The sequence below is a fragment of the Bacillus sp. HU-1818 genome, from assembly GCF_022695965.1.
GTDB lineage: Bacteria > Bacillota > Bacilli > Bacillales > Bacillaceae > Bacillus > Bacillus atrophaeus.
The window spans coordinates 1-115,343 of sequence record NZ_JAAPBE010000001.1; the positions used below are offsets into that span (position 1 = coordinate 1).

Genomic DNA, 115,343 nt, shown 5'->3' on the forward strand with positions numbered 1-115,343 from the left:
GGCTTATGAACATCAGGATTATCCGTTTGAAGAACTGGTCGAAAAGTTGGACGTTTATCGGGACACAAGCCGCAATCCGCTGTTTGATGCAATGCTCGTCGTGCAGAATATCGAGCATGAGCAGCTGACAATGGATGGACTTCAGCTGAAACCGGCTGATGCTTCCCACCCTGTATCTAAATTCGATTTAACGCTGCAAGCTGCTGAAGGAAACAAAGAAATTCATCTGCAATTTGAATATGCGACAGCACTGTTTCAAAAGAAAACGATAGAGCGCTGGGCATCTCATTTATCCAACATGCTGTACGAGATCGCTCACAGCCCGCAGACAGTTTTGAGGGACATCAGCATCCTTACCCAGAAGGAGAAAGACCTGCTGCTGAATGGTTTTAATAACGTAACTGAAACGCATGTTCAAGACCAAACGCTTCAAGAGCTTTTTCAAACACAAGCGGCAAAAACACCAGAAGCAACAGCTCTTGTCAGCGCTGAAAAAACACTTACCTATCAAGAGCTGGATCAGTGGTCCAACAGAATCGCCCGGACTTTACGCGCTAAGGGTGTAGGCCCGGACACAGCGGTTGGTGTATTGGCGCCGCGTTCATTCAGCATGACAGCGGCTATTCTGGGAATCTGGAAAGCTGGCGGAGCTTATGTTCCTCTAGATCCGGAGTATCCTGGGGAGCGTAAGAATTATATCTTGAGTGACAGCCGCGCAAAACTGCTAGTCACAGTCAGTGCTGCGGCCCATAAAGCACCGGCAGATTATAAAGGTGAAGTTCTGCTGCTTGAAGACGTGTGTGAAAATGATGCTTCCCGTCTGCCTGAATATTCATATTCTCACAACCTGGCATATATCATTTACACATCAGGAACAACAGGACAGCCTAAAGGGGTAATGGTCGAACACAGAGGAATAGCCAATACCCTCGAATGGCGCAGAAATGCTTACGCTTTACATGAAGAAGATACAGTGCTTCAGCTCTTTTCCTTTGCATTTGACGGTTTTGTGACCAGCATGTTCACACCGCTTTTATCAGGAGCGAAAGTCGTGCTGCCCGAAGAGGAAGAAGCCAAAGATATACTCGCCATTAAGCATAATCTTGCGTATTATCGCATCACCCATATGATTATCGTTCCGGTCCTGTATAGGGCGCTTTTGGATGTATTGAAGCCTGAAGATGTTCAGACACTTAGAATCGTAACATTGGCAGGCGAAGCCGCAGACAGGGAATTAACCGATCGAAGTTTGGCCATTTCACCAAATACAGAGCTTGCCAATGAATATGGGCCGACAGAAAACAGTGTAGCTACAACGGCGATGAGACATTTAGAACGGCAGAAAACGATAAGTATCGGAAGGCCGATAAACAATACACAAGTCTATATTTTAGATGGAAACAATCTGCAGCCGATCGGTGTCGCCGGGGAATTGTGCATTGCAGGAACCGGACTTGCCAGAGGATATGTCAACCTTCCCGAACTGACCGAACAAACTTTTGTTCAGCATCCTTTTCATTCTGGAAAACGAATGTATCGAACAGGGGATATGGCGAAGTGGCAGGCAGACGGCACGCTTGAATATATCGGACGGATGGATGACCAGATTAAAATCAGAGGGCACAGAGTGGAAATAGAAGAAGTTGAAACCGTCCTGCGCCGCACAGACGGAGTAAAAGAAGCGGCAGTCTTAGCACGTGAAACGCCTCTCGGCCAGATGGAACTGTGCGCATATATCGTCACAGAGCCAGAAACAAGTGTTGAAAGCGTGCGTGCCGCATTGGCAAGCAGCATGCCGGCTTATATGCTCCCTGCCTTCCTGTTAAAACTGGATGCTCTTCCCTTGTCGCCAAATGGAAAACTGGATCGGAGGGCACTTCCGCAGCCTGTACATGAAGGACAAACCAAGCGCAGCTTCCAAGCTCCAGAAACAGCTATGGAAAAAGAATTGGCTAACATCTGGACAGAAGTGCTGGGTGCAGAAAGAATCGGAACGGATGAATCGTTTTTCGAGCTCGGAGGAGATTCAATCAAAGCATTACAGGTGTCGGCGCGGCTGCATCGGTACGGAAAACAAATGTCCATTAAAGATTTGTTCCGTTATCCGACAATTAAAGAACTGGCATGCTATATCCGGGCCTCCAAGGAAAATGCCAGCCAAGGCCCCGTGGAGGGCGAGGTCCAGTGGTCTCCTGTCCAGAAGTGGTTTCTGTCTCAAGACTTTGAGGAAAAACACCATTTCAACCAGTCAGTCATGCTGTACCGGGAGACTCCAGTGGATGAAGAAGCGCTCCGTAAAACCTTGAAAGCCATTGTCGAACATCATGATGCATTACGGTTAATTTTTCCGAAGAACGGACGTGAAAACTGGAGTCAGTTCAATTTGCCTATCGGTGCGTCTGAGGAAGCATTGTACGGACTCCAGATCATTGAATTGAAGGCACTGGTAGACGGATCACCGACTGAACCCGCATGGTCCGAAGCGGCTATAAAAAATCATGTGGCAAACATTCAGCATGGGATGAACCTAGAGAAAGGGCCGTTGTTCCAAGCGGGGTTATTCCGCACTGCAGGCGGTGACTTCCTGTTTCTTGCAGCTCACCACCTGACAGTGGACGGTGTTTCATGGCGTGTGATTTTAGAAGATCTGGCGTCCGGGTATACTCAGGCTTTAAATGGAGAGGACATTAAACTGCCTCCTAAGACAGATTCATTCAAAGCATACACGGATAAAGTCGCCGAATATGCAGAAAACAAACAGCTGCTTCGGCAAAAAGAGTATTGGAGAGAAGCGGAAGAATATCAGATTGAAGCCTTGCCCTCAAAAGAGACAATGGATCAGACATCAGCTAAGGAAAAACGGGAGACTGTTTCGTTCACATTGAAGGAAGAGGACACTGAGGCGCTGCTAACCCGAGTCAACAAGGCTTACAATACAGATACTCAAGATCTTCTGCTGGCTTCTGCCGTCCTTGCTTTACAGGACTGGGCCGAGCGTCCTGCCGTCAAAGTGTTACTGGAAAGCCATGGCCGTGAAGATGTGTTAGACGGCCTTGACATCAGCCGCACTGTAGGATGGTTTACGGCTATTTATCCGGTATTACTTAAATTGGACTCAGAAACACCAGCTGAAAAAAGTGAAGAATCTATCAGCCGCGTGCTGAAGACAACAAAAGACACCTTAAGACGCGTACCGGATAAAGGTTTCGGGTACGGCATTCTCAAATATGTAACGCCGCCTGAAAAAGCAGACATCAAGTTCAGCCATGCGCCGGACATCAGCTTCAATTACCTTGGTCAATTTGAAATCGGCAATGATACTAAGCAGCAAGAACCTGAGCCAGATACATTTACATTTTCTCCTGTAGGAAACGGAGAGGACATTAGTCCTTCATGGAATCGGGAACAATCGCTGGACATCAGTGCTCTGATTGCAGAAGGAAAATTGACATTCAACATGACATACGAAACTGCGCGTTTTCATAAAGAAACAATCGAAAAGCTCTGCGCGAATTGTCATCGTTATTTACTGCAGCTGATTAAACACTGTCTAAACAAAACAGAAGCTGAGAAAACCGTCAGCGACTTTGATGATCGTGAACTAACCGAGGATGCGCTTAAAGATATCAATGATATGCTGAGCCTCCTTTAATCAATACGGGAAGAAAGGTGCAGACTCTATGGATAAAACCAAAAAAATCAAAAATATTTATCCTCTGTCTCACATGCAGGAAGGAATGCTTTTTCATTCCTTCTTGCATGAAAAAGAGGAAGCTTATATCGAGCAGTCGCTCTTCACGATAAAAGGAAGCCTCAATTATGATTGGTTTCAGCGCAGCATACAAAAAGTCGTCAGCCGGCATGACATATTCAGATCGGTCTTCCTGCCGCATGTCCCGAATTTGACGGGGCCCCGGCAGGTTGTTCTGGAGGATCGGCAATTGGTTGTCTGCAATGAGGATATTTCGCACCTGTCAAAAACAGAGCAGCACAGCTTTATTGAGCGATTCAAGGAAAAAGACAAGGCGAAAGGGTTTGATTTGCAAAAAGATATACTTATGCGAATCTCTCTATTAAAACTAGATGACAAGAAGCATATCTGCGTTTGGAGCCACCACCATATTTTAATGGACGGCTGGTGTCTTGGAATCGTCTTGCAGGAATTTACGCATTTCTATCAATCTATCCATTCCGGCAATCCCATATCATTGGAGCCGGTCCGTCCCTACAGCACCTATATTTCTTGGCTGGCAGATCAAGACAAGGAGGAGGCAGCTGCTTATTGGGCAACATATTTAGAAAACTACGGCACTCGTTCACCGCTGCCCCGGGTTACTGACCGTGAGATTCAAGAAGGATACCGACGCGAAGAGCTGACATTTGCACTGGATCAAGAGCTGACGGGTAAACTAAAATCAATCGCCAAACAACACGAATCTACACTTGCTACACTCATGCAGACCGTATGGGGAGTGCTGCTGCAGCGCTATAACCGAACAAACGATGTTGTCTTCGGCGCTGTGGTATCAGGGAGGCCTTCAGAGATCGCGGGAGTTGAAACCATGATCGGCCTGTTTATTAATACAGTACCGGTGCGTATTCAGACAGGAGAAGGAGAAACATTTTCCGAGCTGCTTAGACGCTGCCAGCAAAATATGCTGGACGCTGAGCACTTCAGTTTTCAACCTTTATATGATATCCAGTCAAAAACAGCTTTGAAGCAAGAATTAATTGACCATATTATCGTCTTTGAAAATTATCCCTTACAACAAAAAGTGGCAGACTCAGCGGGACATGCTGATGCGCCTTTTGAAATAGAAAATGTAAAAGTGTCAGAGCAATCGGGATACAACTTTAATCTCGTTATCGCTCCTGGTGACGAACTCGTCATCAAGTTCAGCTATAATTCGCACGTATTTGATCCTGCATGGATAGCCTGCGTGCGCGATCATCTTACACAAGCTTTACGCTGTATTGCGGAGAATACGGATATTCCCGTTGCTGACATTTCTGTAATTGATGCTAAAGAGAAGGCCCGTATGCTCGAGCAGTTCAATCATACAAAGACCGACTATCCAAAGGACAAGACCATCATCGAGCTGTTTCGGGAGCAAGCAGAAAAGACACCGAAGCATACGGCACTCGTCTCAGGAAACGCCTCAATGACATATCGAGAACTTGACGAAAGATCTGATGCATTATCCCGTCAGCTTCTTGAAAATGGCCTTGGAAAAAGCGGAATAGCGGGAATCTTGGCAAAGCATTCTCCCGAACTCATCATCAGTATTCTAGCTGTTTTAAAGGCCGGCGGAACCTATCTGCCGCTGGATGCGGAACTCCCGCCGGAGCGGCTTGTCTATATGCTTGAAGAAAGCGAAGCATCCATGCTTGTTATGCAAAAAGGAATGCAGATAGACATTGACTTCCCAAGAAAAGTTATCATTGCCGATGCAGAGGCGTCTCTTAACGAAAACACTGAACCAGTAATTGTGAGGCACGCTCCTGATGATTTGGCCTATATCATGTATACTTCCGGTTCAACAGGGCGGCCTAAAGGGGTAATGATTACTCACCGTAATGTCGTTTCACTTGTATGCGACAGCAATTACACAGCGGCCTCAACCAACGACCGATTTATTTTGACCGGTTCAATCGGCTTCGATGCTGTTACTTTTGAGATCTTCGGGGCCCTGTTAAAGGGTGCATGCCTGCATGTTGTTGATAAATCAACAATGTTAACGCCTGCTGTTTTCAGTGCCTATTTGCATGACAACAAAATAACGGTGCTATTTTTAACGACGGCCCTCTTTAATCAGTTGGCACAGGTTCATCCGGGCATGTTCTGCCATTTGCACACGTTATATGTCGGAGGAGAAGCATTGTCGCCAGCTCTCATTAATTCGGTCAGACATGCGTGCCCGAAACTTGCGTTGTATAACATTTACGGGCCGACAGAAAATACAACATTCTCAACATATTTTGAAATCAAACGTGATTATGCGAATCCGATCCCGATCGGAAAGCCGATCAGTAATTCCTCAGCCTGCATTCTGGATTCTAATGGGCGCCTGCAGCCGATCGGTGTTCCCGGTGAGTTATGTGTCGGCGGGGACGGCGTGGCAAAAGGATATTTGAACAAGCCTGATTTGACGGTAGCTGCTTTCCAACCGCACCCTTACATACCGGGAGAGAGAATGTACCGTACGGGTGATTTAGCCAGATGGCTTCCAGACGGTAATTTGGAATATATCAGCCGGATCGACCGGCAAATCAAAATACGCGGAAAGCGAATTGAACCGGCCGAAATCGAAGCGCGCTTAATGGAAATCGAGGGAGTAAAAGAAGCGGCGGTCACCATCGCAGATAAAGGAGAAGAAACACAGCTGTTTGCTTATTATGTCGGGGATGAAGATATAGATGAGGCGGACATCCGCTCTACTTTATCATCAGCGCTCCCAAACTATATGCTTCCGCAGCACTGGGTGCGGCTTGACCGCATGCCGCTTACCGGAAACGGAAAAATCAACCGAAGCGCGCTTCCGGTTCCGGACCGTGTTTCTGTTAATCAGAAAGAAACCATACCGCCGCGAAACTGGGTTGAACAAGAACTGGTCAACATGTGGCAATCAATACTTAACGTACGCCATATCGGCATTCGGGATGATTTTTTTGAACTTGGCGGACATTCGCTCAAAGCTCTTCAAGTCATTCATCAAATGAAGAGCAGCCAGCAGATTGACGTACCGATTGAATTCTTGTTTGAGAATCCGACAATTGAACAGCTTGCTGAAAGACTTTACTCCCAACAGATGTCAGCGGCTGAAGATCAACAGGTAAGCAAACTGAATTCAAACGGCAGGCAAAACCTTTTCTGCTTTCCGCCTATTTCAGGATTCGGCATTTTCTTCAAAGATCTTGCGTCACACCTGGATCATAAAGCTGTTGTGTACGGCTTTAATTTCATTGAGGAAGATCAGCGTATTGAACAATACGTGAACACAATAATGGATATACAGCCTGAAGGTCCATATGTCCTTTTGGGATACTCAGCAGGCGGAAACTTGGCATTCGAGGTAGTTCAAGCAATGGAACAGCGAGGGCTGGAGGTCGCCGATTACATCATAGTGGACGCCTATCGAAAAGGTGTGACTTCTATCGACAACAGCAATGACAGCGACGAAGCGGCTCAGCGCTTGCCTGAATCAGTCAGAGAAGCTGTCATCAAAAAGAAGAAAAACTACCAAGAATACTGGGCACAGTTATCAAATGACGGCCAAATCAACGCAAACATCCATTTCATCGAAGCAGGCATCCAGCCAAAGGACGCCTCTGCTTTCGATCTGCAAAAATGGAATGAGGCCTCTAAAGGAGGCTGCCGCGAATACACGGGGGCCGGCGCGCATAAAGACATGCTCGAAGCGTCATATGTATCACAGAACGGCGAAATCATTCACGATATTTTAAAAAGCGTAGGTACTGGTGAAAAGACAGCGGCGCACAATCGCTGAGATTCCTATAAACCAGACAGGAGATAAAGCTCCCTGTCTGGTTTTTTATGTTTTGAGTAATTCCTTATGTCATAAGAATTGATAGAGGCAAGCATGGGAAAGATAGGGAAAACGCTGATTGGAGGCTTGTATGGAAAAACTCTCTGGGATCACCTATATCATGCTCATCCTCGCGAGCTACAGGCTCACACATTTGATTGTATTTGACAAAATTACAGAATTCATCCGAAAGCCTTTTATGAAACAAAAAAGAATAGTTGATGATAAAGGCCATGTTGACCAAAAAAGCGTTCCCAAATCTAATTTTGGCTACATGCTGAACTGCTATTGGTGTGCAGGCATTTGGTGCGCCATATGCGTTGGTTTCGGCTATCTTTTTCTGCCGGGCATTGCAGTTCCCGTGATCTTTATTTTGTCCATCGCCGGGGCTCAGGCTATTCTGGAAACAATAGTGGGAGTCGGCACGAAGCTTATTGCGTTCTTGAAAAACGCCGCAAAAGAAAATCATACATAAAAAGATCCAAAGCGACATTCAGCTTTGGGTCTTTTTTTATCTCACATAGGCATCTGTCATGATGTTTCAATCTTTCAATCACTCTTCCGTCACGCAAGAATATCGTAATAACGTATTCTGAAGTACATTTTCATCGGAGGAGGAACAACATGAGAGGCTGCCAGAAGCGGATAGCTTATTTCCTGATCAGCTTATTGATAATGGGAACTTGCTTAATCACCGTTCCGCGCATGAGCAAAGCAGAGGCGGGCCATTATGCAAATAGAGAGTTGCGGGCCGTATGGATCGCCTCTGTCGTAAATATTGATTGGCCTTCCAAAAAGGGGTTAACAGCTGAAAAACAAAAAGAAGAATATATCAAGCTGCTGGATGATGCCGAAGACATGAACATGAACGCGGTCATCGTACAAATTAAGCCGACGGCGGATGCTTTTTATCCATCTGAATACGGACCGTGGTCGGAATATTTGACAGGCACACAAGGAAAAGATCCCGGCTATGATCCGCTGGCTTTTATGATTGAAGAAACGCACAAAAGAAACCTCGAATTCCACGCTTGGTTTAATCCTTACCGTATCACAATGAACCACACAGATATCAATAAACTGTCTCAAGACCATCCTGCAAGAAAGCATCCGGATTGGGTTGTTGCATACGGAAACCAGCTTTACTATAACCCAGGTATCCCGAAAGCGCAGGATTTTATTGTGAAAGGAATCGAAGAGGTCGTGAAAAAGTACGATATTGATGCCGTTCATATGGACGACTATTTTTATCCGTATAAAATTCAAGGCCAAGAATTTCCCGACACCGAAACGTACGAACAATACGGAAAAGACCGTTTTGATGAAATTGACGATTGGCGAAGAGACAACGTCAACCAGCTCGTGAACCATATCAATACCACGATTAAAAAAGAAAAATCATATGTAAAATTCGGCATCAGCCCGTTCGGCGTGTGGAGAAATGCGGCGGATGACCCGACCGGCTCAGACACAACAGCCGGGGTAACCAACTATGATGATCTTTATGCTGATACAAGAGAATGGATACAAAAGGGCGATATAGATTACATTACGCCGCAAATATACTGGAGCATCGGTTTTAAGGCGGCTGCTTATGACGTGTTAACCCAATGGTGGAGCAATGAAGTAAGGAACAGGCCCGTTCATTTATACATTGGGCAGGCAGCCTATAAAATCAATAACAATAGTGACCCCGCCTGGTCTGATCCCGATGAGTATGCGAGACAAATTACATTAAACCGCCAATCAGAGCTTGTCAGAGGCAGTATCCATTTCAGCCTTAAAGATCTCAACAAAAATCCGCTCGGACTTAAGGATCGGTTCATCAATGAACTCTACAACAAGCCTGCCTTAGTTCCTGACATGCCATGGTTAGATCAAAAGGCGCCAAAAAAACCGAAAGTCAAACGTATTGTGAGCTCAGATGAGGGTAACACACTGCACATAGAAGATCACAAGTCAAATAACAAAACAAAAGAAACCGCTTACTATGCCATTTATCGAGTAAATGGCAATCAAAAAGAACCTTATTTACTGACAACAATGCGAAAAACAGGTGATCACCAAACGTTTTTAGATGAAAGCGCGGAAACAAGCCAGGTATATACGTATTTTGTAATAGCAGCAGACCGGCTCCACAATGAAAGTACACCTTCCAAAAAAGTCACCATCCGCTAATCCTCCTCAAAGGTTAAAAAGAGATTCTCTTTTTAACCTTTTTTTGCATGTTGGACAAACTCCATTAGTTGAATTTTCAGACTTCATTTTGTTTGGAATGAATAAAGAATTCTTCTAATAATATGATAGAAAGCCGCAAAGGAGGAAAAGCTATGAATTTTGACCTGACAAAAGAACAACAGATGATTCGTGAAATGGTAAGGGACTTTGCGAAAAAGGAAATCGCCCCGCAAGCTGAATATGTTGACCGAACTGGGGAATTTCCAGTACAAACATTTAACAAAATGGGAGAACTCGGATTATTGGGCATTCCGTTTCCAGAAGAATACGGAGGATCAGGAGGAGACACGATTTCCTATGCCTTAGCCGTCGAAGAAATTGGAAAAGTATGCGGCAGCACGGGATTAAGCTATGCGGCAGCGGTGTCCCTTGGCGCCAGTCCGCTTTATTATTTCGGAACAGAAAAGCAAAAGCAAGAACACCTCGTCCCGCTCGCTTCCGGTAAAGCACTTGGTTCATTTGGCCTTACTGAACCGAATGCAGGATCAGACGCCGGAGGCACACAAACAAAAGCGGAACGAAAGGGCGATGAGTATGTCATAAACGGAGAGAAATGCTGGATCACCAATGCAAACTATGCCCGCACCGTCATTGTGACAGCAGTCACAGGCAAAAACGAACTTGGAAAAAATATCATCTCTGCACTAATTGTACCGACAGACACGGCCGGACTGACGATTACAAATCCCTATGACAAAATGGGTGTGCGCGGGTCGGACACTGCGGAGATCCTTTTAGAAAATGTCCGTGTTCCGGCGGAAAATTTGCTTGGCGATTCCTCAAAGGGATTTAAACAGTTTTTGCATACATTAGATGGCGGCCGGATTTCGATTGCCGCACTTGCTGTGGGAATCGCGCAAGGCGCGCTGGATGCTTCCTTATCCTATGCAAAAGAGCGGAAGCAGTTTGGACAGTCTATTTCCTCCTTTCAGGCGATTCAGTTTAAACTCGCGGATATAGCGATGGAAATCGACCTTGCCAGACAAATGGTTATAAAAGCCGCTTGGTTAAAGGATAGACAGCGCCCGTTTACAAAAGAATCAGCGTTTGCCAAGCTGTTCGCATCTGAAATGGCAACAAGAGCATGCAATCAGGCGATCCAAATTCACGGCGGCTCCGGCTACATGAGAGAATACGGAGTAGAACGCATGCTTCGCGATGCCAAGCTGATGGAAATCGGCGAAGGAACATCAGAAATTCAGAGAATCGTAATCGCAAGGCAGCTGCTAAATTAAAATGTAAACGCTTTCCATCATAAGGAGGGACATCATAGTGGCTGAGTTGATTGACTTGACGATCGGCAAGCTCTTAGAGCAGACAGCAAAACGGCACCCAGATCGTGAAGCCGTTGTTTATCCTGACAGGAACCTCCGGTATACGTACGCGCAGTTTAACCGTTTATGCCGGCGAACGGCAAAAGGCCTAATGAAACTCGGCATCAAAAAAGGAGACCACGTTGCCGTTTGGGCGTCCAACGTTCCCGAATGGCTAACGGCTCAATTTGCTGCGGCTCAGATCGGCGCCGTCCTTGTAACGGTCAATACAAACTTCCAATCGGCAGAACTTGACTATTTACTTAAACACTCCGATGCCAACGCTCTGATTTTAATGGATTCCTACAGGGGGACCTCCTATGCAGATATTCTGAACGGTTTGATTCCTGAATTAAAAGATTCAGAACCGGGCCAATTACAATCCGATCGTTTTCCGTTTTTAAAAACCATTCTTTTTATTGGAGATAAAAGCCCTCCAGGAATGTACCATTGGGATGATTTAGCGACATTATCTGAGACAGTCTCCGACACCGAGCTTGATCACAGAATGAATAGCCTGATGAGTGTTGATGTCATTAACATGCAATATACTTCAGGGACGACAGGATTTCCGAAAGGCGTAATGCTCTCACACTTTAACGTTATCAACAACGCGGCCAATATAGCAGAATGTATGAAGTTATCTTCAACCGACCGCATGTGTATACCCGTCCCGTTTTTCCACTGCTTCGGATGCGTGCTTGGCGTCTTAGCTTGTGTTTCTGCGGGAGCGGCCATGATTCCGGTACAAGAGTTTGACCCCGCTGCCGTGCTTACAGCGGTCGAACAAGAAAAATGCACCGCATTGCACGGCGTCCCGACCATGTTTATTGCCGAGCTCCATCATAAACATTTTCCTTCTTACGACCTGTCTCATTTAAGAACAGGCATCATGGCAGGCTCAGCCTGTCCGATTGAAGTGATGAAAGCAGTCATTGAAAAAATGGGCATGAAAGAAATCACAATCGCCTACGGCCAAACAGAATCCTCTCCGGTCATTACACAAACCCGGGCTGATGATTCCCTTCAAAGAAGAGTCGAAACAGTCGGGCGCGCTTTGCCGCATATTGAAGTCAAAATTGTACAGCCTGGGACGTCCATAGAAGTTGCAAGAGGGGTGCAGGGTGAACTTTGCACACGCGGCTACCATGTCATGAAAGGCTATTATAAAGATCCGGAAGCAACCGCGAGCGCAATAGATGCTGACGGCTGGCTGCACACTGGTGATCTGGCTGTCATGGATGAGCAAGGGTACTGCCGAATCACCGGCAGGTTAAAAGACATGCTGATCAGAGGCGGAGAAAACATCTATCCGCGTGAAATTGAAGAATTATTATATCAGCATCCAAAAGTTTTAGATGTTCAAGTAGTAGGCGTTCCTGATGCGAAATTCGGGGAAGAGGCTGCTGCCTGGATCAAACTGAAAGAAAGACAGACCGCATCGCCTGAAGAGCTGCAAGCCTATTGCAAAGGAAAAATAGCCCGTCATAAAATACCGCGTTATATCGTGTTCACAAATGAATATCCCATGACGGCTTCAGGGAAAATTCAAAAATTCAAATTAAGAGAAAAGGCCATACAACATTTTCATCTATCTTCATTCTAAGGAGGGTATGCATGTTGTTTAAAAAAGTGCTGATTGCCAACCGCGGGGAAATAGCGTTAAGAATCATCCGGACGTGTAAACATCTCGGAATCGAGACAGTAGCAATCTATTCCGAAGCAGACAAAGAAGCGCCGCATACGAAAATGGCGACAGAAGCCTATCCGGTCGGCAAATCGAGAGTGAATGAAAGCTATTTAAATATAGAGAAAATCATAGAAGCGGCAAAAGAGTCGAAAGCGGATGCAATTCACCCCGGGTATGGTTTACTCTCGGAAAATAGTATTTTCGCAGAGCGCTGCCGGAAAGAAAACCTAACGTTCATCGGCCCGACGCCTTCTGTTATTGCAAAAATGGGGAGCAAAATTGAAGCGAGAAAGGCAATGGAAAAAGCACATATTCCCGTAGTCCCAGGCGTCTCCGAGTCACAGTCGGATGTTCATTCAGCCTGTCTTGCCGCACGGAAGATCGGCTTTCCGGTTATGCTGAAAGCTTCAGCCGGGGGAGGCGGGATCGGCATGCAGCTCGTTCATTCAGAAGAGGAACTGATAAAGGCATATGAAGGGAATAAAAAGCGAGCGGCCGACTTTTTTGGCGACGGCTCCATGTATATAGAAAAAGTCATCGAAAACGCACGCCATATTGAAATTCAAATACTGGCAGACCACTTCGGGAATGCAGTGCATCTGTTTGAACGGGACTGCTCCGTTCAAAGGCGGCACCAAAAAGTCATTGAGGAAGCCCCTTCTCCGTTTGTTGATGATGACTTGAGAATGAGGATCGGAGAAACAGCCGTCAAAGCAGCCCGGTCGATCGGCTATACCAATGCAGGCACTATTGAGTTTTTAGTAGATCAGGATAAAAACTTTTATTTTCTCGAAATGAATACCAGACTCCAAGTTGAACACCCCGTCACAGAAGAAATCACAGGCATGGACCTCGTTGAACAGCAGCTAAAGGTCGCTGCGGGAGAAAAATTAGCCTTCTCTCAACGGGACATCAAGCGCAGAGGCCATGCGATAGAGGTGAGAATTTATGCGGAAGACCCGAATACGTTTTATCCGTCTCCGGGAAAAATCACTTCTTTCTCCCTGCTAAAGCATCCGGCGGTCAGACATGAATGCGCCGTAGCAGCAGGCAGCACTGTATCCCCTTTTTACGACCCGATGATTGCGAAAATGATTGTAAAAGGAGAAAGCAGAAACCAAGCCATTGAACAATTAAAAACGGCTCTCCGTGAATATCATGTAGAAGGAATTAAAACCAATATTCCATTCCTGGAGAAAATCGTCCATTCTGAACCATTTCAAAAGGGAGAAGTGACGACCGATTTCTTAAAGAAATAAGGAGAAAGAGGAGGGGTATTTAATGGGTGCTATATCAATTCAGATGGCAGGTAACCTTTGGAAAATCCACGTTAAGGCTGGCGATCAAATTGAAAAAGGGCAGGAGGTCGCTATTTTAGAATCTATGAAAATGGAGATTCCGATTGTAGCTGACACAGCCGGAAAAGTGAGAGAAGTGAAAAAAAACGAGGGAGATTTTGTTGATGAAGGGGAAGTGCTAATCGAACTGGACCTTTAACTTTAAACAGGAGGTGCTGCATGAAATTCCCGAAAAATGTCCGCGTCAAAGAAGTCGGACCGCGTGACGGCTTGCAAAATGAGCCGCATTGGATAGAAACAGAGGATAAAATCGCGTGGATTAACATGCTGTCACAGACTGGGCTTTCTTATATTGAAATCACCTCTTTTGTCCACCCAAAATGGATACCCGCGCTTAGCGATGCGCTGGAAGTAGCAAAAGGAATCAATCGTGCAGAGGGTGTCACGTATGCGGCCCTAGTTCCAAATCAGCTTGGATTAGAGAAAGGATTGGAAGGCGGGATCAATGAAGCCTGTATCTTTATGTCAGCAAGTGAGACACATAATCGAAAGAACCTTAACAAACCCATTGATCATACTGCTCGCTTGTTAAGTCAAGTAACCCGTGAAGCTAAGCAGGAAAAGCTCACCGTAAGAGCCTACCTATCTACAGTGTTTGGCTGTCCTTATGAAAAAGATGTGCCTATAGAACAAGTGATTCGCCTTTCCGAAACCCTTTTTGAATTCGGTATAGATGAACTGTCACTAGGAGATACGATAGGGGCGGCGAATCCGGTCCAAGTGATAAGCGTACTTGAAGCCCTTTTAAAACGATTTCCCGCCAAAAACATCGCCATGCACTTTCATGATACGAGAGGCACCGCACTTGCTAATATGATCGCAGCCCTTGATATGGGGATTACCGCCTTTGACACATCCTCAGGAGGGCTCGGCGGATGCCCGTATGCACCGGGGTCAGCGGGAAACGCCGCAACTGAAGACGCCATTTATATGTTTGAACAAATGGGGATCAAAACGGGTGTGGAGCAACAAACGCTTCTTCCTGCCATCCAATGGATCGAAAATAAGCTCGGAAAAGCGCTGCCAAGCCGTAACCTGCAAGTTTTTAAATCATCAGCGCTTTGTTGACAAGAAAGGAGACACAATGGGAAACAACGTACTTTTTTCACTACGAAAAGAAACAATAGCTGTCGTCACGTTAAACCGGTCTCATGCTGCAAATTCACTATCAGCAGACATGCTTTATGAACTGCGGGGCACGGCTCAAAAAATCGAGTCTGATCCGAACATTCGCTGTGTCATTCTAACCGGTTCTGGAGAAAAAGCGTTCTGTGCAGGGGCAGATTTAAAAGAAAGAAGAGGAATGGATCACAGCCAAGTCCGCCGGAGTGTCAGCCTCATTCAAAGCGTTGTTTCGAGGATTGAAGCTCTGCCTCAGCCGGTCATCGCAGCTTTAAACGGAACCGCCTTAGGAGGGGGACTTGAACTGGCGCTGGCATGTGACATCAGAATCGCCACAAACGATGTGCGATTAGGCCTCCCGGAAACAAGTCTTGCCATTATCCCCGGAGCGGGCGGCACGCAAAGACTGCCTCGCCTGATCGGACAAGGAAAAGCAAAGGAACTCATTTACACTGGCCGCCGTATATCTGCACAAGAAGCAAAAGAGATAGGCCTGATTGAATATGTAACAGCTTCTTCCGACCTTCTCCCAAAAGCCGAGCAGCTTGCCGGATTCATAGCCGCCAATGGCCCGATCGCCATCAGACAGGCTAAATTCGCTATAAATAAAGGGTTAGAAACAGATTTGAACACCGGTCTTTCGATCGAGCAAAAAGCATACGAAATCACCATTCCCACAAAAGACAGAACAGAAGGCTTACAGGCGTTTCAAGAAAAAAGACGGGCGAACTATGAAGGAAAATAATAAACGGAGGGAATCGCTGATGAATGATGAAATAGAAAGACAGGAACGCGCAGATGCCATTCAAAAAGGCGGAGCGCAAAAGTATCACGAAAGCAATGAAAAGAAAGGGAAGTTATTTGTAAGAGAGCGGCTCAAGCTTTTGTTTGATGACGGGATTGAACTGGAGGATGCTTTTTTTGCGGAGTGTATGTCCGACGGGCTCCCCGCTGACGGAGTTGTGACAGGGATCGGAAAAATAGGGGGTAAAACAGTCTGTGTCATGGCAAATGATTCAACCGTAAAAGCCGGCTCTTGGGGAGCAAAAACTGTCGAAAAAATGATTCGAATACAAGAAACAGCGGAAAAATTAAACTGTCCGCTGATTTACTTAGTCGATTCGGCCGGTGCGAGAATTACAGATCAAGTCGAAATGTTTCCGGGAAGAAGAGGGGCCGGCCGAATTTTTTACAATCAAGTCAAATTATCAGGGCGGATTCCGCAAATTTGCCTTCTGTTTGGCCCATCTGCCGCAGGAGGAGCTTATATCCCGGCATTTTGCGACATTGTCGTCATGGTTGACGGCAATGCATCCATGTATTTAGGTTCTCCCCGCATGGCCGAAATGGTGATCGGCGAAAAGGTTTCACTTGAAGAAATGGGCGGGGCGCGCATGCATTGTTCCGTCTCAGGATGCGGAGATATTCTCGCCCGGAATGAACAGGAAGCGATTGAACTGACACGCACGTATTTGTCCTATTTCCCGGCAAGCTATATGGAAAAAGCACCTACAAGCCAAACTCGGCCGCCGAAACGTTTTGAGAAACCGCTATCCGATGTGATCCCTAAAAATCAAAACGCTCCATTTAATATGATGGATTTGATCGAGCGGGTGATTGACGAAGATTCATTTTTTGAAATCAAGGGCTTATTTGCGCCAGAACTGATTACAGGACTCTCAAGGATAGACGGACAGCCGGTCGGCATCATCGCGAATCAGCCGAAAGTAAAAGGCGGAGTTTTATTTCATGATTCTGCGGATAAAGCAGCCAAATTTATCACCTTATGTGACGCTTTTCATATCCCGTTGCTTTTCTTAGCCGATATACCGGGCTTTATGATAGGGACAAAGGTCGAGCAGGCGGGCATTATCCGCCATGGTGCAAAGATGATTTCCGCCATGTCAGAAGCCACCGTCCCCAAGCTCTCCGTCATTGTCAGAAAAGCCTATGGAGCCGGTTTGTACGCCATGGCAGGGCCCGCTTTTGAACCGGATTGCTGTTTAGCGCTGCCGACGGCCCAGATCGCCGTTATGGGGCCTGAGGCTGCCGTAAATGCCGTGTATGCGAAAAAAATTGCCGAACTCCCTGAAGAGGAGCGGGCGCGCTTCATCAATGATAAGCGGGAGGAATACAAGCAGGACATTAATATATACCGTCTCGCCTCAGAAATGATCATCGACGCAATTGTCCCAGCCGATACATTACGTGACGAACTCAATAAACGCCTTACAGCCTACATGACAAAAGATTTGACATTTACACACAGAAAACATCCGGTTTACCCAGTCTGATTACGTAAGGAGGGTGGAGCCTATTAATAAAACAAGCTGTTTCGGCATATAGGCTAATGTGCCGCCAATATTGAAGTTTTTAAAAAGAGGGCTGGTAAAGCGCTCTTTTTCTAATTATAAAAATATCATCAGTTACCTGCACTAAAACGACGGGGAGCAGACCGGCATATCACCATATCACATTAATTTACCATAATAAAATTATGTAAACTTATATTAACATCATTCCGCCTGGCTAATTGTGTGATTCTTTTGCATAAAACATTCTATTCTTTAGAATAGTAAATATAGGTTGCCACGAGCGGCCTTCCGTTCATATTTTCAACACAAAAAGGGGTCTTGATAAATGTATCACTTATATTCACATAATGACTTGGACGGAGTAGGGTGCGGCATAGTAGCAAAACTGGCATTTGGAGACCAAGTAGAGGTTCGGTACAACTCTGTCTCAGGATTAGATATTCAAGTTCAGCACTTTTTAGAAAAAAAGAAAGATAGCATGAGACAAGACGAATTATTCATTACAGATCTTTCCGTCAACCAAGATAATGAAGAGAGATTGAACAAGTATGCGGAGGCAGGCGGAAAAGTAAAGCTGATAGACCATCATAAGACCGCGCTTCATTTGAATCAACACGACTGGGGACTGGTTCAAGTGGAATATGATGACGGACGGCTTGCATCAGCAACATCGCTTTTATATGAGTATTTTATTCAACACGAGTTGATCACCCCGACAAATGCCTTAGATCAATTTACAGAGCTTGTGCGCCAATATGATACATGGGAATGGGAGAAGCATGATCAAAAGCAGGCAAAGCGGCTTAATGATCTCTTCTTTTTGCTGTCAATTGATGAATTTGAAGAAAAAATGATTCGGCGCCTTTCTGAAAATAACCATTTTTTCTTTGATGAGTTTGAAGAAAAGTTATTGGATCTGGAAGATCAAAAAATTGAACGGTATCTCCGTAGAAAAAAAAGAGAGATGGTGCAAACCTTCGTTCATGAACACTGTGTAGGCATTGTTCACGCAGAGTCTTACCATTCAGAGCTGGGGAACAGACTAGGAAAAGACAATCCGCACCTGGATTATATTGCCATTTTAATCATGGGCGCAAAACGAGTCAGTTTACGTACAATTCATGATCACATCGATGTATCAGAAGTAGCGGGACGTTACGGAGGCGGGGGACATGCGAAGGCATCCGGCTGTTCATTAACGGATGAGGTATATCAATTGTATGTGGATGAAGCTTTCCGGATTGAACCGATGAGGCCTGACGCCTTCCGAAACATATATAATTTGAAGGGGTCTGAAAACGGCTCATTATATGAAAATCGCGAACACGTGACATTTTTTCTTTTCCCTACGGAAAATAAGTGGAACATACAAATAAACGGCGAAACACAGAACGAAACATTTTCGGATTTTGAGGAAGCGGAATGGTTTATTAAAAGAAATTACGCCGCATCGCTTGTACGGGATGAGGTGTATGTCACATTTTTAGCGGAGCATATGAAGCTGACAAACAGAAGTCGAAAATAACAGAAAAAAATATGCATAGGGGATGATCACCCTATGCATATATACATAAGCTATCGTTTAAAAATGACTACACGTTTCTTTATCACAAAATAGAGCGCAATAATGACCACAGCCAGTATCATAATCGGAGTCGTATACGTGCCCGCAATGTTTTCAACGTCATCCCACTGACTTCCGAGCTGCGTGCCTAAATAGATAAATAAAATCGACCATGGAATGGTAGCAAGCACAGTCAGTGTCACAAATTTGAAAAACGGCATTTTGGCAATACCGGCAGGAATGGAAATCGCATGGCGCACGACCGGTATAAAACGGGCCGAAAATACCACACCTGAACCGTACTTTTGAAACCAGTTTTCCGACATATCAATATGATGCTTTTTAATCAATAAGTATTTGCCGTACTTATCTAAAAACGGCCTTCCTCCATAACGCCCTATCCAATAAATAAAACATTGGGCAATCGTACCTCCGATGACGCCTGCGATAATGGCACCGGCAAATTCGATCGTGCCTTCAGATACCATATAGCCTCCATAAGCCAATACGATTTCACTCGGGATGATTTCAATCATTAAACCAATTGCAATGCCCGCATATCCCATATTCGTCAGCCATGTTAAAATCTCACTTATAAAACTGCCCACATTCTTCACAACCTGTCCTTATCTTTTATCACTATTATATGACTGATTGACGAGCAAGATGGTTACAAATTTTTTTAACGCAACATTTCTTTTGATTCTTTTTTGAGCACATCTTCTAAATAGGATAAAAGCTGAGATCTCATTTCGGGACGCACCAGGCCGATTTCAGTGCTCGCCTTGAAGCAGCCCAGTTTATCGCCGATATCATACCGGTTACCTTCTAACAGACGGGCATGAATAGGCTGTGTACGGCAAGCTTCCCGAAGCGCATCAGTTAATTGAATTTCGTTACCCGCGCCTCTCCCGATTGATTTCAGGACAGAAAAGATTGAAGGGTTCAGCACATATCGTCCCATCACGGCGATTTCAGAAGGAGCCTCTTCCGGAGAAGGCTTTTCAACCAAATCTTCAACTTCGTACACATGTCCTTCATTGCCTGCTGTTTGAATAATTCCGTATTTGCTCACATCTTCCGGTGCAACAGACTGTACGCCTACAACCTCTGTGCCGCAAGTGTCATATACATCCATTAATTGCCGAAGAGCCGGCTTTTCAGACACCATAATATCATCGCCTAAAAGAACGGCAAAAGACTCATCTCCGATAAAATGCTCCGCACACAGCACCGCATGACCTAATCCGAGCGGCTCTTTCCGGCGGATGTAATGAATGTTGGCCAAATCGGCAATCTGCTGCATTTCCTTAAGCGTCTCCATCTTGCCTTTTTCCCGCAGATTGAATTCCAATTCCGCCGACCGGTCAAAATGATCTTCAATCGAGCGTTTGTTTCTCCCTGTAATAATCAGTATATCTTCAATTCCTGACTCTACGGCCTCTTCTACAATGTATTGGATTGCTGGTTTGTCGACGATCGGGAGCATTTCTTTCGGCTGCGCCTTTGTCGCCGGCAGAAATCTCGTTCCTAAACCCGCTGCGGGAATGACCGCTTTTCTCACTTTTTTTCTCATTCATTTTCACTCCTGATCCTGTATGTTTTTCAGCGAATCTCCAAATACCCAGATTCGGTTTCCGATAAAATTCATCATCATTCCGCCGATAGTGGCGGCGAGCTTACTCACCAAAAGCGAACAGCCGCCTCTTTGAAACAAATAAAGCAGCAAAAAGGTGATCCCCGACGCGGCAATATTAATCATGAGAAAGCGCACGATCTCTTTCCCGTCAGCCTTACGCTTTACACGAAACGTCCAATTCCGGTTCCACACATAGCTGTTGATGGACCTGCCGAATAGGAGCAGATCTGTGCCGGCAGATAAGGGACATGACAAGCGGTGAGAAGAAAGAAGACACTAAAATCTATCAGCGTATTGCCGACGCCTACGGTGCAAAAACGTCCTAATGTTATTATTTTTTCTTTCAACATAACGGCACCCAGTTTTGACCTCCCTTCATAAAAGATGCATATGGCTGTCATATTTGGTGATATGGTTACTTTAGCGGAGATTGTTGAATAAACAATTACTAAAATATGAACAAAACATGAAAAAGTAGTGAGGCCTTGCAGATCCATTAAGTTAATAGTTTGATCGTTTAGGTTGACGTATTTTACGAAGACACTAATAGTTTGCACAATTATTGATCTTTCATAATTACAGTTAACATCAATACTCAGGTAAGAAAGGAGGGAGATAGGACAGGAGGAAACATATTACAGCGTAAGACCCATAAACAAGGCGGAAAACACATGTCCGGCGGAGAACGGGTCATCACTTACAGCGATTTACAGAAAGGGGTAAATGGCTTATTACATAAAGGCTTCTCGCACTCAAGAGGGACAGCAATAAAACAAAAGGCATCACAGGACAGACCGTGGCGGATATATTGCTTAATAGTTTTTATCCTCTTGAAAAAAACAGCCGCTCTGAACGGCTGTTTTTTGTGTCTGTAAACCTTGAAGGCACAGTCTAAGGAAGAAGAGTTGGTAACAGCCTTCCATCCCGGCTCTGATCATCTCTCTTTAAGACTGATTTTTCGGTGTCAGCCCATCTTATATATTTAATGAGTAGATGTATCCAGTTTCTTTGTAAAACCGAACAATAATTCCTCCGAAAGAATTCTATACACATTTATTATAATCATGCTAGGATGTTAGATAAAGGAATATTTTGTATAATATTGCATCTCTATTCAATGTGATTGGAGGGAACTCATGAACAATCTTGCTTTTTTATTTCCTGCCAGCAGCGTGATTTTCAGGCATCGGCATCCGATTTATGTGTTCTTCATGTCCTGTGTCATCCCCTCATTTTTAGGAAAAAGGAGGATGTTAAGTTATGAGTAAAAAGTGCAGCGTATGTTTATGGGTTCTTGCTTTATTATTGAGTTGCTTATTTGGGGAGTCTGCGTATGCTGCCAGTACTACAATTGCAAAACATATAGGAAATTCAAACCCGCTTATCGACCATCATTTGGGAGCAGATCCGGTTGCGCTGACCTATAACGGAAGAGTCTACATCTATATGTCAAGCGATGACTATGAATATAATAGCGACGGAACGATTAAGGATAATTCATTTGCCAATTTGAATAGAGTATTCGTCATCTCTTCAGCGGATATGGTGAACTGGACAGACCACGGAGCCATTCCGGTAGCAGGTGCCAACGGGGCTAATGGCGGCCGGGGGATTGCGAAATGGGCAGGTGCGTCCTGGGCCCCGTCAATCTCAGTTAAAAAAATAAATGGCAAGGATAAATTCTTCCTTTATTTCGCAAACAGCGGCGGAGGTATCGGGGTTCTCACCGCAGACAGCCCGATTGGTCCATGGACCGACCCAATCGGAAAAGCGCTCGTAACGCCAAGTACGCCAGGAATGTCTGGTGTTGTATGGCTTTTTGATCCGGCAGTATTTGTAGATGATGACGGCATCGGTTACCTGTATGCCGGGGGAGGCGTTCCTGGCGGTTCAAATCCAACGCAGGGACAATGGGCCAATCCTAAAACAGCAAGAGTCATGAAATTGGGGCCTGATATGACCAGTGTTGTTGGAAGTGCAGCTACAATTGATGCGCCTTTTATGTTTGAAGATTCGGGAATGCATAAGCATAACGGAAAATATTACTATTCCTATTGCATCAATTTCGGGGGCACGCACCCGGCCGATAAACCCCCAGGTGAGATCGGCTACATGACCAGTTCAAGTCCCATGGGTCCCTTTACATATAGAGGGCACTTCCTGAAAAATCCGGGAGCATTTTTCGGAGGTGGCGGAAACAACCACCATGCTGTTTTCAATTTTAAAAACGAGTGGTATGTGGTGTACCATACTCAAACTGTCAGTTCCGCTCTGTTTGGGGCCGGCAAAGGATACCGTTCTCCCCACATTAATAAGCTGGTGCACAATGCAGATGGATCCATTCAAGAGGTGGCGGCAAATTATGCAGGCGTAACACAGCTTTCCAATTTGAATCCATATAACCGGGTAGAAGCTGAAACGTTTACCTGGAATGGACGCATTTTGACAGAGAAATCCTCAGCACCCGGCGGGCCGGTAAATAATCAACATGTAACAAGTATTCATAACGGAGACTGGATTGCTGTAGGAAATGCAGACTTCGGGGCGGGCGGTGCCAGAACGTTTAAAGCAAATGTAGCATCCACTGTAGGCGGGAAAATAGAAGTGCGCCTCGACAGTGCGAACGGTAAGCTTGTAGGAACCCTGAATGTACCTTCCACAGGTGGAGCGCAAACCTGGAGAGAAATAGAAACTGCGGTAAGCGGTGTAACCGGTGTGCACAAAGTATTCTTTGTATTTACCGGAACAGGTACAGGAAACTTGTTTAATTTTGATTACTGGCAGTTTACGCAACGATAGCAGAGGAAAAAACCTTTTGTTTGCAATATAAAAGGAGACAGATCAGGTTTTTCTAATGCTGTAAAAGACATATGAAGGAGAGGAAAAAAATGATTTCATGCGTAAAAAAACCAATTTGTGTATTAATGGTATGTTTCACTATGCTGTCAGTAATGTTAACCGGGCCAGGTGCTACTGAAGTTTTGGCAGCAAGTGATGTAAATATTAATTTATCTGCAGAAAAACAAGTGATTCGCGGTTTTGGAGGGATGAACCACCCGGCTTGGATTGGAGATTTGACAGCAGCTCAAAGAGAAACCGCTTTTGGCAACGGACAGAATCAGTTAGGTTTTTCTATTCTCAGAATCAATGTAGACGATAACAGAAATAATTGGTACAGAGAAGTAGCAACTGCAAAAAGAGCGATAGAGCACGGAGCATTAGTTATTGCTTCGCCCTGGAATCCTCCAAGCGATATGGTTGAAACCTTCAATCGTAATGGTAACGCATCAGCTAAACGGCTAAGATACGATAAATACGCCGCATACGCGCAGCATCTTAACGATTTTGTTACCTACATGAAGAATAATGGCGTGAATCTTTATGCGATTTCTGTACAAAACGAGCCTGATTATGCACACGAATGGACGTGGTGGACGCCACAAGAAATACTTCGTTTCATGAGAGAAAATGCCGGTTCCATTAATGCACGTGTCATTGCACCAGAATCATTTCAATACCTGAAAAATATATCGGACCCCATTTTGAACGATCCACAGGCGCTTAGGAACATGGATATTCTCGGCACTCACCTGTACGGTACTCAGGTCAGTCAGTTTCCTTATCCTCTTTTCAAACAAAAAGGAGCAGGGAAAGAGCTATGGATGACGGAAGTATACTATCCAAACAGTGACAACAATTCAGCGGATCGCTGGCCTGAGGCATTAGGCGTTTCAGAGCATATCCACCATTCAATGGTGGAGGGAGATTTTCAAGCTTATGTTTGGTGGTACATCCGCAGATCTTACGGTCCTATGAAAGAGGACGGTAAGATCAGCAAACGCGGTTACAATATGGCTCATTTCTCGAAGTTCGTGCGTCCCGGCTATGTAAGGGTTGATGCTACGAAAAATCCTAATGCGAACGTTTACGTGTCAGCCTATAAAGGTGACAACAAGGTCGTTATTGTTGCCATTAACAAAAGTAACACAGGGGTCAACCAAAACTTTGTGTTGCAGAATGGATCTGCTTCTCAGGTATCTAGATGGATCACGAGCGGAAGCAGCAATCTTCAACCTGGAACGAATCTCAATGTAACGGACAATCATTTTTGGGCCCATCTTCCAGCTCAAAGCGTCACAACATTTGTTGTAAAGCGTTAAAGGCATCTGATTGTTCAAATAGATTATAGCAGTAAGCCAATTTTCTCACACGAAAAAGAAAATTGGCTTATTTTCTGTGGTAGAAGAGAAGTGTTGATTTTTTAACAATGCACGGACATTGGGTATAACAGCTACACAACAAAGTATTAATAATAGATGACGAAAAAGAAATTTTGGAACTGATCAAAACAGTATTAAGAAGAGAAGGTATTGAGCGTGTGATCACCGCTTCTACTGCCCGTGATGGATTGGCTCAATTTCATCAAGAAAATCCAGATTTGGTTTTACTGGATATCATGCTGCCAGACGGTGAAGGCTATGATATCTGCAAGCAAATAAGAGCATTCGCCACTTTTATTAATTAAGGGGGAACAAGAGAATGAAAACTTATGACGCATTTCCAGAACCAATTGGCGGCTATACTGTCGGTCGAACCCAGATGGATTTTGAGTACACGGCATCAGATCACTCAAAAAGAGAACTGACGGCGTTTGTGTACTATCCGTCCGACAGTAGCGAAGGTAAGACTACATCAACGTACATGTTTCCTGAAGTCTACGAGATGTTTAATGAGCAGCCACTTGTCACTGCGTATCTTAAAGGGAAAGATGTTTTCTCTATAAATATCAAGACCCAGTGTTACGACGACCTCGCTCTCTCCGGGAAGGAAAAGCGCTATCCGGTGTTATTCTATGTTTGCGGCGGGGGCGGTTCTCCAGAATGGGGTACAGTGATCTGTACAGACTTGGCAAGCATGGGATATGTTGTGGTAAGCATTGGCCATCAGAATAGCACGATGTATAAGCGTAAAGATGGGCGCCTGTTTAATGTATCAAAGGATTTTTCGGATGTCATTATGGCGTTTTCTGAAGATCCGGAGATGCTGGCGTTGGGTGGTAAGATGGAGATGCGGCCTGACGATGAAACTGCCATTGAGATGTGCCATAACGTGCTTACACTGCCGATACTTGCCAAGTTAACAGAGTATAGTGAATTACAGGCAGAAGATGTAAGGTATGTAGCCGATTACCTTTACAAACTGGACTCTGGAGAGCTGAATTCCATCTTTAAGGGCAGATTGTTGCTTAACATCGGCATGGGCATAGTCGGACATTCTTATGGAGGACCTACGACGGCGATTGTTTGCCGGGACGACGACCGGTTCGCCTGCGGGATTGGCTTGGATAGCGGTGCGTTCGGCCTTCTCGACAGCGACCTTAAGAAACCCTTCTTGCTACTGTTTTGTGAACCTAACTATAACATGAATGCGATAATTGGCGCTAACAATAGCATGGAAACCTATTATTTCTCTGTTGATCGTGTTGCGCATTTAGATTACTGCGACATTGTGTTTACCAGTGTTAATGAGGAACTCAGAGGCGAACGGGATGCTATGGAGATGCGAAATCTTGTTACAGACTATACGAAGAACTTTTTTGATCATTACTTACTGCAGAAGGCTGCATGTGTGGAAAGTCTGGCATACGATGGCGTGGACTTGATCAAGAAGACCAGCAACAAGTGACATAACCGAGAGGTTGCTGATAACATGTCAAAGAGCTAGCCGTACAGACACAGAGCCGATAACCGCGTAATAGGGTTATCGGCTCTCTCATATTTCAGGCATTGTTTTCTATTTGAGATGATAAGCGGTGTTTTCACCGTTGAAAAACACACTTGTGGGACGGAAGATGCAGATCTAGTTGCTGTAGGGAGAGGGATGCTCCGTAATCCATATTGGGCATTGAAAGCAGCAAAACAATTAAAAAAATCAACTGACGAATTGGTTCCAAAACAGTATGAAGCTGGTTTCTAAATATTGATTTTAATTTAGATAAATAGATTATTATTACAAGCTCAAGGGTGCAATGATTTGTTACATTTCATTGCACCTAAACAATTATTGTTTTCGTGAGCTACTTTAAAGGACCGAATTCGACTATGTCTTGGCCATAAAGGTTTTTTCTTATACAGATAATAATTATGGCATAAGAGAGGCTGAACAACAATGGATCCACTTTTAGTTCCTTGTACATCAAAGTCATTTAATTTGTAATGACAGAATGATGCTAAAAATTCTTAGTTTACATAATATATATTCTAGGAAGTAATAAATTTAAAATAAATTATGTCTCAATAACAAAGTATACTTAAGTTATTGAGACAGGACAAGAAAATTACTTACAGGTTGACCGATTTAAGAAACTTCAAAATGGCGAAGTCAACCCATAATAAACGGCTTCCAGCTCTTCCAATGTCATATCACCGTATGCGCATTTGATTACAGAATCAGCAAACTCATCATAATCGTAATCACTGGTAAAGCCTTGCTGCAGAAGTTTTTTCATAGGCTTCAATCTGTTCTTTTTGGTTTTGGATATCTTTTTCCTTATCTGGATAGTCCGGTCCGTTAACCAGGTCGTTGTTTCGTTTGAACAGCAACATTTACTGTTTCAATGTTTCATCCACAGCTTACACCTCCTTCTTCTGCTGCTTATTAGATAATGAAAACGGACACCGATAGTGATGTCCGTCAATACTGTAACTATTTTTAAATTATCTGTATTGCACCGAGATGCTGTTTTCCTGCGCGGGTTTATCTTGCTTTGGCGTCTCAGATCTGTCTTCACTCGAATTTTGGGAGCCGCGGATGTTTTCTCTTACAAATGTCCCTGAAGCGGATAAATCTGGTAACGACCAGCCGCCTGTTTTAGATGCCCCCGGCTTTAAAGCTGAGGAAGATTCCTGCTTATCAGAAAGGTTCCAGTTTATCCAGCTGATTTTCTTGTTGTCGAGATATTTTAACCATTCCCTCGACTGGTCTAGGAAGACCCCGCCATTTCCGGAAGCATCACTCGTCCCCCATTCCGTTACAAAAATCGGCGCTCCTTTGCTGAGCGCATAGTCCGCTTTATCCCTTAAATACTGGCCGTGTGTACCGGCATAAAAATGAAGCGCGTACATGACGTTTGCATCCTTAAGCTGATCATCGGCAGCATCGTTGACATCCTGGCTCCAAGTGCCTGTTCCGGTAATAATGATGTTATCCGGGTCATTTTTACGGATAACGGAAATCACTTCTTCCGCATACGGTTTGATATCACGCTTCCAATTTACATCACCGTTCGGTTCATTAGCAATTTCATATATAACGTTTGGTGAGCTTCCGTAAAGGCTTGACATTTCCTTGAAGAATTCTTTTGCCTTCTCTTTATTTTGATTTGGATTGCCGTCATTTAAAATATGCCAGTCAATGATGACATATATCCCGAGCTCTTTTGCCGCTTCAACAGCTTCTTTGACTTTATTTTTCACAGACGGATTCTCGATATAACCGCCGTCAGCCGTGTACATTGCCGCCCGGAAGACCGTAATTCCCCAATCGTCTCTTAGCCATTTTAAAGTGTCTTTATTGACATAATCGCCGAACCACTGCAAACCGTGTGAGCTGATTCCTTTCAGCTGCACCGGTTTTCCGTTTTGATTGACTAGCTGAGTACCTTTAATGCTAAGCTGTCCATTAAGAGCTGCAGGCGTTTGCGCCCCTGCTGCAGATGCTTCTGGTGCCCCGACACTGCTAATTGTTAATACTGACATTAATAAACATGCAATAAAGATAGAGACTGAACGTTTCATATAGCATTCTCTCCTTCTCCAAATAATCATGTAAAACTATGCCTATTAGCTACGCTCTCCCTCCCTTTCTTTTTTTAAACACGCACTCATTGTAAAAATCTTTCTCATGATTGTCTATCAACCTAATTTCTTGTTTTTAGGCGGCTTAACAGCCTGTCTATTGACTCTTTTTGTATTGCTTCATATACTGCTGACACGTGTATATCAAGGATAAAAGTGTTTGATCAGGACTTTACACGTTATTTTTTGATAAAATCAAAAGATTCTGCTTTTTTTCAGCAAATAAAAAGCTGCATTCAAGTCATTGAATGCAGCCGTATTCTTTATACCTTATGCTTCTTGTTTCTCTTCTTCCCAAGTTTCAGCGTGCTTCAGTCCTGGTATATTTTTCGCTTTAAACACAGGATCAAGTCCTTGTTTGCGCTGTTTCGCGTAATCTTTATAGACTTTGTATGCTACGTTTGACAGCAGCGTGATCACAACTAAGTTAATCAGCGCCATAATCCCCATAAAGAGATCGGCCATGTTCCAAACAATCTGAAACCCTGCTACACATCCAAAGACAACCATAGCAATAACCGCAATACGGTAAATGTTCAGCCATGTTTTACTTGTTTTAATGAATTCAATGTTTGTCTCGCCATAATAGTAGTTTCCGACAATTGAGCTGAAAGCGAATAAGAACATTGCGATTGCTATAAAACTAGGTGCCCATCCTCCAATATGGTGGTTCAGAGCAGCCTGTGTGACTTGGATGCCGTCACCTTTTGGTGTTAGACTGTACAGCAAAATAATAAACGCTGTGGACGTACATACGATAAATGTATCGAAAAACACGCCTAATGTCTGGATAAAGCCTTGCTTTGCCGGATGCGAAACATGAGCTGTCGCAGCAGCGTTTGGCGCGCTACCCATTCCTGCTTCGTTAGAGAAAAGTCCGCGCTGTGCACCGATGACGATGATCGCTCCTATTCCTCCGCCGAAAACTTGTTCAAAACCCAAAGCATTTTTGACAATTGTCGCAATAACGCTTGGAAATGCAGAAATATTGGTGAATACAACATATAGAGCTATGAGAATATAAAGACCAGCCATGACCGGAACAATCAATTGTGTCACTGCAACTACACGTTTTAAACCGCCGAAAATAATAAAAGCCGTTAAAGCAGCAAGAACAATAGCTACAACTGTCTTGTTCACATGAAATGCGCCATCTAACGCTCCTGCAATTGTATTGGATTGAACAGCGTTAAAGATTAAACCGAATGATACGGTAATTAAGACAGCAAATACGATGCCAAGCCATCTGATCCCAAGCCCCTTTTGGATATAGTAAGCCGGTCCGCCTCGGAAATCGTCTCCGTCCTTCACTTTATAAAGCTGGGCTAACGTACTCTCAACAAAGCTTGAAGCCATACCTACAGCAGCTACAACCCACATCCAAAATACAGCGCCTGGACCGCCTGTCGCAATTGCTAAGGCAACACCAGTCAAATTCCCTGTACCGACACGGGATGCAGCAGAAATAAAGAATGCCTGCATAGAAGAAACACCTTTATTTCCGTCAGGCTTCTCTCCTACTATTCTGAACATTTCAATAAAATAACGAAATTGGATAAAGCCAAAACGAAGTGTAAAAAATAATCCAAGTCCTATTAAAATATAAAATAAATATTTCCAGATAAAATCACTTGGAATATTGATCAAACTATTGAAAAATGACTCCATATTTACCTCCCGTTTTCATCAATTCATAGTAAATTCAAATTTAATGTTAGATTTTTTAACATATCAAGTCTTATTATATCACAATATGTCGAATTAGGAAGTTTTTTCGGGAAGAATATTGTTCTAATTTGAAGTTACTCCTTCGGTCTCCCTCTTTATTATTTTCCTATGAATAAAAAATTTCTTATTAAGCTTGTAAATAAGAGTCCCCTTTTAATATGTAAATATTTCTTTCCTGACACTTTCAGTTTCCTTTGATTTCAAAAGTTATAAATTTCAAACAACAAACATATCTTTTTTAATGTGTTTTTATTCACACCTAAAACCGGGTATACATACACTAATAAAAGAAGTTTCTCTTTCGAAAATATGCAAAAAGATATATACTTAACAAAGTGAACTTTATTTTTAAATTTAATAAATCAAGTTTACTTTTAAGATGGTTTGGGGTATTATTATAAAAATATTCAGTAATATCAAAGGGGGAGATCATTTGAAAAAAGTAACGATACTTAAAGCGTCCATATTATTTTTGGCGATTGCCAGTTTTCATTTGTTCTCAATTCCCCACGTCTTTGATATTGGCCATCATTATAAAGCGGTAGCCGACCAGCAGGAAATGCATGAGATGAAAGCTGGCCAAAATGCAGACGATGAAAAGAAATCCATCACTGGAGCTTTTGCGCTGACTGCCTTCTGGGCTACGGCTGTGCTGCTGCTGACGAAAAACAAAGATATATGTTATTCCCGGAGACGGCAGCGAAGAAAAAGCTTTATACTGGCCAAATTTTATCAATCGTCTTATTTCGACAAACTTCATGTTCAACATCACTCCAATATATAACGAAAATACGAGGAGGCTGTTAACATGTTGTTTATCTTAAGAATGGTGATTTTAGGCTTATTCTCTTTCACAGCGCTGAACTTATTTGTATGGCAAGGTATTGAAGTCATTCATGCCGTGACAGACTTATTCACCAGCCATGAAAGCTGATGAAAAACAAAAAACCCGCTCACGATATGTGAGCGGGTTTTTTAATGATTATTCAGTTTTAAGACGCCAGACAGCTGTGACCTTGCCTGATTCTTCTTCATCAATAAAGAACGAACCATTGCTGTATCTGTCGTTTGTTCGCAGCTCTTTAGCCTGCAGTTCTTTTCTGTCCCCTTTTTCCGTCTCTGCCATAAACCGTTCATCTAGTCCGCACGCGAACAGCGAAACGACACGATGTGGATTTTTCTTCAGTTCCCGCAGCATAACGACTCCCCGTTTTGCACGAGAGGTCTTTTCAAACTCACCTAGACTCATACGTTTGGCCGCTCCCCGCTGTGTAAACAATACGAGAGAATCAGACTCATGCAGAATTTCTCCTGACACGACAAAGTCTCCATCTTTCAAGTTAATTCCTTTGACGCCAGCTGCACGTGCGCCCACAACATTTACTTCATCTTCTCCAAACCATAGGCCATATCCAAGATGTGTCGCCATCAAGATCTGACTGTCGCCATTTGTCACATGTACATCAATCAGCTCGTCTTCACCCTTTAGATTTAACGCCACAAGTGCTTTAGAATAACGCTGTGCTTTGTAATGCGTGAGTTCTGTCTTTTTCACCATGCCGTTTTTCGTGAAGAATAAAAGATAAGCAGATGGATCAAACTCTTTTATCGGTATGGCTTTTACAATCGTTTCGTCACGTTCAATCGTGATTATGTTAGAAAAGTGCTGGCCCATGTCCTTCCACCTGATATCAGGAAGCTGATGGACAGGACAATAGATGTAGCTCCCCTTATTGGTGAACATCAGCAACACGTCTGTTGTATTCATCTCAAATTGATGAAGCAGCCTGTCTGTATCCTTCATCCCGAAATCTTGTCCGTTTGAAGCGGCAAATGACCGCTGACTCGTGCGTTTCAGATATCCGTCCTTCGTTACAGTCACATAGACATCCTCTGATGCAACCATTACTTCAAGATTAATCTTAATTTCTTCAATTTTTTCTTCAATGACAGATCGTCTGCCGTCCGCATAAGTCTTTTTCAGCTTTTTCAAACTGCTTGTGATGACTTTTAGCAGCTTTTTGTCATTGTTCAAAATAGATTCAAGCTCTTGTATATTTTTGCTGAGCTCTTCCGCTTCTTCCTTCAAAGCGGTGATATCGGTGTTTGTTAAACGATAAAGCTGCAAGGATACAATCGCTTCCGCCTGAGGCTCAGTAAATTCAAACTTCGAGATTAAATTGTTCTTAGCATCTCGTTTGTCATTTGAAGACCTGATGGTCGCGATCACTTCATCCAATATAGACAGTGCCTTCATCAGCCCTTCGACGATGTGGTGTCTGTCTTTTGCTTTTTGCAGCTCATAAATGGACCGGTTTGTCACAACTTCCTTTTGATGAGCGATATAAGCGTCCAAAATGGCAGTCAGGCTCATCAGCATCGGGCGGCGATTATGAATGGCCACCATATTAAAGTTATAAGTGATCTGCAAATCCGTATTTTTATATAAGAAATTAAGTATGCCTTTTGCATCCGCTTCTTTTTTCAGTTCAATGACAACACGCAAACCTGTACGATCCGTTTCATCGCGGACCTCGGAAATGCCTTCCACCTTTTTATCAATTCGGTATTCGTCCATTTTTTTCACAAGGTTGGCTTTGTTGACCTCGAACGGAATTTTCGTAATTACAATTTGTTCACGGCCGCCTCTGATGCTTTCAACTTCTGCCTTTCCGCGAATAATGACTTTCCCTTTACCTGTTTCATAAGCTTTTCTGATGCCGTCAACGCCTTGAATAATCCCGCCTGTCGGGAAATCAGGGCCTTTGATCACTTCCATGAGTTCAGATACAGTACAGTCAGGTGAATCAATCCGTTTGATGACGGCGTCAATGACTTCTCCTAAGTGATGTGGAGGTATGTCTGTCGCATAGCCCGCCGATATCCCCGTGGAACCATTGACCAGCAAATTAGGGAACATCGCCGGCAAAACGACCGGCTCCTTACTCGTATCATCAAAGTTTGAAACAAATTCAACCGTATTTTTATCAATATCACGCAAAAGCTCTGACGCAATCGGAGATAACCTTGCTTCCGTATAACGCATAGCCGCCGGCGGATCGCCATCTATGCTTCCGTTATTTCCATGCATCTCAATCAGGACATTCCGTACCTTCCAATCTTGGCTCATCCGCACCATAGCTTCATATACAGAGCTGTCTCCATGCGGATGATAATTCCCGATGACATTCCCGACCGTCTTGGCCGCTTTTCTAAAGTTTTTATCAGATGTGTTACCCTCAGCGTGCATCGCATAAAGAATCCTGCGCTGCACGGGCTTTAATCCGTCTCTTGCATCAGGAAGCGCACGGTCCTGAATAATATATTTACTGTAGCGTCCAAAACGGTCGCCGATCACCTCTTCTAATGGTAAATCATGAAATATTTCTGGCTGTTGCAATCATTAAACCTCCTCAGCGACCGATAAGTTTTCATTTTCTAAAATATTGCTTTCTTCATCTAAACCAAATGCAACATTCTTTTCGATCCATTTTCTCCGCGGTTCTACTTTGTCGCCCATTAACGTTGTCACACGTCTCTCTACGCGCGCCGCGTCATCAATTTTCACTCTTACCAGCGTACGGGATTCAGGATTCATTGTCGTTTCCCACAGCTGGTCCGCGTTCATCTCTCCAAGACCTTTGTAACGCTGTATCGTATAACCCTTGCCGACTTTTTTCAATACATCATCCATCTCTTCGTCAGACCAGGCATATTCAATAATTTCCTTTTTGCCGCTGCCTTTGCTGACTTTATATAAAGGCGGTAAAGCGATAAACACTTTTCCGTGCTCAATAAGCGGCTTCATATAGCGATAGAAAAAGGTGAGAAGCAGCACTTGAATATGGGCGCCGTCTGTATCAGCATCCGTCATAATCACGATTTTGTCATAGTTAATGTCCTCAACTTCAAAATCCGCTCCGACACCTCCGCCGATTGCATGGATAATCGTGTTGATTTCTTCGTTTTTGAAAATATCAGCAAGCTTTGCTTTCTCTGTATTAATAACTTTTCCGCGGAGCGGCAGGACGGCTTGAAATCTCCGGTCTCTGCCCTGCTTCGCTGATCCGCCTGCTGAATCTCCTTCAACCAAATACAGTTCATTTTTCGCAGGATTTCTGGAGCCCGCCGGTGTCAGCTTTCCGCTTAGCGTTGCCTCTGATTTTTTGCGTTTCTTCCCGCTTCTTGCCTCTTCCCGCGCTTTCCGCGCAGCTTCCCGGGCCTGGCTCGCTTTTATCGCTTTTTTCACAAGAAGTGTGGCAGTATCACGGTTTTCTTCTAAGAAGTAAGCAAGCTGTTCTGATATTACTGCGTCAACTGCCGACCTTGCTTCACTTGTGCCGAGCTTCCCTTTCGTTTGTCCTTCAAACTGAAGAAGCTCCTCAGGAATCCGCACCGAAATAATGGCTGAAAGCCCTTCACGGATATCGGTTCCTTCCAAGTTTTTATCCTTCTCTTTTAAAAGAGACACTTTTCTCGCATATTCATTAAAAGCTCTTGTCATAGCTGTCTTGGCGCCTGATTCATGGGTTCCGCCGTCTTTTGTTCTGACGTTGTTTACAAAAGAGAGGATGTTTTCGGAGTAACCGTCATTGAATTGGAATGCAAAGTCCACTTCAATCTGATTATGCTCCCCTTCAAAGGAAACCACTTCAGACAAGGAGTCTTTTTCCTCGTTTAAGTAGGCAACAAATGCTTCAATTCCGTTTTCATAATAGAAAACCTCTTGCACTTGATGACGTTCATCTATCAGCTCAATTTTTAATCCTTTTAATAAAAATGCTGATTCTCTTAATCGTTCCGAAAGCGTTTCAAAATTGTAGGTCGTCGCACTGAACATCGCAGGATCAGGTTTAAAATGTGTCAGGGTCCCGGTCTTTTTGGTTGTGCCAATTTTATCGAGAGATGTAACGGGTTTCCCACCATTTTCAAACCGCTGCTTATATACATAGCCATCCCGCTCAATCGTAACTGCAAGCCATTCGGATAAGGCATTTACGACGGACGCTCCGACTCCGTGGAGGCCTCCGCTTGTTTTATAGCCGCCCTGGCCGAATTTACCGCCGGCGTGAAGCACTGTAAAAATCACTTCAGGGGTCGGTTTACCGAGTTTATGCATCCCTGTAGGCATGCCCCGTCCTCTGTCTTGTACTGAAATACTATTGTCTTTATGTATTTTTACGATAATATGATCTCCGTGACCGGCGAGAACCTCATCGACAGAGTTGTCTACAATTTCATATACCAAGTGATGCAGACCCCGGGAATCGGTTGAACCAATGTACATCCCCGGCCTTTTCCTGACAGCTTCAAGGCCTTCCAGCACCTGTATGGCATCTTCGTTGTAATCAAATTGTTGCTGTTTTCTAGCCAAACGTACAAACCCCTTTCAAAAAACTAACATTGTCTTTCTCTTTTTTCATCTTACATGTCATTGTCATAAGTATCAAAGCAGGCTTTTGATTCTCTCCTTCTGCTCCTCGGACTCATCATTATAACCAATGTGCTTGATTTAGCAACATTTTAGCTAATAATCCATTTTGATAAACGCCGCAAGACATACATTCGATTCGCTTTTTGGTGCCGTTTTTTTAAAATCGAACATATGTTTGTTTTCATTATATATAATTCAGCGAACCTTAGCAAATGGAGCGGGTAAAAGCCTTACTTGGCAAAGTATGCAAAAAAGCTGTTCAAGCTTTATTGTATCTGTTTCACAATAATACGCAAATATAATCTTGAAATAAAAAAGCAAAAATCCTTGAATTCACAAGGATTTTTGACTGGTTTCATCTATTTTGTTACAGCATGTGCAACTTTTATACACAGATCCATAATCACCGTGCGGCCTTTTTCTTTCAACATTTCATAAGCTTCATCGTTTACTAGTCCTTGCTGTGCCCAAAAGACGTCAGCATCTGTTTCTAAAAACTCCTCAGCAACGCCTGGAAGCTGTTCTGACCGTCTGAATACATTTACAATATCAATATGCCCTTCAACCTCTTTTAAAGACGACACGGCTTTTACGCCTAGTGCTTCGTCAATTGTCGGATTCACAGGGATAATGTCATATCCTGCATCCTGCATAGCTTTTGAAACCATATAAGACGTTCTATCCGGCCGATCAGAAAGACCGACGACCGCTATTCGCTTGCTTTTTTCCAGAATCGCTTTGATCTCAGCTTTTGTTGGATTTTGCACCTTTCATCATCTCCTTTTTATCTATTCTACAGGAAGGATAGCCGCGAAATCAAAGCCTGATGTGATTGTATATGGTCTGCCATTATGTTATTGTTAGCAAACTTCACAAAAAACTTATCATCAGATCATGACATCTCATGTTAAAATAAAGATCAGGAACATCAGGAACATTGGAAAAAGGAGAAATGTAGATGTTAATTGCTTTATTGATTATTTTAGCTTATTTACTAGGCAGCATTCCATCAGGCTTAATTGTCGGCAAGCTTGCCAAAGGGATTGATATAAGGGAACACGGCAGCGGGAATTTAGGAGCCACTAACGCGTTTCGGACACTGGGTGTGAAAGCCGGATCTGTAGTGATTGCCGGGGATATTTTAAAAGGGACACTTGCCGCTGCTCTCCCGTACCTCATGCATATTGATTTTCATCCTCTGCTTGCCGGGGTTATAGCTGTTATAGGGCATGTGTTTCCTTTGTTTGCAAAATTTAAAGGCGGTAAAGCCGTAGCGACTTCCGGAGGCGTTTTGCTGTTTTATGCTCCGCTTTTATTTGTTACAATGCTGGCGGTATTTTTCATATTTTTATTCATTACGAAATATGTTTCTCTGTCTTCAATGTTAACAGGGGTCTATACCATTATATACAGCCTCTTTGAACAGGATACATATTTATTGATTGTGGTCACGTTGCTTACTGCCTTTGTCGTTTACAGACACAGAACAAACATCAAACGGATTATCAATAAAACCGAGCCTAAGGTGAAGTGGCTTTAACTTCGGAATAAGAGCTATTTTTTGACACAGTAAAACCGAGTGCGGTTATAATAGAGAAAATTCATTTTGATAACAAAAGGAGAGTGGCCGTGTATGAATATGGAAATTCAGAAAGATGCGTTGAATTGGTATAAAGATGAGCTGGAGCTAGAGAACGGCGACCAAGTTCGGTTCTTTGTCCGTTACGGAGGGTGCAGCAGCGTTCAAAAAGGCTTTTCCCTCGGTGTCTCAAAAGATGAACCCCAGGACATCGGAATCAGCACTGAAGTAGAAGGCATTACCTTTTTTATTGAAGAAAGTGATATCTGGTACTTCGATAATCATGATCTACTCGTCAGTTATTCTGAAGCATCTGAAGAACCGGTATTCGAATATCAATAAGAAAAAAGAACGCATGTGATATGCGTTCTTTTTTTATAATTTAAAACGTGAGAGATGATCGCTCAGCCTCTCCCTTTCCAAAATCATTTTTTGGGTTTCACCAAGAAGGTCATAATGTGGAAATTCAGCTCTTTTATGTATCCATTCTTTTTTTAACCCGTATTTTTCTCCCCACGAACTCAGCTTTTCTAAGTCGCTGCAACCGACTTTTGTCACTGTTTTCGTTTCCGGAAAGCGGTCATCCAGCCAGTAATGGGTTAAAAACGCGATTTCTCCGCTTTTAACAGCTTCTTTCCAGCGATTCAGTTCACCGCGATGAATTCCAAACGCCATCATATTTCACTTCCCTATTTTTTGGCCTTTTCATAAGCTTTGTGCCAATCAGGGAAGGCTTTGCGAAACTGAATCGGTTTAAAGCTTTCTTTATCAACACAAATGTGTGAAGACTTTGCTGTTATCGAGATATCTCCCTCAGGATTTAATATGTGATAGCCATATATCGTTTTAAATCCGTTGTATTCTTCTATCCAGGTATGCACAACAGCCGTTTCTCCGTAATGAAGCGGTTTTTTATAAGAAATATTGATGTCTACGACAGGTGACAGTACACTTTTCTTTTCCATATCGCTGTATAAAAAACCAAGATCTTTAATTAAAGCGGTTCTGCCCACTTCCATCCAGACAAGATAGTTGGCATGATATACAATCCCCATTTGATCAGTTTCTGAATAACGCACTTCTATTTCTTTTTTTGAAACATGCAAGATTCTCTGCTCCCTTTTTCACAATTTAGCCCTATTCTATCACATCAAATGATGAAAGAGAAAAAACCAGGTTTCCCTGGTTTTTTACGATTGATAACCGTTTTCTCTTGCTTGGGATTCATCTTGAATTTCACTGCGGAAGGCTTCAAGACTTTCATTTCGTCTGGCGTTTTTTTCCTTGATGCGCTGTTTGTCTTCACCAGAAGCGTTTTTCATGGATTCTTCAGCTTCTTCAATGTTCTCAATTGTATTTTGAACCATGTCTTGCAATTTCTCTACATTATCCGAACGGTCATCAGGGTTTGGTTGATATTGTTTTGTCACTTGTTAGCCCTCCTTATGATGATTACGGGGCACTATTCGCCCTTTGTTTGCATAATAATTGGCTGCTCATTAGATGTGTCGTGCATTTTTTCCCCTTTATTACGCTTATATTTAACAGGTTTCGTGCCCAAGTGGCTCGGAGCATATTGAGGCTGACCGTTTTTCTTGTTGGTACCCATGTTTATCCCTCCTTAACAAGTAGGATTCTCAAAAGGAGGAGTAAACATGAATACAAATTAAAGGTTATTTTTGCTTAAAACGCTGTTCAAGCTTTTCTTCAAGCTGATGTAAATACTCAGTATTGGTCATCAGCTCTTTTTTATTTTCCATGACCAGTTCATGAAAAGAACGTTTTCTTATTTTTTTCACACTTCTCACCTCCGCGTATTCTTTTATTTTTACCAATTTTGAAAATTATAAGCATTGTTTCATTTCGATAATTAAAAAACTGGGTCCTAGTCGAGACCCAGTTTTTGTTTCATTTGTTTTTTTGTCATCGTGCCGGCATAAATTTGCTGAATGACACCTTTTTCATCCAAAATATAAGTCGTCGGATATGTTAGAACACTATAATCCGCATTGATTCCGCTTTTATCAATAAGGATAGGGAAAGTTAAATGGAGCGAATCAGCAAATTGTTTGACCGTTTTCTCCCCTTTTTCAGCAGAGGTAAAGTTAACGGCAACCACAGCAATCTCTGAGTGCTCTTTTTGAAGCTCTTCCATTGCAGGCATTTCTTTTCGGCAAGGATGACACCAAGTGGCCCAAAAATTAAGAAGAACTTTTTTTCCTTTATAATCCGATAAAGAGGTTTCTTCCCCAGAAAGCGTTTTCAAACTAAAATCGGGTGCTTTCTGCCCTTCTTCAATGCCGACTTCTTCTTTTTTCGTATAGTTCTCATAGAAAGTCCAACACATATACACGGCAAGTCCAATAAGACAAATTCCCGCAAGCCATTTTTTTAGCATATGCCACCCCCGCGGCCAATATTTCATAAAAAGAAGAGAAAGCACCTCTGCCCTCTCTTCCCAATTATAAGCTTACTTTTTCATTTTATCGCGAAGCACCATTTGAAGAATACCGCCATGGCGATAGTAATCAACTTCAACATCACTGTCAAAGCGAACTAAAACTTCAAACGATTTTACATTACCATCTTCATCAATTGCTCTTACTTTTACAAGATCGCGCGGACGAACTGTTTCGTCAACATCTACTTCAATCACTTCTTTTCCGGTTAACCCGAGTGTTTCTGCGTTGTCACCTGCTTTGAATTGAAGCGGAAGCACGCCCATAAATACAAGGTTGCTTCTGTGAATTCTTTCAAAGCTTTCGGCAATAACCGTTCTGATTCCGAGAAGATTGGTTCCTTTTGCTGCCCAGTCACGGGAAGATCCCATACCATAATCTTTGCCCGCTATCACAACAAGGCCCGTTTTATCTTCTTTATATTTCATACAAGCGTCATAAATGGATGTCACTTCACCGGTAGGCCAGTATGTTGTATATCCGCCCTCAGTCCCCGGAGCGATCTGGTTTTTAATCCGAATGTTAGCGAACGTTCCTCTCATCATGACTTCATGGTTTCCGCGTCGTGATCCGTAAGAGTTGAAATCACGAGGTGAAACGCCTTTTTCCTGCAAGTATTTTCCGGCAGGAGTGTCCTTGCCGATTGCGCCGGCTGGTGAGATATGGTCAGTTGTGACTGAGTCACCGAATTTACCGACAACGCGCAGCCCTCTTAACGGTTCTACTTTGCCCGGCTCAACTGACATTTCTTCGAAGAACGGCGGGTTTTGGATATAGGTTGAATCATTATCCCATTTATACAATGCTTGATCCGTCGTTTCGATTTGATTCCAGCGTTTATTGTCATCAAACACGGTTTCATATTCTTTACGGAACAGCTCAGGAGTCACCGTTTGTTTCACGATTGAATTAATCTCGTCCATTTCAGGCCAGATATCGCTGAAATATACGTTCTGACCATCTTTACCTACACCGATTGGGTCAGTTTTCAAATTGATGTCAACCGTTCCCGCTAATGCGTATGCAACGACAAGCGGCGGAGAAGCAAGATAGTTTCCTTTCACAAGCGGATGAATCCGGCCTTCAAAGTTACGGTTTCCAGAAAGGACTGACGTAATCAGAAGATCATTTTCCGCAACGGCTTCTTCAATTTCCGGAGACAGCGGGCCTGAGTTTCCGATACAAGTTGTACAGCCATAGCCGACAAGGTTAAACCCAAGCTCTTTCATATAAGGCAGCAAACCTGAATTCACCAAATATCCTGTAACGACTTTGGATCCCGGCGCCAGAGATGTTTTTACGTAGTTTGGCACTTTCAGTCCTAATTCAACCGCTTTTTTAGCGACTAGGCCTGCACCGATTAAAACGTAAGGGTTTGACGTGTTTGTACAGCTTGTAATGGCAGCGATGGCGATTGCGCCTGTTTTCATAACTGTTTCTTCGCCATTAAGCAGTTTAAACTTAATTTCTTTGTTCGCTTCAGCAGCTTCCAGACCAAATCCTTGGTTACCCGCAGGACTGACTAAGTGCTTTTGGAAGGTTTCCTGCATGACAGAAAGCGGAATCAGATCCTGCGGACGTTTTGGACCTGAAAGATTGGCTTCAATCTGAGACAAATCAATTTCCACAATATCAGTAAAGTTCGGCTCATCTGCATCCGGAGTATAAAACAATCCATTATTTCGGCAATACGCTTCTACAATGTCAATTTGCTCTGCGTCCCGGCCTGTCAGACGTAAATAATTCAGCGCTTCTTCATCAACCGGGAAGAATCCGCATGTTGCGCCGTATTCCGGAGCCATATTTGCAATGGTTGCGCGGTCTGCAAGCGGCAATTCTGCCACTCCCGGGCCGAAGAACTCAACAAATTTGTTTACAACGCCTTTTTCACGCAGCACTTGCGTAACCTTTAATGCCAAATCAGTGGCAGTAGTTCCGTTTGGAAGCTCCCCGACAAGTTTTGCGCCGATGACTTCAGGAACCGGGAAATAAGAAGGCTGGCCAAGCATGCCTGCTTCCGCTTCAATTCCTCCTACGCCCCAGCCGAGAACACCGATACCGTTAATCATAGTGGTATGGGAATCCGTACCGACAAGTGTATCAGGATATGTGATAAGCTCTCCGTCCACTTCTTTCGCATGTACAACGCTTGCCAAGAACTCAAGGTTGACCTGATGCACGATACCTGTAGCAGGCGGCACTGCCTGATAATTATTAAACGCTTTCTTTGCCCAGCTTAAAAATTTGTAACGCTCTGCATTTCTTTCGAATTCCAAGTCCATATTAATAGCTAAAGCATCTTCCGTGCCTGCTTTATCAACCTGTACTGAGTGGTCAATAACCAGATCCACAGGAATTTCAGGATTGATTTTGTCAGGGTCCCCGCCGACAGAATCCATCGCTTTTCTCAATGAAGCAAGATCAACAACAGCAGGAACACCGGTGAAATCTTGCAAAATAACACGTGAAGGCTTAAATGGAACATCAATATCCTTTAATCCAGCAGTTCCCCACTTTGCTAAATTTTCCACGTGCTCTTTCGTAATCACTCGCCCGTCAACCTGGCGTAAAACAGATTCTAAAAGAACCTTAATGGAGTATGGAAGTTTTGAAACATTCCCCACACCCAGGTCCTCCAATGCTTTTAAGGAATAGTAATGATAAGTTTTTCCGTTAGTTGAAAACGTCTTTTTTGCTTGGAAAACATCTTGAGTTGCGACTTTCTGATTTGCCATTCTCCAAAATCCCCCTTCAAAGATCAAGATCATTCTTCGATGAAACGCTATTTTTCACCACAATTTTCTCACAATTTCATCTTAAAACAAAATCATACATAAGTAAATATCAATGTTTTTATTAAATATAATAAGATCACCTTATCGGGGTGTTTTTTCGGAAAATATTTGTTTTTTTTCGTCCTCATACAAATCAAAAGAGAAAGCCATATTATACATGAGGTGATTATCATGGTGAAAAGAAAAGCCAATCATGTCATAAATGGAATGAATGACGCTAAAAGCCAAGGCAAAGGTGCCGGCTATATTGAAAATGATCAGCTTGTTCTGACCGAAGAAGAACGGCAGAACAATAAAAAAAGAAAAACAAACCAATAATAATATCGGCAGGAGGCTCTTTACGTGACGAATAAAAATACAAGTAAAGATATGCATAAAAATGCGCCTAAAGGGCATAATCCCGGACAGCCGGAACCTTTAAGCGGGAGCAAAAAAGTAAAGAACCGCAACCACACAAGGCAAAAGCATAACTCAAGCCACGATATGTAAATAAAAAAACAGACCTTAGCGTCTGTTTTTTTATATCTTCACCCATTTATTATTTTCCGCATAACATAACGCAAGGATTTATATATGGAGGAATGCTTCCATGGCTCATTCAAAACGTTCTGGCTCCAATGACTTCGACGGTATGGAGGATTGGCTGCGCCAATTTTACGAGGATCCTTACGCTTGGTATGATGAAACACTGCCTATTGATTTATATGAAACAAGTCAGCAATATATCATTGAAGCAGACTTGACGTCATTACAGCCGGTTCAGCTGACCATTACCCTATGCGGGTGCGAGTTCATTCTGATAGTCAAGACGGCGGAACAGTCTCTTGAAAAAAGCCTCATGCTTCCCTTTTACCTGAGTAACAAAACAATTCAGACCGATTATACCAACAGCATTCTGACAGTCGCTATGAATAAGGAAGAGAGTGAAGAACAGACTTCCTTTTCTCTTCAATTTCCTATCTCCTAACATAAAAAGTCACTTTCATCGCCGTGAAAGTGACTTTTCTTCCGTCCGTTTGTCGTCAAATACCCCTCATAATGAATCTCCCATGGCCAAATAGCAGAATCACTATACAATAGAGTATGCTCTATCATCTCGTTTGACTAGACATCTATCATTTCTTTCTATTATTTTTTATGATGTTCTTCTAAACTTTCTTCATGTACAATATGGATAGAATAAGGGGGTGAACATAGATGCTAGAGGGCTTGTTTATGTGGTTTATTTTGTTTTGGGTCATAGTGATGGTTGTTTTATTATCTATTGGCGGCTTTTTTATGTTCCGCAAATTTCTAAAGCGCTTACCGAAAGAAGATGGCCGATCAGAGCTGGACTGGCAGGATTACTATATTGAAAAAAGCAGGCATTTATGGAGCAAACAAGACAAAGAGTTTCTTGAAGAGTTGGTTAAGCCTGTGCCAGAGCTGTTCCGGGACATTGCAAAAGCAAAAATTGCCGGAAAAATCGGAGAGCTTTCCATCAAGGAACAGGCATCTGCAATCAATCAGGACCTTATCATCAGAGGCTATATTTTGGCAACCCCGAAAAGAGACCAAACCTTTTTAAAGAAACACCTTCGAGAAAAAGATATAGACATCAACCCTTACAAATCCCTCCTCAAGTAAAAAACCTTTCCCCTAATAGGAAAGGTTTAATTCATTTGAATATCAGCAGCTTGCATCTCGTTATGAAGCTTGCGATAAGATAAATACATTGCGATTCGCCAAGGCACTATCATTCCGAAAGCTAAGATCCAAAACATACCGCTCAAGGCTCCATAATCTACTGATGTGCTCAAAATAGACTTCATCACTATCCTGATCACCAAGAGGCCGACCAGTATAAAAACGAATGCTTTGGACCGCTTCATGTAAATTTCATTATTTTTAATTTCGAATTTAGACGTTTTTATAAGAAAAATAGAGAAAATGACGCCTAGCGTGATCGCTTCTAAAAACTCTTCACCCGTCACCCAGAAAACCGGAAACAAAAACATTAATGCACCCGTACTCATAAAAATCGGCGGAAGAATAATTTTTTTCGGTGAAACTGGCTTATCGGAAGATTTAATTCTGACAACCATCACTGCTGCAGCCATTAAGACGGCAATAATTGATGAAATTATAATCATCATACATATCATTCCTTTGTTTGCTCTGAGTATTGATACTATATACTATACTCCAAAACAATAAAAAAAACCATTTCGAAAAGATTAATCCTTCATTTTCCCATCACGCGATTAACAGCTTCCAAAACTTTTGATTCCTCAAATGGTTTCATAATAAAATCCTTTGCACCCAGTTCAATTGCTTCCACTACTATCCGCTGCTGCCGCATTGCGGTGCACATGATGACATTTGCTTTCGGGTCAAACGACATGATTTCCTGAAGCGCCTGTATGCCGTTTTTGAGCGGCATTGTAACGTCCATTGTCACAAGATCAGGACGGAGCCTCTGGTACAAAGCAGCTGCTTCCTCACCGTCCGCCGCTTCACCTGCTACTATGTAATTTGCGGCTTCTAAGATCTCTCTAATCTTCACCCTCATGAACTTGGCGTCGTCTACAACTAAAACTCTTGTCATATTCCCCTCCAAATAAAACGATATCCTTTATCAATAGTATTATTGTACCAAAAACAAAGGGGTAAATAGTAGTTCAAAAGTTGTTTATGTGTCAGAAACCTGTAAATTCTCCGAATAGCGATGATAACATAATGATGATTAAGGTCATCCAATCAAAAAATAACAGCACACCGATCAATACCATAAGGACGCCGCCAATTTTCATGATAAGAAGCTGATTCTTTCTTATCCATTTCAATCTCGTAATGAAGAAAGACAATAATAGAAAAGGAACTGCAAAACCAAGAACATATAAAATCATGTACGGAACAGCTGAAGCAGGATTTGTGTGAGCAAGCGCAAGGAGGGCAGCCAAAATCGGTCCTGTGCACGGCGTCCACCCTGCTGAAAAAGCCATTCCCGTTAAAATAGAACCTGCAAAACCGGCGGGCCTGTGTTTGAAATGCACTCTGCGCTCTTTCATCAGTATGTTCGGACGGAACACACCAAGTGTGATGAAGCCAAACAGGATGATGAATAGAGCTCCTATTTGACGGATGGCATCATGATAATCTCTAAAAAAGCCGCCGATTAACGAGGTGCCGTAACCAAGTGCGATAAAAATCACTGAAAAACCCAGCAAAAAAAACAGTGTATGAATCAGGCTCCTTTTTTGCAAAAGAAGCTTTTCCGACTTGACTTCATCCATACTGACACCAGTAATATATGACAGAAAAGCAGGGTACAACGGAAGGCAGCAAGGTGAAATAAACGATAAGAAGCCGGCTCCGAATGCCAAAAAGTAATTAAAATCCATGCACATAAACTCCTTTCAAGTTAGCAAGCCTTTCAAGTTATGACAAAATCATTTCATTTCTTTAACACTTCAGCCTGAAGGATTTCTATTTTCAGAAAAACCTTATATAATTTAATTTGACATTGAGATATTATACTCCTTCTCATTTGAAAATCAGTATAAATATGGGATATAATAATGGCATTCAAAATGAAAGATCTATGTATGAAAGGATACATCCCTGTGATTAGAGAGCATCTATTAAATGAAATTGAAAAAAAGAGAGCCGAGCTTTTGCAAATTGTCATGGCCAATGGAATGACGTCCCACATTACGATAGAACTCAGTCAGGAGCTTGACCACCTTCTCATACAATATCAAAAACAACAGCATTCCGGAGGCACCGGTTAATAATGATTCCAAAATAAAAAACCCTTTAAGCGGGTTTTTTATTTCATAACCATGTTTCTTCTATGTCATAATCTTTACGTATTATTTCGTTTGATTATTCATGGCTTTCATCATTTGATTAATTTTCTTTTGAGAAGGTTTCATTCCCATTTGCATCATCATCATGCGTAACATTTGTTCATTAATAGGCGGATTCTTTTTCAAGTAGCTCATCATATACTTACGAGCGATAAAAAATCCGAGTGCAACACCCGCGAGCAATGCTAGAACGCCCACTAGGATGACAACCCATAAATCCATTTTACTTCCTCCTTCATGTTGTCTAGTTTAAAGTGTACTAAACCAAAGGCTATTATACAACATTTACATCTCTTTTTCTTCGGTTTTAGACAAAATTTCTTTCTTTCACCGGATTTAGCCACCCATACCGCTGCGCTCCAAAATCCATTGCGAGAAAACAAGGGCTCACTTTTCGAAGGACTTCAAAGAAAATCGTTTCTGACTCGTAATCTCCGGATGCTACAATCTCAATCATCTGTTCTTTCATCATAAACGTTGCATAGCCCTTTGCTTTCGGGAGAGATAATCTATAAATATGATCCAGCTGCGTATAATCTACATTGCTTAAATTCATTTTTAAACGCTGGTGCATATGTAACATCGGGATCGGCTTCGTAATATATTGAATTTGTCTTTCAGTCATTTGATATTGCTGAGGTGTCAGATTCGTCCAATGATAGTCTTGAAAAAGCTTAAACATGACTGATTCCCGACCAAAATAGTGATTGGCAAACTCATCTTTAATTAAATAGGTATAGTAATGACGTTCCATTCTCTCATCCCCTTATTCAGCGCCTTAATATGCTCTCTATTATACAAAAGAAGAAAAGAAAGAAATGTCTATTACTGTTAAAATCATTATACTATTTTTGTCGTATAAACATGAAAAAGAGGATGATTTGACTCATCCCCTTACAAACACTTATTTGCTTATTAATTTCTTCACACGATCAACTACGTTTGATACAGAGAAGCCGTATTCTTTCATAATGGTTTCACCAGGAGCGGAGGCGCCGAATTGATCAATACCAAGCACGTCACCCTCAAGGCCTGTATACTTGCCCCATCCAAATGAAGCTCCCATTTCAATCGCAAGACGTTTTTTCACATCTGATGGAAGTACGGAATTTTTATATTCGGCTGATTGCTTTTCAAAACGATCCCATGCCGGCATACTGACGACTGACACGTGGATATTTTCTTTTGCCAATTCAGCCTGTGCTTCAATCGCAAGTCCTACTTCAGAACCTGTAGCTAAAAGAAGGGCATCAGGTGAATCATTTTGTGCTTTAGATACGACATAAGCACCTTTCTCAACACCTGCTAAAGCTTCATCAGCAGTTTGATCGATAGTAGGAAGGTTTTGACGGGTGAGCACCAAGGCCGTCGGATGATCCTTGCTTTGTAATGCGAGTTTCCAAGCAGCTGCTGTTTCATTGCCGTCAGCCGGTCTGATGACTGACAGATTAGGCAGAGCACGTAAAGAAGCAAGCTGTTCCACAGGCTCATGCGTCGGTCCGTCTTCTCCTACAGCGATGCTGTCATGAGTGAATACATAGGTTACCGGAAGCCCCATTAATGAAGCGAGACGGATTGCCGGTCTTAAATAATCAGAGAAGACAAAGAATGTTCCGCCGAATACCCGAAGGCCGCCGTGAAGCGCCATACCGTTTAATGCGGCACCCATTGCAAATTCACGAACACCGAACCAGAAATTACGGCCTGAATAATCGGCTGCCGTATAATCTGCGGCGTTTTTAATATTGGTTTTATTTGACCCTGCAAGGTCAGCCGATCCTCCTACAAAATAAGGGATCTGCTTTGCAATGCCATTTAAAACTTCTCCGGAAGAAGCGCGTGAAGCTAAGCTGCTTCCTTTTTCATAAACAGGAACCTCTTTATCCCAATCTTTCGGAAGTTCCCCTTTGATGCCAAGCTCTAACTGTTCAGCAAGTTCAGGGTAGATTTCTTTATATTTATCGAAGAGCTCGTTCCATTCCTGCTCTTTCTTCTCTCCTGCTTCTTTTACCGTTTGTTTAAAATGGTCGTATACTTCTGACGGTACATAGAAGTCCTCTTCATATGTCCATGCATAAGCTTCTTTAGTTAATTTACTTTCCTCTGAACCAAGCGGCGCACCGTGAACACCTGATGTACCTGCGCGGTTAGGCGAACCGAATCCAATGGTTGTTTTTACTTCAATTAATGTAGGTTTTTTTTCATTTTGGCGCGCTTTTTCAAGAGCAGCGGTTAATTCTTCGATATTGTTACCGTCTTCGACATAGAGAACTTCCCAATTCATTGCCTCAAAACGCTGCTTTACATTTTCTGAGAATGAGCGGTTTAAGTCTCCGTCTAACGAGATGTCATTAGAATCGTAAAGTACGACCAGACGTCCCAGCTGAAGATGGCCTGCCAGCGAAGCCGCTTCTGAAGAGATACCCTCCATCAAGTCACCGTCGCCGCAAATGCTGTATGTATAATGATCTACCACGTTGAATGAATCGCGGTTGTATGTTTCTGCTAAGTGGCGTTCTGCAATAGCCATCCCAACTGCCATTCCGATTCCCTGTCCGAGCGGCCCTGTTGTTGCGTCAACACCTGCTGTATGCCCGTATTCAGGATGTCCAGGTGTTTTGCTGCCCCATTGGCGGAATCCCTTTAGATCATCAATACTGAGATCGTACCCGCTTAAATGAAGCATACTGTATAATAGCATTGACCCGTGTCCCGCAGATAAAACAAAACGGTCACGATTAAACCAGCCAGGGTTCTTCGGACTTACATTCATAATTTTTGTCCATAGCGTATATGCCATAGGAGCAGCGCCCATAGGCATTCCCGGATGACCGGAGTTTGCTTTTTCAATTGCGTCTATAGATAGTGTGCGTATGGTAGCAACTGATTTCTTTTCAATTGTATCCATAAAAATCCCCTTCCATATGTGTTGTACCTCTTCATCATAAATCTCCGAAGCGTTTTTCTCAACTGTTTCAGCTTAAATTTGAGAGAAACTTGTTGAAAAATGTCGCAGACACACGCTGACGTTGTTAGTATATACCAAAAAGGAATACGATATTGACGTATTCCTTTTATATTAGTGCAGCTTGTTATTTCTTTTTTCTCTTTTTAGTTTTTCTGGTGTTACATCGTTGCCTTCAGGATCAATAATTTTAACACTTTTCAGTGTGTTTTTCATAGAGGAGCGAAATCCTTTGAGGTATTCTTCACGAAGCTTCTTCTGCTCAGCTTTTTCATCATCAGTAATAACGCCTGATTTCGCTTTTGCAGCAAGCTCATTGATTCTGGCAATTTTTTCGTTTGAAATCATGTTAAACTCCTTTATTCCATTTTGCCTTTATACTACTAAATCAGCAGAGGTTTTACAAACGTTTCACTCATTATTTGTCTGTTTCGTCCTCCATGTATTCCTGAAAACGACGGTGAACGGTTGCTTTTGATACTTCATAACCAAAACCTCTTAATGTAGCGGCTATTTCAGCGAAGGTCAGCTTATTGGCTCTCAGTCGTACAATTTCAGAAATAGGAACCTCAATTTTGTCTTTCCCGCTGTTTTCATGTTGGTTTTTAAGATTTTTTTGCGGTTTAAACCCATTTTTCACCGCACGTTTCATTCCTCTTTTGATTTTCATATTATGTATCTTCCGCTGATATTCTTCCACAATGCTGACGATCTCAAGCACCATAGAATCGGCTTCGGACAGCTCAAGTTCTCCTCTGTGCGCTGTCGTGTATATTTTTACATTTTCCCGATAAATGCAATGAAGAAGGGCGATTTTTGCATTTCCTCTGCCAAGCCTAGTCTCATCTTGAACGAGAATCGCATCAATTTGGGACTTCTTTAATTCATCAAGCATCTCAAACACACCGTCCCGGTCCATTTCATATCCGCTGGCTTTTTCGGATATAACCTTAACGACTTCCATGCCATTTTCGGATGCTATCGCTGCAAGCTCCTCCTCCTGCCGCTTTAATGAGGTTTGCTGCTGTTCTTTGTTTGTACTAACGCGGGCATAAATGAGCGCCTTCATTTCTTGCTATCTTTCCTCTCTATTTAACAGTTGCCAATTGATATGCAGCAGGATGTTCCTTTTTTAAGGGAAGCATTAATACATCTCCCGCCTGTATATCAGAAGTCTGAAGATTATTTTCCTCCGTAACCCATTCAATAAAATCCTTTTTGTTTATCTTTTCCGTATCAGACACCTGATCAGCCAACGACCAAAGCGTATCTCCCGATTGGACTTCTATTTTAACATATTGATTTTGCTCTTGATCATTGTTTGTAAATGATAAAAGAAGAATAACAGCACTTAAAACTCCCGTAAACAGGCCGACAAAAATAATAAATTCTTTAATCATAAAAACAACCTCCGATAAGAATGTTTGTTCGCTTTTTTATAACTCAAGTATATACGAACAAACGTTTCTGTCAATTGTTTTTTTCGAACCTATGTTTGTACTGTAAGGAAAATCATGCTATAATCTACTTAAAATCGACGTTAGAGGTGCGAAAAATGACGAAGCTATCAAAAAGGCAACTTGATATCCTCCGTTTTATAAAAGCAGAGGTAAAAACAAAAGGATATCCGCCTTCTGTAAGGGAGATTGGGGAGGCTGTAGGCCTTGCGTCCAGTTCGACTGTCCACGGGCATTTGGCTCGTTTAGAGACAAAGGGGCTGATCAGGCGTGATCCGACAAAACCAAGAGCGATAGAAATACTAGATGAAGAAGAAGTGCAAATTCCGAAAAACCAAGTTGTTAATGTGCCTGTTATCGGAAAAGTAACGGCAGGAAGCCCCATTACAGCAGTAGAGAATATTGAGGAGTATTTCCCGCTGCCTGATCGGATGGTTCCGCCGGACGAGCACGTGTTTATGCTGGAGATTATGGGTGAAAGTATGATTGATGCCGGAATTCTCGACAAAGATTACGTTATTGTAAAGCAGCAAAGCACTGCCAACAACGGAGAGATCGTTGTCGCCATGACGGAGGACGATGAAGCTACAGTCAAACGCTTCTATAAAGAGGATACTCATGTGCGGCTGCAGCCGGAAAATCCAACAATGGAGCCGATTATTTTACAGAATGTCAGTATACTAGGAAAAGTAATCGGTGTATTCAGAACCTTTCATTAGAAACTTTTAAACTGCCGAACTTCGTTTCGGCAGTTTTTTTCATAGATAAAACCCCCTTTTTTATATAAAGGAGGTTTTATTTATAGCAAAACAAAAAAAGCAGGTTCGCCCTGGCTTAGAAACGAACCTGAAAAGGAGGAAAAAATTACATCATGTTTACACCCATTATTATCCTACATTTTTAAGTTGAAGTCAACAAATTATTTTTCCTCAAGGAAACTTTTTCTGGATTTCTGGTGTCTCTCTGCCGAGAAATAAATCCGGACAGTTGAGAACAAGCTCCATCCTAAGTGTAAGTAATCACTTAGTAAATATGTTTGTTAGGCATTCATAATCAGCCTTGTTAATAAGTAGTCGAATTTATTCCTCATTTGTTTCATGTTTTCGTTCGTGAGAAGTGACAAGTAAGATGATATTTTGGGGCGGGATATAATAAATAAATTGAAAATTTAGTACATAGTTTAATTAGTTCTTCTTGTGTTTATTCAATGTAATAAACTTACATATCATAGAACTGGTGAGCGTAAAATCAAACCAGTCTCCGATATCTCCTCAAATTATGCCTGCTGCAGCTTTACGATAATTGTTTCGGCACTTGCACTGCTGAAAGTAAACAGTGAATGATCTTCTTTGATATTCGCTGTCACCTCCCACTTTCCCCATCTGCCTAATGAACTACGTGCACTCAGTTTCGGTTAACCTGATACATATCACCAATAGCTGCTTCTTCTGATAATAATCCTTCTCTCTTCAAAAATAATGCATTCCACAAAGTTCCTGTTTTAAGCAGCACCCCATTGCTCAAAATAATATTGATTGTCTAACTAGAAAGGAATGACTTATATGAATGGGTTTCATGAGACTTTAGATCTTCATGAATTGCTTGTATTTAAAAACCTTTGTTTGACTAAGTCTTCAACGATGACCGGTTTAGTGCAGGATCAAGAATTAAGAGACATTTTAGAACAGGATGCGTTAAAAACAAGACGGCAGGTTGAGCGTTTGCAAAGCTTACTGGCTGAGCGAGGTGAACAAATATGAATGAATTTTTTCAAAAACTTGCCGGAATGGGCAGTATGACAGAACAGGTCATTGCCACTGATTTTTTAATTTCTGCAAAATCTGGTATTAAAGATATCGCAATAGCCATTACCGAGACGGCGTCTCCGGAAGTGAGAGATACATTACATGAGTATTTACATGATGCTATTGATACACATGAACAAATTTTCAATTACATGGTTGCAAAGGGCTTTTATCACCCCAGAAATTTATCCGAACAGATAAACGTTGATATTCAGGCTGCTGAAACAGCTAAAGACTTGCCTCAAATTTAAATTCGGATGCTCTCTTCATTCAAGCTGCTGAGATTTTCTCGACAGTTTTTCTATTCATTTGGATATAAAAAAGTGAAAAAATAAGTTTGTGCTTTCATTAAATAATCAGTAAGGTGGTAAAATGAAACATATAATTGCACTCGCATCAAAAATCGCTTTGACCCTTTCCCTTTTATATGTCATTTTGGACAGAATCTATCATGTATCCTTTTTAAGTGTATTATTCATCACATTTGTTTTAGGGCTGATCTCTTATCTTACAGGGGATATGCTAATATTGCCGAGGACTAGCAATTTTATTGCCACAGCCGCTGATTTTGGGTTGTCGTTAATTATCCTCTGGGTATTTCTCATCAATCGCACCGGCGGAGATTTTTCTCCATTTTTTGCGGCTCTAATCGCCTCACTTGGTGTAGGCGTATTTGAATACTTTTTTCATCGATATTTGCTGGCTAATGTGTTGAATGAAGATTACCGTGACCAACTTGCTTCAAGAGACAGCCGATTGCAATATCAAACCGAAGTGTCAGACGAGTTATCTCCAGATCTGCCTAATAAACATAAGGAGTAAATCTCTATCACGTGAGCCTTATATTTTATCTTGGGCATGTATGCTACAATATGTCTAAAAAGGGGTTCACAAATGCCTGTTTATAGAGTGCTCAAATGCAGATTAGGAGATGTTCTGAAGGAATACGACATGACCATTTCTGACATTGCTGAAAAAACCAACCTCAGTGAAAGACGACTGAACGATTATGTAGATGGAATCAAGACAACTATGACAATGAATGTTGCTATGACGGTTGCAAAAACAATCGGCTGCCATATTGAAGATCTTTTTGTTTGGGAAGATTCTTAAAACACAAAAAGGAGGCCGAAAACGCCTCCTTTTCTTATTTGCTTTCTTCTTCGTCATCCAATGGCAGCTGAAGCAATGAATCAGTGCCTGTCGCTTTTGGTGTTTTACCATCCCATTTTTCAATCCATTTGTATTTAATCATTTCATCTGACATCGATTTCTTGATAATTTGGTTATAATCAGCGATTCCTTCAGCTTCGATCTTTTTCTTTTTGGCTTCTGCTTCAGCAATTTTGATTTCCGTTTGTGTTCTTTCCAGTTCTTGTGAAGATTTCACACGTGCGTCAATGGCTTCTTGTGTTGCTTTATCAGGTTTAGGAACACCTAACGTCAAATCATCGATAAGGAAGCCCAGATCCTTCATATCATCAGCAAATGTTTTTTGAACTTCTGAAGCGGCCTCAGATGATTTCTGACCGTATGTATCAATTACGGAGTATTTAGAAATGGATTTTCTAGCGGCATCCCACAGTCTTGTTTTGAGGTATGTATTTTCAATTGTCTCAATGTCAACCGCTCCAAACTTGTTGAACAGTTCCACCACCTTATCAGGCTGCACAACATAGTTGTAGGCAATATCCATAGAAATGTTTTTACCGTCAGAGGTTGCTACTTTAATATCTTCATTGTCTACTGTCTGCATACGCACCGGATATTCAGTAACTTTATTAAACAGCCCGACTAAATGCCAGCCCTGATCAAGCGTTTCTGATTTCACCCCGCCATTCGGTGAGTAAACAACGCCGACATAGCCGTTTGGAATCTTTTCAATAAATAATGAGGCTGTAATCCCTCCAAGGATCAACGCTGCGCCTACAATAACTCCGCCTATAATCTTTTTTGTGCTGTTTTTTTTATTTTCATTCATTACGATCTTCCTTCCATGATTTTTTAAACTTGCTTGCTCCGCTTCCCACCTTTTTAAAGAATGGGCTTAACATAAGCCATAAACCGAATCCAATGATGACCAGAAGAATAATGGAACCAATTATGACCTTCATATAATTTCACCTCTCTTGCAGCTTTATCATTTGACAGCAAAACAACTTACTCTGTTTAATATACGATCGTATGACCTTAAAGTTTCATAAATTAAATCATAACTTTATATTTTTATCATTTATATGTATCAAAACCCAATCGAACTCGAAAAAATAGAAATCATCGAGTCGCTTGGGTTTTATTTTTATACAATTGAAGCCGGCTTAGTATTGTGCGTTAATAAAATCTGAAATAGTTTCGGTGAACTTATAAAACGTTTGATTTTGCGTGCTGGATCTGCTTTTTAATGAGAACGTTTCAAACATAGATTTCCTAAACCCCATGCTCAATTCCAGCTGGATACTCAACCCTGATATTGATTTATTCGCTATATTGTCCGGGCTGACTCCCGCGTACTTATCTTGCGCACTCAGCAATTCCGCCGGAAATCCTGCTTTATGAAGCGTTTCCACCAGCAATGCGGCTCTGTTTCGATCAGTGCCGCCTACTTTGATATTTTTTTCATCAGCAGAGTAACCGTGTAAAGATATAACACTCATGTGTCCTCTGACCATAGTAAGCGAGGCAGGTTCATCAAAATGAGTGCTTGTGATGTGCAAAACGGAATTGCCGGAGGACATCAACCCTTCAAACAAATACATGGAATGATGTTTGCTAAGTTCTCTTGCTAATTCACTTGTACCACCTTCAATCCCGCCTCCGTGTATGGCTAATACTAAGACGCTGTTATTTCTTTCCTGTATTGATATGCCATAATCAGATGGACTTGTATTGTTTTTTAATTCTTCAAAGTTTGCGTATTCATCCTCAGCTGCCGATATGACGGAAAGCGGAAATATGATCATCGCAAACAATGAAATATTTACCAATAGATAAGTTGATGTGAAATACTTTACTATGTTACAATCAACATGCTTCAAGCAATGGAGCATACGGTGGAGTAGGGTTACTTTGGCCGGTTTCATCTACTCCGCCACTAATCCCGAATGAACATTATGAATAATTCGCCGAGAATTTATCATGAATCAATCTCTTCTCCTTTGTTAAATTTTTGTTAAATTCACAATATTATATACTTTCTGCCCGAACATCGTTCTTACATTTGTAATATTTTAATGGTCTTTACTCCGCGCCATTGTTACTTCAAACAGAATTCCACTTATGATTTAGTCCTTTTTTCCTGCACAGAAAAAAACAGATGCCCTGGCCGGTAAATGGTCAAGTGCATCTGTTTTTTTGATTTTTATCACTTTTTTTCAATTTCGTATTGGACAAACAAAAATTTAATGCCAAATATCCACATATGGTGAGTAGCCGTCAAGCGGTTTAGACCTTTTGCTTCTATATAGAAGGTTTCCGATAAGGGCAATGGGATCGTTCCGCATGCAGTATGGAGATAGATCCCCTCATCTCCTGCTCCGTTTCTCCTTCGTTTACTAGTCAGTGTCATTCCGCCACTATGATGATAAGGCTTTAAAATACCAGTCATGTTTGAAAAAGGCAACGGAAGTGAGATATTCATATAGCCTGTCCCGTTGGATTTATGCAGCGAATATAGTGCTGTGAAAATCGTTTCATCTTTTTCATTTGTTCTGATCCAGGCACGAACCTTTTCTCTGCCGTCCTTTTGAGAATCCACACCCGTTATTTCACTATGCATCATATACCAGTCAGGATTCGTTGAAAGATGAATCTGGCCGGTTCTTTTGCTGATGCCGTTGTAAATGAAAGCAAACGGTTTAAACCAAGTAACCCATGTCACTTTTGCTTTTAACCGAAAATTGTTTGTCTGTTCATAAAAATCCTTGATCAATGGCGACAGATTTTCAGTTGGAAAATCTTTTGATTCCAAGTTTTTCATATTCTCAACAAGCCCTGAATACGAGTATGACGTTTCCAAATCATTCCTTTTCAAAAAGCCTTTTCCTATCTTCCATTTTCCATAAATACGGCTGAATGGTTTTTCGCAGCTATTATCTGTCGGCTGCGGATTTTCAAGCCTCCACCCACACAACGCCGGGATGATCACACCAACGGCATTGGAAAAACCATGAATCCAAATCATTTGGCTGATGGAAAGGGTTACTTTCTCCTGAAATACGCCAAAAGAATAGATGAGAGAGAAGAGGATCGTAATCATTAATACAATTGCGGAAATCGCAACAAGTATTTTTGCAAGTTTACGATGAAAGGGTGTATGAAACACCAAGTAACCATTCACATACAAAGCGATCATATATAATGAGACCGCAATGAAATCAAGGGTTTTCGAGAAAGAAATCCCGGCTGCTATAAGCATAGGCGATAGTAAAATCGTCCATGTGACCCAAAGATAAAGTCTCCGTTTCACTCTTATCATTCTCCCTAGTAAGCCGTTAAAGATTGGGATCAGAAAAGCTGAATAATGAAAATGCACCGCTGTCAGCAAAATAATGAGACGGCTAAAATTCATGATATTCATATTTGACGTATAAGCAAAAAACCAAAAACCGCCCATAAACAAATAAATAAGACCCAGATAAATGGATGTCTCTTCAATTCTATGTATTTTTGTTTTCCGAAGCCGAATCACTCCGTATGCTGCCAGTAAAGACGTATAGGCCCACCATATCAGCGCAAACAATACAGCATCAGTTAAAAATGCTAAAGAAGCCGAAACGGCAGCAATCGGGAAAAACCGCATAAGTGTCTTTTCCAAAATAATAACTAGACGATCAGCCGTTTGATAAAACACAAATGGAAAAATGTTTGGAACGAAAAAAAGAACAGAAAGTAAAACAAGGGCTTCCGCGACAGATACATCCGGCGTTTCAATAAAGAAAAACACAAGAAAACAAAAAGTGCTTACAGACATATTTAATTTCATCATTCAACTGTCCCGGCTTCCTGAAATGATCCTTTGTAATAGAAAAGAGTTCCGAGAATATCATTTTCCACGTGTACTTCTATAGTGAAACAGGCGTTTTCATCATGATAGGACTCATAAACAGTTGACTTTCCGCGAAGCCACTTAGGGATAGGGATTTTCTTGCCGAAAATTAAAAACCATTGCTGTCCTGACGTTATTTTAAGCGCTCCGTTTTGTTCCGCTTCAAAGGATAAAACAGAAAGCAGGAGATGGGGTTTTCCGAAATAATCAAGAATTCTTTTTTCTTTTTCATCGCGGATCATGACAGCGTCAAAAAATCGTTTTTTTCCGCTAAAGAAAAAAGTACGATTCCACTGCACAGCTATCTCATGCTGCTCTGTGCTGAATGTTTTATTCTCAATGATAAAAGGAACATCCTTTCCTCTTTCCGAAAAAAAACAGCGAAAGAGAACCCCAAACTTTAAAAGCCCCCTGGCAATAAAGGAACCGCCGCTTATTTCAGACATAACCCCTTTTGCCCGGAACGTGTGTGTAAGGTCTAACTGATATCGTTTTCGAAGCTTGGGGTGCAGCAAATGACTATTCACAATATGATGTTCATAAATGGAGACCACAATTTCACTTCTTTCTTTTTCGTTTTGTATGAAAGGCGCTTGGAAGTTGAAGGGAGCAAGCATAGCCGACTGAGGACAGCACAAAAAAGAATATGTAACAAAAGAAAGAAAACAATTCTCCCGATTGGTAAAAGCACAGTAACGCCAGAATAAGCATTTGCACACTATACAGGATACTTTTCCTGCGTAAAGGCAGCAAAAATAAGATGCCAATTCCTGCTTCAAGCCAGCCCGCAAGCCATTCAGCCTGAATACTCTTTAACAAATTGATTGTTTCGGGAAAGGGATCGTTTATTCCGTGGAAAATCCAGCCAAAAGAGAAAAACAAACTGATGATACTATATACCATTGTTCTGCGAATCAATTGTTTTGGATGCTTCTTTTTTTCAAGCCATAGTCTTAAAGCATCAAAGCTCCAAGCGGTTGCCCAGCCAAGGAACGGCCGGAATATAAACCGGTCTATGCATCGCCCGAATGAACCGTAAGACGTTTCATATTGGTATTCAGTGATAAACGTGACGTGACGATTATCTATTTGTTTGTACTTCCAGTACCCTCTTCCCTTCTTTATAAGAGATAATGGGTGGCCGGAATAAAACGCTAAGGAGGATGCTCTTTCGGAAGAATTTTTATGAATGCTTCCTGCGGATTCTCCGGTACCTGTTATCTTCAAACCGAACCCGATCCTAGTTTCATATAAAAATGCCTGCGGTTCGTTTTCTTTTTTATGAAGATAAGTAATATCTGAAAAACGAAGATCCCATTCTTTATGAAGCGATGGATTTTGCGTGTACTCCCAAAGCCGTTCAACGTCAGATTCAATTTGTATTTCAACATAAATGGGAGCTTGCTTCATTCGTCTCGCCCCCTTTCTAGTAATTTGCCCGCATGTTTAGAATACCATTTTTCCAGATTGTAAAAAATGGGTTTTTTCTTTTCTTTCACATCTGAATATGACAATATGTCAAAGGATTATCACGATAGATGTCAAATTCTTATACTATAGGAAGATGTCAGGAATGCTCAATGAACGGAGGTCGTTGAATTGGAAGCCATCATTATAATAGGAAGTTCATTACTGATCGTACTAGCTGTCGCGATATCTACTGTTTTCAGAAAACGCAAGCGCCAAAAACATTAACCCCAATGAACTCTTACCAAAGAGGGCTTGTGCAGAAGAATTGCTCCTTTGTTTTCCACTCCGAATTCAAGAATAGTTTTGTCCTCTTCTTTGCAGGTATTCACAAAGGCCCGGCAGAGTTTACTAAGAAAGCTGACGTTCAAGCCGCCAGCTTTCTTCAATCTTTTTCCAAAGCATTGTGAAACATAGTCACAGCAAAGATAATAATTCCGATGATAATGGCAATTGGAAGCCAAATGATTGCAAATTGATAAGAGGGTTCGGCAAGGGCTGCGATGACGGCACCAGAGCAATATAAAACGAGTGCTGCGGCGCGTAACAAAGCATCTGTTGTGAAGCCTTTCTTTTTGCCTCCGCAGAAAAAGCGCGCGGTGAAATCTTCAAAAAAGGTAGCGAGCGTTCCGGTTAACACAGTTGTTGAAATGCCTGCTATACCCAGTTTTCTTGCAGCAGTTGTCTGAAGCCCCATTGCAATGCTCAGCAGGATAATAAAAAGGTACGGAAAACCGGCAGATACTGCAAAATAAGAAAGGAGTGCAAATAGAAGCAAAACGGCTCCCTCCACTGCAAGTACTGTTGTAACAGCAGGAGGCCAAAACGTTTTTTCTTTGTTTGTGACAATAGCCGACGCAAGGATTACCCCCGTAATAAAACCGATCAAGGCCGTAAGCGAATTCAGTATTGCCGTTTGAAAAGAGTTGCCGATAGCTAAGCCTAAAAGAATGATATTCCCCGTCATGTTAGCCGTAAATACGTGATCCAAACTTAGATAACCAATTACATCCACTATGCCTGCTGTCAGACAAAGAAGTAATATCATAATGTTTCGATAAATAGCATCTGTCAAATACGATTCAATCCCTTCCGGCATATTCTAACTGGTAAGTTTACAATTGCTTTTCAAGCGTGTCCAGTTCTGCTGCTTTTTAGTAATTTTCCACAATAAAATCTGATAATGACTCAGTGAACTGATAAAATGTCTTGTTCTTAGAATGCTCCCGGCCATCAAGAGTAAAATGATCAAACATGGATTCACGAAGCGCCAAACTGATTTCAATCTGAATACTCTTGCCTGACTTATTGCGGTTAGCGATATTATCCGCTTCATGACCTCCAAAACAATGATTGCGAGAAATCGCTTCTGCAGAAAACCTCCTTTTGTTAAAAAGTTCAACCAGTTTTACGGCTCTTTTTTCATCTGTTCCGCCAATCAAAATGTGCTGTTTGGCATCCGCATATCCATGTAAGGAAATAACATTGTCATGTTTGGCTGCCATTTTTACAGCGGCAGGTTCATCAAAGTTTTCACTTGTAACATGGTGATTCTCGTTGCAATCATTTTTTAGGCCTTCAAATAGAATGACAGAATATTTTTTGCTTAATTCCCTTGCCAACTCACTAGTGCCCCCTTCTATTCCGCAACCGTGAGGAGCCAAAATTAAAATATTGGAGTCTGCTGATCTTGTATAAATATTATAATGATCAGGACTTTCATGTTCCTTCAAATCTTCAAAGTTGCAATACATATCCGTGGAAAAAGCATATACCATCGTTGGAAAAAAACCAGTGAGATACACAAGCAGCCCAAGCAAGAAACAAAAAAGTTTTATTGTACTTCTCATGTTGATCCTTTCCTTGTTAGACATAAACTGACTCTCTCTTCTTTTTTGATTGTTATCAATTATTTTAGTTCAAACTTTTCATTTATCCATACTGCAAAAGCAACAAAAATTGATAAAGGCAGGTCTGCCTAACGGAATGAACCAATATAAAAAGAAAACGTGAGGAAATCACCCTTTCTGATCTTGCATGTTTTAAAGTTTTGTTTCTATTTCCTTGAGTCTTTTTCCCCCCGTCCTTTAAGCATTGATATTCAGAACACAGCCTAAAAACTTATAGGTTCAAAAGATCTTTAATTTACTTCAAATTCCTTACTTCATTTCCTTGTTCCCAATCTTTACGTAAGATACCCATACGGACGGCATCTCAATATTCACCATTATAGTATCTTACTTTTTTATTCAAGCTTCCTTTGTTACCCTCTTTTCACGGCATTAGGTTTCTTTTTCTACATCCGAAAAATTGGTCAAGGCTCGTGATCGCCTTGACCTTCGTTTTAATCAAAAGAATAATCGTCTGGTTCGTCATGCTCAAATCCGTATACTCCCTTAATCTTTACATCTCCGCAGCCAGGTTTTTTGGTGATTTCTAAGTAGTGGTTTCTATTCGGTGTACCGCTTACCATGTCTCTTGCACTGAAATCAAAGTGATTTCCTTTGAATTCTTTCTCACTTAATGTAACTCTGTAACCGTCAAGCGTAATCCTCTGCAGCTTGATATTGAGAGTACATCCTACTGCATCGAATATCGTGAATCTGTAGCCGAGCCTGGTCGGATAATAATTTGAGTTAGTATCGTCTGCCATGAAGAAACCTTTTACATCTTCAGACATAGTAAAACTCACTTTTTCTTCATCACGTGTGATCTTTGCATATACTTGCTGCACACTCATATTCCAGGCTAATAACAAGGTCAATGCTACAACAATAATCAACCTCTTCATTCACACCCCTCCTTTTTCCATATAATACTATATTTAGAACCAAGAGAATATGAATACTTCTAGAATTTACTACATTTCATCTATTCTGCCTTGCAAGTTTTATGCTATAGTATCTCATCGCTCTCGATGAGCCTTCCATTTCAAACGTACCGTTTTTTATTAAATGTCTTACTCGGTATTCAATAAATTGGTCGCCTAGATATTGTTCTAAATGTCCTAGCACCTCTCCAACTAACCTTACAGATTTTATAAATTCTTTTCCTCCCAGCTTATCGTGTAATTTTTGCGCCATTTTTATAATGAAAGAGTCATAATGATCTTCTGTAACACTATGTATTTTATCTGTCCATAAACGCAGCTTGTCTTGTGATTCTGATAGTGTTTCCCATTCTTTCGCTAAACTTTTTTTCATTTCAAGTGAAATAGGCTTGGTTAGTTTATACTTCTTGTAAAGGATTCCGAATTTCTCTGGAGAAATTTCACCCGAGCAGAGAGGAGTATAATTACAGTCGGGTCTTTGAAATTGTTCTTGATAAGCTTGATTCGTATTGATTAACACAATGTCATTTTTCTTGTCTTTTAATAAAAACAGAGCCAACCTTAGTCCTGTTTGTTCGTGGGAATTCTCCCCTGTCCAAATCATTAAAGGAATGTATTCTGGCGCCTGAGTGAGGGCAATCAAAGCTTCCGTAAAGTCGTGTATATAATCGCGATTAAAATAATCATCATAAGAACTAAAATGTGATCGCAACCAATTTTTCCTTTCTTCAAGACCTTCCTTTTCATGCAAACGCTTTATGAGACCTACAGAAAAAATGTCAGAAAAACAGATCACCTTCTCCTTATCTTCTTTTCCCAACTTTTTGAGAGCAAACTTTAAAGAACCGGCAATCGACATGCCGAAAACGATGTGAATGATTTTCTCTTTATTAATCATACATCCCCCTCAAAATTAAAATTTCTGAATGTTGACTGAATAACCGCGAAGGATCATCAAAGTATTTCTTGTTACCATTACTCTCTCCTTGTCTACTTACTCAAGCGTTAAACTCCATTGTGGATTCATTTTTACTAGTTTCATGGCTTATTGTTCGGTTGGTTTATTTCTTTTATGAATGATAAAGCAAATAATTTGACTGAATAGCCCAATCAGAAATAGAAAGGCAAACCACCAGTAGTACTGGTTTACAAATTCAACACCGACATGTCTAGAAAATAGACATATACACATTAACATCGTAAAAATGGATAAAAATTTTCTCATTTTTATCTTCCTCTCTGACAAAGTTTAATTGAATTGTGCCGCTGATAGTCCTGCTATTACAAATCTATACAATACACTGGCCATTTTTTATATAACCTAGGGACTCCTTTGGCTTGATAAGCTTTAACAACTCTATATCTGAAATATAAAAACAATATAATAGAAATCAAGAGTCATTTGCCCAACACCGTTTCCCCTCCTTTACTCTGTACCTCTTCTACGGATAACAATATAAAAAGGTTTCATCCGGTAATGAATCTGGGTAGCTGGAGTTAACTTGGATAGGTTGCCGCCTAGCAGGTTAGCTAATAATTAGATATGACAATTCAGCAAAAAAAGCATTTGAAGAACGAGTCAACCAAATGCTTTTTTTCTTACCTTCAGATATCAATCGCGAAAAGACAAAAACAAAATTAAAATCAATTTCTAGAGATAAAAGAGACACACCATTAGGATAACTCCCCTAATACTTCAACTCAAAATCTTCTACTTCATCAGATACTTCAATAGGTATTCCCATGATCGTTTTAGGCTTCGGGATGTCAATAAAAATTGTTTCAGCTGCCAATTGATGAAGAACAGTTTCGCTTACTAGAATTTTCTCCGGCTTTCCCGGACAGTTATCAATTGCCGCTTTTATTCGGCCAATCATTCAAACACCTCCGCTAGTATATTAAAAAAGCAACCAGAAGCCTACTTATTTTGCTATAACTGAAAAACTTGTCACACTGCGCATATTAATATTATATGTAGTCTTATTTTTAGTGTATTCATACCAATCTGTACACTCTTTTATTTCTTTTATAAGTATTTCTTCTGATTTTGCTTCAATAAGTGCACTCCTATAATTTCCATTATCGAACTCAAATTCAACATTAAATCGCATAACTTGTCCCTCCCGTCTTATAACCGATGAATAAGTGAAAATAACAAAAATGATTTCTAATTAAGAATAGCATAGGTTTTACTGCCCGCGGAGAAACACTTTGCCTTAACACGAGATATGCCAAGAGAACTTATGTAATCGTAAAATTCTTTTGAATTAGCAAATATTTTCGCAGATAAAATTTTCGGCCGTCAAAAAACTTCTTCGTATCTATGTTCTTTTTAGGTTTCACTCTCATATTTACTTTTCAAAGAAATAAAAAAGAACACCTAATTGGCAATATTCTTATATCCGATTTTTATTATTACGTTTTATTTATGAAGAGGAGGAACGCCCTCCTCTCTTGTGTGTTACTCCTTTACACTGGAAACTCTTCGTAACAAAGAGTGTGGCACAGCTGATAATTTCCACCAGTTTGATACATGCAGCGTTGAAAGCAACGGTCTCCTCCATAAGTTGAGTACACTTGATAATATGGCGAATAGTAATTTGTGTTGTATGGATATGGGGAGTACACCATTGGATATTGTCTATACAAAATCAAACCCCCAGTCATTAAACCTGCAGTGATATTGTATTTGAAAGATGACATTCGCGTTAGTCGTCCATACAAAAATGGGCATCTGTAAGAAATACTTATTTTATTGAGAAATAAATGATCAGGCATTTAGGCGATTCACGAAAATCATTTTCTCCCACTTTTAATAGTCTAGGTGATTTGTATTTGTGCTTATAGTATTCTTTCGTAATATGTAAAAGCACCCCATATTCCCTTCTTATTCTCATGTAATATAGCAAACCCATTGTACTTTTCCGGAGTCCTCTCGTAAACAGCTCCATTGATACGTCTGCCATCTGATCTATTGATTGGACAGCCCTTTTTTGTTCTAATGATTTATTTGTCCAAGCCGCATACTCAAACTTTCATATAATAACAGCGATAAATATATAAAGGAGGAGTATATATGGGTTATTACAAAAAGTATAAAGAAGAGTTTTATTCTTGTAAAAAGACTTACTACAAGAAGTACTACGATTATGACAAAAAATATGATGACCATGATGAAAAAGATTACTATCAAGACAAAAAGCGTTATAAAAAGCATTATGATCACGATAAAGATTATGATTATGTTGTTGAATATAAAAACCATAAAAAATATTACTAGAATCCCTTTAAATATCTCCTCAAAATACACTTTTCTTTACCCGGTTCAACCCACCGGGTTTTTTTGTATCCACGTCTTTAAACTTGGTCTGAAAATCGTTCAATTACTGGTTTTATTTTTCTCTTCAGAAATTAGGCTCCGCCCAACTTCATATGCAGTTTTAAGAATAGTGACAGGAACACCCGTTACTTCTTGTTTAACTGTTACATCAATATTTATATGCATGGATATTCAAAACCCCCTCGTCATTTTTAGTCCATTTCAGAAAAGGTGTTATAACATTTTATTGAATAAGCTGAGATTTGTACGTCATAGTGAGGATAATCAAAATTAAATTTGGCAGCCACTGTGAGCGAGTATTTTCTAAAGAGTTTGTAGCAACCGAATAATGACTTCCACATGTTTTCATATGAGTCACCCACACAAGTATTGAGCAAGTGATCCCAGTCTTTTTCATCCATGTATCTTTGAATGTATTTGTAATTCTTGCCGACACTTAAAGAAAAATTGTGTTGTATCCCAATATTCCAAGAAATCATACGTAAAAGATTGGGTCTAAGAATCTCATTTAAATGATCCCATGCAAAAAGTATTTCTTTCCTCATTAACCCTTTGACAACATAGGTTGAGACCATCCAAAATTCATTACAACAATCATCAAATTCCCGTGCTGTAGGCTTTTTAATGTGATACCTCTCATCAGTAGCAGTAATCGTGTTCTTGACTCGTAAGTCCTTGTCCAATAATACTTCCACTAAACCATCACTGTCTGAAAAGTACTGCTCCATTTGATCGATTGGGATTAGAGTTAAGTCAATCTTCGAGTCATCTTTGAATAGCATTAAATAAGAAAACCAATCTCCCAGTTCCGGAGGGAAAAGCTCCATATCCTCAGGTTTTTGCATCATGATCATTTCACCAAAGTGCTTCAGCCATTCCTCATTAGATTTAAAAGAGTCTATATCAGTTACAAAATAAGAAATGTCATAGTCTTGAAATCTGTCTCTGGGTACATTTTTGTTCGTCCTGGAACCCTCTAGGGTAACCAATCGGATCCTTTTGTCCCTATTTCCGAAATCAAGAATTAATCTCATCATTTCGCTTTCACTTCTCAATTTTAAAACCTCCTAAATGAACGTGAATAGATGGCGATTGAAATAAGGACTGTCCCATTTTCTTAACCTTTTTCTTATAATCGTAAAGATCTTCCCTCCTTTATGGTCTCAGTATAACATTCTGCGTTTAATTTGATTGAATCGTTAGAATAAACTAAATTCTATAGTGATTTATCTCTGTAACCATCATTTGAATCCTAGAGAGTTCAACCCTCTCCGTTACATAACTCCTTAGTGCCAAAGCAATTTTTTATAATGAATATTTAGTACATAGATTATTTAGTTCATTTTTCAACAAAGCGACCATTTTATTTGAAAATTTAATTGATTCTATTAAGAAAAACTTGTAAACTTTTTCTTAGCCTACAAGAAGGAGAGATTTTTTGTCTAAAAACTTAGCATTTTACCTTTTTCTCATTTGCATCATCGTATCGAGCTTATTGAAAAATCATCAAGTAATAAGTACAGCAGCAACCGTTGGCTCTTTAGTTTTCATTTTAATTTACTTTAAAGATAAGTTTAAAGAATTAACACTTAAAGCCCTGATTATTCTGTTTGCAGGCTTTCTTTTCTTGATAGGAATTCTAACTTTTATAATTTTAGAAGGACAGGTTTTCATTAAAAACCACGCCTTCTTTGACGGCTGGGAAACCATAGCAGTCATAATATTGTTTGCAGTCCCTTTAATATCCGGTACTGTGTGCATTAAATTGCTTTACACTCGTTTAAAAGCAGTTTGAGTATTTGCAGGTAGGGACTCAGCTGCCTACCTGTTCTGAAAAGACTTTCATGTGCAGACCAAGCTAACGCCCTCTCTTCTTTATCGACACCAATATAAAGTAAGGAGGCTAATTCCCCATTACTTTATTAAGACAGTCACTAGAAAAACCCCCTAATCCTTACGATAAATAGTTAGGGGGTTTCGCAGTATTTAATGTGTACAGTGTTCCTTCAATAACCATGCTTTTTTTCTATGAATATAAAGATCACTGACTAGAAAGCCAATGACAATAAAGTAAAGTGATAAAACAGCCCTGTTTTCTCCTCATGTCTTTGGGTTTACTGGCACTTAAATAATGAAAGCAACACGTTTGTTTTTTTAATACTCTTCCTTTGAACAAGGTGCATACAACGCACTACTTCCCTCCTATTAAATTGAACAGTATGTTTAAAAGTAACAAGAATAATAAAGTTGTATCTTGTTGTCATTACTTAAAATAATAAAGTATTTCAAATAAAATTTATCTAGCTTTTCATTTTCTTCTTAAAACCCAATACTGCAATAACAAAGATAATGACCGTATAGCCAACTACCCATAATAAAGGCACGACGAGATCAGCATACTCACCAGATAAAGCAAATCGTGCAGCATCAACCGCATGAGCAAATGGCAAAACATAACCGATCGTTTTAAATGCACCGCCAACCATATCCAGATCAAACCAAGTGCCGCTTAACCATGTTGTAAGGTTGACGAAGATCGCAAAAATTCCACCAACCTGCTTATCCGTAAAGTACGTGCCAAGCAGTAGACCGAATCCAATATAAAGCATTGCAATGACAATGAGCAAAATCATGGCACCAAGCACGTTCATATTAAAAGATAAGTCTAAGAAGAATGCAGAGATAAAACAAATAACAATTTGAAGAATCGCAACCGGCAATAGCGGGAGAGCATAGCCAATAATATAATCAGACGCAGACATTGGTGAAGCAAAAATCCGCATTAAAAACGAACTGCTTTTATCTTTTCCAATCAGCATCCCTGAAAATAACGCAATGAAAGAAAAACTGAAAACGATTACGCCTGGCGCTAAGTTTTCTATACTATAAAGATCAAAAGGCATATTTTTTTGCATGACTGAAAAAAGATACATAATAATAATCGGAAGAGCAATCCCAAATAGGAGTGTCAGAGGATCTCGAAACATCTCCTTACAATTACGTGAAGCAAATGCTAAATATCTCATTAGGTTGCCTCCTCTTCAGTTAGGGTAAGGAAGATATCTTCTAAAGAAGAGTGTCCCGTTTTTTCTTTTAACTCATCAATCGTTCCAAGTGCATGCAATTTACCGCCATGTATAATGCCGACGCGATCAGCAAGCGCTTCTACTTCTTCTAAATAATGGGTCGTTAAAACAATCGTGATTTTACCCTTTAATTCAAGTAAAACCTTCCATAAATCACGTCTGGCCCGAACATCAAGTCCTTGAGTCGGCTCATCTAAAAAGATGATTTGGGGATTTGAAATAAGTGCCATCGCAATACTGAGCCGGCGCTGCAGCCCGCCTGATAATGTTTTTGTTTTATTTTTTGCTCGCTCCAACAGGCCAAACTTTGTCATCATCTCCACAGCTTTTTGTTCAGCCTCTTGCTTTTTGCTGCCATAAATACTCGCAATAAATTCTAAGTTTTCCTTCACAGAAAGATTTGGAGCGACCGCGGTTTCTTGCGGAGAAATGTTTATTTTTTGTTTAACTGCCTCCGGATTTTTGACAATACTATCATTTAACATCAATGCATCTCCGCTTGTCGGTGTACTCAAACAACTAAGCATTTTGATTGTTGTGGTTTTCCCGGCGGCATTTTGCCCTAAAAGTGCAAAAAACTCTCCCTTCTCAATCGTCAGAGAAAGATTGTCGACAGCTGTGCGTTCTTTGAATTTTTTCGTTAGATTTTTAATTTCAATGGCCATTTATTCATCATCTCTCTCTTCTAATTGCTTTGAACGAATCGCAGCATTAATTTTTTTAATATCATTTTTTGAAATTATGTATTGAATAACCCATGTGACAACATACGTACTTAAAAAACTAATGAAGAAAATCAGTGTACTCATGGACGTTTTTGGCATCCAAAGCAACATCACAATTGGAATCCATACTAGTGCTGTTATACAAAAGTGAACGATGTACTGTTTCAGCAGACTCCACTTCGCTTTCTCAAACACAAGCGAACTTGTAGCGAATGTAACACCAATAATGCCTGTTAAAAGTATTTGCACGATAACAGCTGCCGTCTCACTAACAAAGAAAGAGCGAAAATGATCCACAACCGGCATATATTCTCTTTGCCCAAATCTGAATGAGATAATGATTTGTACGATTTGTCCGATCATCACGCCGATGATAAAACCACCAACAATTCGACTAATTAAGCTTTTCACGTTTTTTTCACCTCATATTCCCAACTGTTTCTTAATTTTTGAAACATAACGCCGCGAAGCATACGTTTTGATATCCCCTTTTAATAACACGCCGATTGTTCCCGTCATACCAATATCCATATTCTTAATCATTTTCATGTTCACGATCTCTGAATTTGAAATACGAACGAAAAATTGACGGTCTAGTTTCTCTTCCAGTTCATATAACCTAGAGCGAACGGTATAGATACCAACTCCATTTTGGACAAATACCTTCTGTTTGGCCGCATAGATTCGGACAATATCTTTACAATCGACAATTTCAACACCTCTATCTGAAAAAACAGCTAATGAATCCATATAGGTTTCCGAAAGCCGCTTCATAATATCAGCTATCTCATCTGTCATTCTGTCAGTTTGAATGATGATTTTCGGCTCTTTGTAAGATGAATCAATCGACACTTCAACTTTCACTTCATCACATCTCCTTCACTCGACCTAAATATATAAATTATGCAACATATTGTAAATAGATTTTCGATAATCGGTCATTTTTACACGATAACTGGTCAAAAGGCAATTGTCGATAAGTCGATAACGGTATACTTTCAGTTTTTCAGATCCGGAAATTCATCGTAACCGCAATCCAACCATTTTCCAGAACGCGAGTTTCAGCTCTCCTCGCAAATAATTTAAGCAACGCTCATTAGCTGCCATGACAGGACTTACCCTGATCCAATTCATTGTCATCACAAAATATTGTTCATTCTTTTCTGCTTTAAAAACCATCTGATCATTAGCCTTAAGATTTCTTAAGATGGGAATGTATTGATAGGAGTCTTTTCAATCCAATGGTCAAATGTCATTGCAGTCGATAATGGATTATGTTTACGAATTAGCTGTTAGTCAATGATTTACAGGAACACTAGATGAATGGCTTGCATCATTAGGAACCAATAACAACCTTATCCCCTTCTCTTAATTGAATCGAGGATTTTTTTCGTTTTTTTATTGTCTAAAAAAGACTGCAAATAATTGCGACATAACGCAAAAATATACTATTATGCCAAAAATCCTTTCAATGATTTACATAAATTGTTATCATTATGCTATTGTTTCTTATAGATTATTTCGAATTTTCCAGAAAGAGGGGTTCTCAATGAGCAAGGTTGCTTCTGAAATCGTGGCTAATACTTTGAACGATTGGTATATAGCAATAAAAAAGCAGGAGGTCGAAAAATCAAAGGAGTATTACTCCAAAGTTAAAAAGCTGTTTGATGACATGGAAGAAGATCAGGAAGTGCTTGCCTACTATAGTTTACTTGAAGAGAGACATAAAATGTTATTACATTCGTCAAGAGGTGAGCCACTCCAACGTCACTCTTACTTCACCGAAGATAACCAAGAGTTCATTAAGAAAACAAATGACAAGTTAGAGTACAACTTTTATTTATTCGAAGCAATGTATGAAGCTTATAACAAGAACTACGACAGAGCCATCAACCTTTATGTCCTTGCCGAGCGGAAGCTTGCAGATATTCCAGATGAAATTGAAGCAGCTGAATTTTACTCCAAAGTTTCTTACCTCTATACTCTTATAAAACAAAGCGTTGTTTCTCAACACTACATAAAAAATGCTATGACGATTTATAGAAGGCGACCAGATTATAAGAGTAAGCTTGCTGTATCAACCATGATTGTGGCAACGAACTACGCTGATATGGAGAGATTCGAGGAGTCTGAAGAGCATTATATCGAAGCAATTGAACTTGCTAAAGAATTGAATGACGACTTCTTTGTAGCTCAGCTACACCATAATCTAAGCATTCTTTATTCAGATTGGGGACAATCTCAAAAGTGTATTGACTCACTTCAAAATGCGTTGGAGAATGATGACTGGAGAAAATCATCTTATTTCATTAATTCAATGTTTATGATGATTAAAGAACTATTTAAAATTGGCGAAAAAGAAAGTGCACTGAATTTTCACATTCAGGCACAGGAAAGACTAGCCTCCATGGAGAATAAAATATATGAAGCCAAAATAAGCATCCTTTACAATCTATACTGCGGAAATCCAAAAGATAACTTTAGCAAATGTAGGGAGAATCTACATTTTCTTAAACAACAAAATGATTTAGAAAGTGTTGATGAGTTATCTTACATAGCCGCAAAACGATTTGAGTCTTTGGGTGCTTATGAAGAAGCTACAGCATTCTTCAATGAGAAAATATGGGCTGAACAGAAAATGAAACAGGTGGAGGGAATTTTATGAAAAAATTTGTTCTTTGTGTATCTATTTTAGCAGTTGCAGTAAGTGGAGTAGCACTATTGCAACAAAGTTCAAATTCACCATCTAACATCCAAGTAGCTGAAAGGCCAGTCGGAGGTTAAACATTTTTCATATTCAATTGTTAGGAGCCCTTCTCCAACGAGATGGGCTATTTTATTTAACTTTTATGTCCTCAATAATAATTTCTTTCTTCACTTTTAAATCAGATTTGTTAAATTAGTAAAACCCCTCGATTTATCTTATTGGTTTATATTATCAGCAACTGCCAATACACCTAAGAATTTATTTATCTAAAAATGGTAGTTTTCTAATGGTGATACTTTTTGAATGGCTGAACCAATGCCTTCAATATTCATCTAGTTGCGTTTAGCAAGCTTTTAGTCAAAATCCCACCTTTCTTCATAAAAAGCCGACAATTTTCTTGATTAAAGTCCTTAAGATTTTGCAGAGTTTCCTTTTATAGATTGTTACTCTAATATCACCAGAATAAAGATATCCTTCCCTGACAAAACACATTTTGTATTAGTTAGCGTGTAAAGAAGGATTTAATTCTATAATATGTTTTATACATATAACGAACATTCTTTGTTGAAATCCAATTTAGAAAGGTGTGAGATTCATTTGAAAATTAGCAAGGGACGGATAAGAAAAGTTGTGTTTAGTTTGTTACTAACATTATCCGTTTTTATGACATCGTTTAACGATCAAATGATTGCTCAATCTAAAAAATCATCTCCTACTCAGATTACCAATCCAGATAAGACGATTGTTTTAACGAAATTGGATGACAAAGTATGGGCACATACGTCATATAATGATTGGTATGGCACAACCTATGACCATAATGGGTTAATCGTTGCTACTTCCAAAGGAATAGTCCTGATTGATACGGCTTGGGGGAACGACCAAAAAACTGAAGAGTTATTAAAGATGATCAAAATACATTTTAAGAAAAAAGTTGTTCTCGCGTTGATTACTCATGCACATGATGATAGCATTTCAGGTATTCGGGCGTTACTGAATCAGGGAATTGATGTACGCAGTACACTTTTGACAGCAAAACTAGCTAAAGAATATGGATATCCTTCACCCAACCCGACACTCGATGTAAAGCCAGTGATGAAAGTAGGCAACACAGTAGTTGAGGCATTTTATCCTGGAGAAGGTCATTCGAGTGATAACATCACTGTTTGGCTTCCCCAATATAATTTATTATTCGGCGGATGCTTCATCAAATCATTAGATGCAAAAGATCTTGGAAATCTTTCTGATGCAAATATAGAACAGTGGGATGACTCAGTTAAAAAGGTAATCGAAAAATATCCAGATGTAAAAACGGTTGTACCCGGACATGGAAACTGGGGAGATGAGAGCTTACTCTTTCACACAATTGATCTGATCAAACAACATACCCATAATAAAAACTAAACGAAACTATCTTAACTTATGTTTTGAAAAAAATTGGTGTTTCATTTGTTCTTAAATAGCTAGAGATATTAAAGATCCTTTCGATGAGTAATACGGAGATCTCCTTCTTAACACAAACTTAGAAGGAGATTTTTTTATCTAAAATAGGTACTCTTTTGGTGTGAATGTGGATGGTATCCAAATAATGCGACTTCCGCTTATCAACACCTCGATTTCTTTAAGTTGAATCGCTGCTTGCGGCATCACATCCCTCCTCTTTTGATTTTCATGTTTCTACCCTGTACAATATTCAAAAACACTAAAGGATGATGAACATGTGTGGCAGGTTCACTTTATTCTCTGAGTTTGATGATATACTCGAACAATTTGATATAGATCATTTCTTGCTTAAAGACGAATATAATCCGAGTTACAATGTCGCTCCTTCACAAAACATACTTACAATTATCAATGACGGTTCCAGTAACCGTCTTGGAAAGCTTCGTTGGGGTCTAATTCCTCCTTGGGCAAAAGATGAGAAAATCGGTTATAAGATGATTAATGCTCGTGCTGAAACTCTCTCTGAGAAACCAAGCTTTCGAAAACCGCTCATTAGCAACCGTTGCATCATACCGGCCGATAGCTTTTACGAATGGAAACGTCTTGATTCAAAGACTAAAATCCCCATGCGCATTAAGCTTAAATCAACCAATCTTTTTGCCTTCGCAGGTTTGTATGAAAAGTGGAATTCACCACAAGGCCATCCTATATACAGTTGCACAATCATAACAACTAAACCTAACGAATTAATGGAAGACATTCATGATCGGATGCCGGTTATTCTCCCTCACGACAATCAGAAAGCATGGTTGAATCCTCAGAATACTGGTGCTGCTTATCTTCAAAGCTTGCTTCTTCCCTATGATGCTGATGACATGGAAGCATACCAGGTGTCTTCACTGGTTAACTCACCTAAAAACAATTCGCCTGAGCTAATCGAATCCCATTAAGCACAATGACTATTGAACATATCCATTATGTAAAGCTCTACAAAAAGTTTGATTATAATATTTCTTGGGAGATCCCTAATGAAAAGGATATAATCAAAACAACTAATCATTTTAAGGTGATCCAATGGACAGTATAATTAAAACTTATTTTAAAAATCTAGAAGCAAAGGATAAAAGCCTCCAAGTTGAGGCCTTTCAGAATATTATTAATGCCACAAAAGGAAAAGCAGACTGGGCTTATGAAGTTTGGGATCAATTATTAGAATGGCTAACCGATCCCGATAATCATAGGAGAGCGAGAGCTGCACAGTTTCTTGCTGGTTTAGCAATCAGTGATCCCGATAAACGGATGCTTCGCGACTTTCCAGCATTATGGGAAGTGACCAAGGATTCGAAATTTGTAACTGCTCGGCATAGTTTACAGTCAATTTGGAAGGTAGGGTTAGCTGGACCAGAACAAAGAGAAATGGTGCTCACTCATATTATTGATCGCTTCAAAAATGGAATGAATGAAAAACATTATACCTTGATTCGCTACGATATGATTGTAGGTTTGAGAAAATTATACGATGAAGTCAAGGATGAGCACATTAAGAAAATAGCAGTGGAATTGATTGAGTCCGAAGAAGATAGCAAATATCAAAAGAAATATTTATCAGCCTGGAAATAAGAAAACACACCACTTTTATTCATCGGTTGCAAGCATTAAAAGAGCACTATGTACTCGAGTTAGTGTTCTTTTTTATGCCAAACCTTTCTTATTTTACTAAACATCCCCGTTCGTTAATAAGAGAAAGTCCGAAACTTTCATTTATAATAGTAAACATCACCGTATTTCATTTATCATCCTCCTTCTGTTATATAAGGAATTTGTATCTGGCTAATTCATCTTACATATCTTCATAAATGATTCAGTAGAAGCCCCTTTCTTTCTTAGACGGTTCCTTGAATTTGTTATCGAAGATATTAAGAATGAATGCAATATAACAACAGAAGGAAAAAATTGCAGTTTAATTGAAGATGTTATTCTTTAGTTTTTTGGAGCGGCTTACGCACAAGTAGCGGAGTGGTGGTTTAAGAATGAAATGCCTTATCCACCTCATGTTATGGAAGAACAAATCGAAATATTGTTAGAGAGGAATCTATAGGTATGCCCACTGAAAAATTAAGCTTGGGTGCCTTCTTTAAAATTCAAACTGGCATTACCTTTTATAATTAAATAAAGACTGGCTGCCAAATTGGCAGCTAGCTCTATAAGTAAAGTATCCTTTAGTGTTACATTATTATCTTCATTGCTTAATTAATACTGATAACTCACCTTCAAATACTTGTTCTTCTTTATGATTATAAGTAGATAACAATACAGTGAGTATCCCCGTTTCAATTTTCCTTGGCTGTTTATCAAGAACCTCAACAATCGTATGCAGTTCATCATCTGGATACACGGGTTTTATGAATTTAAAATTATTCATTTCTGTTCCAGCAATAATATCGTCACCATAAAAACCTTCTTCAATCCAGAGCTTAAAAGAAATTGCTATAGTATGTATTCCAGATGCGATAATTCCATTAAATCTACCTTTATTCGCTTTCTCTTCATCCAAATGCATGTATTGAGGGTCAAACTCTTCGGCAAATCCCATTATATTCTCTTTGGTTAATTTAAAAGATTTTGTATGAAATACCTGCCCAATCGCAAACTCGTCTAACTTCATATGTACACCCCTTGTCAAAATATTCTTACATATCTAAAGCACAAATAAATGCTTTATCATATTTTAAGTAAATCAACCTATATCTTCTTTATATTATGAGCTTTTTTAATAATCTGTAAAGCTTTCAGATCCAAATTTCAGCTGGGAGAAAGAATGATTTAAAAAGCGAAACGCGAAAATAAATCTGTTCTCTTAACTATTAGGTATGGATAGCTTAACAAACATGATATTGGTGCCACGTTCGTTTAACTCCATCCAAAAAACACAATCACCTGTTGTAAGTGCATAACTCCTACTTTATTCTGTTATCCGCTGCCCTCTTTTACTTGAAAGAGGATTTTTGTGATTTGATTTTCAAATCCATCGACCATCACCTCATCAAGCATGTATTCCTCATATGCATATTCACCCATCCGCATTCTATTTTTTTCAATACATTGAATGATTCTGCGGTAGGCATCTTCGGCTTCATCACCTTTTTGGTATCCGACAGCGTACAGACCTTTTGGCCTTACATGATAATTTATCTTCTCTATTCCTTCTTGTACTTTTATATAAAAGTGACTGTAATTATAGAAATCTTTTTTAAGAATTTGTTCTCGCGCAAATATTCCGCCCACCGGATACCCCTCATCTAATTCATATAATTGAACATAGCGGATAAGTTCTGAAATTGCCGCAATGTATTTTCGTTCCGGTAAGTTTAATGTATTTCGGCTTATCATGAATTTTTCTTCTTCTAAATACTGAAAAGAAACTGAGGAAAAATCTGTTTCCAGTGCTTGTTCCGTTAACTTCACTTTCGTCTGTATAATCGTTTGCAAATGTTTAAACTTTTTAATTTTGCTCTCAATTTCGAAAGACTTTTCTTTTAAGAGTGCAACGATATCCTCTGGTGTTTTGCCTTTTAACAGCTGTTTTATTCTTTTTAACGGAACACCCACCTCTTTAAACAAACCAATCACTTGAAAAAGCTCAAATTGATTATAGGAATAATACCTGTATCCATTCTCTTTTTTTATTTCGGGAGAAAGCAGGCCAATCTCGTCATAATGAAACAGGGTTTGTTTTTTTACGTGGCAAAGTTTCGCAAACTCACCTGTTGTGAAATATTTCTTGATATCTTCGCTCATAAAAACCCCCTTGACTATACGGTAACCATATACCTTATGATGTTCATAGTACCTGAAAGAAGGTTGATTAACAATGAAAAGGATAGATAAAATCAATATCGGTTAAGATGAAAGATTCTAAACCACTCAGATTATTTCTTTCTTATATAAATAAGTAAAAAGGAGTATTTCGTATGAGTATCGAGATAAAAGCAGTTACAAAAGATAATCGTGCTGCAATACTGGCTCTTCATGTCAACGAAAGTCAGACATCATATATCGAATCAACAGAGCAGTGCTTAAAGGAAGCTGATGAATGTCATTACTATCAGCCAGTCGGACTTTATTATGAAGGGAAATTAGTTGGCTTTGCAATGTACGGCTGGTTTCCTGAGTATGATGAAGAGAATGAAGAAGGAAGAGTGTGGCTTGATCGATTTTTCATCGATGAACGCTTTCAAGGGCAAGGACTGGGAAGCATAATGCTTCAAGCTCTCATTCAGCACCTTGCTGAATTATATAAATGCAAAAGGATTTACTTAAGCATTTTTGAGAACAATACCCATGCTTTGCGCCTCTATCAGAAATTTGGTTTTACATATAATGGAGAACTGGATTTTAATGGAGAAAAAGTAATGTTAAAAGAGCTTTAGGTCCTTATGCGGGAGTAAAAGAAGAAAGCAGACATTCATTTGTTGTCTGCTTTTTTGTTTAAAAAATTAATCATTTCTTGCAACATGCACTTGGTGCCTCGTCATCGGTACTCTAGGGACATGAAATATTTATAAAACAAAAAACATACCAACATCGTTTGGTATGTTTTTGTAAGATAGAGGCCATCAAACTAGTATAAACTGTATCCGCGACTGCCATGACTGCTGCTACCGCCATTCCTGAATCTTTTGGACACAAAAAAGCGTACCTGGCTTCAGATTCCGGCACGCTTTCTCTGTCAATACATGGGCATAAAAGATAACATCATGCCAGGTCGTTCGGACTTCATTAACTCTGCCTTCTGGAGTTGCTACTAGAGAAGCCATATTAGAAACAAGATTTTCTTCTTTTTTAGAATATGCATCTAGCTGCTCAAACTTTTTGAAACCTGATAGCAGTATATGCCTTCCAATTAATACATTAATAGCACAAATTGAGATTATCCATATTGTTTTCAGGTCTTATTTAATGCTAATCTTTCCCTGCTGGTTCATGATGCATATGAAGGGGAAAGCTTAAAACGCTTTTCGAATTATAAACAGATATTGCTGACAACATGTATTGTATAGTGTATGTAATCAGCAGGTATAATTACATAGGAGTTGCTTTTTCTGTCCCATATGGTTTTTTAATCTTTCCTTCCCACATTTGAACAGATCTAAATATGAAAAAGGAAACTAAAGGTGTAGGGAGTGCTACAATTAAAAATAAGAGCTTTACATCTACCATTTCTGAAATTATCCCAGCTAAAGCATACCCTAACGGCATTAATGAACTATTCACAGCAAAAAATGCGCCAAGAGACCTTCCCCTATCACGTCCTTCAGTTACCCTTTGTAAATACCCTTCAAGGTAAATATTCACAATACCACTGATTGCTCCAGTTAAGACAAGTAGTGTTAAACCTAAGTACACATTGCTAATCCACCCTAGAGGAGATAACAATAAGCCAAAAATAATCATCAATACTGGAGCGACAATCTTTAGGTGATCTTGTTTTGCTAAAAAGGAAAGAGTAATTGCCGCTACGAGCGTCCCTATTCCCCAGATAGATTGAAAAATGCCGCCTATCCATTCCTTGTCTTTAATCAATATCGAAGTCCAAATTGCTATATAAATTGGAAAACCGCTGAATAATAGCTGTTGTATACTTGTACCGTATAAAAGATTTCTTAACGGCCTGTTCTTAAAGAGATTAGTAAAACCACTGAATAGTTGTTTCTTATTAAAGGATACTTGTTTTTGATTTCCGCGCTTATCCTTTATCAAAAATTCTAAGAATATAGAAACAAACGTTAAACCGCCGCATATTAACCATACATAACCAAAGGGCAGGAAGGTAAATAAAACACCAGTAAGTATTGGAACTGCCACTTGCGTGATTTGATTCAGAATTTCTTGAAATGCAATTCCTTTTTCAATTAAATCTTTTTCCACTGTATCAGAGATAAGTGATCGTGATGCCGGTTCAATTGCAGTCAAACAAATAGAAATAAAAGCACGTGTAATAATCAATAACAGTATAGATGTAAAATTAAAAATAGCTAAGAGTCCTATCGTGAAAAATAAAATCGAAATGATGACATCAGAATAAGCAATCAATCTTCCCCTGTGAAATCTGTCTGCTAACCATCCGGTAAATGGAGACAATACAATTGATATACTCATCCCAAGCCCAATAATTAAACTGCCGCTCAGAGCGCTTTCTGTTTCATTTAATGACCACCAAATCAACGAATAATAGAAAAGCGTAGAACTTAATATGGAAAGAAAAGTGCCCGACCACAATTTGAAGAAATCACCTTTGAATACCCACAAGTTTTTCAAAGCATGCCTCCGGTTCAAGAATAGAGACTATCCAATAAGATAGTCTCTAATAAATTTTTAATTAGCTATGATTTTTGTTGCCTCTGGGAACAATGTTTTAATTACATCTGATGTTTCATGTGTGTATTTTGATTGTTGAATTACCGTCATATTATGTTGAAGAGCAACTGTAATTAACTCTCTTGCTGGATTTGAAACTGAATTATACAGCATATTAAAATTATTGTTTTCTAATGCTTCAATTGCTTTTTCTTCTGCATTCAGATACATCAAATGATCAATGCATTGAATGACTCTTTGTATTCCGCGAACTCTTGCCCTAAAGACTTCTTCCAGCTCTTTTTCATCGTACATTAATTCTTCATATTCGGTCTCAAGTTTCTTTGTGTTATGAGGATGCATTTCTAGTTCTCTATGTTGAACTTCAACTAGTAGACTTTTAGCATTCCTTAACTTTTTAAACCCCTCTTTAATCGCAGCTATAGCTTTTTTCTTATCTCCAGCAAAATAGTGTTCGCCCGCTCTGTCAAATTCATTTGTCCCAAGATAAACCTCAGCCAACGCTTCTTGATTTCTTACTGCAATGGCCTCTGCTTTGGATTTTAATGCTGGAACTTTTGTACTTCTACAAGTATTCGCGATTACGCCCATTATTCATTCTCCTTTGTAAAAATATGTTACTTTAATTATTTTTACATAAAATGGATGTAAACTCAGCTGAAAATATAGAATCTTAAGAATATATTAAACAACCTTACTCCAAGACCACATATCCATTGTCTGAACGCAAATCCATCTGGCAGCTTCTTCATCTTTACATTAATAGTAAATCGTTTTTCCCGTTGTCTTATGTATTACATCTAAATCATGGCCATTATAAAAACGGACAATTACATCATAAAAATTTATCGGCTGATTTATCAAGTAACTTTCGTGAGAGCTCTAATGTATAAAAATGGATCTTATTTGTAAAGAGTATATAGTCTTGTTGCGAATTCCTCTTGCTTGTCTTAGAAGATTAAAGTTAGCTAAGCGATATGTATTTAGGTTTAGTACATACTTTATTGCTTTAATTTGTTCTTTAGAAAAAATGTATATCCTGAACCCAGTTCGTTCAGTTTAAAAATTAAAAATCGTCCCCGGAAATCTAATTAAAACAAATGCAATTTTTCATGATTGATTTTTTCAAAAACAAAAGGGCTGAATTTATCTGAGTATTCGGACAAATATTTCGCCATAAACACAAGTGAACGATGAGCCAAAAGCTGCCACTAAGTTTTACAATTCTAGATTGGATTGAGCTCGGAAAATCATTCCTTTTCAAACCATCTATAAAGAACGATATCCCACAACAGTTTCTTTTTCAAGTGCTTTTGACATAATCAGTTTTTACAATAGGAAATAACATTACTTAATAATGATATCCAATGTATATAGTGATTAAAACTCATATTGAACTGTTCTCTCCGCTTAAGCATAGATGCCGGCTGTAAAATCTAGTAGACTCATTCATGAAATGGGACTGGGCTATTATGAAAAGTGCTTCGCGATGACAAAAGGCGACCAAACGGTCACCCAAATGTTTCGGTTCTCTACTCTACCAGTTAGCTAATGCGAGGGTTAATCATCCCCCTCCGACACAACTTATCGCTTCTTACTTAATTACGAAATCACCATACTCTTCTGAATAAACATTAATCGGTCCGTTTAGATTGTAGTTGTTCGCCTTGGCGATAGAGCGAAGCACATCCACACGGGCAACTGACTCTCTCCATTCATCACGGGTATCAGGATCTGATGGATTCATCAGGTCGTCATAGCGCACATCCAAAAATTTATTTAACCATTTCTTTTCATCTACTCCATTTTTAGGTGAACCACCTGCTTTTTTGTTTGTGCGTTTGATCAAAGAACTCAAGGAGTCTGGGTCGTCACCACCGCCATGTTGGATAATTGTATCGTACATTACAGCTTTTGCAAGTGCCGTTTTCAGTCCGATATTATCTGACTGTTTCATGGCAGGTTGATAATACAAACGGTCGTTTACAGTGTCTTGAGCAGCGCGGAAGTCCTTATCGTTTCCAAGCGAGCGCCAGGCAGAATCAAATCCCTTGAGATTGCTTATATCATCGCTTTCTTCTTTTGCCAGGCGACGCAATTCAGGCAGGTACTTTTTCAGTTTGTTATTCGGTACTGCCTTTGTGTACACTTCCACTACTTCCAATGCATCCCCGGTAGCGGTTGTAAAGCCGGCCCGACCGCAAGTATAACCTCTTCCATCAGGCAAATGTTCCACATATCCATATTGAATTTCAGTCATGCCGTTTTCAAAGATACTGGTCAGCTGCTCCGCTCGACGCTTTTGATCCTTGTTCAGTCCCGCTGCAAAAACCGTATTGTTCATCATCAGGGTGAAAAACATGGTGAAAATAAGTAATGAAACAGCCGTCTTCTTCCATGAATCTACTTTTGCCTTCATTCTATTACCCCTTTCCAATAATATAACTACTGGTTTAGTATACAATAAGATGTTTTATATTTGTTTAAAAAATACTATTTTGTAATTATTTTCAACTAAGTACGTAGGCTCAGGTAAGAAGGCTGTCAGTAAGGGCGTCAGTTTGGATTCTCCCTTTAATTTCACGGAAAACTACAACCTTCACATTCAGATTTACTCCTTTCGGGATAAAGTAGTTTACCTGTATCTCATGTACAGTTTCGCAAGACACCACTTTGTTCCTCAAAGACAGTCATGTCTTCCAAAGGAGGTGAGTAGACATGAAGAGACACCACTCTTTCGGAGGTAGGATTGGACATTTTGTGAATTAAACCTTTACTTGAAACAAGGCACTCTCCCTCGCGAACAAAGTAAGAAGAGGAGAGTTCTACATGATCGTTGTTTGAGCGATAAATAGAATTGAGAAGTTCTCCTTCTAACACCATTGCGCAACCAATGGATTGACCATGATCGTGGACTGTTGTCTCCTTGTTTGGCGGAATGTTTATAACGATAATTTCCAATTCATCGTTTCTATAGATTACATTTCGGCCGTATGCGTATTGGCCTGGTTCCTTAATATAAGGTTGACTCAATTTTGATGCGTTTGGAATTTGTTTTAAAGAAGTTGCCAAATCTTTAACCAATGGATTCTTCAACCCGCTAAAAATTTCATGAATACACTCATGTAGTTCCATAAGTTTTTTTCCTCCTGGGCCATTAAAAGTTGACTAGCATTGGTATTTCCTTGATTAGTTCATGGTATTTACCTATATAAAATTGGGAGGCGGCAAACGCCTATTGATTAAAATTGTGGGGTCAAGGGGGTAATGTTTGTATAGATTGTCTTGGGGTAACGGTGGTTACCTTTCAATTCATTGTTTGATCAAAATTCCAATTAATAAACTCGAATAAGTTGGTAATAAGAACAAAAAGAAAGGTGGTTAATGCATGGGTAAACTATTTGGGACAGATTGAACTTTTTATACATCCCCCAAAATCAGCAATGACCGGACCTCCAGAAAAGCTTGCTTATTAGCCCTTTTAAATCCTGATGCCATTGGTGTGGTTGATCTTGATCCCGTTTCATTGAACAACTGGCAAGTCAATTGGAACTGCCGTACGTAATTGAAAATGAATGTCACCATTCGGAATGGAATGCATGCAGTCTTATACCGTGCATTGGCTAAGAGGGAATCTTTATCAATGCTGATGGAACAGGACAAGGTGATTGAGGCTCGGAAGACGGAATAATTATTGATGTGCGAATCCCTTATATTTAATAAAAAAAACGCAGTTCCTACGTGAGCTACTAATAAGACGGGATAGGGATTCTGATTACTTAAGCTACTTAGCTGCTGCCTTTACCTTGTTTTGCAGAAGAACTGAGTCCCAGATCCAAAAGATTAGAGCAAATGAGATACTAAATAGGTAAATCTCATAGCCTAATAGAAGACCTAAGTTACTATCAGGATCGGTTAATACAGCGAAGATAAACCATACTGCAAAGGAAAAGAATATGTATATGACTAAATATATCAGGTTAAACCTTTTTGGTTTGCAATTTAAGAAATATTGAACAGGTGCCGCAAAGATTAAATAAAAGATAAAGAGAATAACACTTATTAAGAAGTATGGAATGTAGCCATCATAATCAATGCCAAAAACATAAACAACAGCAGCTGATAACGCAGACAAAACATGAACAAATATGATCCTTAAAACTTGCATGTTTATAACCCCTTTCATAATGTAAGCTTCAAAGAAGATGTGAACCTCATGCATATCTATCATGTATTTGCAATTCCAAACATTCATACACTCCCTCTTGACAAAGAAACCTTGCTGCGTTTCCCAAATGCTTTAAAATTAATTTGTTTCTTCAAAGCGATAAGAACAAACTTGATTCCGATCTTTATCTATAAAGTATGTAACCTGGATTAAAAAACTTGTATAACCAGGCTATTTTGAGTATCTCTTTACTCATCATGAACATATCCATCTGAATATCATAATTAGTTTGATAGTTCACGTTAGTAGTAAACGCTGCATGTAATTCAAAGAAAGAATTATCAAATTTAAAATTTAAGATATTCATGGCAACCCCTCTGCACTGTTTCCTAATTATACAAAGAGATTTCTAATCGAAACTGCTGTGTGTAGGTTTTGAATATAAATTAATCAAATTGATGTTAATATCATTAATAATTAAAAAAAGGAAAAAACATGTTTTGAAATCAGATTGATCAAAACATGCTTTTATATATTGTAATAGGCTAACTTCTTTATAAAAATGTTTGCTTACATTTGCGGGGGTTCCAAACCAAGTTTTGTCCATTCCTCTTTTGCTGGACCATAAATACTCTGAACAATTAATCCGGCTTGTCTCATTAGAACAGTCATTTGCCCTCTATGGTGATTTTGATGTTGAATCAAAAACATCAAAAGTGAACCATTTGGCAATTGTTGACCAATAAAGTTGATACGTTCTTGAAGTGAATGATCAGTCCATTGAGTTTTTAATGCCTGTACAAATGCATTACTTGCTTGATGATAGCTGTCAGCTATAAACTGAGCCGAAGTAGGCACAGGATAATCTTCAGTTGGGGCTTGAAAGGTTAAGTCTGTGTTTGAGGTAATAATGTGAATGGCAGCAACAGTATGCCAAGCAATACGGCCTAAAGTCCAATTTTGTGAAGTTATTTCTTGTTTAAGTGATTCATCAGTTAGACTATTTAGTAGTTTCTGTGTAGCATCGGATTCGAACTCCCAAGATTTAAAAAAATGGTCTAAGGTTTGAAACACAAAAATCCTCCTTTATAATCTTTCTGTTTTTGCTATGACCCTATAGTTCAATTATAGTGCCATGTTTAGTTAAAAAGAACAAAACTTTAGACTAAAATTATTTAAGGAAAAATGCATCGTGGCATTTTTAAACATCGTTTTTTTAATTGATATATGCAATCAAGATAAAGCAAAGAAATCATATAGCAATGAACATCAAGCAAATCAAATTCGTCTTCATTTTCTTTTAGTTCTACTGGTGATTAAAATTGTTGTTTTATTTGAAATTCAGTATCAAAAATAAGCGCTCTGGATTCAGCTGCCGGCACGCTTTCTTTCTTAATATATGAACATATCACAACATACCAGGTTATTTAGATTTAATAACTCTATCTTCATAAGTTGCTGACTCTTTCTTAAAATAAGCTTCTAACTGATCAAACCTTTAAACCCACCGGGCAGCTTTTTCAATTGTTACATTTACGTTGATCTCTTGTCCGTTGTTTTATGTACAATAGCTAGTTCTTCTCCATTATAAAATCGCACAATTGCTTCATCAAAATTAACTGGCTGATCCACCACTTAGCCTTCTTTTAATACTCTGATCCTAGATAAGATCTGCCTTATAAAGTCATATAGTCGTTCTGCAAATTCACTATTATTGTCCCTAAGTAATTCAAAATTGATTAAAGTTATGTATAGCCTATTTTATGCTGAGCTTGTTTTTGAAGTATTGAATTGCTTCATTTGGACTTTGGTTCAAATGTTTATCATTTAATCATGCTCCCTTAAGTATAATGTTTAAGTGTTTTTATAAGGGGGAATACGCTCTTAATATCGCGTTTGAGCCGTACTTATTTCTTATCCCATCCATCACAAACCCGAGCTTTCTTCTTTCAAATAGGCTTATTTGCTGTTTAGAGTCATCTTCAATATTAAACAGAGTAACTGAGATACTTCGTACTTACAGAATTCTAGTAAAAAAATTCGTTATTATCAATATTTTGACCGATGTTCCCTTTTAAAAGAATCATGTATGATCGAAAAAGAAAACGCTTCCAAAGAAAGGGGGATGCAACATGTCTTATCGTATGAAACAAGTATTGTTGCTTCTTGTCACTGGGTTGTTTATGAGTTTGTCTGCAGTCACTTCTACTGCCTCGGCTCAAACAGGTGCATCGTTTTTTGACCCTTTTAACAGCTATAACTCCGGATTATGGCAAAAAGCAAATGGTTATTCGAATGGAAATATGTTCAACTGCACTTGGCGTGCAAATAACGTATCAATGACGTCAATAGGTGAAATGCGTTTGGCGCTAACAAGCCCATCTTATAACAAGTTTGACTGCGGGGAAAACCGCTCTGTTCAAACATATGGCTATGGGCTTTATGAAGTCAGGATGAAACCAGCTAAAAACCCAGGAATCGTTTCATCGTTCTTCACTTACACAGGTCCAACGGATGGAACTCCTTGGGATGAGATTGATATCGAATTTTTAGGAAAAGACACAACAAAGGTTCAATTTAACTATTATACAAATGGTGTAGGAAACCATGAGAAACTCGTGGATCTCGGATTTGATGCTGCCAACGCCTATCATACGTATGCGTTCGATTGGCAGCCAAACTCTATTAAATGGTATGTCGATGGGCAATTAAAACATACTGCGACAAGCCAAATTCCGACAACATCAGGAAAGATCATGATGAACTTGTGGAATGGTACGGGTGTCGATGAATGGCTCGGTTCCTACAATGGTGTAACACCGCTATACGCTCATTACGACTGGGTGCGTTATACAAAAAAATAATGTCCAATGTGAAAAGAGCCTGCTGCCTCAATATAGCCAGGCTCTTCTGATTGTTATGAGAAGTTGTTGGCATGAATATCTTCTATTTACTAAAAATATCCTATGTGAATGCCCGATAACATACATCTGTAAGCTTCCGGATCGCCTTCGGCGGATCCTGAAGCAACAGCTAATTGATTATATACCCTTCTCTGAATTGAGGAGGGTATTTTTTTTCGTTTTAATATTTAAATCTATAGCCACGCTTAACTCTCGATCTAATATTGAAGAAGTATACTTACTGGCCTGTGGTCACTTGGTCGATTTCACGATAAGTCCCATTATTTATAGTGTTTTTATCATATTCGGTATGGTATGATGTATGGCCCCTGTACCAACAACTCTCCTGAGTCCACTTGTTGGTGAAAACCCGAGGAAAAATAGTATATGGTCTAGAAGAATGTGCTTGTTAGTTTCTCCTGTAACACCCTACTAATACATCAACTATATTAAGAGTTAAGTAATTTCTTTCAAAATAATCCATGCCGGGTCCATCATTAAAATCACCAAGAATAGATGAGTTGTAAGGGATTTCCGCCGATTTCACAAATTACGACGAGCGGTAAACAAGTAAACTGATACGCCTCTAGCTGCTCATCTCTATCTACATCTGCCAACCATTCATCAATTAAACCTGTAATGTCAGAATGCGGAGCTAATTTTAGCATTAGGTTTATAAAGTATAGCCTAACTTTTGTTGAAGTCCTGAATCACTAATGACAAATTTATAAATTGGTTCTCCATTATGTGAGAGTTATTTCTTGAAGAGTGCCATCTCTTGTGGGCGGGTAGGTGCTTCCTGTATTGCCAATATATCTGGACCGACCTCTATGCAATTTAAATCACTCCTTTATCGATCTAATATTAACAGAACGAATGTTCCTCACTCGATATAATTCAGAACAACTGTTCGATATAATTGTTGGTAATAGCCTTAAACCTCAAACCAACCTTAACAATCTATTGAAATATTGTTAATTTTTGTATACATTAAGAATGTCGACATCTATGACATGGTAAAGGCTCAGAGATATGCTGGTAGTAAAAAAAGGTAAGCCTTATTCAGTTTCTGCAACCAAAACAAGTACAAGTAAATATTATTATTCTAAACTTGTGTGGTAATCATACAAAAATACAATAGGAACTGACTTAGACAGTAACAGAGGTGCAATAGTCACACCTGCAGATATTGATCGTTCATCAAAAACTGTTAGTCTGATATTTTTTTGCAAGTGTCTTTTTATTTTATATAAAAGATAGGAGCGTTGTATGAAAAAGTCTTATATTTTATATGGAGTTTCGGGAATTCTAATTGGTATCGTAGCAATATTGTTAATCAACATTTTCTTTATTAATAAAGGTGAACACTCTGTAAGTGCATCTAAAATTGACCCAACCGAGGATAAAATCTTCTTTATCTATTCAAATCCTTTCATCAAGAAAAGTGTACTAATATCCACGTCACACGGAGAAAAATTCAACAAGCGACATTTTAAAGTACCAGATATACCCTACATACAGAAAAAATCCCATTCTTCAGACGATATTGTCTTACTTGCTGAACATGAACCGTATTATTACACATTAAATAACAACACAATTAAGCAACATAAATTATCCAATCCATTCGCTTTTTGGTATCAAGGAGAGAATGTTTCTGTAAAAGCCTATAATGTCGACACTAATGGGAATGAGTTGAAAGTTAGTGATAAAAAGTTTAATAAAACATACAGCTTAACTTTACCCTCCCTAGTAACCACGGGAGCAAGCGACGATAAATATATTTACGTCATTCAAGGGATGTCTATTTACGTCATTGATAGAAAAACAGAAGAGATTATTAAAACACTTGGATTAGCCTCCTATGCAGATTTATTTGATCAATCTGAAAAATATATTGTAGCAAGCTCAGACCATGAACTAACTGTAATTGAAAAAGGATCATGGAAATCAAAATTCATAAAATACCCTGATGATCTCGAACAAGCAGACACTGTACATTATGATAAAAAAAGCGGCAAATTTTACGTTACGTATTTAAATAAATCTGATAACGCCTGTTTACTTGAGTATGACAAAGATTTTTCTTTTGAAAAATTCGATTTAAAATTCCCGTATATGAGTGCAAAATTTAAAGATCAAAAACTTTATATTGTTTCGCAAGAGGAAAACAAAAAAGGTATTGGAGGCTACATGGGGATTTTTGATATTCGTACTAAAAAGAAACTTAATGAATTTAATTTACCTGAAGAGACATCAAAAGTGCAAGACTTTGTGATTTTAGAATAACCACTGATCATAGGTCAGCTCAAATAAAACCCCTTTCCGTTTCTGGATAAGGGGTTTTAATATTTTAAATTGAATTTTTATAAGCATTAATAGCTTCGTTTCGCAACAACATATTATCTTTATTAACCATACCTAAGTTGTAAGCTTTTTTGATAATATCTAATACCTGAGAATCCAATGCTGAGACATTGCCTCCTGCAGTAAATCTTGATTTCCAGTCATCTAAAGACTTATTCAAATCAAGCGTGCTTTTTTTATTCTCAGGTTTAACTACCTCATTTTTCTCTAGTTTTTCACAAAATTCATCAAAACTAATCGATGATTGATGAGCACTATTTCCACCGTACCCTTCAGTTGCTAAGCTGCAAAATGCTAAAAATTTTGGATCTTTAATCACATTGTAATTAGATGTGCTAATCACCTTGTTCACTCTCTTTTAAAATCAATTTTTTGGCTGAAAAGAAAAGTAGTGCCTGAGCTCAATGCTTTAATCTGTATAGAGTTATCTTGAAGTGCGTCCATTGGAATCTCAAAATATTTATCCCAACCTATTACCACCTTATTTTGGCCAAGGATGGCATCAGATTTGAACATCTTAGCTGTACCATCGTATAAAAGGTTTTTTCCGTTTTTCCCAGTTATCACAGTAAACTTTGTGTAGCCCATAAAACGTGCTTTAACGTATAATGTGTCTCCTTTTAAAACATTTGTTGCTTTGGTTTGACTAAATGAAACGTCATCCCAGACTAAATTATTTCCATCTGATGTTATGCCCGTTATTTGCAGATAGTAAAGTGGTAATGGTTCTGCTGCTTTTACTTTTGATGAATCAATGAAAGTAAAAGCTACAACTGTTAGAAAAGCAAACAGCACATAAAATATTCTTTTTCTCATTTTCCTAAATCCCCCTTGGAATAAGTTTACATGTTAAATATCGGTAACCAAATGGAATTGTTTAATATTTGAAATAAAAAAGACCCTGCATTAAGCAAGTTCTTTTCACTTTGGAAATATGTAACGACATGTTCATTTGTCTGTTGTATAATTATTCCTGTACATAAAGTTTGCTCACTCAAGAGAGTCTTGCTCATCCCTATGAGGTGAGGCTTATGTCAACATTTCAAGCAGTAATGCTAATGCTTGCTTTTAGGTCGTTTATAATCGCCCTGTTGACGTATATAAATAAAAAATAGACCTCCCTTGAGCCTGGAAACCTTAAAGGGTTAGGTCTACGCAGATTGAACATCGAGCAAGCCCTTTGATGGGCAGCTTTTGACAAACAGTGGCTTGGGTGTTAGCGCACCCCAGTTTTTTTATTTTATGCATTTCCTTTTGAAATACATAGGTGTAATCACTTTATATGCTATACCCTATGTACAGCATATGTCAAAACCGGTTATAACATATTTCCATGAAATGTATCACATCAAAACTCAAAAAACTCATCTAAAGTTTAATTAAGAAGAATTTGTTCTCTACTAAGGAGCGAATTCTTTATTTGGAACTATGTTTATTATAAAAAAAATTATACTTTGAAGTTTCTTGATCAATTGATTTTGCGATTTCAAACGCTTCTTTCTGGCTTCTTTTATTATTTATAATTTCATACATAAATTTAATCAAAAACATTAAATTTGGGTTGCCATCTATGTAATCATTAGGAGCTATGTAGGAATGACAACCACATTTAAGAAATGCTTTTGCTAACGACTCAGTTCCTAAAGTGCAGCCTGAAGCTATAACTTTTAAGTTATTCAAATTGGTATAGCGAATAACATCATGATCATCGAAAAATTCTCCTCTTGGCTCATTATCTTCATAAACTTCCTCACCAAGTTCAGGCATACAAAACTTTCCTTCATCTCCGTGGAAGTTTAATATTAAATAATCAACTTTTTTTTCAAGATCTTCACCAGTTAAAACATCAACGAGATCATTCGGTCTTCCTATCCAATGCATTGTTACTCTTGCCCCAAAGTACTCCAGTGTTGAACGTAATGCAAATGAATCCATATCACAATTTGGTCCAGTGACTAAACTGATAAATAATTCTGGTTTACTCATTTCACCATACCCCCTTGTTCATCTACACTATTCCTATTTAAATTTTATTGCAATTAGAGCGGCTTTAAGAATACAGTATCCTATACCTAGGGTGATTGCTCGACCAATTTTGTTTTGTGTAAGGGCCCTTCTTGCGACTTCCTCACATATCTCCAAAAGAACGGCTTTAATCTCTTCTCTCTTTGTATAATCTCTCAGCAAAATCTGACTCTTACCAAAACTAATCTGACCCTGCATCAATGGAGCGCCGATTTCCAATAAATCAATACCGTGAGCATGGTAGTACAACTGATTCCCCATTATTCCAAACTTCTTTTCAAGTAGCTCTAAAGGAAACTTAGCTAACTGACCTACAGTTGATATCCCCATCCGGTTCAGATTTCTTTCCATCCTCCCTCCTATTCCTACCGTACAGAACAAGCCAAATTCTCTCCACATTCTATCCTGAATAGCTTTGGCCATTTCTTCTGGATTTTCTTTTCCTCCATCTAAAAAAGATTCATCAATTGAGTACGTATGTACGCACTTCTCAGGCACAAACCTGTAAAATAATTTAGTGATTTCAGTTGAGACTCTGATGAAAAGTCTCATTTGTGGATTTACAACATGTATTCTTGGATCGTCTGGGATTTCAAATAATCTTGAGCCAGTTTTAATCCCAAAATCTTTTTTAAGTGCAGGAGATGCAGCTAACACTACACTTCCCTGTCTCTCCGTATTTCCTACTACAGCCAAGTAGCATGTCATTGGATTTAATCCCATAGTTACGGCTGATACAGAAGCATAAAACGACTTCATATCAACATTAAGTGTTCTGGAAGCATCATTGATGTCCATTTGATTGTCCCTCGATCTCTAAGCAATTTGAAGCACTCCTTTATCGATCTTACATTAACAGAACAAACATTCTTTACCCGATATAAACCAGAAAGAACGTTCGATATGAGTAATAAGATGTGTAGGTTAAAAAATCCGCTACCCTTATTGCAAAATTTTCAATGTCTCCAAACATTCTTCTTTCATTTAGATATGAAAAGGCCTCTTCAATTAAAGAATATTCATCATCGACATGTACAAATCATTTGGTTTTTTTGCAACCAAATCATATGAAATTTTACTTCTCTTTAAAAAACCCTAAATACGAGAAGCAAATCCAGCGATTAACACATTGTGAAAAAGCACACTTGAAAAACGATTTTTATATCGGGAATTCTTACAAAAAAGTAAGTCAAGTGTAAGATAGCCGCATTTATTCGATATGCAGTATTCATTAAAATTAGAAATATAAAAGGAGTAAGGAGTGATGAAGAATGAAAAACATGAGCGTTTTCATTATAATATTAGGCTGCCTATCGGTTTTCATATTAGGAGGTTGCGCTGATCGCGGCACCATACTGGAAAGCGATTATTACGTTCAAATTAACGGAAAGGCGGAAAAAAACGAAAATAAAAACAATTACGTTTACAATTTAGAAGGTTATAATGAGAAAGGAAAGAAAAAGATGGTCTCTTTCTTTGTTGAAAAACCTTATCAAGAAGGAGACATTGTACGTGTGCCGAGGAGCTATGACGGATATACCGGAGAACCTGAGGCTATTAAATCCGATAAACTGCCGGAAAAGATCAAAGACCGATTTAACCTAGAGAAATAACAGCGAGCTGAGCAGACATTAAAGTCTGCTCTCATTTTTTTACCAATCCAGTCCTCCAGAACCTCCATAGACGCCATATACTATTCATCCCGATATAAGTAAAAATGTTAATATAACCGCTTATAATACTGTACATGATTTTTTAGCTCATAAGGAAGTTGCAATTAAAGAATTTTTCAAAGAAGAACATTTAAGACTACTAATAGATGATTTATCTGATCAAATCAAAGAAGAACTAAATCATGGTCTTGTTAAAGATATAATCGAATCTGAATTAATTGAAGAGATATACGGTGCTACTCTGAATTATCTTTCTGATCTGAATCCAGAAGATATTCATGATGACTACTTTATGTGTGGTTATATTTCCCTTCCCCCCTGTTAGTTGATGTTCGTTTTCAGGATATAAACATTTATGTCTATATAATCAAGTCAAAGCCTTAAAATTTAAATATTGAATTTGCCCAGCTCTCTAATAATTGTTCACATCTCAATGTTCAGGATGATGAAGAAGATTACGATTCTCCAGCAAGTGAATATCCTTTTTAATTGATATTTAAATAAAGGAAAGATGCACAACCGTTGGAACAAGTTTACATATTAAATATTGGCGAATAAATGGAGCTGTTTGATATTTGAAATAAAAAAGACCCTGCATTTAAACAAGTTCTTTTCATTTTGGCAATTTATTTGTAGATTTAAAATAAAGTTATACCGTTTAAGTTGGACTACTTCCCCCCTTTGGATATGATTGACTAAAGGGGCCTTTTAGAACTAGGGTACCTGCGGAAATGTTGGCTATTGTATAGCATGTCGAGGGAATCTTGACACTTACAAACGGCTACTTCGTTTGTACTCAATATTTTTCGTGAATATTAAAGAAAACCATACAAGCGAGGATGTATTATGACCAAACACCAGATCTATACAATGAGTGTCGCAAGGGTCTATCCCCTTTATGTTACAAAGGTGGAGAAAAAAGGACGTGCGAAAACAGAAGTCGATGAAATCATCCGTTGGTTGACAGGATATAGCCAGGAAGAGTTAGAAGCACAACTGGAAAAACAGACAGACTTTGAGACCTTCTTTGCGGAAGCCCCCCAACTGAATCCTTCACGAGCTTTGATCAAAGGTGTGGTCTGCGGTGTCCGAGTGGAAGACATCGAAGAACCAACTATGCGGGAAATTCGCTATTTGGATAAGCTAATCGATGAGTTAGCAAAGGGAAAAGCGATGGAGAAGATTTTGCGGAAATAATAATTAAAACGAAGAAACACTGGTTCCATATATAAAATATAAAAGAAGGTGTTTTTTTATTGAATCGGCAATAATCTTGAAACTTCAGGAGCAGAAAATGATCAAACTTTTTTTATAAAAACTGAACGCTGATTTGTTGAGAAAGAATCCATTTTGATCAATCCTTTTTCAAAATGAATTCTTTTTAAATCTCAATAGATTTGTGTTTATAGTGTAATTTTGATCAACCTTTATTCCAAACCAGCATTATTTTGAAAATTATAACGACAAGGGCATTTTTGTATAATATAATATTTCCTGCACATTAAGATTGCTCACTCAAGGGAGTCTTGCTCATCCCCTACGAAAAGGGGGGATGCTAATGTCAACATTTCAAGCATTGATACTCATACTTGCAAAAGGATATTTATTTAGATAGCAAGTTACGGTTCCTATTTCACGCAACTATAAAGTTGCTTATAATCTTTATATGAATTGGAACAAAGACGCTATATTCAAAGCCCTTGGCGATTCGACTCGGAGGCTTATATTAGACGAACTATCTGAACGCAACGAGCTGACGTTGTATGAACTTACGGCACGTCTCATTATGAAACACGACCTTTCCATTTCGCGACAGGCGATAGCTAAACATCTTTCTGTATTGGAAGATGCAGGGCTCGTAAAATCAAAACGAAAGGGAAATATCGAGTACTTATATTTAACAACGAACCACTTAAAAATTTGCTGAAAGGATGGATAGAGTAATTTTATAAAATCGGAACAGGACTACTGACAATTGTGTGGATTGGTTTGCTTGCAGCCAGATTGTTAGCACAGTTCCATGGGTCATAAATATCAAAGGAGGCAAAAAACAGTATGAAAATCATTGTTACCAGTATATTCGTACAAGACCAAGACAAGGCACTGGAGTTTTATACAGAAAAACTGGGGTTTGTAAAAAAGGAGGACGTTCCCATGGGGAAATTCAGGTGGATAACGCTTGTTTCTGAAGATGATCAAGACGGAACCGAGCTTTTACTCGAACCGAATGAACATCCTGCCGCCAAGGAATATCAAAAGAAGATATTCGCCGAGGGCTTCCCAGCAACAATGTTCGGCGTTACAGATATTCGAAAAGAGTACAAACGATTAATGGAAAAAGGCGTGAAGTTCACTATGGAACCTACAAAAATGGGAGAAGTCACAATAGCTGTCTTCGACGATACATGCGGCAACCTTATTCAGATCATACAGAAGTAGCTTCATGATGAGGAGTAAACACATGGTCTATTCCTCTAACTTAGTTTCTTTACCTTTTGCTTCTTCATTCTGGTGTTTTCTTTGATAAGCCAAGACATTCATTTTCGCAAGTTATCGGCACAACTTGTAGCCTTTTGTATTCGTCACCCTAACTTTTCATAGTAAGAAAACGAAGATAATTCAACATTTAAATCTTCCGGCATACAAAAAGCAAATTGGATATATTCCCCACGGATCAAAAACTTTAACCAAGGGGTTGACTACGCTAAATTAGACATCACTCTCTATAATCATTTTTCATCATTTACATACATTTTTATGAATTCTGGTTAAAAAAAAGAAAAAGGTACCGTTTGGTACCTTTTTTTATCTTTATTTCGTATTTCTTGTGAATTTTGGTAGTCCGAATATAATGGCTATGATGCCGCAGATCCCGATTAAAACAGGATAGAAAGAGTAAGGCAAGATGCTGACAGGTGAAATATTTCCAAACTTCCCGGCCGATAACATCTGCGCGCCATAAGGAATTAAGCCTTGTACCACGCAGGAAAAGATATCTAAGATACTAGCCGACTTTCTATTGTCGATTTTAAATTCATCAGAGATATTTTTGGCAATCGGCCCAGCTGCAATAATAGCAATCGTATTATTGGCAGTAGCTAGGTTCGTAACGCTGACCAATCCGGCAATACCGGCTTCAGCACCTTTTTTCGAATGGATTCTTTTAGAAATAAATCCTAGTAAAAAGTCAATCCCTCCGTTTTGTTTCATGACGCCGACCATTCCACCAATTAACATGGAAAGAATGATAAGATCAGACATTCCGGCAATTCCATCCGTAATTGCTTTAAAATAAGATTCCAGCGTCAAGCTGCCGCCTGCAAACCCTATAATTCCTGTTAAGATCAATCCGCCAAAAATGACAGCCACCACATTAAAGCCAATTAACGCAAAGACTAACACGGCAACATAAGGAAGTACTTTAAACCAGCTGTAAGATTCAGCTCCGATATTTCCTACGTGTCCTGTAGGTATAAAAAATAATAAAATGACAGTTATGATAGCAGCAGGCAAAACGATCAAAAAGTTCGTTTTAAATTTATCCATCATTTGTGTTTTTTGTGACCGTACTGCCGCGATGGTTGTGTCCGAAATAAAAGAAAGATTATCTCCAAACATAGCTCCCCCGACAACAGCTGCAATAGCGATTGCAGTGGACAAGCCAAGTTCTCCGCTCAAACCGGCGCTAATTGGAGTAACTGCTGCAATCGTCCCCATTGATGTTCCCATCGAAACAGAAATAAAACAAGCAATGATAAAAAGCCCTGGCAGTATAAACTGCTGAGGAATAATGCTCAAAGCAAGGTTGACGGTTGAGTGTACCGCTCCCATCGCCTCAGCTGCAGAAGAAAAAGCACCTGCTAATATAAAAATGATAACCATAATAATAATATCAGGATGTCCCGCACCGGAAGCAAACCATTCTATTTTCTGATTGAGCGATTGCTTCTGGTTAAATAAAAGCGCGAAAGCAGATGCTATAATTGCCGCAATCAATATTGGCAATTTATAGAAATCTCCAGTCAATACACCGGAGCCGACAAAAAGCCCTACAAATAAAACTAGTGGCAATAGTGCCCAAGGATTTCCATTTTGTTTCATCTAAGTAGCCACCTCTATTTTCAGTATCAAAGTCGTTAAACATAGTCTAAGCAACATTCCATACTTTAAAAGGCTACAGTAAAAAAGTCAAGCGGAAAAATAGTATAGTAATTATTAAATTAATAACAGAAAAGATAGAAGGATTTTTCAAGGAGAGGAAAAAACACCTCATCAAACAGATTATTTGGAAAGTTCCATATACAAATAGGTTAGGTCTACTTAGATTAAACACCGAGCAAGCCCTTTGATGGGCAGGTTTTCGGGATGACCATCTTCAATTTCATGGCAGTGAACAGAAGCTATTTTACTGACACAAGAAAATCGATCAGAATAGGTATCAATCGCTATCTAAAGACTGTTATGATCGTTTGCTAAACTATAAAAACCCTCCAGCAATTGTGTGTCATTGTCCTTGCCCATCCAAGGATCTTTCTCTAAAGGTTTATAACAACGTCATACTCAATTTCATATGTTGTTTTTTTACTATCTAGATAACAGCCGCCAAATTCCTTCAAAAAGTCCTGATAATCAGAAGGTAATTGTTTTCCTATATTCATTTCAATTTCTTTGAGTTTTTCATTTGTATTAATGCTGGGATCTGTTTTTACATCAATTGAAAACTCTTTCAACTTTTGTTTGATATTATTGAAGCTCTCATTATACTCCCCCATTTGTATGGAAAACGAGTTAAAGACCTTCTTTACAGTTTTAATCGTCCCAGTCTTCATCCTCTTCCCAGTCATCTTTCGCTTCCTGAATCATGCATCAGTTGTAAATAGAACTAAGGAATATAGAGAACACTACGGCCTTCCTTAGTGAATTGGAGTGGCGTTTTTCCCTTTGCCTGTTGATTCCTGCAGCTTTTTAAAGTCTTGCTGAATAAATTGTTCGTTTGGTTCTGTTTCAGGGTATTCTGTTTTTAAATCCTCATCAAGCTTGTTTAGCTTATTGATTGTTTTTTCACGTTTGTCATCTGCAGAAGAAAGTTTGTCTTTGAAGTCTTCTGTTGAGAATATTTCAAGGGGAAGAATATCATTGATGTCGATTAATATGTCTTTCATTGCTTTTTTCTGTTCAGACATAATGGATTTTGATTTCGTGTATGCATTTACAAGTTCATGTTCTAAAAAAGATTCTTCTATATAAGCATCTGACATCTTTGTATCTTCAAGTTTTGCAGAAACGCTGCTTAAGAAAGTAATTTTCATGTCAATTAAATCAATCCAATTGTCAGCCACACCCGCATGATCTTGATAAAAATGCTTTAATGTTGTCGGCGCCTTTGCCGGAAAACTCACTGTCATCTAAATCAGCTACGTCCTTAAACGCTTTTCTTAGCTTAACCATTTGCGACCTTAGTTCCTTATACTCTTTGGTTCTTTTATCCGCTTCAGAGAGTAATGAATCAGCCTCAAATACCTTCATATCAGTTCTCCTTCCTAGCCCCACTCTATGTAAATTTTACCGCAATCATCTATTTGAATAACAGAAAAAGACAGCCAAAATGACTGTCTTATACATCACACTATCTTGTTCTATAATAATTTTCTGCGGTATAGTAGCGCCATTCCCAAAAAGCTTCCCCATTGGAGAGTATATACCGGTCTAGAAATATCTCAAAATTTAAATTTAATGGTGTATACTCCCCTATTTCTAATATAAAAAGATAGTTGGGATCACCTTTATCCAATTTATCTTTGTCGATCATCAAATGGCAACCTTCTAATAAGTGACCAATTGGGATACCATTGATACCTTCAAACAAATCCTCATATTTTAGTTCCTCTTCAATCTCTTCAAGGCTAAATAGCTGAAGTCCTCCACCTATATTCTCCCATCTGCAAGAATTTCGAAGATTTTCGCACCATTGTGCTGTGTAACAAACTTCTGATAATCCTCTGGAAGTGTAAGCTGGTGCTTAAATTCAAAGCTTTTAATTTCATTAAGGGTTGCTTTGTTCGGTGAAAAAGTAACAAGGCATTCCATAATATCCCCTTCAGAACAAAACAATTTAATGGCCCCTTTTTCATCTAAAAGACTTTTCAAACCATTTACAGTCTTATGAACAAAATTAGTCAAATACATCACCCCTATATTTATCAGAATAATTATCGTCACAATGATTGATGAATATAAGTAGTACGAGTATCAGTTGGTTAACCAGTAACAATCTTATTCATAATTGATGCAGTATCCGTGGTGAACAAAATATAAGTGTTATTTGTTGTTTTAATCACTACTCTACTGTATTGCCATAAGGAGTTCCTATTATTATTGCATTTTCCTCCTTCCCCCCATAAGTCAGATCAAGAGAGACATCTTTTATTTCTTTGATTGGAATTTCAATTTGGGATAGTTGCCAACTGATTTTAAGACTTTCATCGAATTTATCAACTTTTATGCCAAGCATGATCATATTCCCCTTTTGGTAATGACCATAGTAAAGTTTTAACATATACTAGAAAATATTAGACTGAAATATGAACATGTTAAGGAAAAATTAAATTCACAAATAATTGTATACAAGATTATATTTGTAGGTGGTCTACCGATATAGGTAGAGAACAAACATTCTAAAAGGGGGAAAGTGAAATTAAAGAAAGTAATATTATGCTTTGCTGCATTCACTTTGCTTGTGTTCAGCCATATGGCGAGGATACATCTAAACGGAATAGAATGGCTTGCAATGGCAAGCTGCAACTGGAGTTTGATAAAGGTGGAGGATTTAATGGTTGTGTTAAACAGAAAAACACTGCGGTTGGTTAAAAAGCAACGACATCTAAACCAGCAATTTCACAGCCTACAACTTCACAGGCATCAAGGAATATTTCCACTACAAAAGAAAACGGAGCTTCTTCTTCAGCTCAACCTGGTGGAACAGAAACGTTTGCAAATTGTACTGAGTTAAGAAAAGAAGTATCCGAATGGAGTACCCAGCTCACACCCTGCTTACCTATCTAAAAAGGACAGGGATCAAGTCAACTATGCTTGTGAACGATAATAGAAAGCCCTTTGCGGCTTTTTTTGTTTGAGACAAACTTAAATCCCCCACTTTGAAACTGCATAAATAGTTTCATTTGGGTTAGGATCATGATCTAAATATTCCCCCTAATGAGACACTAGAACACCGTATTTCATTTGAGGGCCAATAATCCATAAATCGCTGTTGTTTATTTGTTCCCATAGAATTTTAAAGTGCATTAGTATCCAGTTCTATTCTCTACCCCTAAATATATAGATAGACTTATTCATCAGGGAATTTAATTTATTAAAATTTATAGTACCAAAAAATTGCATACTCATTTGATGTTGAAAAGTTTGAATAAAGCATAGTATCAACTGCACCTATTACAAAGTTATTTTTGGCATAAAAATGACAAGCTGAAACATTAATATCTTGTGTTTCAAGCATAAGACCACTAAAGTGATTCTCCTTTGCCCACTCAATAGCTTTATTTAATAATGCTGTCCCAACACCATTTTTTCTATAATCTTTTGCAACTGCAATATCTTCAATTAGTGCATATCCATTCCAATTAGAACGAATCTTAATCCGGCCAACGCAGGTGTTATCAACGTAATAAAAAAATACAACTTTCCCCTCTTCTTGAATATAACTGTTATCAATTTCATCATCTTCATATTTCTTGATATAAGGTTCAGAAAATACCTCCTCTGTATATTTCCAAACATTGTTTTCAAATGTTGGGATAATTCTTCCCGACACAATGAAACATTCGTTTGGTTTATTAAAATCCTTCATATTAAATTGAGTCATTTTAATTATCATATCAATCTCCTTCCAAACGAAATTATATGTATACAGCTTGTATTATATCGTTATTTTCTCTTCGTCTTTTTCCCAATTATATTGAGTCTTTTGCTGCTGGATTTAAATTAACTGTTTTTTTATAAGTTATTTCGCCTGACCAACCAGCAGAAGCTGAAGCACTAGCTATTTGAAAATAGCTTTCCCATATTGGTAAGTGTAGTTGTTACTTACCCGGATATCATAAAGCTTAATGCCTGCAGCTTTTATTGCATAGTACCCAGTGGCAGTTTTAGACTGTGTTGCTTGAGTCTTAATTTTATCAATTCCAAAATCTGTGCTTACACCCATCTCAACTGTAAAACCATTTCCCAAATCAATCTTCTCATAGTGTATATTATTATTAAAGGAGGGAGATCACTTGATCAAGATTATATTGTCCTTTGTTTATATTTTTGGATTCATTATACTTAGCAGGTGGTCATTTGACGGAATTTTTCAAGAAGGTAACATTTCGATATTAGGATTGATATGGTCTTTAATATTCGCCTTTTTTGTAGGTTTCTACATAGGCATCCCTTTCGCATTTAAAAAAATTACTGAATCAAAACATTTAAGGCTGTCTAAATTAAAAACACTTTGTTTATTAATTGGACTTGCTGTCTCTCTGTTGGTCATTTCCTATACCTCATCATTATACCTTCTCAACAGTGTAATGATTTACACAGCCCTTATTGGTTATCTTTTAATTTGCTTATCGGGATTATCGATAACACTTTTCTTAAAACCTATTAAAGAGGAAAAAACACAGTGATCATTACTTTTCTAATAGCTTTAACTGCCGGAATCATCTTCTATTTTGGAAAATCCTTAAGTTTTCTGCTTGTTATAATCATGTTTATTGCTGTTTGCCTTGTGCTGAAAGTCAATGAATACATTACTAAAAAAGGAAACAATGAAAATTCATAACGAAAAAAGAAGCCCTCTCATTATGAGAAGGCATTTTTTGTTTACTTGGTTTTAACCTGCACATACTTATCAGCAGCCGTAATATACAGACCGGATTTCAGCTTGTACATTTTTGATCCTTTGACTGTTACTGTTATAGATTTGATCACGGTTTTTAAATGGTTAAAAGTGCCCCCCATGTTGGAGGACCTTTTTATTTCAATAATGCTTCCAGTTTCGATTTCGTTTTCGGTCCGTAAACCCCATCAGCTGCCAGCCCGTACATTGACTGGAACCGTTTGCTGCTTTTGCTGTCTTTGCTCCGTAATAGCCATTAATTCCAAAGTTTTTAGCGCTTTTATCCGGATAGAAATAAGAAGCCGCCAGCGCTTTCTGAATCTGTGTAATAGATTTCAACGATGATAGACTTACGGTTCCCGGTGCCATTTGTGCCGTCTCCTGTGTGCCCGTTTATTCAACCAATCATTTTCACCTAAATGCTTTTGTTTCGAACTGCGCAAAAATTTTTTTTGTTCAAATCCACACACCATTTTTACAGTAAAGTAATACTTTATAAAAAAATGGAGGAAAAATCATGAACGATAATCAATATAAGGATTATATTATTGGTACTGTTATTTCGTTGTTAGACATTCTAGTAATCATTCAAAGTAAGGACAATCAAATTTTAAAAACTGTACTTGTTGTCCTTTTAAATACGGTTACAAAAGATCATTTAATACGCATTTTATTAGTTTTGTTGGCTATTATCTGGAGTGAGGTTTCAGAGTAGAAAGCAGACCAGATTATATACTATTTGCGCGATCTTTTCCATCCTAAGCTTCTTGCATAAACATGCTCCGTTAGTTGAACAACAAAAGTGTCTACAGTAGCAAACAAAGCTTTAACTCGTAGTTCGTGTGACTTGGGTCTAATAAGATAGGATTCTTATTTTAAGAAAACTGTACAAAATAACTGCTCACTTAGGCTATTTAATACATTAGGATATTTATGTACAAATGTTTATATAATAACTCATCCGTACATAAGGATGAGGATTATTTTATTATTAATATACACACAAGTTTACAGAGATACCTAGGTTTAGGTAATGTAGTTCTCATTGTCAAAAGGTGCTTTTATGGAGTGTAATAGCATTGGAGATATAAACAAAAACAATCACCTCCTACTTTAGTGACATATAAAGAAAAAAGAGACAGGTATATAATGAGGTGCAAATCTATTCTTCCTCTTAATTATTTCAAGAGAGATTCAATTTTCGCTTTCGTCTTAGGTCCATAAATACCGTCGCTTTCAGACTATTTACTGACTGAAACCGTTCGACTGCCTTTGCTGTTTTCGGGCCATATACACCGTCAATACCGTAATTCTTTGCACCTTTATCCGGGCAGAAGTATAGCATCGCCAGCGCTTTCTGAATTTGCTTTACTTTATCCCCTTTTGTCATCGGGCTTGTTACTTTAAAGACACCCGAAGTCAAGGAGTAGGCTATTTTTTTTCTATTTGATTTAGTGCCGGAAGAACTGGAGCCTTTAAGTTTCAACTTTTGGCCAACTTTGATTTTATTCGGATCCTTAATGTTATTCCAGCTCTGAAGGTTTGCCACGCTTACTCCTTTATCCTTAGCAATTCCTGAAAGAGTATCTCCCTTTTTTGACTGTATAAGTTGAACCTGACGAATCCCCTGAAGAACTAGGAGTCTTTCCGCCCAATGCCTTTAATTCTTTTTCAATGGCAGCCTTAACCTTGTTCCATCGTCCCTCTGATAAGATTCGGTGCGGACAATACTTGTCATTCCAATCTTGATGCTTGCGGACTCAATCAACCACTGTAAAGTATGGGAAGTATTAATTAAATTCAAGGAGAGAAAAAACAGATGGAATATGCTAGTTTTCTTTTAGACGATAACAGTAGAGCACTAAATTGTCCAACTAGTCATATTTGTGGTACATATTGAATTAACAAATGCATTGGGATTTCAGTTGAGGATGAATATGATCCACAAACCTCGCGGCACAAATTGGAAGGTTGTGAAACTCTTCTGGAAGGAAATGCTCGTTTTTGTCATAATTGTGGTTTAGCATCTACATAATACTTAAATGATATATTAGAAAATTGGGAAGAGAATAATACTCAACAACTAATCGATGAAATTCCATTTTAAAATCTGAGGTTAAGTGAACTAATGGCTACATTCAGAAAAAAGAGGAGACAAATGGGAATATCGTGTCTCCTAGTAAACAGTAATAACCCACATGTAAAATCCTCCATATAATTCAATTTTAATAAGTTGTTTTTTGTTCAGATGTTGCTTTACTGTTTAGCCCATTATTTTTCTTGTTCAAGCTGCTTGTTTTAGCTAAACTCATATTCTTCGTTTCAGGTGCCATAATTAAAGAAACGATAAATCCTGAGTTACTCCCAATCCGTATTTGCTAAGAATTATAGGAAATAAAAATGTACTGATAGATGAACCTATTCTGCTTACTCCTGTACCAAAACCCAATGCCGTTCCCCTGATTTTTGTCGGAAATAATTCATTTGGATAAATCCATTGATGGATCGTCATACATTAAAAATTCCGTAAATAACAAATAAAGTTATTGTGAAAGCGAAGGACATTTGCAAACTTGAAGTAAATCCGAGGATGGCTAAAATAATCGCAGACACTAAAAATGGCCAAATTAATACATGTCTCCTTCCAATTTTTTCGACTAAATAAATAGCCGGTATTAACCCGCACATGTAAAACAAGCTTGTAATAGCAGAACCTAAAAATTCACTGTTCCCATCGGCGAAACCGAACCGGCCCAATACTTCTGGAATAATTCAAACAAGAAAGCTGATTTCACAATAGGCAAAAGTGCATAATAATAAGCATCTGTGCTTGTTAACATATCAAGAGGCACTCCAAGAAAACCAACAATGATATGTAGAAATGGCAGAAGAAATGCTGGCAGAATATAAACACTATCCACCGCAATTGCTTTCAGCATACCAGTCCCTTCAAGGATTCCTAAAAATGATCCTGCAGAAAAAATAACAGCTGCCATTACAAGGGCACTGGGTGCATGTACCTTGATACGCTCCATTTGTATTTTCACATTAGGGTAGTTAATTAAAAGTGCGAGTGATAGTCCAATCATAAATGTATAACTCGCAGGGATGATATTCAATACAAGAATGGACACCACAGCGGCAAATAAAATGAAGTTAACCCAGATGAGGTGATATCGCTTTAAAGCAGCATTTCCTGTTTCACTGATGGAGTTAAAGGCGCGATCCCAATCCGCACCTTCAAGTTGAACGGCTGCGACCTTTTTTGCAGCTATTTTCACTTGTATGCGCTTTTGTTCTCTTTTTCCTAAAATAAAGGCCATCCCTAACACAAACACGACACCAATGAGCTGAATCGGTATGAGCGGTACCATAATTCTGACGGACTCACATTTAGTACACTTGCTGCCCGTCCAGTTGGTCCACCCCACGGAACCATATTGGTTAAGCCGGCACTAGTCCCAATTAACAACAACAGTAAGTAAGGACTCATATGTGCGGAAGCAGTACGGGTACAGTTAATAAAAAGGTTGTAGCTCCTGCACCGTCTAAGTGTGAGATCATCCCAATTGCAGCTGTACCCATGGAAACGGTGACAACATTCCCCTTAGTCAGCTTGATTAATGCTTTGATTACAGGTTCAAAGAACCCTGTATCTTGTAAAATGCCAAAAAATAAAATGGCGAAGATAAACATGGTCGCCACTGACAGTACTTTGATAATCCCTTCTTCAAAAAAGGTTTGAATATCATTGATACCAAATCCGGCAATGAGCGCCCCTATCAAAGGCACCATGACCATGGCAACAATCGGACTTGTTTTTTCCAAAATCAGCAATACGACAATCGTTAAAATAATCAGCAAACCAATAAGCGTTAACATAAGCCCCTCCCCCTACAATAAACCGTTTACATACCTATACAATGATAAAAAAGGATGGAGAACCCATTCATAGTGCGGGATGGAACATGTCAAAAAATAATTCAAATTATTTATTTAAAACGATATAAAATGAAAAAACATCAATTAAGGACGTTTTTTGATTGAGAATTAATCACTTATTTTAACCAAAAGAAAGTAACTGTAATTAAAAGTATTAAATATAGGGCCGAAAAAATTCTATAAATACCTTTTTTGAATTGTAAAGGCGGGGATATAAAAGTTACTAAAATGGTCGGGCCAAACAAAGTAATCAAAAAGTACCTATAATTAAAAAAGAAAGTACAGATTGAAAGTAGTATTGAAAAATAAAATACTATTATAAATGAAGTATTAACTTTACTTTTCGTTTCTTTTTGTTCTTCTTCTGTATGATCATCCAGTAATTTATCTATCTGCTTTTTATTAATAAACATAAGAGCCTCCTAATGTTAATTTGTTAAGTAAATAAGGGGTTATTAATGCTTCTGTAACAGCAGCAAGTAATGTCAATAAAAATAGTATAATAACAAAGTACAAAAAATCTAGTAAAAACTGTTTTTTTGAAAAATAAATACCCCTTATCTTCATATATACGAAATCTAACAATTTGAAACCAAGTGCTCCCGACAAAATCATTGCAGGAATCTCAAAAATACCGTGAGGAACCACAGCAGTTAATATAAATAAGACATCGTTTCCATGGTCGGTGATACTATGTAAAGAAGATAGACCGACTAAGAAGCCATTCAATAGTAATAAGATAGATGTTAAAATTCCAAATGTAAACATTGAAAAAATGAGAAATAAATTCGCTGCAAAATTATGTGTAAAATAACCTAATACTGTGATATTTTGAACATTATCTTGACTAAGGCTAGGTATAATATTGTTAAAAATCACACCAAGAACTAAACCCACTATGTAAAAGGAGCTTGCTATATAGAGTATACGCTTATTTCTTTTTATTAATTCCTTCATTTTAGTATCGTATCCATATCCCTTATAATCAAATCTTCAAAATCCTTTATGTCTGTAAGGTGATTATATTCTTTAACTAAAGTACCATTAATCAGTATTCCAACCTTATCACATAGTTGTTGTGCTATGTTTACAAGGTGTGTAGACATGATGACAGTATTCCCCTGTTCAGCATAACGTTTGAGAAAACTTTTCATCATCTTTGTAGTGGGAGGATCAAATGCACCTAATGGTTCATCTAATATTAATATTTCTGGTTCATGAAGTATGGCTCCTGCAACAGATAACTTATGTTTCATACCAAAAGAAAATGTAGATATCATGTCATTTTCATTATCATTCAAGTTAAATTGACTTAACAAAAGATCTATTCTATCATTTTTAATCTCATAAGGGACATCTTGTAAATCAGCAACAAACTCAAGATACTCTCTAGGTGTTAAATAATGATAGAGAAAAGGTGCGTCTGGAACGTATCCTATATATTTAAGGTAAGAGGATCTTTCAGATTCTAAGGTTTCTCCTTTGATAGTGATTTTACCTTCGTAAGGTTTCACTATACCAAGGATACATTTTAAAAGAGTTGATTTACCAGCTCCATTTGGTCCAAGTAAGCCGTACACTTTGCCTTTCTCTATCTTTAAATTAATAGATTCAAGGATCAGTTTATCTTTATATTTGAAAGACACATTTTCAATGTTCATGTTTTCATCTCCCAATTTTTCGTTCCTATTCTTTTAATCCAAAAGTAATAAAAGAATCCAATACCTATAACAAATAAAATGGTACCTGTCACAATGATTGAAAAGAATATTCCCCTATTAATAATATCAAATGTAACGAGAACGCCTGTGATACCATACAACTGAAGGTAAAATGCCAGTAACACTCCAAGAATAGTATGTTCAAAAAATGATGCTTTAACAGATGAACCAATGTCTTCAAAGTTCTCCCAATCTAAACGAGGATAGAGAAATGTCCCAATAATTTGCCCAGCACCTATGATAAGACTGATGGAGTTAATCATGATGAACAATATAAATTGCGTCATAATATCTAAGTTGAATAACAATAAGATAAATAGATATAACGTATTCATTAAAATAAGAATCACAGATAAGTGCAATAAAGATTTTCCTGCGATCAATTTAAAAATAGAAGCGCCCGAACTCTTATAAACATAAAGGTTCTCACGCTCTGCATCTGCTGAAGTTACGCCAAGTAATCCCTCTCCTAATAAAGATGTGTTATAAGTCACAGCAAATAAAATTGGGTAGATAACAAAGATATCTGAGAAATCAAACCACATTTGATTTAAACTAAGACCTATCAATACACCTAGTTCTATTGCAATCATATTAATGGAAAGTACCAGTCGTTTTTTTATTGTAAAATTAGCTCTTAATAATGCAGTAAGGTCTTTCTTTAGAATAGCAATATTTTGCCGTGGTAAGGCCTTTTGTAAGAAACTTAAAAAAGGCAACTTGATTGGTTTTAATTTTGGCAAAAGATTATTAGGTACTGCTTCTTTTATAATCAATACTTTCAAAATTAAATTAAAGGTAATAAAGATGAAAAGGCAACCTAAAGCAATATAACCTATAGAACATATAAAAAATAAATGTACATCACTTGTTGAAAGTAAAAACCAATTTGTAGGAAGCCAATTGGTGGTCAGTATCGTATCTAATTTAAATAGATATATGAAATTGCCAATAGCTTCAAGGAGATCATTTTGATAAAAATAATTAAGTCCAATCCAACCAAGAAAAGTAGTTGACATGGCAGATAAACAGGCAATTCCTAAAAGGGATAACAAGCTTTTTGATCGTGAATTTAAAATGTTATGGAGAAATTTAGAATAAACGATGTATGTAAGCGATGAATAAAGACTTGTTAGTCCAACAATAAATATTAGCAATGATGGAAATGATAACAAAAGATATATACGATCATGTGTAGAAAAATTTATAAAAAAGAGTATAGGGAATAACACTACTGTTAATTTAAACAGGATGTTTAGAAAAATTGTTGTGAAGAACCTTGATAATAAAATTTTTTTTGGATCCGTTTTTAAAGTATGGAGAAGAAGAAAATCTTCAGGATATACATATCGATGTATGATATCAGTCGATGATTTTAATATATTCAAAACAAAAAAGAGAATGATAAAGTTAGTACCTAGTGTTAGAATATGCTCTGGAACTTCAATTAAAAGAGTCTGTGAGGCTTTATATAGAATAAATAGATACACTAAGAAAAAGGGCGCAAAGACAAATAGAATTTTATTTGATTTAAGTAAATTTTCGCTTGATGGAAAAAAATAAATCAAGCGATTTAAAGTTCGTCTATAGGTTAGTTTAAAGTTTGCAATGAGAACCCTTTTGTTGAGCATGTGTATATTCCTCCTAGAACGAAAATAAGGAGGAGTAAATTATACTCCTCCTTATTTTCCATTTGATCATTTTACCATTCAGCAGCATATTTCTTGCCGTATTTTTTAGCTAGCTTTTTCGCTGTAGCTACCATTGCAGCTGTAATTAGACCAGTTCCGCCCAAAACAACAGCCAATAGGCTGAGAATTGTTAATATATCACCTGTTGTCATAATAACACCGATTGCTACATAGGCTGTTTTTCTACTAATTCCTAGGTTTGTTGAAAGGTCTAAAGCGAACTGATTACCTGAACTAAAGTCAATAGAAGCTAAACCTGCAATACCTTCTGAAGAGCCCATAAGGAAAGTAGCAATGGCAAAGAGAGAAACTACACTTGTAACACTTACAATTTTAAAAAGATTGCTATTTTTCATCTTGAAATTTCACCTCCTTTCAGTTTATAGAAATAAACTGGTTGAAAAAAGAGAAATAATACCTAAAGACATTGTAATACTAATGATTATAATGGTTTTTTTATAAGAAATTTGATGTGTTATTTTTAAGGCAATACACCCTAAAATGGTAGACCACCAAAAGAAAGGATCGATAATAATATTCAAGATAATACCTAGTGGCTGTTGAGAATTTGGGTAAATAACTGAAAAGGCAAAATCACTACCTAAAAAGAAAGAAAAAATAATGAGTATTGTAAATTTGATGCCTATGGGTATGATTGAATAAATAAAACTAGGGAAAAATTCTTTGGCTGTAGCGGCCCCGCCAATTAATATCCCAATAATATGTATAATAAAAAAGCTTACAAGAACCATCGAGGTAAATTGAATAATACCTAATACTAATGTAATAATCATAATGAGTGTATTCATATCAGTTGTATAATCAATTCCATTGACTCGAAATGAATTATTAATCAAGGTAGAGAGTGTTGGGAAGATAGCTAAATAAAAGCCTAAAAACAGACTCAATACAGCTAGGAAGACAAACCAAGAATGACGATAATTCTTATCACTAGAATACTTGATTAAAAGAAAGTCTATAGGAGAAAATATGAAATGATGTATTAGAGTAATAAAGTTGTGTTTGTTATCCATAAATGCTCCTTTTATAAAAAAAGTATTTTTTGTTAATTCTATTAAATAATGTATCATATTTTACAATGTTTGTTCAAGATGGAATTTTATTTATAAAGTGAATTTAAGGTTGAATTGTTTCGTAAAAATCGAAAAGAGTGCCTCTGGGACTGACCCCTGTTTTTGAGACAGGGATCAAAACACCTTTATACAGCCAATTGCCGATAGTTTACCGGTGATTGGTTGTTTAGTTTCGTTTGAATACGAATGTTGTTATAATAATAAATGTATTCTTTGACAGTGCGTTCTACGATGGCGGTTGTAGTTCGGTCAATGCTGTTAAGATAGAACGTTTCAGACTTTAGTGAGGAATGAAACGATTCGATGGAGGCATTATCAGCGGGCGTCCCTTTGCGGGACATACTCATGGTAATGCCTTTTGTCTTAACTGCTTTCTGGTACTCATAAGATTATACACAGAACCTTGGTCACTATGTAACAGGCAGTTCTCAGGCAGTGTTGGCAGCTGATCAAGTGTGTGTAAGACAAAGTCTGTGTCCTGTTTATCTCCAATCGTAAAAGTAATCACTTCTCCGTTGTATACATCCAATATACTGGAAAGATACAATTGCTTCTGTCCATAAGGCAATAGGACGATCAGACTGAAAGTTCCGATCCAATATATTATCGACCACGGCATGTGGCTGCCCATTCTTCTTACGCTTCTTCACCTTAACCTGGCACTGCCACTGATTTTTTTGCATCATACGTTGAAACAGCTTTATGGTTAATACGCATTCTCTATGGCTGTGATTTTTCGATATCCATATCGATACTTATGCTCTCGGCACAACGCACCGATTTGTTTCTCTAGTCGTTACTTAGAAATACTCTTAGTCAGTTCCTTTTTCCATCTATAATATGAAGCGCGTGAGATACCTAAATGGACACAGATGGCCTGTACCGTCATTGTTTCCCTCAATCCTTCTACCAGTTTGATTGACGTTTCCCTATCAACTTCCTTTCCAATTCGTTTGTACTTTTTTAAAACTTTATTTTGTTTTCTCATATAACGATTCTCTGCCTGCTGTTTCTCTAATTCGGAAGAATACTCCGGACCTTTTCCGTAAGTGTATTGCTTTCCAACTGGCTGTCGGTGTGTATCCCCAGCCTTATACCAGCTGACCCATGTCTGAACCTGCGTCTTATTCTTGATATTCAGTTCCTCCATGATTATGTCTACAGCCTTCTGTTTGACTTCCATCGGATAACTTCTCTTGTCCCCATAGAAAAACACCTCCAAGTCTAATTTCGGATAACAACCATCCGTTTTCAAACTTGAAGGTGTTTTTAATTTGTCTCATCTTATGGGGCCAGTCCCGGATGCTTTTTTATGAATTTTATTTTCTTTTCACATCAAATTGCGTTACAAGTCGCATATTAACATTTGCTATACGCTTACCATCTTCAAACTCATACCAATGTTCACATTCTTGCAATTCTTTTATAAGTGCTATCTCAGATTCTGCAATTACTTTAGCTGTTCTTACATTTTCATTGTCAAACCAAAAATCAACTACAATTTTCATAAACTTTCACCTCTTGCTTTATTATCAGACAAGAGGTCTAGAAATGAAACAGTTCGGAAAATTTGTCGAACGATTCCAATTAAATCACATATTCTTTCTAAACTGGCATCGCACTCAAGCAGCATTAACAGCCAATTGTCTATCCTGAGATTTACCGAAAGCAGTTTACAGAGAATATAAAAACGACCACCAATAGTGGAAGTCGCTTATGATTTTGAACTAATATCATATTAACGAATTTTAAGTGAAACAATTTGATATTCTTAATTTTTTATTGGGTCAGCAAAATTTACTTCTTAATTCATCCCGAATGTTGAATAGATAAGGTGAAGAATTAAAAGTGTTATTTAAAGAACTAACTATTTCTTAGTCGAGACCTATAATATTTAAATATTCAGCTATAGTATAACGCCCTTCATCATTTCCTCATTCAAATCTATTAATGCGTCTATCTGTAAACACAAGTTTTTTAAAGCGTGATTCGCTTTGCATTTATATTCTTTATATAGAAATCAAACGCTTCCTCTTTTTCGTTTTCTAGTAAACCATTTCTAAAGAGAGCACCCAAAATTACAAATTTAAGTGATTTCATATTTGGAAGTTTTGTCCTCCGAAAATTTCGTACGCTTTCATTGTCGTTGTAAAATAATGTAATATATTCCAGGTGTGTTCCTGAAATGGTTTGTTCAAGCCCATTCTATTGACCAAAATACAAAAATCCCCTGACACCAATAGTGCCAAGGGATTGAGAGATTAATATTGAGACATATACTGTTCGCGCTCCCAAGGATGGACTTGCGTTCTGAACATATCCCACTCGATTTCTTTCGCTTCGATGAAGTGTTCGAATAAATGCTCCCCGAGAGCTTTTACCATGACTTCGTTTGATTTGAATTCGTCTAGAGCTTCTGCAAGAGTTGCCGGAAGGTCTACGATTCCGTTTTCCAGGCGTTCTTCTTTACTCATGACATAGATGTTGCGGTCAATCGGCTCCGGTGCTTCAAGTTTGTTTTTGATTCCGTCAAGACCTGCAGCAAGCAATACGCTTAGTGCAAGGTATGGGTTCGCAGCCGGATCAACGCTTCGCACTTCAACACGTGTGCTGATACCGCGGGAAGCCGGGATGCGGATTAACGGGCTTCTGTTTTGTGCGCTCCATGCAACGTAGCAAGGGGCTTCATAACCAGGCACAAGACGTTTGTAAGAGTTTACTGTCGGGTTTGTGACCGCAGTGAAACTTGTTGCGTGCTTCACAATTCCTGCAATAAAGTGTTTCGCTGTTTCGCTCAATTCAAGGTCAGCATTTTTGTCATAGAATGAGTTAACGCCATCTTTGAAGAGTGATAGATTGCAGTGCATACCAGAACCGTTTACGCCGAACAATGGTTTCGGCATAAATGTCGCATGCAGACCGTGCTTACGGGCGATTGTTTTTACAACTAGTTTAAAAGTCTGAATGTCGTCGCAAGAACGGATCGCTCCAGCGTATTTGAAATCAATTTCGTGCTGCCCCGGAGCAACTTCGTGGTGGGAAGCTTCGATTTCAAAGCCCATTTCTTCAAGTTCAAGAACGATATCGCGGCGGCAGTTTTCGCCAAGGTCTGTCGGCGCCAAGTCGAAGTATCCGCCTTTGTCGTTTAATTCTAAGGTAGGTTCGCCTTTTTCATCTAATTTAAATAAGAAAAATTCAGGCTCTGGTCCGAGATTGAAATCACTAAATCCAAGATCTTTCATTTCTTTCAAAATCCGTTTTAAATTGTTTCGAGGATCACCATCGAATGGCGTTCCATCCGGATTGTAAATGTCACAGATGAAACGTGCTACTTTACCTTTTTCAGCTGTCCATGGGAAGATAACAAATGTATTTAGATCAGGGTACAAATACATGTCAGATTCTTCGATACGAACAAAACCTTCAATTGAAGAACCGTCAAACATGCATTTATTATCCAGTGCTTTTTCAAGCTGGCTCACAGGAATTTCAACGTTTTTGATTGTTCCAAGAATGTCTGTAAATTGAAGGCGGATATACTTAACGTTTTCCTCATTTACTAATTTTACGATATCTTCTCTTGTGTACTTTGCCATTTCGTAAAACTCCTCCTCTAAAAGGTAAATGTATATAGCAAAACAGTTGCTAACGGATTAATGAAAGAATCGGGACATATCACCCTGACGGAATGTATTCCCCCGTTGGAAACGCCCTGCCTGTAAGAGCTCATTTTTCAGAAGCTTTCTCAACTCGTCGTCAGACAGATCGTGCTTCATCGGTTTTTTCGTTTTCTCATTTTGCTTCTCTTCTGCTTCAGCCGATGCCTTTGCCAGAATTTGTTTGATCCCTGCCATATTCACACCTTGTTCAATCAGGTGCTTAATCTCTAACAGTTTATCTACATCATGGAAAGAAAATAATCGTCTATTCCCTTCGCTTCGTGCCGGAAATATCAGTCCATTTTCCTCATAATATCGAATTTGGCGTGCAGATAACTCTGTTAACTGCATGACAATTCCTATTGGAAATAAAGGCATTGAGCGGCGAATGTTATCACTCATCTCAATTTCCTCCTCTTCTTAACTTAGTTTTATTATAGGTCATGTAATATAATGTGTCAACACGATGTAAGGATTCTTAACATCGAATTCATTGAAAATTTTAAACTATTTAAATTAATTGCTTTTCCATCAATGCATTCACCGCGCTGCAAATGGCGTTTTTCACGTGGGAGTAAGTTAATCCTCCCTGAACGTATGCGACATATGGCGGCCTGATGGGTCCATCAGCTGATAATTCAATACTCGCTCCTTGCACAAAAGTGCCGGCAGCCATGATGACATCATCTTCGTACCCCGGCATATAGCTCGGATACGGGGTGACGTGGGCATTGATAGGTGACGCGTATTGGATCGCCTGACAAAAAGCAATCATTTTATCCCGATCAGAAAATTCAACGGATTGAATTAAGTCCGTTCTTCCCGCATCCCAGCGCGGATTAGATGTAAAACCGAGCTTTTCAAGAAAACATGCGGTAAATACGGCGCCTTTTAAGCTTTGAGAGACAACATGCGGAGCAAGAAAAAAGCCCTGATACATTTCCTGCAGTGAATAAAGTGATGCGCCCGCTTCCCTGCCGATGCCTGGAGATGTCATCCGGTACGAACAGGCTTCTATCCATTTGGCTTTACCGACAAGGTATCCTCCGGTCTTGGCAAGTCCGCCGCCTGGATTTTTGATAAGCGAGCCTGCCATGAGATCGGCTCCCACATGGCAAGGCTCAAGCTCCTCTGCAAATTCACCGTAGCAGTTGTCCACAAACACAATGAGATTTTCGTTTATCTCTTTGACAAAGCGGATCATTTCCTGAATCTCTTTAATGAGGAAAGACGGCCGGTTCGCATAGCCTTTAGAACGCTGAATGCCTATCACTTTCGTATTTTCATTAATTGCTGCGGCTACCCCTTCGTAGTCGACTTTTCCCTCCTGGGTCAGATCAACTGCATTGTATCCTATATGAAAATCCTTTAGCGAGCCGGAATTTTCTCCCCCTCTGACTCCGACGATTTCTTCAAGCGTGTCATAAGGCTTTCCTGTGATATAAAGCAATTCATCTCCGGGTCTCAGC

113 protein-coding genes and 19 pseudogenes (1 of these 132 running past the window's edge) are annotated in these 115,343 nt (G+C 39.0%); 50 read left to right on the forward strand and 82 right to left on the reverse strand.

What is annotated here, in order from left to right; translation table 11 throughout:
- From GXP75_RS00005 to GXP75_RS00060, 12 genes are all read left to right on the forward strand, one after another.
- A partial coding sequence (locus tag GXP75_RS00005; protein WP_242555892.1) for an amino acid adenylation domain-containing protein occupies positions 1-3,652 on the forward strand: 3,652 nt, incomplete at its 5' end.
- Between the two features lie 28 nt (positions 3,653-3,680).
- Complete coding sequence (locus tag GXP75_RS00010; RefSeq protein ID WP_242555893.1) at positions 3,681-7,508, forward strand: non-ribosomal peptide synthetase; 3,828 nt, start codon at positions 3,681-3,683, stop codon at positions 7,506-7,508.
- Positions 7,509-7,638: 130 nt separating this feature from the next.
- Positions 7,639-8,022, forward strand: coding sequence for a DUF1360 domain-containing protein (locus GXP75_RS00015; protein WP_242555894.1), 384 nt, complete (start codon positions 7,639-7,641; stop codon positions 8,020-8,022).
- 149 nt (positions 8,023-8,171) lie between these two features.
- Entirely contained in the window at positions 8,172-9,725 is a 1,554-nt protein-coding gene (locus GXP75_RS00020; RefSeq protein WP_242555895.1) for a glycoside hydrolase family 10-like protein, read from the forward strand.
- Between the two features lie 152 nt (positions 9,726-9,877).
- On the forward strand, positions 9,878-11,020 hold the full coding sequence (locus GXP75_RS00025; protein WP_242555896.1) for an acyl-CoA dehydrogenase family protein: 1,143 nt from the start codon (positions 9,878-9,880) through the stop codon (positions 11,018-11,020).
- Between the two features lie 37 nt (positions 11,021-11,057).
- Positions 11,058-12,704: an AMP-binding protein gene (locus tag GXP75_RS00030; protein WP_242555897.1), complete on the forward strand. Its 1,647-nt coding sequence runs from the start codon at positions 11,058-11,060 to the stop codon at positions 12,702-12,704.
- 14 nt (positions 12,705-12,718) lie between these two features.
- Entirely contained in the window at positions 12,719-14,047 is a 1,329-nt protein-coding gene (locus GXP75_RS00035) for an acetyl-CoA carboxylase biotin carboxylase subunit (protein ID WP_242556267.1), read from the forward strand.
- Between the two features lie 22 nt (positions 14,048-14,069).
- Positions 14,070-14,285: an acetyl-CoA carboxylase biotin carboxyl carrier protein subunit gene (locus tag GXP75_RS00040; protein ID WP_003328769.1), complete on the forward strand. Its 216-nt coding sequence runs from the start codon at positions 14,070-14,072 to the stop codon at positions 14,283-14,285.
- Positions 14,286-14,305: 20 nt separating this feature from the next.
- A complete protein-coding gene (locus tag GXP75_RS00045) occupies positions 14,306-15,214 on the forward strand; it encodes a hydroxymethylglutaryl-CoA lyase (protein WP_242555898.1) in 909 nt (302 codons plus the stop codon).
- A gap of 16 nt (positions 15,215-15,230) precedes the next feature.
- The gene (locus tag GXP75_RS00050) at positions 15,231-16,013 is read left to right on the forward strand and encodes an enoyl-CoA hydratase (RefSeq protein WP_242555899.1); all 783 of its coding nucleotides are present in this window, start codon (positions 15,231-15,233) and stop codon (positions 16,011-16,013) included.
- A gap of 19 nt (positions 16,014-16,032) precedes the next feature.
- On the forward strand, positions 16,033-17,562 hold the full coding sequence (locus GXP75_RS00055) for an acyl-CoA carboxylase subunit beta (protein WP_214914174.1): 1,530 nt from the start codon (positions 16,033-16,035) through the stop codon (positions 17,560-17,562).
- 346 nt (positions 17,563-17,908) lie between these two features.
- Positions 17,909-19,108: a DHH family phosphoesterase gene (locus GXP75_RS00060; RefSeq protein WP_242555900.1), complete on the forward strand. Its 1,200-nt coding sequence runs from the start codon at positions 17,909-17,911 to the stop codon at positions 19,106-19,108.
- A gap of 50 nt (positions 19,109-19,158) precedes the next feature.
- Here the strand turns inward: GXP75_RS00060 and uptA are convergent, their stop codons facing one another.
- The 3 genes and pseudogenes from uptA to GXP75_RS00075 all read right to left on the reverse strand — a co-directional run bounded on the left by uptA (position 19,159) and on the right by GXP75_RS00075 (position 21,187).
- Positions 19,159-19,755, reverse strand: a complete 597-nt coding sequence (gene uptA, locus GXP75_RS00065) for an undecaprenyl phosphate transporter UptA (RefSeq protein WP_242555901.1) — start codon at positions 19,753-19,755, stop codon at positions 19,159-19,161.
- 74 nt (positions 19,756-19,829) lie between these two features.
- On the reverse strand, positions 19,830-20,723 hold the full coding sequence (gene galU / locus GXP75_RS00070) for a UTP--glucose-1-phosphate uridylyltransferase GalU (RefSeq protein ID WP_242555902.1): 894 nt from the start codon (positions 20,721-20,723) through the stop codon (positions 19,830-19,832).
- 6 nt (positions 20,724-20,729) lie between these two features.
- Positions 20,730-21,187: pseudogene (locus GXP75_RS00075) on the reverse strand (GtrA family protein).
- Between the two features lie 214 nt (positions 21,188-21,401).
- Here GXP75_RS00075 and GXP75_RS00080 point away from each other — a divergent pair.
- The 6 genes and pseudogenes from GXP75_RS00080 to GXP75_RS00105 all read left to right on the forward strand — a co-directional run.
- Positions 21,402-21,547: pseudogene (locus tag GXP75_RS00080) on the forward strand (6-carboxyhexanoate--CoA ligase); the annotation flags it as partial.
- A 499-nt stretch (positions 21,548-22,046) separates the two neighbouring features.
- Positions 22,047-23,585, forward strand: a complete 1,539-nt coding sequence (gene xynD / locus GXP75_RS00085; protein ID WP_242555903.1) for an alpha-L-arabinofuranosidase — start codon at positions 22,047-22,049, stop codon at positions 23,583-23,585.
- 89 nt (positions 23,586-23,674) lie between these two features.
- Positions 23,675-24,946, forward strand: coding sequence for a glucuronoarabinoxylan endo-1,4-beta-xylanase XynC (gene xynC, locus GXP75_RS00090; protein WP_242555904.1), 1,272 nt, complete (start codon positions 23,675-23,677; stop codon positions 24,944-24,946).
- 149 nt (positions 24,947-25,095) lie between these two features.
- Positions 25,096-25,287: pseudogene (locus tag GXP75_RS00095) on the forward strand (response regulator); the annotation flags it as partial.
- Between the two features lie 38 nt (positions 25,288-25,325).
- A complete protein-coding gene (locus GXP75_RS00100; protein ID WP_214914194.1) occupies positions 25,326-26,471 on the forward strand; it encodes an alpha/beta hydrolase in 1,146 nt (381 codons plus the stop codon).
- Positions 26,472-26,627: 156 nt separating this feature from the next.
- Positions 26,628-26,762: pseudogene (locus tag GXP75_RS00105) on the forward strand (NADPH dehydrogenase); the annotation flags it as partial.
- 391 nt (positions 26,763-27,153) lie between these two features.
- Here the strand turns inward: GXP75_RS00105 and GXP75_RS00110 are convergent.
- The 3 genes and pseudogenes from GXP75_RS00110 to GXP75_RS00120 all read right to left on the reverse strand — a co-directional run bounded on the left by GXP75_RS00110 (position 27,154) and on the right by GXP75_RS00120 (position 30,310).
- Positions 27,154-27,391, reverse strand: a pseudogene (locus tag GXP75_RS00110) (YnfE family protein).
- Between the two features lie 114 nt (positions 27,392-27,505).
- Positions 27,506-28,582 (reverse strand): annotated as a pseudogene (locus GXP75_RS00115) (glycoside hydrolase family 5 protein); the annotation flags it as partial.
- 330 nt (positions 28,583-28,912) lie between these two features.
- Complete coding sequence (locus GXP75_RS00120; RefSeq protein ID WP_061570413.1) at positions 28,913-30,310, reverse strand: alanine/glycine:cation symporter family protein; 1,398 nt, start codon at positions 30,308-30,310, stop codon at positions 28,913-28,915.
- 493 nt (positions 30,311-30,803) lie between these two features.
- Here GXP75_RS00120 and GXP75_RS00125 point away from each other — a divergent pair, with 493 nt between their 5' ends.
- Positions 30,804-31,154 (forward strand): hypothetical protein, encoded by a 351-nt coding sequence (locus GXP75_RS00125; protein WP_242555905.1) that lies wholly within the window; start codon positions 30,804-30,806, stop codon positions 31,152-31,154.
- Between the two features lie 24 nt (positions 31,155-31,178).
- The gene (locus tag GXP75_RS21350; RefSeq protein WP_010334426.1) at positions 31,179-31,304 is read left to right on the forward strand and encodes a hypothetical protein; all 126 of its coding nucleotides are present in this window, start codon (positions 31,179-31,181) and stop codon (positions 31,302-31,304) included.
- A gap of 48 nt (positions 31,305-31,352) precedes the next feature.
- On the opposite strand, the gene parC is transcribed toward GXP75_RS21350, so the two are convergent.
- The 3 genes from parC to GXP75_RS00140 form a co-directional block, all read right to left on the reverse strand.
- Entirely contained in the window at positions 31,353-33,770 is a 2,418-nt protein-coding gene (parC, locus tag GXP75_RS00130) for a DNA topoisomerase IV subunit A (RefSeq protein ID WP_242555906.1), read from the reverse strand.
- A 3-nt stretch (positions 33,771-33,773) separates the two neighbouring features.
- A complete protein-coding gene (parE, locus tag GXP75_RS00135) occupies positions 33,774-35,744 on the reverse strand; it encodes a DNA topoisomerase IV subunit B (protein WP_242555907.1) in 1,971 nt (656 codons plus the stop codon).
- A 419-nt stretch (positions 35,745-36,163) separates the two neighbouring features.
- A complete protein-coding gene (locus GXP75_RS00140; protein ID WP_003328752.1) occupies positions 36,164-36,571 on the reverse strand; it encodes a CoA-binding protein in 408 nt (135 codons plus the stop codon).
- Between the two features lie 191 nt (positions 36,572-36,762).
- On the opposite strand from GXP75_RS00140, the gene plsY reads away from it, so the two are divergent.
- Together plsY and GXP75_RS00150 are read left to right on the forward strand one after the other, a co-directional pair.
- Positions 36,763-37,344, forward strand: coding sequence for a glycerol-3-phosphate 1-O-acyltransferase PlsY (gene plsY, locus GXP75_RS00145; protein ID WP_010788825.1), 582 nt, complete (start codon positions 36,763-36,765; stop codon positions 37,342-37,344).
- Between the two features lie 93 nt (positions 37,345-37,437).
- On the forward strand, positions 37,438-37,725 hold the full coding sequence (locus tag GXP75_RS00150; RefSeq protein WP_003328748.1) for a HesB/YadR/YfhF family protein: 288 nt from the start codon (positions 37,438-37,440) through the stop codon (positions 37,723-37,725).
- Between the two features lie 33 nt (positions 37,726-37,758).
- On the opposite strand, the gene GXP75_RS00155 is transcribed toward GXP75_RS00150, so the two are convergent.
- The 7 genes from GXP75_RS00155 to acnA all read right to left on the reverse strand — a co-directional run bounded on the left by GXP75_RS00155 (position 37,759) and on the right by acnA (position 42,577).
- Positions 37,759-38,058, reverse strand: a complete 300-nt coding sequence (locus GXP75_RS00155; protein ID WP_242555908.1) for a hypothetical protein — start codon at positions 38,056-38,058, stop codon at positions 37,759-37,761.
- Between the two features lie 14 nt (positions 38,059-38,072).
- A complete protein-coding gene (locus GXP75_RS00160; RefSeq protein ID WP_242555909.1) occupies positions 38,073-38,489 on the reverse strand; it encodes a YbgC/FadM family acyl-CoA thioesterase in 417 nt (138 codons plus the stop codon).
- An 84-nt stretch (positions 38,490-38,573) separates the two neighbouring features.
- Positions 38,574-38,813: a small acid-soluble spore protein Tlp gene (tlp, locus tag GXP75_RS00165; protein ID WP_003328745.1), complete on the reverse strand. Its 240-nt coding sequence runs from the start codon at positions 38,811-38,813 to the stop codon at positions 38,574-38,576.
- A gap of 32 nt (positions 38,814-38,845) precedes the next feature.
- Positions 38,846-38,992, reverse strand: a complete 147-nt coding sequence (locus GXP75_RS00170) for an acid-soluble spore protein N (protein ID WP_003328743.1) — start codon at positions 38,990-38,992, stop codon at positions 38,846-38,848.
- 64 nt (positions 38,993-39,056) lie between these two features.
- Positions 39,057-39,182, reverse strand: a complete 126-nt coding sequence (locus GXP75_RS00175; protein ID WP_064505197.1) for an FbpB family small basic protein — start codon at positions 39,180-39,182, stop codon at positions 39,057-39,059.
- 86 nt (positions 39,183-39,268) lie between these two features.
- A complete protein-coding gene (locus GXP75_RS00180) occupies positions 39,269-39,781 on the reverse strand; it encodes a redoxin domain-containing protein (RefSeq protein WP_061570418.1) in 513 nt (170 codons plus the stop codon).
- 72 nt (positions 39,782-39,853) lie between these two features.
- The gene (gene acnA / locus GXP75_RS00185; RefSeq protein ID WP_061570419.1) at positions 39,854-42,577 is read right to left on the reverse strand and encodes an aconitate hydratase AcnA; all 2,724 of its coding nucleotides are present in this window, start codon (positions 42,575-42,577) and stop codon (positions 39,854-39,856) included.
- Between the two features lie 231 nt (positions 42,578-42,808).
- On the opposite strand from acnA, the gene sspO reads away from it, so the two are divergent.
- The 4 genes from sspO (at position 42,809) to GXP75_RS00205 (ending at position 44,263) form a co-directional block, all read left to right on the forward strand.
- A complete protein-coding gene (sspO, locus tag GXP75_RS00190) occupies positions 42,809-42,955 on the forward strand; it encodes an acid-soluble spore protein SspO (protein ID WP_003153982.1) in 147 nt (48 codons plus the stop codon).
- 24 nt (positions 42,956-42,979) lie between these two features.
- Positions 42,980-43,126, forward strand: coding sequence for a small acid-soluble spore protein P (locus GXP75_RS00195; protein WP_003221237.1), 147 nt, complete (start codon positions 42,980-42,982; stop codon positions 43,124-43,126).
- A 100-nt stretch (positions 43,127-43,226) separates the two neighbouring features.
- On the forward strand, positions 43,227-43,604 hold the full coding sequence (locus tag GXP75_RS00200) for an Hsp20/alpha crystallin family protein (protein ID WP_277990630.1): 378 nt from the start codon (positions 43,227-43,229) through the stop codon (positions 43,602-43,604).
- 230 nt (positions 43,605-43,834) lie between these two features.
- Positions 43,835-44,263, forward strand: a complete 429-nt coding sequence (locus GXP75_RS00205; RefSeq protein WP_061670883.1) for a DUF2621 domain-containing protein — start codon at positions 43,835-43,837, stop codon at positions 44,261-44,263.
- Positions 44,264-44,289: 26 nt separating this feature from the next.
- Here the strand turns inward: GXP75_RS00205 and GXP75_RS00210 are convergent, their stop codons facing one another.
- The 3 genes from GXP75_RS00210 to GXP75_RS00220 all read right to left on the reverse strand — a co-directional run bounded on the left by GXP75_RS00210 (position 44,290) and on the right by GXP75_RS00220 (position 46,020).
- Complete coding sequence (locus GXP75_RS00210; protein ID WP_087941786.1) at positions 44,290-44,781, reverse strand: CcdC family protein; 492 nt, start codon at positions 44,779-44,781, stop codon at positions 44,290-44,292.
- 80 nt (positions 44,782-44,861) lie between these two features.
- Entirely contained in the window at positions 44,862-45,224 is a 363-nt protein-coding gene (locus GXP75_RS00215) for a response regulator (RefSeq protein WP_061570422.1), read from the reverse strand.
- 91 nt (positions 45,225-45,315) lie between these two features.
- Positions 45,316-46,020, reverse strand: a complete 705-nt coding sequence (locus tag GXP75_RS00220; protein WP_061570423.1) for a cytochrome c biogenesis protein CcdA — start codon at positions 46,018-46,020, stop codon at positions 45,316-45,318.
- Between the two features lie 222 nt (positions 46,021-46,242).
- Here GXP75_RS00220 and GXP75_RS00225 point away from each other — a divergent pair, with 222 nt between their 5' ends.
- Positions 46,243-46,410 (forward strand): aspartyl-phosphate phosphatase Spo0E family protein, encoded by a 168-nt coding sequence (locus GXP75_RS00225; protein ID WP_010788816.1) that lies wholly within the window; start codon positions 46,243-46,245, stop codon positions 46,408-46,410.
- Between the two features lie 81 nt (positions 46,411-46,491).
- On the opposite strand, the gene GXP75_RS00230 is transcribed toward GXP75_RS00225, so the two are convergent.
- The 6 genes from GXP75_RS00230 to yneA form a co-directional block, all read right to left on the reverse strand.
- Positions 46,492-46,710 (reverse strand): YneF family protein, encoded by a 219-nt coding sequence (locus tag GXP75_RS00230; RefSeq protein ID WP_003328731.1) that lies wholly within the window; start codon positions 46,708-46,710, stop codon positions 46,492-46,494.
- 85 nt (positions 46,711-46,795) lie between these two features.
- Positions 46,796-47,242, reverse strand: a complete 447-nt coding sequence (gene sirA / locus GXP75_RS00235) for a sporulation inhibitor of replication protein SirA (protein ID WP_061570424.1) — start codon at positions 47,240-47,242, stop codon at positions 46,796-46,798.
- 150 nt (positions 47,243-47,392) lie between these two features.
- Positions 47,393-49,396, reverse strand: a complete 2,004-nt coding sequence (gene tkt / locus GXP75_RS00240) for a transketolase (RefSeq protein WP_242555910.1) — start codon at positions 49,394-49,396, stop codon at positions 47,393-47,395.
- Between the two features lie 171 nt (positions 49,397-49,567).
- Positions 49,568-49,801 (reverse strand): DUF896 domain-containing protein, encoded by a 234-nt coding sequence (locus GXP75_RS00245; protein ID WP_003328727.1) that lies wholly within the window; start codon positions 49,799-49,801, stop codon positions 49,568-49,570.
- Between the two features lie 70 nt (positions 49,802-49,871).
- Entirely contained in the window at positions 49,872-50,522 is a 651-nt protein-coding gene (locus GXP75_RS00250) for a YneB family resolvase-like protein (RefSeq protein ID WP_214914212.1), read from the reverse strand.
- Positions 50,523-50,541: 19 nt separating this feature from the next.
- Complete coding sequence (yneA, locus tag GXP75_RS00255) at positions 50,542-50,853, reverse strand: cell division suppressor protein YneA (protein ID WP_061570426.1); 312 nt, start codon at positions 50,851-50,853, stop codon at positions 50,542-50,544.
- A 155-nt stretch (positions 50,854-51,008) separates the two neighbouring features.
- On the opposite strand from yneA, the gene lexA reads away from it, so the two are divergent.
- The 5 genes from lexA (at position 51,009) to GXP75_RS00280 (ending at position 53,828) form a co-directional block, all read left to right on the forward strand.
- A complete protein-coding gene (gene lexA / locus GXP75_RS00260; protein ID WP_242555911.1) occupies positions 51,009-51,629 on the forward strand; it encodes a transcriptional repressor LexA in 621 nt (206 codons plus the stop codon).
- 843 nt (positions 51,630-52,472) lie between these two features.
- The gene (locus tag GXP75_RS00265) at positions 52,473-52,670 is read left to right on the forward strand and encodes a hypothetical protein (protein ID WP_061570428.1); all 198 of its coding nucleotides are present in this window, start codon (positions 52,473-52,475) and stop codon (positions 52,668-52,670) included.
- On the forward strand, positions 52,667-52,966 hold the full coding sequence (locus GXP75_RS00270) for a spore coat protein (protein WP_061570429.1): 300 nt from the start codon (positions 52,667-52,669) through the stop codon (positions 52,964-52,966). Before GXP75_RS00265 ends, GXP75_RS00270 begins: the two co-directional genes overlap by 4 nt.
- Before the next feature lie 121 nt (positions 52,967-53,087).
- Positions 53,088-53,537, forward strand: coding sequence for a YndM family protein (locus tag GXP75_RS00275; protein ID WP_214914220.1), 450 nt, complete (start codon positions 53,088-53,090; stop codon positions 53,535-53,537).
- Positions 53,538-53,609: 72 nt separating this feature from the next.
- Positions 53,610-53,828 carry a helix-turn-helix domain-containing protein gene (locus GXP75_RS00280; protein WP_106045072.1) on the forward strand — a complete coding sequence of 73 codons (219 nt, stop codon included), beginning with the start codon at positions 53,610-53,612 and terminating at the stop codon, positions 53,826-53,828.
- Positions 53,829-53,862: 34 nt separating this feature from the next.
- Here GXP75_RS00280 and GXP75_RS00285 read toward each other — a convergent pair whose 3' ends face one another.
- From GXP75_RS00285 to GXP75_RS00340, 12 genes are all read right to left on the reverse strand, one after another.
- A complete protein-coding gene (locus GXP75_RS00285; RefSeq protein ID WP_242555912.1) occupies positions 53,863-54,696 on the reverse strand; it encodes a prohibitin family protein in 834 nt (277 codons plus the stop codon).
- Complete coding sequence (locus GXP75_RS00290) at positions 54,689-54,829, reverse strand: hypothetical protein (RefSeq protein ID WP_190324658.1); 141 nt, start codon at positions 54,827-54,829, stop codon at positions 54,689-54,691. Before GXP75_RS00290 ends, GXP75_RS00285 begins: the two co-directional genes overlap by 8 nt.
- Positions 54,830-55,033: 204 nt before the next feature.
- Positions 55,034-55,795, reverse strand: a complete 762-nt coding sequence (locus tag GXP75_RS00295) for a poly-gamma-glutamate hydrolase family protein (protein WP_242555913.1) — start codon at positions 55,793-55,795, stop codon at positions 55,034-55,036.
- A 281-nt stretch (positions 55,796-56,076) separates the two neighbouring features.
- On the reverse strand, positions 56,077-57,696 hold the full coding sequence (locus GXP75_RS00300) for a YndJ family protein (protein WP_242556269.1): 1,620 nt from the start codon (positions 57,694-57,696) through the stop codon (positions 56,077-56,079).
- Complete coding sequence (locus GXP75_RS00305; protein ID WP_214915301.1) at positions 57,696-58,313, reverse strand: DUF4166 domain-containing protein; 618 nt, start codon at positions 58,311-58,313, stop codon at positions 57,696-57,698. Before GXP75_RS00305 ends, GXP75_RS00300 begins: the two co-directional genes overlap by 1 nt.
- 4 nt (positions 58,314-58,317) lie before the next feature.
- Entirely contained in the window at positions 58,318-59,169 is an 852-nt protein-coding gene (locus GXP75_RS00310) for a hypothetical protein (RefSeq protein WP_242555914.1), read from the reverse strand.
- 442 nt (positions 59,170-59,611) lie between these two features.
- On the reverse strand, positions 59,612-60,325 hold the full coding sequence (locus GXP75_RS00315; RefSeq protein WP_242555915.1) for a YoaK family protein: 714 nt from the start codon (positions 60,323-60,325) through the stop codon (positions 59,612-59,614).
- Between the two features lie 55 nt (positions 60,326-60,380).
- Positions 60,381-61,100 (reverse strand): poly-gamma-glutamate hydrolase family protein, encoded by a 720-nt coding sequence (locus tag GXP75_RS00320; protein WP_242555916.1) that lies wholly within the window; start codon positions 61,098-61,100, stop codon positions 60,381-60,383.
- A 470-nt stretch (positions 61,101-61,570) separates the two neighbouring features.
- Positions 61,571-62,017 carry a hypothetical protein gene (locus GXP75_RS00325; protein WP_242555917.1) on the reverse strand — a complete coding sequence of 149 codons (447 nt, stop codon included), beginning with the start codon at positions 62,015-62,017 and terminating at the stop codon, positions 61,571-61,573.
- 76 nt (positions 62,018-62,093) lie between these two features.
- On the reverse strand, positions 62,094-62,954 hold the full coding sequence (locus GXP75_RS00330) for a DUF1835 domain-containing protein (RefSeq protein ID WP_242555918.1): 861 nt from the start codon (positions 62,952-62,954) through the stop codon (positions 62,094-62,096).
- Between the two features lie 790 nt (positions 62,955-63,744).
- Positions 63,745-63,933, reverse strand: coding sequence for a hypothetical protein (locus GXP75_RS00335; protein ID WP_242555919.1), 189 nt, complete (start codon positions 63,931-63,933; stop codon positions 63,745-63,747).
- A gap of 45 nt (positions 63,934-63,978) precedes the next feature.
- Positions 63,979-64,167, reverse strand: a complete 189-nt coding sequence (locus GXP75_RS00340) for a hypothetical protein (protein WP_150223921.1) — start codon at positions 64,165-64,167, stop codon at positions 63,979-63,981.
- A 965-nt stretch (positions 64,168-65,132) separates the two neighbouring features.
- Here GXP75_RS00340 and GXP75_RS00345 point away from each other — a divergent pair.
- Positions 65,133-65,336 (forward strand): hypothetical protein, encoded by a 204-nt coding sequence (locus GXP75_RS00345; protein ID WP_061570442.1) that lies wholly within the window; start codon positions 65,133-65,135, stop codon positions 65,334-65,336.
- A 251-nt stretch (positions 65,337-65,587) separates the two neighbouring features.
- Here GXP75_RS00345 and ant(6) read toward each other — a convergent pair whose 3' ends face one another.
- Positions 65,588-66,451, reverse strand: a complete 864-nt coding sequence (gene ant(6), locus GXP75_RS00350; RefSeq protein WP_242555920.1) for an aminoglycoside 6-adenylyltransferase — start codon at positions 66,449-66,451, stop codon at positions 65,588-65,590.
- 383 nt (positions 66,452-66,834) lie between these two features.
- Here ant(6) and GXP75_RS00355 point away from each other — a divergent pair, with 383 nt between their 5' ends.
- On the forward strand, positions 66,835-67,191 hold the full coding sequence (locus GXP75_RS00355; RefSeq protein WP_061570444.1) for a YoqO family protein: 357 nt from the start codon (positions 66,835-66,837) through the stop codon (positions 67,189-67,191).
- Positions 67,192-67,696: 505 nt separating this feature from the next.
- Here GXP75_RS00355 and GXP75_RS00360 read toward each other — a convergent pair.
- From GXP75_RS00360 to GXP75_RS00375, 4 genes are read right to left on the reverse strand one after another with little or no spacing between them, the layout of a single operon-like run.
- On the reverse strand, positions 67,697-68,422 hold the full coding sequence (locus GXP75_RS00360) for an ABC transporter permease (protein ID WP_242555921.1): 726 nt from the start codon (positions 68,420-68,422) through the stop codon (positions 67,697-67,699).
- Entirely contained in the window at positions 68,422-69,147 is a 726-nt protein-coding gene (locus tag GXP75_RS00365) for an ABC transporter ATP-binding protein (protein WP_242555922.1), read from the reverse strand. The genes GXP75_RS00360 and GXP75_RS00365 overlap by 1 nt, the downstream gene beginning before the upstream one ends.
- Entirely contained in the window at positions 69,148-69,618 is a 471-nt protein-coding gene (locus GXP75_RS00370) for a DUF3021 domain-containing protein (RefSeq protein WP_242555923.1), read from the reverse strand. It abuts the gene before it with no gap.
- A 12-nt stretch (positions 69,619-69,630) separates the two neighbouring features.
- Positions 69,631-70,071, reverse strand: coding sequence for a LytTR family DNA-binding domain-containing protein (locus GXP75_RS00375; RefSeq protein ID WP_242555924.1), 441 nt, complete (start codon positions 70,069-70,071; stop codon positions 69,631-69,633).
- 685 nt (positions 70,072-70,756) lie between these two features.
- On the opposite strand from GXP75_RS00375, the gene GXP75_RS00380 reads away from it, so the two are divergent.
- The 5 genes from GXP75_RS00380 (at position 70,757) to GXP75_RS00400 (ending at position 74,977) form a co-directional block, all read left to right on the forward strand.
- The gene (locus GXP75_RS00380) at positions 70,757-71,872 is read left to right on the forward strand and encodes a Rap family tetratricopeptide repeat protein (protein ID WP_214914252.1); all 1,116 of its coding nucleotides are present in this window, start codon (positions 70,757-70,759) and stop codon (positions 71,870-71,872) included.
- Positions 71,869-71,991 (forward strand): PhrK family phosphatase-inhibitory pheromone, encoded by a 123-nt coding sequence (locus GXP75_RS00385; protein WP_061570448.1) that lies wholly within the window; start codon positions 71,869-71,871, stop codon positions 71,989-71,991. Before GXP75_RS00380 ends, GXP75_RS00385 begins: the two co-directional genes overlap by 4 nt.
- A gap of 520 nt (positions 71,992-72,511) precedes the next feature.
- On the forward strand, positions 72,512-73,318 hold the full coding sequence (gene bla / locus GXP75_RS00390; RefSeq protein ID WP_242555925.1) for a subclass B1 metallo-beta-lactamase: 807 nt from the start codon (positions 72,512-72,514) through the stop codon (positions 73,316-73,318).
- Between the two features lie 314 nt (positions 73,319-73,632).
- On the forward strand, positions 73,633-74,307 hold the full coding sequence (locus GXP75_RS00395) for an SOS response-associated peptidase (RefSeq protein WP_061570449.1): 675 nt from the start codon (positions 73,633-73,635) through the stop codon (positions 74,305-74,307).
- Between the two features lie 124 nt (positions 74,308-74,431).
- Positions 74,432-74,977 carry a hypothetical protein gene (locus GXP75_RS00400; RefSeq protein ID WP_242555926.1) on the forward strand — a complete coding sequence of 182 codons (546 nt, stop codon included), beginning with the start codon at positions 74,432-74,434 and terminating at the stop codon, positions 74,975-74,977.
- A gap of 619 nt (positions 74,978-75,596) precedes the next feature.
- Here GXP75_RS00400 and GXP75_RS00405 read toward each other — a convergent pair.
- Together GXP75_RS00405 and GXP75_RS00410 are read right to left on the reverse strand one after the other, a co-directional pair.
- Positions 75,597-76,022: a MaoC family dehydratase gene (locus tag GXP75_RS00405; RefSeq protein WP_061570451.1), complete on the reverse strand. Its 426-nt coding sequence runs from the start codon at positions 76,020-76,022 to the stop codon at positions 75,597-75,599.
- 305 nt (positions 76,023-76,327) lie between these two features.
- Positions 76,328-77,155, reverse strand: a complete 828-nt coding sequence (locus GXP75_RS00410; RefSeq protein WP_242556270.1) for a MerR family transcriptional regulator — start codon at positions 77,153-77,155, stop codon at positions 76,328-76,330.
- 173 nt (positions 77,156-77,328) lie between these two features.
- On the opposite strand from GXP75_RS00410, the gene bltD reads away from it, so the two are divergent.
- The gene (gene bltD / locus GXP75_RS00415) at positions 77,329-77,787 is read left to right on the forward strand and encodes a spermine/spermidine acetyltransferase (RefSeq protein ID WP_242555927.1); all 459 of its coding nucleotides are present in this window, start codon (positions 77,329-77,331) and stop codon (positions 77,785-77,787) included.
- A 652-nt stretch (positions 77,788-78,439) separates the two neighbouring features.
- On the opposite strand, the gene GXP75_RS00420 is transcribed toward bltD, so the two are convergent.
- The 9 genes and pseudogenes from GXP75_RS00420 to GXP75_RS00460 all read right to left on the reverse strand — a co-directional run.
- Positions 78,440-79,675, reverse strand: a complete 1,236-nt coding sequence (locus tag GXP75_RS00420) for an MFS transporter (RefSeq protein WP_242555928.1) — start codon at positions 79,673-79,675, stop codon at positions 78,440-78,442.
- A 57-nt stretch (positions 79,676-79,732) separates the two neighbouring features.
- Positions 79,733-80,326 carry a hypothetical protein gene (locus tag GXP75_RS00425; RefSeq protein ID WP_223254926.1) on the reverse strand — a complete coding sequence of 198 codons (594 nt, stop codon included), beginning with the start codon at positions 80,324-80,326 and terminating at the stop codon, positions 79,733-79,735.
- A gap of 93 nt (positions 80,327-80,419) precedes the next feature.
- A pseudogene (locus tag GXP75_RS00430) lies at positions 80,420-80,773 on the reverse strand (hypothetical protein).
- Positions 80,774-81,329: 556 nt separating this feature from the next.
- Positions 81,330-82,154 (reverse strand): chitosanase, encoded by an 825-nt coding sequence (gene csn / locus GXP75_RS00435; RefSeq protein ID WP_106045054.1) that lies wholly within the window; start codon positions 82,152-82,154, stop codon positions 81,330-81,332.
- A gap of 227 nt (positions 82,155-82,381) precedes the next feature.
- A complete protein-coding gene (locus GXP75_RS00440; RefSeq protein WP_242555929.1) occupies positions 82,382-82,870 on the reverse strand; it encodes a cysteine dioxygenase in 489 nt (162 codons plus the stop codon).
- Between the two features lie 649 nt (positions 82,871-83,519).
- Positions 83,520-83,903, reverse strand: coding sequence for a UPF0715 family protein (locus GXP75_RS00445; protein WP_313897116.1), 384 nt, complete (start codon positions 83,901-83,903; stop codon positions 83,520-83,522).
- Between the two features lie 570 nt (positions 83,904-84,473).
- Positions 84,474-84,977, reverse strand: coding sequence for a DinB family protein (locus GXP75_RS00450; RefSeq protein ID WP_242555931.1), 504 nt, complete (start codon positions 84,975-84,977; stop codon positions 84,474-84,476).
- Positions 84,978-85,385: 408 nt separating this feature from the next.
- A pseudogene (locus GXP75_RS00455) lies at positions 85,386-85,719 on the reverse strand (hypothetical protein).
- A gap of 48 nt (positions 85,720-85,767) precedes the next feature.
- Positions 85,768-85,920, reverse strand: a pseudogene (locus GXP75_RS00460) (hypothetical protein); the annotation flags it as partial.
- A gap of 115 nt (positions 85,921-86,035) precedes the next feature.
- On the opposite strand from GXP75_RS00460, the gene bglS reads away from it, so the two are divergent.
- A complete protein-coding gene (bglS, locus tag GXP75_RS00465; protein WP_242555932.1) occupies positions 86,036-86,767 on the forward strand; it encodes a beta-glucanase in 732 nt (243 codons plus the stop codon).
- A 1,308-nt stretch (positions 86,768-88,075) separates the two neighbouring features.
- Positions 88,076-89,095 carry a hypothetical protein gene (locus tag GXP75_RS00470; protein ID WP_242555933.1) on the forward strand — a complete coding sequence of 340 codons (1,020 nt, stop codon included), beginning with the start codon at positions 88,076-88,078 and terminating at the stop codon, positions 89,093-89,095.
- 64 nt (positions 89,096-89,159) lie between these two features.
- Here the strand turns inward: GXP75_RS00470 and GXP75_RS00475 are convergent, their stop codons facing one another.
- Positions 89,160-89,516: a hypothetical protein gene (locus GXP75_RS00475; RefSeq protein ID WP_106045048.1), complete on the reverse strand. Its 357-nt coding sequence runs from the start codon at positions 89,514-89,516 to the stop codon at positions 89,160-89,162.
- A gap of 5 nt (positions 89,517-89,521) precedes the next feature.
- The gene (locus GXP75_RS00480; protein ID WP_214914286.1) at positions 89,522-89,989 is read right to left on the reverse strand and encodes a DUF4879 domain-containing protein; all 468 of its coding nucleotides are present in this window, start codon (positions 89,987-89,989) and stop codon (positions 89,522-89,524) included.
- 215 nt (positions 89,990-90,204) lie between these two features.
- Between GXP75_RS00480 and GXP75_RS00485 the strand changes: the two genes are divergently transcribed.
- Complete coding sequence (locus GXP75_RS00485; protein WP_214915307.1) at positions 90,205-90,288, forward strand: putative holin-like toxin; 84 nt, start codon at positions 90,205-90,207, stop codon at positions 90,286-90,288.
- A 301-nt stretch (positions 90,289-90,589) separates the two neighbouring features.
- Here the strand turns inward: GXP75_RS00485 and GXP75_RS00490 are convergent, their stop codons facing one another.
- Positions 90,590-91,159 (reverse strand): delta-aminolevulinic acid dehydratase, encoded by a 570-nt coding sequence (locus GXP75_RS00490; RefSeq protein ID WP_242555934.1) that lies wholly within the window; start codon positions 91,157-91,159, stop codon positions 90,590-90,592.
- Between the two features lie 75 nt (positions 91,160-91,234).
- Positions 91,235-91,996: pseudogene (locus GXP75_RS00495) on the reverse strand (Y-family DNA polymerase); the annotation flags it as partial.
- A gap of 473 nt (positions 91,997-92,469) precedes the next feature.
- On the opposite strand from GXP75_RS00495, the gene GXP75_RS00500 reads away from it, so the two are divergent.
- From GXP75_RS00500 to GXP75_RS00515, 4 genes and pseudogenes are all read left to right on the forward strand, one after another.
- Positions 92,470-92,811 carry a YxeA family protein gene (locus GXP75_RS00500; RefSeq protein ID WP_242555935.1) on the forward strand — a complete coding sequence of 114 codons (342 nt, stop codon included), beginning with the start codon at positions 92,470-92,472 and terminating at the stop codon, positions 92,809-92,811.
- Positions 92,812-93,717: 906 nt separating this feature from the next.
- The gene (locus GXP75_RS00505) at positions 93,718-94,068 is read left to right on the forward strand and encodes a DUF2200 domain-containing protein (RefSeq protein ID WP_214914377.1); all 351 of its coding nucleotides are present in this window, start codon (positions 93,718-93,720) and stop codon (positions 94,066-94,068) included.
- A gap of 469 nt (positions 94,069-94,537) precedes the next feature.
- Positions 94,538-94,815, forward strand: a pseudogene (locus GXP75_RS00510) (ArsR/SmtB family transcription factor).
- A 111-nt stretch (positions 94,816-94,926) separates the two neighbouring features.
- Positions 94,927-95,310: a VOC family protein gene (locus tag GXP75_RS00515; protein WP_061570468.1), complete on the forward strand. Its 384-nt coding sequence runs from the start codon at positions 94,927-94,929 to the stop codon at positions 95,308-95,310.
- Between the two features lie 372 nt (positions 95,311-95,682).
- Here the strand turns inward: GXP75_RS00515 and GXP75_RS00520 are convergent, their stop codons facing one another.
- The 5 genes and pseudogenes from GXP75_RS00520 to GXP75_RS00540 all read right to left on the reverse strand — a co-directional run bounded on the left by GXP75_RS00520 (position 95,683) and on the right by GXP75_RS00540 (position 99,382).
- A complete protein-coding gene (locus tag GXP75_RS00520; protein WP_242555936.1) occupies positions 95,683-96,972 on the reverse strand; it encodes a Na+/H+ antiporter NhaC family protein in 1,290 nt (429 codons plus the stop codon).
- A gap of 351 nt (positions 96,973-97,323) precedes the next feature.
- Positions 97,324-97,643: pseudogene (locus GXP75_RS00525) on the reverse strand (SMI1/KNR4 family protein); the annotation flags it as partial.
- Positions 97,644-97,787: 144 nt separating this feature from the next.
- Positions 97,788-98,397: pseudogene (locus GXP75_RS00530) on the reverse strand (T7SS effector LXG polymorphic toxin); the annotation flags it as partial.
- A 100-nt stretch (positions 98,398-98,497) separates the two neighbouring features.
- Positions 98,498-99,051: pseudogene (locus GXP75_RS00535) on the reverse strand (SMI1/KNR4 family protein).
- Between the two features lie 77 nt (positions 99,052-99,128).
- Positions 99,129-99,382 (reverse strand): annotated as a pseudogene (locus GXP75_RS00540) (SunI/YnzG family protein).
- A gap of 221 nt (positions 99,383-99,603) precedes the next feature.
- On the opposite strand from GXP75_RS00540, the pseudogene GXP75_RS00545 reads away from it, so the two are divergent.
- Positions 99,604-99,973 (forward strand): annotated as a pseudogene (locus GXP75_RS00545) (excalibur calcium-binding domain-containing protein); the annotation flags it as partial.
- A 267-nt stretch (positions 99,974-100,240) separates the two neighbouring features.
- Here GXP75_RS00545 and satA read toward each other — a convergent pair.
- Both satA and GXP75_RS00555 read right to left on the reverse strand, forming a co-directional pair.
- Positions 100,241-100,762 (reverse strand): streptothricin N-acetyltransferase SatA, encoded by a 522-nt coding sequence (gene satA, locus GXP75_RS00550; protein ID WP_242555937.1) that lies wholly within the window; start codon positions 100,760-100,762, stop codon positions 100,241-100,243.
- Positions 100,763-100,927: 165 nt separating this feature from the next.
- Positions 100,928-101,116 carry a hypothetical protein gene (locus GXP75_RS00555; RefSeq protein WP_106271468.1) on the reverse strand — a complete coding sequence of 63 codons (189 nt, stop codon included), beginning with the start codon at positions 101,114-101,116 and terminating at the stop codon, positions 100,928-100,930.
- Between the two features lie 46 nt (positions 101,117-101,162).
- On the opposite strand from GXP75_RS00555, the gene GXP75_RS00560 reads away from it, so the two are divergent.
- The gene (locus tag GXP75_RS00560; protein ID WP_242555938.1) at positions 101,163-101,555 is read left to right on the forward strand and encodes a hypothetical protein; all 393 of its coding nucleotides are present in this window, start codon (positions 101,163-101,165) and stop codon (positions 101,553-101,555) included.
- Positions 101,556-101,751: 196 nt separating this feature from the next.
- On the opposite strand, the gene GXP75_RS00565 is transcribed toward GXP75_RS00560, so the two are convergent.
- Both GXP75_RS00565 and GXP75_RS00570 read right to left on the reverse strand, forming a co-directional pair.
- Entirely contained in the window at positions 101,752-101,889 is a 138-nt protein-coding gene (locus GXP75_RS00565) for a hypothetical protein (RefSeq protein ID WP_242555939.1), read from the reverse strand.
- A 14-nt stretch (positions 101,890-101,903) separates the two neighbouring features.
- Positions 101,904-102,103: pseudogene (locus GXP75_RS00570) on the reverse strand (peptidoglycan-binding domain-containing protein); the annotation flags it as partial.
- Positions 102,104-102,284: 181 nt separating this feature from the next.
- Between GXP75_RS00570 and GXP75_RS00575 the strand changes: the two are divergent.
- On the forward strand, positions 102,285-102,482 hold the full coding sequence (locus tag GXP75_RS00575) for a hypothetical protein (RefSeq protein ID WP_061571806.1): 198 nt from the start codon (positions 102,285-102,287) through the stop codon (positions 102,480-102,482).
- A gap of 463 nt (positions 102,483-102,945) precedes the next feature.
- On the opposite strand, the pseudogene GXP75_RS00580 reads toward GXP75_RS00575, so the two are convergent.
- From GXP75_RS00580 to GXP75_RS00645, 16 genes and pseudogenes are all read right to left on the reverse strand, one after another.
- Positions 102,946-103,527: pseudogene (locus tag GXP75_RS00580) on the reverse strand (PGRP and LysM peptidoglycan-binding domain-containing protein); the annotation flags it as partial.
- A gap of 575 nt (positions 103,528-104,102) precedes the next feature.
- On the reverse strand, positions 104,103-104,279 hold the full coding sequence (locus GXP75_RS21535; protein WP_214914408.1) for an MFS transporter: 177 nt from the start codon (positions 104,277-104,279) through the stop codon (positions 104,103-104,105).
- Positions 104,276-104,455, reverse strand: coding sequence for a hypothetical protein (locus GXP75_RS21540; RefSeq protein ID WP_396022442.1), 180 nt, complete (start codon positions 104,453-104,455; stop codon positions 104,276-104,278). Before GXP75_RS21540 ends, GXP75_RS21535 begins: the two co-directional genes overlap by 4 nt.
- Positions 104,456-104,481: 26 nt before the next feature.
- Entirely contained in the window at positions 104,482-105,141 is a 660-nt protein-coding gene (locus GXP75_RS00585) for an SLC13 family permease (protein WP_242555940.1), read from the reverse strand.
- Positions 105,142-105,256: 115 nt separating this feature from the next.
- A complete protein-coding gene (locus GXP75_RS00590) occupies positions 105,257-105,649 on the reverse strand; it encodes an SLC13 family permease (RefSeq protein WP_242555941.1) in 393 nt (130 codons plus the stop codon).
- A 176-nt stretch (positions 105,650-105,825) separates the two neighbouring features.
- Positions 105,826-106,122 (reverse strand): methyltransferase, encoded by a 297-nt coding sequence (locus tag GXP75_RS00595; RefSeq protein WP_088117221.1) that lies wholly within the window; start codon positions 106,120-106,122, stop codon positions 105,826-105,828.
- Positions 106,112-106,606 (reverse strand): stage II sporulation protein M, encoded by a 495-nt coding sequence (locus GXP75_RS00600; protein WP_214914414.1) that lies wholly within the window; start codon positions 106,604-106,606, stop codon positions 106,112-106,114. Before GXP75_RS00600 ends, GXP75_RS00595 begins: the two co-directional genes overlap by 11 nt.
- Before the next feature lie 56 nt (positions 106,607-106,662).
- Positions 106,663-107,370 (reverse strand): ABC transporter ATP-binding protein, encoded by a 708-nt coding sequence (locus GXP75_RS00605; protein ID WP_242555942.1) that lies wholly within the window; start codon positions 107,368-107,370, stop codon positions 106,663-106,665.
- The gene (locus GXP75_RS00610) at positions 107,367-109,061 is read right to left on the reverse strand and encodes a hypothetical protein (protein ID WP_242555943.1); all 1,695 of its coding nucleotides are present in this window, start codon (positions 109,059-109,061) and stop codon (positions 107,367-107,369) included. Before GXP75_RS00610 ends, GXP75_RS00605 begins: the two co-directional genes overlap by 4 nt.
- A gap of 71 nt (positions 109,062-109,132) precedes the next feature.
- Entirely contained in the window at positions 109,133-109,477 is a 345-nt protein-coding gene (locus tag GXP75_RS00615; protein ID WP_106046534.1) for a circular bacteriocin, circularin A/uberolysin family, read from the reverse strand.
- 24 nt (positions 109,478-109,501) lie between these two features.
- Positions 109,502-110,155: a YIP1 family protein gene (locus GXP75_RS00620; RefSeq protein WP_242555944.1), complete on the reverse strand. Its 654-nt coding sequence runs from the start codon at positions 110,153-110,155 to the stop codon at positions 109,502-109,504.
- Positions 110,156-110,340: 185 nt separating this feature from the next.
- A pseudogene (locus GXP75_RS00625) lies at positions 110,341-111,398 on the reverse strand (IS3 family transposase).
- 136 nt (positions 111,399-111,534) lie between these two features.
- Entirely contained in the window at positions 111,535-111,723 is a 189-nt protein-coding gene (locus GXP75_RS00630) for a hypothetical protein (protein WP_242555945.1), read from the reverse strand.
- Positions 111,724-112,476: 753 nt separating this feature from the next.
- Positions 112,477-113,811, reverse strand: coding sequence for a type I glutamate--ammonia ligase (gene glnA, locus GXP75_RS00635; protein WP_094232068.1), 1,335 nt, complete (start codon positions 113,809-113,811; stop codon positions 112,477-112,479).
- 57 nt (positions 113,812-113,868) lie between these two features.
- The gene (gene glnR / locus GXP75_RS00640) at positions 113,869-114,276 is read right to left on the reverse strand and encodes a transcriptional repressor GlnR (protein WP_239813064.1); all 408 of its coding nucleotides are present in this window, start codon (positions 114,274-114,276) and stop codon (positions 113,869-113,871) included.
- Between the two features lie 109 nt (positions 114,277-114,385).
- On the reverse strand, positions 114,386-115,343 hold the 3' portion of the coding sequence (locus GXP75_RS00645; protein WP_242555946.1) for a methionine gamma-lyase family protein. It continues 308 nt past the right edge of the window; only the last 958 of its 1,266 coding nucleotides appear in the window; its start codon lies beyond the right edge, outside the window; the stop codon is at positions 114,386-114,388.

Excerpts from the sequence above, each read along its gene's own strand:
- GXP75_RS00010 (WP_242555893.1), top strand. The coding sequence starts at position 3,681 with ATGGATAAAACCAAAAAAATCAAAAATATTTATCCTCTGTCTCACATG.
- GXP75_RS00015 (WP_242555894.1), top strand. The coding sequence starts at position 7,639 with ATGGAAAAACTCTCTGGGATCACCTATATCATGCTCATCCTCGCGAGC.
- GXP75_RS00020 (WP_242555895.1), top strand. The coding sequence starts at position 8,172 with ATGAGAGGCTGCCAGAAGCGGATAGCTTATTTCCTGATCAGCTTATTG.
- GXP75_RS00025 (WP_242555896.1), top strand. The coding sequence starts at position 9,878 with ATGAATTTTGACCTGACAAAAGAACAACAGATGATTCGTGAAATGGTA.
- GXP75_RS00040 (WP_003328769.1), top strand. The coding sequence starts at position 14,070 with ATGGGTGCTATATCAATTCAGATGGCAGGTAACCTTTGGAAAATCCAC.
- GXP75_RS00045 (WP_242555898.1), top strand. The coding sequence starts at position 14,306 with ATGAAATTCCCGAAAAATGTCCGCGTCAAAGAAGTCGGACCGCGTGAC.
- GXP75_RS00050 (WP_242555899.1), top strand. The coding sequence starts at position 15,231 with ATGGGAAACAACGTACTTTTTTCACTACGAAAAGAAACAATAGCTGTC.
- GXP75_RS00055 (WP_214914174.1), top strand. The coding sequence starts at position 16,033 with ATGAATGATGAAATAGAAAGACAGGAACGCGCAGATGCCATTCAAAAA.
- GXP75_RS00060 (WP_242555900.1), top strand. The coding sequence starts at position 17,909 with ATGTATCACTTATATTCACATAATGACTTGGACGGAGTAGGGTGCGGC.
- galU (WP_242555902.1), bottom strand. The coding sequence starts at position 20,723 with ATGAGAAAAAAAGTGAGAAAAGCGGTCATTCCCGCAGCGGGTTTAGGA.
- xynD (WP_242555903.1), top strand. The coding sequence starts at position 22,047 with ATGAGTAAAAAGTGCAGCGTATGTTTATGGGTTCTTGCTTTATTATTG.
- xynC (WP_242555904.1), top strand. The coding sequence starts at position 23,675 with ATGATTTCATGCGTAAAAAAACCAATTTGTGTATTAATGGTATGTTTC.
- GXP75_RS00100 (WP_214914194.1), top strand. The coding sequence starts at position 25,326 with ATGAAAACTTATGACGCATTTCCAGAACCAATTGGCGGCTATACTGTC.
- GXP75_RS00120 (WP_061570413.1), bottom strand. The coding sequence starts at position 30,310 with ATGGAGTCATTTTTCAATAGTTTGATCAATATTCCAAGTGATTTTATC.
- GXP75_RS21350 (WP_010334426.1), top strand. The coding sequence starts at position 31,179 with ATGTTGTTTATCTTAAGAATGGTGATTTTAGGCTTATTCTCTTTCACA.
- plsY (WP_010788825.1), top strand. The coding sequence starts at position 36,763 with ATGTTAATTGCTTTATTGATTATTTTAGCTTATTTACTAGGCAGCATT.
- GXP75_RS00150 (WP_003328748.1), top strand. The coding sequence starts at position 37,438 with ATGAATATGGAAATTCAGAAAGATGCGTTGAATTGGTATAAAGATGAG.
- GXP75_RS00155 (WP_242555908.1), bottom strand. The coding sequence starts at position 38,058 with ATGGCGTTTGGAATTCATCGCGGTGAACTGAATCGCTGGAAAGAAGCT.
- GXP75_RS00170 (WP_003328743.1), bottom strand. The coding sequence starts at position 38,992 with ATGGGTACCAACAAGAAAAACGGTCAGCCTCAATATGCTCCGAGCCAC.
- GXP75_RS00180 (WP_061570418.1), bottom strand. The coding sequence starts at position 39,781 with ATGCTAAAAAAATGGCTTGCGGGAATTTGTCTTATTGGACTTGCCGTG.
- acnA (WP_061570419.1), bottom strand. The coding sequence starts at position 42,577 with ATGGCAAATCAGAAAGTCGCAACTCAAGATGTTTTCCAAGCAAAAAAG.
- sspO (WP_003153982.1), top strand. The coding sequence starts at position 42,809 with ATGGTGAAAAGAAAAGCCAATCATGTCATAAATGGAATGAATGACGCT.
- GXP75_RS00200 (WP_277990630.1), top strand. The coding sequence starts at position 43,227 with ATGGCTCATTCAAAACGTTCTGGCTCCAATGACTTCGACGGTATGGAG.
- GXP75_RS00205 (WP_061670883.1), top strand. The coding sequence starts at position 43,835 with ATGCTAGAGGGCTTGTTTATGTGGTTTATTTTGTTTTGGGTCATAGTG.
- GXP75_RS00210 (WP_087941786.1), bottom strand. The coding sequence starts at position 44,781 with ATGATATGTATGATGATTATAATTTCATCAATTATTGCCGTCTTAATG.
- GXP75_RS00215 (WP_061570422.1), bottom strand. The coding sequence starts at position 45,224 with ATGACAAGAGTTTTAGTTGTAGACGACGCCAAGTTCATGAGGGTGAAG.
- GXP75_RS00220 (WP_061570423.1), bottom strand. The coding sequence starts at position 46,020 with ATGGATTTTAATTACTTTTTGGCATTCGGAGCCGGCTTCTTATCGTTT.
- GXP75_RS00230 (WP_003328731.1), bottom strand. The coding sequence starts at position 46,710 with ATGGATTTATGGGTTGTCATCCTAGTGGGCGTTCTAGCATTGCTCGCG.
- sirA (WP_061570424.1), bottom strand. The coding sequence starts at position 47,242 with ATGGAACGTCATTACTATACCTATTTAATTAAAGATGAGTTTGCCAAT.
- tkt (WP_242555910.1), bottom strand. The coding sequence starts at position 49,396 with ATGGATACAATTGAAAAGAAATCAGTTGCTACCATACGCACACTATCT.
- GXP75_RS00245 (WP_003328727.1), bottom strand. The coding sequence starts at position 49,801 with ATGATTTCAAACGAAAAAATTGCCAGAATCAATGAGCTTGCTGCAAAA.
- GXP75_RS00250 (WP_214914212.1), bottom strand. The coding sequence starts at position 50,522 with ATGAAGGCGCTCATTTATGCCCGCGTTAGTACAAACAAAGAACAGCAG.
- yneA (WP_061570426.1), bottom strand. The coding sequence starts at position 50,853 with ATGATTAAAGAATTTATTATTTTTGTCGGCCTGTTTACGGGAGTTTTA.
- lexA (WP_242555911.1), top strand. The coding sequence starts at position 51,009 with ATGACGAAGCTATCAAAAAGGCAACTTGATATCCTCCGTTTTATAAAA.
- GXP75_RS00265 (WP_061570428.1), top strand. The coding sequence starts at position 52,473 with ATGAATGGGTTTCATGAGACTTTAGATCTTCATGAATTGCTTGTATTT.
- GXP75_RS00270 (WP_061570429.1), top strand. The coding sequence starts at position 52,667 with ATGAATGAATTTTTTCAAAAACTTGCCGGAATGGGCAGTATGACAGAA.
- GXP75_RS00275 (WP_214914220.1), top strand. The coding sequence starts at position 53,088 with ATGAAACATATAATTGCACTCGCATCAAAAATCGCTTTGACCCTTTCC.
- GXP75_RS00280 (WP_106045072.1), top strand. The coding sequence starts at position 53,610 with ATGCCTGTTTATAGAGTGCTCAAATGCAGATTAGGAGATGTTCTGAAG.
- GXP75_RS00285 (WP_242555912.1), bottom strand. The coding sequence starts at position 54,696 with ATGAATGAAAATAAAAAAAACAGCACAAAAAAGATTATAGGCGGAGTT.
- GXP75_RS00290 (WP_190324658.1), bottom strand. The coding sequence starts at position 54,829 with ATGAAGGTCATAATTGGTTCCATTATTCTTCTGGTCATCATTGGATTC.
- GXP75_RS00295 (WP_242555913.1), bottom strand. The coding sequence starts at position 55,795 with ATGAAACCGGCCAAAGTAACCCTACTCCACCGTATGCTCCATTGCTTG.
- GXP75_RS00300 (WP_242556269.1), bottom strand. The coding sequence starts at position 57,696 with ATGAAATTAAATATGTCTGTAAGCACTTTTTGTTTTCTTGTGTTTTTC.
- GXP75_RS00310 (WP_242555914.1), bottom strand. The coding sequence starts at position 59,169 with ATGAAGCAAGCTCCCATTTATGTTGAAATACAAATTGAATCTGACGTT.
- GXP75_RS00315 (WP_242555915.1), bottom strand. The coding sequence starts at position 60,325 with ATGCCGGAAGGGATTGAATCGTATTTGACAGATGCTATTTATCGAAAC.
- GXP75_RS00320 (WP_242555916.1), bottom strand. The coding sequence starts at position 61,100 with ATGTCTAACAAGGAAAGGATCAACATGAGAAGTACAATAAAACTTTTT.
- GXP75_RS00325 (WP_242555917.1), bottom strand. The coding sequence starts at position 62,017 with ATGAAGAGGTTGATTATTGTTGTAGCATTGACCTTGTTATTAGCCTGG.
- GXP75_RS00330 (WP_242555918.1), bottom strand. The coding sequence starts at position 62,954 with ATGATTAATAAAGAGAAAATCATTCACATCGTTTTCGGCATGTCGATT.
- GXP75_RS00335 (WP_242555919.1), bottom strand. The coding sequence starts at position 63,933 with ATGATTGGCCGAATAAAAGCGGCAATTGATAACTGTCCGGGAAAGCCG.
- GXP75_RS00340 (WP_150223921.1), bottom strand. The coding sequence starts at position 64,167 with ATGCGATTTAATGTTGAATTTGAGTTCGATAATGGAAATTATAGGAGT.
- GXP75_RS00345 (WP_061570442.1), top strand. The coding sequence starts at position 65,133 with ATGGGTTATTACAAAAAGTATAAAGAAGAGTTTTATTCTTGTAAAAAG.
- GXP75_RS00360 (WP_242555921.1), bottom strand. The coding sequence starts at position 68,422 with ATGAGATATTTAGCATTTGCTTCACGTAATTGTAAGGAGATGTTTCGA.
- GXP75_RS00365 (WP_242555922.1), bottom strand. The coding sequence starts at position 69,147 with ATGGCCATTGAAATTAAAAATCTAACGAAAAAATTCAAAGAACGCACA.
- GXP75_RS00380 (WP_214914252.1), top strand. The coding sequence starts at position 70,757 with ATGAGCAAGGTTGCTTCTGAAATCGTGGCTAATACTTTGAACGATTGG.
- GXP75_RS00385 (WP_061570448.1), top strand. The coding sequence starts at position 71,869 with ATGAAAAAATTTGTTCTTTGTGTATCTATTTTAGCAGTTGCAGTAAGT.
- GXP75_RS00395 (WP_061570449.1), top strand. The coding sequence starts at position 73,633 with ATGTGTGGCAGGTTCACTTTATTCTCTGAGTTTGATGATATACTCGAA.
- GXP75_RS00400 (WP_242555926.1), top strand. The coding sequence starts at position 74,432 with ATGGACAGTATAATTAAAACTTATTTTAAAAATCTAGAAGCAAAGGAT.
- GXP75_RS00405 (WP_061570451.1), bottom strand. The coding sequence starts at position 76,022 with ATGAAGTTAGACGAGTTTGCGATTGGGCAGGTATTTCATACAAAATCT.
- GXP75_RS00410 (WP_242556270.1), bottom strand. The coding sequence starts at position 77,155 with ATGAGCGAAGATATCAAGAAATATTTCACAACAGGTGAGTTTGCGAAA.
- bltD (WP_242555927.1), top strand. The coding sequence starts at position 77,329 with ATGAGTATCGAGATAAAAGCAGTTACAAAAGATAATCGTGCTGCAATA.
- GXP75_RS00425 (WP_223254926.1), bottom strand. The coding sequence starts at position 80,326 with ATGGGCGTAATCGCGAATACTTGTAGAAGTACAAAAGTTCCAGCATTA.
- csn (WP_106045054.1), bottom strand. The coding sequence starts at position 82,154 with ATGAAGGCAAAAGTAGATTCATGGAAGAAGACGGCTGTTTCATTACTT.
- GXP75_RS00440 (WP_242555929.1), bottom strand. The coding sequence starts at position 82,870 with ATGGAACTACATGAGTGTATTCATGAAATTTTTAGCGGGTTGAAGAAT.
- GXP75_RS00445 (WP_313897116.1), bottom strand. The coding sequence starts at position 83,903 with ATGCAAGTTTTAAGGATCATATTTGTTCATGTTTTGTCTGCGTTATCA.
- bglS (WP_242555932.1), top strand. The coding sequence starts at position 86,036 with ATGTCTTATCGTATGAAACAAGTATTGTTGCTTCTTGTCACTGGGTTG.
- GXP75_RS00470 (WP_242555933.1), top strand. The coding sequence starts at position 88,076 with ATGAAAAAGTCTTATATTTTATATGGAGTTTCGGGAATTCTAATTGGT.
- GXP75_RS00480 (WP_214914286.1), bottom strand. The coding sequence starts at position 89,989 with ATGAGAAAAAGAATATTTTATGTGCTGTTTGCTTTTCTAACAGTTGTA.
- GXP75_RS00485 (WP_214915307.1), top strand. The coding sequence starts at position 90,205 with ATGTCAACATTTCAAGCAGTAATGCTAATGCTTGCTTTTAGGTCGTTT.
- GXP75_RS00490 (WP_242555934.1), bottom strand. The coding sequence starts at position 91,159 with ATGAGTAAACCAGAATTATTTATCAGTTTAGTCACTGGACCAAATTGT.
- GXP75_RS00500 (WP_242555935.1), top strand. The coding sequence starts at position 92,470 with ATGAAAAACATGAGCGTTTTCATTATAATATTAGGCTGCCTATCGGTT.
- GXP75_RS00505 (WP_214914377.1), top strand. The coding sequence starts at position 93,718 with ATGACCAAACACCAGATCTATACAATGAGTGTCGCAAGGGTCTATCCC.
- GXP75_RS00515 (WP_061570468.1), top strand. The coding sequence starts at position 94,927 with ATGAAAATCATTGTTACCAGTATATTCGTACAAGACCAAGACAAGGCA.
- GXP75_RS00520 (WP_242555936.1), bottom strand. The coding sequence starts at position 96,972 with ATGAAACAAAATGGAAATCCTTGGGCACTATTGCCACTAGTTTTATTT.
- satA (WP_242555937.1), bottom strand. The coding sequence starts at position 100,762 with ATGATAATTAAAATGACTCAATTTAATATGAAGGATTTTAATAAACCA.
- GXP75_RS00565 (WP_242555939.1), bottom strand. The coding sequence starts at position 101,889 with ATGGGGGGCACTTTTAACCATTTAAAAACCGTGATCAAATCTATAACA.
- GXP75_RS00575 (WP_061571806.1), top strand. The coding sequence starts at position 102,285 with ATGAACGATAATCAATATAAGGATTATATTATTGGTACTGTTATTTCG.
- GXP75_RS21535 (WP_214914408.1), bottom strand. The coding sequence starts at position 104,279 with ATGACGATCCATCAATGGATTTATCCAAATGAATTATTTCCGACAAAA.
- GXP75_RS21540 (WP_396022442.1), bottom strand. The coding sequence starts at position 104,455 with ATGTGCGGGTTAATACCGGCTATTTATTTAGTCGAAAAAATTGGAAGG.
- GXP75_RS00585 (WP_242555940.1), bottom strand. The coding sequence starts at position 105,141 with ATGGTACCGCTCATACCGATTCAGCTCATTGGTGTCGTGTTTGTGTTA.
- GXP75_RS00590 (WP_242555941.1), bottom strand. The coding sequence starts at position 105,649 with ATGTTAACGCTTATTGGTTTGCTGATTATTTTAACGATTGTCGTATTG.
- GXP75_RS00595 (WP_088117221.1), bottom strand. The coding sequence starts at position 106,122 with ATGTTTATTAATAAAAAGCAGATAGATAAATTACTGGATGATCATACA.
- GXP75_RS00605 (WP_242555942.1), bottom strand. The coding sequence starts at position 107,370 with ATGAACATTGAAAATGTGTCTTTCAAATATAAAGATAAACTGATCCTT.
- GXP75_RS00610 (WP_242555943.1), bottom strand. The coding sequence starts at position 109,061 with ATGCTCAACAAAAGGGTTCTCATTGCAAACTTTAAACTAACCTATAGA.
- GXP75_RS00615 (WP_106046534.1), bottom strand. The coding sequence starts at position 109,477 with ATGAAAAATAGCAATCTTTTTAAAATTGTAAGTGTTACAAGTGTAGTT.
- GXP75_RS00620 (WP_242555944.1), bottom strand. The coding sequence starts at position 110,155 with ATGGATAACAAACACAACTTTATTACTCTAATACATCATTTCATATTT.
- GXP75_RS00630 (WP_242555945.1), bottom strand. The coding sequence starts at position 111,723 with ATGAAAATTGTAGTTGATTTTTGGTTTGACAATGAAAATGTAAGAACA.
- glnA (WP_094232068.1), bottom strand. The coding sequence starts at position 113,811 with ATGGCAAAGTACACAAGAGAAGATATCGTAAAATTAGTAAATGAGGAA.
- glnR (WP_239813064.1), bottom strand. The coding sequence starts at position 114,276 with ATGAGTGATAACATTCGCCGCTCAATGCCTTTATTTCCAATAGGAATT.